Origin of the sequence: Thiocystis minor (genome assembly GCF_016653465.1) — a bacterium.
In the GTDB taxonomy this organism is placed as follows: domain Bacteria; phylum Pseudomonadota; class Gammaproteobacteria; order Chromatiales; family Chromatiaceae; genus Chromatium; species Chromatium minus.
On record NZ_NHSQ01000057.1, the window covers coordinates 1 to 84,543 of the forward strand.

Here is an 84,543-nt window from a genome sequence, read left to right on the forward strand (position 1 = left end):
GGCGATCACGCAGGTCGCCTCCAGCGTCCCGCGGCGTCCGTCCGGGAGGGTCACCCGTTGCGCGTAAAGCCGTTGATGGACCTCGCGCGCCGCCCGTCCGCGCCCCGCCGGCAGGACGAAGCGGATCTCGCCCAACGGTTCGCTCGCCAGCACCCGGTCCCACAAGCGATCGCCGTCGGGCAGGGCGCGGTTGTGCTTGGCACGCAGCAGCCAGTCGGCGGGGTTGCCCAAATCGCGCGCGCCTCGCATGAGGTCAAGCAGATCGGCTTCGCGATCGGCCAGGTCGACCAGCCGGGTCTGCGGCAGCTCGGCGGCCAGGTCCGCGACCCGCGCGTACCCTTCGCCCCAACGCACACTCTCCTTGATCCCCGGACGGGTGCCGTCGGGGTCTTTCGGCTCCCGCGCCCACATCCAGGCATCCACCACGCCCAGCGGTTCGCGCGCGGGGGTGATGGCGTACGTGGGGTGCAAGTACATCCCGCGCTGGGCTTCAAAGCTCAGTGGACCCAGGCCGTCAATCGCCTGTCCGTTGAAGTTCAACTCGGTGGTGTCCTGCACGCACAGCACCACCGGCTGGCTCGCCATGCGTTCGCGCGTGCATTGGCGATGCGGTTCCAGGATATCCATCCACTCGAACGTCTCCTGGGACAGAAAGCGAGACGCCGCCTGGGTCTCCGCCCAACCATGACACGCGCCCGGAATGCTCGCCGTGGGTCGCTCGGCCAGACGCTCCACCAATTGAACCACCCGCCGATCGCGGCGCGCGTCGCCCAGAGCGATCCCGCGAAATTCGTCTTCTGCCCAGCCCATGCAGACCCCATCGAACAACTGTGCCAAAACCGGATTTTACCCGCACACGGGGAGTTGTGTGTAATGGGATGCATTTAACTGCTTTTCTGGCGCTAAAGAGCTGGCTCTTTTTATTAATAGCTGAGAGGCGAAAGTCAAAACGGCCTTCATTGTATAGCGGCTTCGCAAATTTTTGAAATGGCCCATCAGACAGGCTCGTCTAGTAGAAGTTGCTCAATTTCTTTCATAACCTCCATCACCCGCCGCTCCTTCTCCAACATCTCCGCAATCAACGCCTCCGGCGACCGATGCTCCAACGCCTCCAGGCTATGCGGATTCTTGATGTCGAGATTGAACAGGGGCCAGTAGAGCCCGTCGCCGATGCCCTGCTCCTCTTTCTGCCGGGCGCGCAGAGCCGGGAGCCGATGCTTCAAGTCGCGGATCTCGCGCTCGGCCCGCTCCTGTTCCGCGCGCGAGTGCTCCGGCCGCTCGCGCCAGATGGCGAGCCGCTTCTCCAGATCCCGCAGTGTCCGCTCGGTCTCCAGCGCCTCCTGCCGCGCCCGCTCGGCGGCGTCCCAATGGGGCTGGGCCTGTTCGCGGGCGGCGGTCAGCCGCTCGGCGAACGGCAGTCTCCAGGCGCGCGCGTTCTCTTCGCGCTGGCCCCACCAGGCCAGACACGCCTCGAATTCGGCATAGTCCATGGGCTTGGTCTTGCTGTACTTCTTGCGTCCCTCCGGCGGGGGGATCTGGTAGAACCAGATGTCCTGGGTCGGTCCCGAGCGGTCGAAGAAGAGCAGATTGGCGGGGATGTCGGTATAGGGCGAGAAGACGCCCTCGGGCAGTCGCACGATGGTGTGCAGGTTGGAGCCCTTGACCAGCGCCTCCTTGATCCGCGCAGCGATGCCGTCAGCGAAGAGGGTGCCGTTGGGGACGACCACGGCGGCGCGTCCGCCGTTCTCAGCACCCTGTCCCGGCCGCCTCAGCTTGCGCATGATGAGTTGCAGGAAGAGCAGCGCGGTTTCGGCGGTGCGCATGTCCTCGGGGAAGCCGCCAAGGATGCCCTTCTCCTCCTCGCCGCCGAAGGGCGGATTGGTGAGGATGACATCCACCCGGTCGCGGTCGCCGATCTCGTTCAGTTTCACGTCCAGGCTGTTACGCGGGTCGATCCGGGGGTATTCGAGCCCGTGCAGCAGCAGGTTCATCTGGACCAGCAGATAGGGCAAGGGCTTGGCCTCGCCACCCTGGAGCGTACTGTTCTGTAGGGTGGCGCGGTCCTCGACGCTGTGGCATTGCGTCTCCAGGTGGCGCATGGCCTCGGCCAGAAAGCCGCCGGTGCCGCAGGCGGGGTCGAGGATGGTCTCGCCCAAGCGGGGATCGGTCACCTCCACCATGAAACGCACCACCGGACGCGGGGTGTAGAACTCGCCCGAGTCGCCCGCCGCGTCGCGCATCTCGCGCAGCATGGTCTCGTAGAGACGGCTCAGGGTGTGCATCTCGTCGGAGGCGTTGAAGTGGATGCCGTTGACCTTGTTGATGACATCGCGCAGCAGATAGCCGTTCTGCATGCGGTTCTGCAGGCCCTTGAAGACAGTGGCGATCACGTCGCGGCGGTCGCCGCCATTCGTTCCCTGAAGGTTGCGCAGATAGGTGAAGAGTCCGGGGCCTTCGCGACCGTTCGGCAGGACGGCGCGCTCCAGGTTGATGAAGGCGATCAATTCGTCGCCGGTGATGCCGCCTTCATCCGTCGCCCAGTCGCGCCAGCGGTAGGGCGGGACGATAGCCGGCTGAAATGGCTTGCCCCGCAGGATCGCTTCGGTCTCGCGCCGCTGCTCCAGGTCGTCGAGAAACTTGAGGAACATGATCCAGGTGAGGATGGGCAGGCGGTCCAGCTCCCCCGAGAGCCCCTTGTCCTTGCGCATGATCTGGCGGGCGGATTTGACGATACCGCCGAGTTGCGCGGCGGTGGTCATGGGTTGACTTTGACTGGCGGTCTTCTGTCTGGGCATGGGGGCTCGTCTGGGTCAGGCGCGGGTTGCAATGAGATCGGAGTGGCGGCTGTCGCGGTCGGTGGCGGCACGCGGTGCGGGTTCTCGAATGAGGACATCCGCCGAGATGCCGAGCCCTTCGCTCAGCCGGCGGATCATGTTGAGACTGAGGGGGCGTTTGTGGTTGAGGATTTCCGATACCTTGGACTTGGAGCCGATGTAGGGCACGAGATCCTGATTTTGGAACCCCATCTGATCCATGCGGAAGCGAATCGCCTCGATGGGGTCGGGTGGATCGATCGGGTAGCGCTCCTGTTCGTAGTGCTCGATGAGCAGGGCGAGCAGATCGATCTCTTCGGCTTCGGGAGTGTCGGGCGCTGGGTCCAGGTCCATGAGGTGGGTCAGACGCTCCAGCGCCTGGCGGTGCGCCTCGTCGGTCTTGATGATTCTTGGCTGGTTCATGGTCTGCACCCGCTCAGAAGCGTTGCTTGTTGTATTCGGCATGGGTTCCGACCCACTCGATCACCACCAAGCCCTGCTGGTAGCGCACCTTCACGACGAGGCGATAGTGGTTGCCCTTGATGTTGAAGATGACCCGTTTGTTGGCCAGAAAGTCCGCGCTGCGGTGCCGGTTCCTGATGTCCTGCGGAGTGGACCAGGTGCTGCGCGAGACCTCGTCGAACCATGCTTCCAGTGCCGCCTTGGCGTTGGTGCGCCGCTCCCAGAAGGAGACGAGCTTGTCTCGGCCGACGACCTTCATTGTAGGTTAACGGTTCCCAAATTGGGAATCAGAGATATTGATCCCATCTGGGCGTCGCGGGATCTTTGGCCAGTCGGCGGCATGCTCAATGCTGATACAGCAAGGCTTGCATTCGATCGACCGCCTGTTTCATCTGGAGAGCGCCGCCGAACAGGCCGGCGATCTCCATGGCGTTGCCGTGCTTAGAGATCGGCAGAACTCCCAGTGCGTCGGGGATGTTGAACTGGCTTGGGCCGAAATCACTGTACTTGTCGAGCAAGGCAGCGAGGATTTGACGCGCCTCGGGGCCGTACTGGTCGAAGAGGTCGGGATGCGCCTTGCGCAAATGCTGGGCGCGCTCCTTGCGGGTCCGCAAGGGCGACTCGAAGGCGAGATGACAGAGCAGGTCGAGCGGGTCGGCGTCGGATCGACCCGTGACGTCCGTCAACTCCGTGAAGGTGATCCCGCGCTCTTCCAGCGCCAGGATGATTTCCTCCCGCTGCACGGGGTCGGCCCAGCGGTCCTGTAACTCATCGGCCGAGGTGAAGAGGGTGCGGATCTTGTCGGCGGTGTAGTCGGTGAACTGCACCGCGCGCAGTTGGTTACCCTCGGCATCCAGTTCGTAGACGATGTGGGCGATGATCTCGATCTGGCCGCCATCCACGTAGAACTTCCGAGGCGGTGGCGGCGGGGGTGGCGGAGGCGGGGGTGGCGGAAGTTCCTCGGGCTCATCCGGGTCGATGTCGATCGTTTCTGGCTCTTCACCCTCCCGGTCATCGACATGCATGTCGTCGCCCGTCGTCGTGATGAGCGTCTCCTCCTTGATCTCGCATCCAATGCCATCGATGGTGATCTCCTCTTCGAGATCGGGAAAGCCGTCGAAGTCCGGATCGGCGAAGTTGCGGGTCGCCGAGCCAGTGTAGTCTAGGATGTTGAACCAGGTCTTGCCGTAGTCCTCGCGCATCCGGGTGCCGCGACCGATGATCTGTTTGAACTCGGTCATGGAGTTGACGACACGGGCCAGGACAACGTTCTTGCAGGTGGGCGCGTCCACGCCCGTCGTGAGTAGCTGGGAGGTGGTGAGGATGACCGGACTGGTGGTTTCAAGCTCCTGAAAGCGGCTCAGATGACCCTTGCCGAGCTTGCCTTCTTCCGAGGTGACGCGGGCGACGTAGTCCGGGTATTTCTGGACCAAATCGGTGTTGAGATTGTTCAGGGCGCGTCGCATCGCGTCGGCGTGCTCCTGATCGACACAGAAGACGATGGTCTTGGCGAAGCGGTCGGTGCGCCGCATGAAGTCGGTAAGATGGCGGGCGATGGCATCGGTGCGCGCGCGCAGGGCGATGATCCGCTCGAAGTCCTTGGTCTGATATTCCTCGTCCGGGATCGCGCGGCCGTAACGGTCGACCTCGCCCTTGCTCGGGCGCCAGCCCATGGCATCCGCCTGGGTCACGATCCGATGCACGCGATAAGGGGCCAGGAAACCGTCCTGGATGCCCTGACGCAGACTGTAGGTGTAGAGCGGATTGCCGAAGTAGTCGTAGGTATCGCGGTTGTCCTCGCGCAGCGGGGTGGCCGTCATGCCGAGCTGATAGGCTGGCGCGAAGTAGTCGAGGATCTCGCGCCAGTTGCTGTCAGCGCGGGCACTGCCGCGATGACACTCGTCGACGATGACCAGATCGAAGAAATCCCTTGGATAACCACGGTACAGACCGGGTCGGCGAGCATCCATCGCGATGGCCTGGTAGATGGCGAAATAGATCTCGCGGCTCTTGATGACCTCGCCCTCGATCTTGTGGCGGGCATCGCCGAAGGGGGCAAAGGTCTTGTCCTTGGGGTCGTCGATCAGGACGTTGCGGTCGGCGAGAAAGAGGATGCGGGGCTTGCGGTGCGCGCCCTCCCGATTCCAGCGGGCGTTCCAGAGCTTCCAGCAGATCTGGAAGGACACCACCGTTTTGCCGGTGCCCGTCGCCATGGTCAGCAGAATGCGCCGCTTGCCTTGCAGGATCGCCTGTACCGTTCGGTTGATGGCGATCTCTTGGTAATAGCGAGGGACGTAGCCGGCGACATGGTGATAGGGGGCCAAGAGCTTGTCCGCGAGACGCGGCTCGATCCCCAGTCCGGCCTGCAATCTGGCGAACAGTTCGGCGGGTGTCGGAAAAGCGGTCAGCTCAGTTTCCCGCCCGGTCAGATAATCGAACTCGATGATCCAGTGACCGTTGGTGGCATAGGCGAACTTGAGGCCGAGGATCTCGGCGTAATCCTTCGATTGCTGCAAGCCTGTGCCGGGCGGATCGGATTCCGGTTTGGCCTCGACCACCGCGATCAGGAAATCGCGGATAAAGCGAAGCAGGTAGTTCTACTTTGTTAACTTTGACTGTCGCATAAATTAATGAATTTTAAGTTATTTTTTATTAGGCGCAATAAATCTTCATTTACTATGCCCCTATTGAAGATAGATGTTGGCGGTTTATGGGTGATTATAGGCGCTCAACGCGCCACTAGAACCCTATTGTTTATGTGTATTTTTGTTTATTATCATAAAATTTAAACACTTAAAGATTTTTTGAAGGTAACAAAGTAGAAGTAGTCAGCCCGCTTTCGATCCAAACGACGGGCGATATTTCCCTGGATCTCGATCCGTCCGTCGGTGAAGGTCTGCTGCTCGGTCATGGAATGAGGATGCTGCTCCCATCCCGCCTCCCTGAGCCTGGGGGTCACATAGACCCGACAGGTATCCGCCTCGTTCAATGACATCCTCCGACATCCCCATGGCTTCATGCTTCGACGAGCGATCTTCGCCCATCAATGGTGACGTGTAAAGCAAGCGCGTGCAAAGCCGCCTCTTCGGGATTGGTGTCCTCGGTTCGGGATTATCCGCATTGGGATGCGCGATGGTTATAGGCGGACGCTCGTCCGCCAGTCGCCTGCAAGCGGGCTCCTACGGTAGGGGCACGCTTGCGGGCGACAGCCAGGCGATGGCCTCCGCGACCGTCGTCGCCGTCGGCAGCGCGGGCCGCGCCGGGCGCTCGCGAATGATGACCCGAATCCCCCGCTCGCGCGCGGCGGTCAGCTTGGCGGCGGTTGCCTCGCCGCCGCTGTTCTTGCAGACGATGGTGTCGATCGCCTGGTCGTCGAGGAGCGCCCGCTCGCCGCCCAGATCGAAGGGTCCGCGCGCGAGCAGCAGCTCGCCGGCGGGGAAGGGCGGTAGGGGATCGGGCGGCGTCACCGCGCGGATCAGGAACCAGATCGCGTCGAGTCCGGCGAAGGGCGCCAGTTCCTGACGCCCGACCGCCAGCAGCACCCGGCGCGACCCGCCCCCGATCAGGGTCGCCACCGCTCCCGCCCAATCCGCGACCGACTCCCAACGGTCGCCGGGCACGGCGCTCCAGGCGGGACGTTCCAGCCGCAGCAGCGGCACCGCCGCGACGCGGCAGCCCTCGGCGGCGTTCCAGCCCATGCCGGCGGCGAAAGGGTGGGTCGCGTCGATGACCGCGCGGATCCCCTGTTCGCGTAGATAGTCCGCGAGGCCCGCCGCGCCGCCGAAACCGCCGATGCGTGTCTCGCCCGCCGGCAGCCGGGGATGGTCGGTGCGTCCCGCGAGCGAATTGATCACCCGCAGATCCGCGCGCGTCGTGAGCGCGTCGGCGAGGGCGTAGCCTTCCGTGGTGCCGCCGAGAATGAGGATTTTAGTCTTCGTCTGGGTCTGCATTGGAACACCGAACCTGATCGTTTGCCGAAATAGAGCCGTTCAACCTCGCCAGTCGCCCGCAAGCGGGCTCCTACGGACCGCGAGCACGCGCATCGCCACGGCGGCGGTCCATCGCTTCGTTCACCAGGGCAAGGAAGCGGTAGCCGCCGTGGACGAATTTACCGTAAGGCAGCAGGAGAAAGAACGCCAGGACGCTGCCCAGGTGGAACGCGAGCAGGAGGCCCATGGCCGGCGTGGCGCGCCAGGCGAGCAGGGCCAGGCCGGTCGCCGCGACCAGGAACAACTGGGCCAGGAAGGCGCGATCCGCGGCGCGTGCCGCCGGGTCGGTCGGCGTGCGATCCTCCCGCCGCTGGAGCCAGGCCAGTCCCAGCGCGGCGATCGTCATGGCGATGCCGCCGAGCGTACCGAAGACAACCGGCAGGCTGAGCCAGGGGTAGGGCGCCTGCCAGCCCAGGAAATGGTGGTAGAGGCCGGCGGTCAAGGTGGCGACGAGACACAGCAGCAGACCGAGGAGCAGCGTCTGATGCAGCCAGCGGCGCCAGTGCGAGGGGCGGTCGTCGAGGTCGTTGCAGCCCGGTCCGCCACCGCGCTGGTTGCGCAGGGTCAGGACATCGCGCACGGCGGACCAGAGGACCGGCGCCGTGATCGGCTCCGGCGCCCCGGTGGCGCGCCAGTAGCGGCGCAGACCCGTCCCGATGGCCAGCAGCGACCAGCCGAGCGGGAGGACGCCGATCAGCACCATGACCCACCAGGGCAGGATGCGGTAGAAGGCCCCGGCGCCCGCGTGGGCGGCGAAGAGCGTTTCCGGGGGGACGCCGATCAGCACGATTCCGAGCAGCAGCCCAATGGCGCCGCCGGTGACGAGCAGGGCGATCCGCGGCTCCTGGGCGAGCAGACCGGACCAGGCTCGCGGCCAGGCGTACTCGGCATCATTGCGCTGGCGCGTCCGGGCCAGCGCGCGCGGGACATTGACGGCGAAGACATGCGGCGGGGCGTACTGGCAGGCATAGAGACAGTTGCGGCAGCCGTGACAGAGGTTCGCCAGGTGGGCGAGATCGGTGTCGGTCAGCGCGGGGCGGCGTTTCGCCGACTCGAAGAGATCGCAGAAGCCGTTGCAATAGCCGCAGACGTTGCAGATCCCGAGCACGCGGCGCGCCTCGGCGAGCGATTCATCCACGGGCATGACGCGCCGCCTCCGCGCCGGCGATGCGCCCGAAGACGCAGCCGATGGTCAGGGCCAGACCCGACACATAGCCGCGTCCGATGAGGTTGGGGGCCATGATCATGCCTGCGGCGAAGAGGTTCTCGACGGTCCCGCCGTCGCGCAGCCGCACGCGCGTGTCGGCGTCCACGGCGATGCCGAAATAGGTGAAGGTGATGCCCGGACGCATGGGCCAGGCGCCGAAGGGCGGCTCGATCAGCGGGCGCGCGTGGCGCGATTTTGGCGGTTCCAGCCCGTCCGTGCGCCAGTCGCTGTCGTCCGCGCCCGCCACCGGCGGTCGGACGGCGGCGTTGTAGCGGGCGACAGTCTCCGCGAGCGCCGCCGCCGGGATCTCCAGTCTGGTCGCGAGCCCGGCGATGTTCTCGGCCGCGAGCGGCGGATAGAGCGACGGCGGCGCCTCCCGCAGACCCCGCGCGTCGAGGATCAGATAGGCGATCTGTCCCGGACAGGCGGCCAGTCGCTGGCCCCAGAGCGCGTAGCGCGTGGAGGCGGTATCGCCGCCCTCGTCGTGGATGCGCCGCCCGCTGGCATCCACCACGATCCCGGCCGGCATGCAGCGCACCCGCGTGACGATCCCGCCGTCGTCGTTTGGCGAGCGCGCGTCCACGGCGACCAGATAGGCGCCGCGCGGATCGCCGACCGGCAGGGCGCCCTGACGCAGCAGGGCGTGCAAGACCTCCCCGGTCGCGAAGGGCGTGCCGCGATTGATGAAGCCGTCGGCGGCATCGCCCCACTGGTCGCGCAGCCAGTCCCGATTGGCCTGGGAGCCGCCGCAGCAGACGATCACGGTGCGCGGTTGGAGCGTCCTGGTGTCCGACCCCTGTTGGCAGTGGATCCGGTCCAGGTGTCCCTGGCCGATGCGCGGGTCGCGTACCGCGCCGCCGTAGCGGATCAGAACCCCGAGCCGCTCGGCCGTCGCGTAGAGCGCGTTGACCATGGCCGTGCCGCCGCCGAGCAGGAAGGCGGTTTTGCGCGAGGGCGGCAGCACCCCGCTCGCGGTCGGCTGAAACAGCACGCCGGCGCCGGCGAGCCAGTCCGCGATCTCCGCCGAGCCCTGGATCAAGCGCCGGGCCAGGGCGGGGTCGGTCGTGCCACCGGTCGCGCGCTGGAGATCGGACGCGAACTCCGCGTCTGGATAGACACCGACGGAGAGCGGCGAGGGCGATTCGTGCATGACCCGCAGGTTGCGCGAATGCCGGGTGTTGCCGCCGCGCAGCCAGCGGGGCGCCTCCTCCAGCAGCAGCACCGAGGCCCCGGCGCGCCGCGCGGCGATGGCCGCGCAGAGGGCCGCCGCGCCGCCGCCGATGACCAGCACGTCCGGTTGGGTCGGCAGAAGCCCGCTTGCAGGCGACAGACCGGGCAAGATCGCCCGCAAGCGGGCTCCTACGGTGGTGGATTGCGCCAAACCAGGAATCGCCGAGAGAGATTTGACAAGGGGCGAGGCTGACAAGAAGAATGCTCGATTGAATCCGCGAAACCTTAGATGAGGATGATCCGCCATGCAACCCTCCCGCTTCCCGAGCAGCAATTCTCAGTTTGAACGTCACTGTACGAGCAGTGGTGTCCCTGAAGTCGCTCGCGATGTCCCTGAAGCCGTTCGTGGTGAGGCCCTCGAACCATGAACGGCTTCACGCGCCGAGCCCCGGATTTCCCATTCGCCCTTCGAGAGCCTCAGGACGAACGGGAAATCCTTCACTGTTCACATGATTCGTCTGGGTTTTTCGCTTCATCAGGCCATACTGAGAATTGCTGCTTCCCGAACCTCGGCTGGCAGGCACCGGTACGGAACCTGCCTAATGGGTAAGGTCTGGTTCGTCGGCGCGGGGCCGGGTGCCCCGGATCTGATCACGGTGCGCGGCGCGCGGCTGCTGGCCGAGGCCGGGGCGATCCTCTATACCGGTTCGCTGGTGGCGGAGACCGTGCTGCAATGGGCGGGTAAGGACTGCGAGATCGCCGATTCCAAATCGATGGACCTGGAACAGGTCACGGCATGGCTGTTGGAGCGCGCCCAACGGCACGCGACGGTGGTACGGCTCCAGACCGGCGATCCGACCCTCTACGGCGTCCTCGCCGAGCTGGCGCGTCCGCTCGATGCCGCCGGCATCCCGGTCGGGATCGTCTCCGGGGTCTCCTCCGCCATGGCCTCCGCCGCCGCGGCGGGCGAGTGCCTGACCCTGCCCGAGATCACCCAAACCGTCATCTTCACCCGGCTATCCGAGCGCACCCGGATGCCGGAGGACGAGTCCCTGACCGCGCTGGCCGCGCATGGCTGCACCCTGTGCATCTTTCTCTCGATCGAGCGCATCGCGGCCGTGGTCGAGCATCTGATCGCGGCCGGCTGGGCGCGCACGGCCCCGGTCGTGGTCGTGCACAAGGCGACCTGGCCCGACGAGGAACTGGTTCTGCGCGGCACGCTGGAGGACATCGCCGGGCGCTGCCGCGACGCCGGGGTCGAGCGGCAGGCGCTGATCCTGGTCAGCCCGGCCCTGGGCGCCCGATCACGCGCCGCCGGCCAATCCTCGAAGCTCTACGACGCGGCCTTTCCGCGCCGTTTCCGTCCGGCGCGGGAGGCCGGTTCAGCCAGCGACGAGCGAGAGACCGATGCGACTTGAGGAGACCGACCGCTATCTCCTCAGTCGCCACGGGCGCTATCTGACCGCCGAGCTGAGGCGGCCGCATCGCGTGCTCAGTACCTGCCGGATCAACGGCGGGCTGCGCGAGGATCTCACCCACATCGCCAACCACCAGAGCGGCGAGGGCGTCGCCCATGTCGTGCGGAAAGGCCATGACCTGGGTTCCGGGCTCGATGCCTATCACCGGGCCGCCTGCGCGGCCGGCCAGCTCCCGCCCGCCTCGACCGCGCTCATGGCGACCGCGGCCAATATGCAGTGCGCGGTGCTGGCGCGCGCGGATCACGCGGATCTGTCGGTCTCGGTGGCGGCGACCGCCGGCGTGCTCGGCAACGCGACCCGCGCCGGCGATCCGGCGGGCTTGCACGAGCACCGGGATGGCAGTCGCCCGCTGGGAGGCGAGGACGGCCAGGATTGTCCGGTCCAGGCCGCCGCCGCGATCGCGCCCCCGGAGGCGGGCGCGGGGACCATCGTGACCCTGGTCTTCGTCAACCAGCCTTGCACCCCGGCCTGTCTGGTACGGGCCGCGACCCTGGTCACCGAGGGCAAGAGCGCCGCCGTGCTGGACCTGCGCATGCCGAGTCTGCAATCGGGGAGGCTGGCGACCGGTACCGGGACCGATCAACTCGCCATCGCCGCGCCGCTGGCGCGCGCGGACGACTGGGAGCGGCACTGGGCCGGGAGCCACAATACCCTGGGCGAACTCCTGGGACGGGCGACCCATGAGGCGGTGACTCGTTGTCTGCTGCTGCAAAACGGCGTCTGCGCCGAGCTGCGGCGCACGCTCTGCGGGGCACTGGGGCGCCATGGCTGCGACGAACCGACCCTGCTGGAGCTGGCGCATGGCGAGCTGGATGCCGCGGATGCCAACTGTTTCGAGCGCAACCTGCTCGCCCTTGTCCATGATCCCCTGAGCGCGGCGGCGGCCTATGGACTCGCCGAGATCCTGGACCTGACGCGCACGGGGGTGCTGCATGCCGAGGCCGCCCGCGAGGCGATCCTGAATCAGGCGGCCCTGCTCGCGGCGGCGGTGGCCGTGACGCCCGAGCATTTCGGTCATTTTCGTGCCCTGCTGCAAGCGCGTCAGGATCTGCCGCCCGGTCGACTGGCGGCGCTGGCGGTCGTGAAGGGGTTCGAGCGCAAATGGCTGTGAGCAAGTGGTCATGACCGAGCACCTGGCGCTCATCCTCGCCGCCTGCCTGCTCGACGTCGCCCTGGGCGATCCGGTCTATCGCTGGCACCCCATCCGCCTGGTCGGAGACCTGATCCTGGCCGGCGAGCGCCTGTTCTTCGCTGTTGGGCTCAACGGGCGGCTGGGCGGCGTGCTGCACTGGTTGCTGACGGTGGCGGGCGCGCTGGGCGTCTGGTTCGGGATCCGCGCCGGGCTTGGCCTCGTCCACCCCTGGCTGGCGTTCCTTTGGGATCTTTACATCGCCTATAGCCTGCTGTGCCTGCGTGGCTTGGTGGAGCAGGGCTGGCGTGTCCTGAGAGATCTTGAGGATCTTCCGGCCGCGCGCGAGCACATGAAGATGCTGGTCGGACGGGATACCGAGCCGCTAAAACGCGACGGGATCGTCCGCGCCACCATCGAAAGCCTGTCGGAGAATCTGACCGACGCGGTGCTGACGCCGCTCTGGGCGCTCTGTCTGTTCGGACTTCCGGGGCTGATTCTGGTCAAGGCGGTTTCGACGCTGGACTCCATGGTTGGCTACCGGAACGCGCGCTACGAGCGTTTCGGCTGGGCGGGCGCGCGCAGCGACGATCTGGTGCATTGGCTGCCGGCGCGGATCTCGGTCTTGCTGATCGCCGTCTCGGCCGCTCTCCTGCGTTTGCACCCCTGGCTCGCCCTCCGCTCGCCCTGGCGCTATCGCCGGTTGCTCCCGAGTCCCAATTCCGGCTGGAGCGAGGCCGCCTGTGCGGGCGCGCTGCGGGTCCGACTGCTGGGTCCGGTCTGGCGCGACGGCCAGTTGATCAATCGCGAGGTCTTCATGGGCGATCCGAACTGGCCAGCCGGTCTCGGGGCCGCGGATTTGCGTCGCGCGTTGACCTTGATTGCCCTCTGCTGTCTATTCGCGGTCGTTCTCGGATTGACGATGGCGTCCGATCGACTCCTGTTGCCATCATGATCATCGCTTGAGCAAGCTGCACAGTGACCGTTGTCGTTGTCGTTGTCGTTGTCGTTGTCGGATTGTCGATTACGACAACGACAACAACGACAACAACGACAACATTGACTCATCTGCAAGCATTTGGCGCCCTCAAGCACTCTAGCGGCCATCCACTCACGGGAATGTCACGATGAATAACAGTGTTGGCTGGATCCAGAATCCCTGCCCGCCGATCGATCTGGCCGCCGCCGAGGCGGCCCATTGCCGCCAGGATCAGCTCACCAAGCCCAGGGGGTCGCTCGGGCGTCTGGAGGAGATGGCCATCCGGCTCTGCGGGATGCAGGGCACGGCGACGCCCTCGCCCGACCCGGTCCAGATCCTCCAGTTCGTCTCGGATCATGGCGTAGCCGCGGAGGGCATCTCGCTTTTTCCGCAGGTGGTCAGCGTCCAGATGCTCCACAACATCGCTCGCGGCGGTGCGGCCGTTTCGGTCATGGCGGAGGCGGTCGGTGCCCGGATGGAGATCTTCGATCTGGGGGTCGTGACCGACCCCGGTCCGATCGAGGGGGTGCGGTCGGAGCGTCTCGGGGCGGGCAGCGGAAACATCGCGCGCGAACCGGCGATGACCGAGGAACAACTCGCGGCGGCGCTCGCTCTCGGGCGCGCCGCAGTCGAGCGCGCGCTCGCCAACGGGGCCAGACTTCTCGTCTGCGGCGAGATGGGCATCGGCAACACCACCCCGGCCACCGCGCTCGCCTGCGCACTGCTGGGTCTGGAGCCGGCCGCGCTCGCCGGCCCTGGGACCGGACTCGATGCCGGCGGCGTCTCGCGCAAGGCGGCCGTGGTCGCCAAGGCCCTGGCGCTGCATGCCGCACCCGGCCGCGCAACGCTCGAACTGCTGCGCCGGCTTGGCGGCTTCGACATCGCGGCCAGCGCCGGCGCCTATATCGCCGCCGCCCAGCGGGGGCTGCCGATCCTGGTGGACGGCTTCATCATGAGTTCGGCCGCGCTTGTCGCCGTGCGACTCAACCCTGGTGTACGCGACTGGATGCTTTTCGCGCACCGCTCGGCCGAGCCGGGTCACCGCCACATGATGGAAGCGCTGGGCGCCGATCCCTATCTCGACCTGGGGCTGCGGCTCGGCGAGGCGACCGGGGCGGAGACCATGGTTCCCCTGTTGCGGCTCGCCTGCGTCGTCCACCAGCGGATGGCCACCTTCGCGGAGGCTGGGGTGAGCGAGGTCTGAGATCGTGGCCGAGCGTTTCCTGGATCTATTGCGCCATGGCGAGGTCCAGGGCGGCACGCGTTTTCGCGGCGATCGGGACGATCCGCTGAGCCCGCTCGGCTGGGAGCAGATGCGGCTCGCCACGTCGGATCTCACCGGCTGGACGCGTATCCTCAGTTCGCCGTCGCGTCGCTGCGTCGAGTTCGCGCGCGAGCTGGCCGACGGTTTGGGGTTGCCGATCGAGGCGCGTTTGGCGTTCCGGGAGCGCGGATTCGGCGCCTGGGAAGGGCTCGCCGTGGACCAGATTCCCGCCGAGGCGCTCCATGACTTCTGGGCCGATCCGGTCGGCTACACGCCGCCGGACGCCGAGACCTTCACGGCGTTTCGAGCGCGCGTCCTGGACGGCTGGCGCGCCCTGCGGAGCGAGCCCGATCCGCACAGCCTGCTCGTCACCCATGGCGGAGTCATCCGGATCCTGGCGGCCGAGGTGCTGCGGATGTCCGAGGACGCCTTCTTTCTGTTCGAGGTTCCCCATGCCAGCCGCACCCGTCTGCGGATTCCCGACCCGCCTTGGCGGACGAGCCTCGTTTTTCATCGGTCGGTCCCGCCGCGCGTTTAACGGGCCGGTAGCCAGCGGTGCGCGCACTGCATTACCATCGAAACCCTCGACGACTGACGTCTCGCCCTTTGCTGGAGTCTTAATCCTTGAAGTTCACGGTCGACGAATTCCGCGCCTGGAAGCATAAATGCGTGACCCTGCTCGGCATGTCCGGGGTCGGCAAGACCTATCTCTCGGCGATGCTGCGCAACAGCGACTGGTTCCATTACTCGGGCGACTATCGCATCGGCACCCGCTATCTGGACGAACCGATCCTGGATCTGATCAAGGCGCGGGCGATGCGCGATCCCTTCCTGCGCGATCTGCTGCGCCGCGATTGGATCACCATCCGCAACATCATCAAGATTCACGATCTGGGGCCGGTCCTGAGCTTCATCGGCAAGCTCGGCAATCCCGAACTGGGCGGTTTGCCGCTGGCGGAATTCAGCCGGCGTCAGGCGCTCTATCGCGAGGCCGAGATCGCGGCCATGCTCGATGTGCCGGATTTCGTGCGCAAGGCGCGCGAGATTTACTGCTATCCGCATCTGGTCAACGATGTCGGCGGGAGTCTGTGCGAACTCGACGAACCGCGCGTCATCGATCTGCTCGCCCGACACAGCCTGATTTTCTATATCCGCGTGCCGGAGGCGGACGAAATCAAGCTGATTCAGCGTGCTCAGGCCGATCCCAAGCCGCTCTATTATCGACCCGATTTTTTGCGCGCCGCACTTAAGGATTATCTGGCCGAGCATGCGCTGGACTATGTCGCCGAAATCGAACCCGACGCCTTCACGCGCTGGGTCTTTCCGCGCCTGTTCCACTCGCGGGTACCCCGCTACGAGGCGATCGCCCGACCCCATGGCTACACGGTCTCCTCGGTGGATGTCGCGGGGGTGCGCGACGAGCAGGATTTTCTGCTGCTGATCGAGTCGGCGATCGCGCACTCCGAGACCCCTGCGACGCTTGCAACGCCCCGTGCAGAGATCTAGTGCTTCGCTGCTCAAGTTCCGAGACCGGGGCCTCCTCGTTGTCGTTGTCGTTGTCGTTGTCGTAATCGCGGTCTCGACATGGCGAATAATCGACAACGACAACGACAACGACCTGAGACGGTCTGGGGACTTTCGCTCAGTTGCACTAGGCGTATGTCTGATGCACAGATCCGCGTCCTTCGGATTTTCGACATGTTAGGATGCATTTTCGATTCGGCATGAATTCCCGTTCCGGCCTTGGTTTCAGCATTTCTGTAAGATAACTCATCAATGAGGACGCGGTGCCTCCCCCTCCTGAGCTGTGGGGGACGCCGCGCGAGTGTGATTTTTTATGAAAAACGACCGACGTCCGCCGCGGTATCCCTCCACCGAGGAGGCGGTGCGACTTCAAAAGTTGCTGGCCGAGGCCGGCTTGGGCTCGCGCCGCGAGATCGAGTGCTGGATCACGGAAGGTCGGGTCCGGGTGAACGGCACCCTGGCCAAGCTTGGCGATCGCGCGACCAGCGCGGACCGTATCCGCATCGATAGCCGGGAGGTGAAGCTCAAGCGCCAGCGCGAGACCATCCCTCAGATCATTGCCTATCACAAACCCGAGGGCGAACTGGTGACCCGGCGCGACCCGGAGGAGCGACCGACCGTCTTTCGGCGTCTGCCCAGACCGAAGGAGGGGCGCTGGATCGCCGTGGGCCGACTGGATATCAACACCTCCGGCCTGATTCTGTTCACCAACGACGGCGAACTTGCCAACCGTTTGATGCACCCGTCACGCGAGATCGAGCGCGAATACGCGGCGCGTATCCTCGGCGAGATACCTGACGGTACCCTGGAGCGTCTGACCACCGGCATCGAGTTGGAGGACGGTCCAGCCCGGTTCGACGCTGTCACCGATCAGGGCGGAACGGGCGCGAACCATTGGTTTAATGTGGTGCTGCGCGAGGGTCGCAACCGCGAGGTGCGCCGGTTGTGGGAAGCGGCTGGCTGTACCGTCAGCCGGCTGATCCGCATCCGTTACGGCAATATCGAACTGGGACGGCGTCTCTTTACCGGCAACTGGCGTCCTCTGACCGAGGAAGAGCAGACCGCCCTGATGGCGCTGGCCGGACTGAGCGTGCCGGAACGGCCGCGGCCGCGCAAGTTCGGACCAAAGATCGGGCACCCGACCTCTTCGGGAGGACCGACGCGTCACGGTGGTCCCAAATGGGGCCGCTGAGATCGGGCGATTTGTGAGTCAAAGCCGCCCATCCATCCGTCTCAGGCGTCAACGGGGTGAAGTTTCTCGGAAATCACCTTGAACCTCGCCCCGCCGCCTGATCGAGCGTCCGGAGTCGCTCCAGCTTCTCGCGAATGCGAATCTCCAGACCCCGATCCACCGGTTCATAGTAGCGGCGTTCGCCCAATTCCTCGGGGAAATAGACCTCGCCGGCGGCGTAAGCCTCTGGCTCGTCGTGGGCGTAGCGATAAGCGCGACCGTGACCGAGTTCCTTCAGCAGTTTAGTGGGCGCGTTGCGCAGATGGACCGGAACGTCAAGCGAACCGGAGGTGCGCGCATCCATTAGTGCCGCTTTCCATGCCGTATAGACCGCATTGCTCTTGGCGGCACAGGCCAGATAGATGACCGCCTGGGCCAGCGCCAATTCGCCCTCGGGGGAGCCGAGCCGTTCCAGTGCATCCCAGGCGTTCATGGCGAGATCGAGCGCGCGCGGATCGGCGTTTCCGATATCCTCGCTGGCCATGCGCGCGACACGGCGGGCGAGGTAGAGCGGATCGCAACCGCCATCGATCATCCGCGCCAGCCAGTAAAGCGCGGCGTCCGGGGCTGAACCGCGTACCGATTTATGCAGGGCCGAGATTTGATCGTAAAAGATATCTCCGCCCTTGTCGAAACGTCGCACCGGATCGGCGATGACCTCGGCGACGGTTGCGATCTCGATGGTTTTGCCGGTCGTCAACTGGACCGCCAGTTCCAGCAGATTCAAGGCGCGGCGGGCGTCGCCATCCGCGGTTTGGGCCAGGAGTCGAGCGGCCTCGTCCGGCAGAATCAGGTTTTGTTCGCCAAACCCGTGGGTCGGGTCGGCGAGCGCGCGCATCAACACCCGTCGGATGTCATCGACCGTCAGCGCCTTGAGGACATAGACCCGCGCCCGCGACAGCAGCGCGTTGTTGAGCGAGAAGGAAGGGTTTTCGGTGGTTGCGCCGATGAAGGTCAGGGTGCCGTTTTCGACATGAGGCAGAAAGGCGTCCTGCTGACCCTTGTTGAAGCGATGGACCTCGTCGATGAACAGCAGCGTGCCGCGCTGCTCCAGCCGACGCATGCGCTGTGCCTCGGCGACCGCCTCGCGGATTTCCTTGACGCCGGCCAGCACCGCCGACAGGTTCAGGAAATGGGCGCCCGATTGACGCGCGATCAGGCGCGCCAGCGTGGTTTTACCGGTACCCGGCGGTCCCCAGAGAACCATGGAATGCAGCCGGCTGGACTCGATGGAACGACGCAGGGGTTTGCCGGGGGCGAGAAGGTGCGCCTGTCCGACGAATTCCTCCAGGGTGACAGGACGCAGGCGATCCGCGAGCGGCGCGTCCTCGGATCCGGTCATCATGGGTGTCAATCAATCTGTAGGAAGTCGTCCACGTCACGCTGATCAATCTTGAAGAGATCGGCTTTGAGATTGGCATTCCGCTGCGCCCCGGTGAAATTGAGCCGAGTCTCCTGGCCGAAGCTGTCCTGCATGATGAGACTGTCGAGCGTGTCCTTGCCGAAGCCGATCTCGATCCGCACGACGTCGGTTTCCTGATCCTTTGGAATCAATTCCACCCAGTCGCGGCCATCCGTGCTCTCGATCGATCGCGCCTCGAAATGCTGCTCGATCGGCCCTGGATTGGCGAGCAGAAGCGCCGGTGTCCCGCGCAGCGCCTTGTCCTGACTCTGATGCGAGACCTGTTTCAAATCCAGGTCATGGAGATAGACGCGCTTGCCATCGGCGATGATGACCTGCTTCGTGGGGGTGGCGTACTCCCAGCGGAAACGGCCTGGGCGCTGGAGATAGAGCGTTCCGCGAGCCTCCATCATCTGGGTACGGTCGGCGTTGAAGGTGTATTGCTCGAAATCCGCCCGGAGACTGTTCAGGCTGGAGAGGTAGGCGTCGACCCGATTCGCTCCATCGGCGCTGGCCGCGCCGACAAGCCAGAACAGGATGAGGGCGGCGAGCCAGGGTTGCCAGTGCGGTTCGAGCGCGCGATGGGTGATTGAACCGGGCGTCGGAGGGTTGGCGGTGGGGAACATGGTCGGACTTCCTGGTGTTGCGTTCGTCGTCTTTAAAGGTGTGATTGGTTTCGGAGTGGGGGAGACCGCGAGACCGCCGACAACATGTCGGCGGTCTCAGGGCGGTTAATCCCCGACCGGAGGCGGGGCCAGAACCTCGCGGTTACCGTTGGTTTCGGCCGCGCCGACGATACCGATGCGCTCCATTTCCTCGATCATGCGGGCGGCGCGGTTATAACCAATCTTGAGCCGGCGCTGGACCCCCGAGATGGAGGCGCGGCGGCTCTCCACCACGATCTGGACCGCTTCGTCGAACAGCGGATCGGTATCCTCGGTCTCGCCGCGCGGTTCGGGGTCGATGCCCGGCAGCGATTCGGAGGGTTCTCGCAAGACATCGTCGATATAGCTCGGCGGGCCATATTGCTGCTTGAGAAAGTCCACGACGTGATGGACCTCGTGATCGTCGACGAAGGCGCCATGCACGCGCTGCGGGATATTGCCGCCTGGCGGCAGATAGAGCATGTCGCCATGGCCGAGCAATTGCTCCGCGCCCATCTGGTCAAGCACCGTGCGCGAGTCGATCCGCGAGGAGACCTGGAAAGCGATGCGGGTGGGGATGTTGGCCTTGATCAGGCCGGTCAGCACATCCACCGAGGGGCGCTGGGTGGCGAGCAGCAGATGGATGCCCGATGCGCGTGCCTTCTGCGCCAGACGCGCGATTAGCTCCTCGACCTTCTTGCCGACGACCATCATCATGTCGGCGAGTTCGTCGATGATGACCACGATATAGGGCAGATGGCCGAGCGTGGGCACCGCGACGCCGGACTCCAGGTCGAAATCGGCGCCGAGGATCGGATCCGGAATCGGTTCTCCGGCGGCCTCGGCGTCGGCGACCTGGCGATTATAGCCGCCGATGTTGCGCACCCCGAGCTTGGCCATCAGCCGGTAGCGGCGTTCCATCTCGCCGACACACCAGCGCAGCGCGTTGGCGGCCTCCTTCATGTCGGTGACGACGGGCGTCAGCAGATGCGGAATGCCCTCGTAGACCGAGAGTTCCAGCATTTTTGGGTCGACCATGATGAGTCGCACGTCCTCCGGCCCGGCCTTGTAGAGCAGGCTGAGGATCATGGCATTGATGGCAACCGACTTGCCGGAACCGGTGGTGCCCGCGATCAGCGCATGCGGCATGCGCGCCAGATCGACCACCACGGGCAGTCCGGAGATGTTGGTGCCCATGCCCAGGGTCAGTGGCGAGGCTGCCTCCTGGTAGATCGCGGAGGCGAAGATTTCGCGCAGGAAAACGGTTTCGCGCTCTTTGTTGGGGATTTCGATCCCGATCACCGATTTGCCCGGAATGATCTCGACCACGCGCACGCTGATGGTGGAGAGCGCGCGCGCCAGATCCCGCGCCAGTCCGGTGATCTTGCTGGCCTTGATACCGGGGGCCAGTTGCAGCTCGAAGAGTGTGACCACGGGGCCGGGATAGACGGCGACGACCCTGACCTCGACCCCGAAATCCGCCAGATTGGATTCCACCTGGCGCGAGAGATCCTCGATCTGTTCCTCGGAGTAGCCGCGTCCGGTCTTGCGCGGGGCATCCAGCAGATCCAGCGGCGGGCGGGCCTGCTCTCCTAAAGGCGCTTGATCGGATCGAAGGGCATTGAGCGCCGGCGCGATCCGCGGTTCTGACTTTGCAAGCATTTTTAGGATCTTTTTCACCGGCGGCGCATCTCGGAGCACGGGCTTTTGCATGCGGATCGGATCCGCGATGTCCCTCGTTTCATCCGTCTCGGTTGGCGAATCGGTCTCCATCTCCTCCGGCTCGACCATGGCATTTTGCACACTCCGCGGCAATCGCGCGGACGGTTGCCGAGCGCGGATGACGGGTTGCGCATGCGTCAACTCGTGCAACAGAGCTTTCGATGATGGAGGGTCGATCAGGTTCAATTCACTGGGCAAGCCGTGACCGGCGTCGTCCGTCTCGGCGGCGCCCGTTCGACGGGCGAAGGACAGGTGGGCGGTGGCACCTCCAAGCACCGTCCAAACCGAACGCGCGCCCTGGAGCACCACTGCCCCGATGTTGTCGAGCAGCCCCAGCCAGGAGATCCCGGAAAACAGGGTCGCGCTGACAAGCAAGGCGCCGACTAACAGCAGATCCGCGCCGGGAGCATTGAAGGCATCCAGCATCCAACTGCTGACCTGCCTGCCGAGCCATCCGCCCGCGGCGCCTTCGCCACTTTCGCCGCCCGCGCTCGTGGGGAGTTGGAGTCCGAAGGCTTGAACGTGCATCGAGGCAAGACCGCAACCCGCGGCGATGGTAAACAGGAAGCCGACCCAGCGCAGCGAGAGCAGCCAGGCGCGCAGGGTCGGTTCCTCGCCGCGTCCGCGGAACACCAGCCAAGCGCTCCATGCCACCATAAAGGGGAGCAGGTAGGCGAGAAAACCGAATAGAGTCAGTGCGGCATCCGCAAACCAGGCGCCGGCGCGGCCGCCGGCGTTGGTCGCCTGACTGGTCTCGCTCACGTAGGACCAGCCGGGATCCGCTGGCGAATAACTCATCAGCGAGATCGTCAGATAAATCGCCACGCACATCAGGGTCCACATGGCGCCCTCGCGCAGCGCGCGCTCAACGTAATCGCTGAACGTCAATTGACCGTAACGTGTTGCCTGTGCCATGCGAATCTCCAAATATTCCGGAGCATTATAATCTTATCGGCGTTTTCTCGCGCGAATTCCGCCCCGATGTCGACCGCTTGCAAGGGACGCGGGGCGAGCAGCATTGGACGGTGTATCGGCGCTTTGGCGCGAACGAATGGTATGATTAGTGATCGGTATGCGGGGTCAAAGTGCAAAAAACGAATCTTCCCGGCCTTGCTCCCCGTTGGACCGATGAGCGCCGAGCCTGCCGTTCAGGTTGTTTCCGAACCGTGATGATCGATCACTGCCGGTCGCCGTTCGGCTGAGATTGCTCGAAACCATGCACTTCACCGCAGGCGCAATTTGGCATGAAAGTTCGTATCACAAGCAAGCTACTGATCATCTTGATCCTAACCGCGCTCGTTCCGCTGTTGATCGTCGGCTGGGTCGGTTATCGCAGTACCCTCAGCATCAGCCAGATTGCCTCGGAGGCCAACCGCGAAGTCGCCGAGCTGGCGATGTCCGACAGCAGCGCGGCCCTGTCCGCCGAACTCAAAACCCGCTTGCTGGCCCTCACCGAACGCCATGCCGGCGATGTGAACGAAATTCTGAAGCAGGTGCAGGGCGATACGGTGAAGCTGGCCGATTTAGGAACCTATCTCTACAACCATGCCGAGACCCTGAAGCGCTACGCCTTGCCGAGTACCTACGAGCCCGCGCCGGAACACAAATCCTTCGGCAGCCGACAGGAAAACCGCAATTCCTGGCTTGCAGTCTTCGGCAACGAAGTCGATGAGAAGGGGCGGGTCAGCAAGGAGACGCTGAAAGAAATCCAACTGACCGAATATATGGATATCCTCTTTAACAGCATCGCCGCCACCAACCCCTACGCGGTCCAGATGTACATCAACACCGCCGGACAGTTGTCGCGCGGCATGCCGTTCGTCAACGGCGAATTCAAATGGGTCGACGGTCCCAAACAATTCAGTCAGGCCCCGGATGTCACCGCCTTCGATTTCTATTATCTGGCCGACGCCGAGCACAACCCGGATCGCGGCCCCGCGTGGACCGAACTCTACTGGGATCCGGCGGGTCTGGGCTGGATGGTCTCCAGCATCGCGCCGGTCTATCGCGGGGATCGAGTGGTCGCCGTCACCGGCATCGATATCACGCTCGATCAGATCGTCAAGGGCATCCTAAGCCTCCAGGTCGAGCAGAGCGGTTTCGCCTTTCTGATGTCGGGCACGGGTCAGGCCATCGCGTTCCCGGAACGGGCGTCCGAGTTCCTCGAATTCCAGGGGAGTTTCGAGGGCGAATTCAAGCGCAACGAGGCCTTTGCCCATCAGTTGAGCAAGGTGCGCGATCCGGCCTTTCAGCGGATTGTCGCGGCCATGGGGCAGGGCGCGCACGAACTGACCACCTATACCGATTCCAAGACCGGCGAGGAGTATTTTCTCGCCTATCACCCGATCCCGGTCACGGGCTGGAGCGTCGCCATCGCGGTGCCCGTGCGGGAGGTGATCGCGCCAGCGCTGCTCACCAATCAGAAGATCGAGCAGAGCCGCGAGCGCACCGCCGCCATGCTGAACGCGCGCGCGCAGTCGCTGGTCGAGACCTTTTTGTGGCTGCTCTTTGGGATCGTGCTGGCCTTGATCCCGGTCGCGCTGATTTTCGCGCGCAGTATTTCGCGACCGATCCATACGTTGGCCGAGGGTTCGCGGCGGGTCGGCGCGGGAGATCTCGGTCATCGGATCCAACTGCATTCCGGCGACGAGATCGAGGATCTGGCGGCGACCTTCAATCAGATGGCGAACGATTTGCAGACCAAGATCGACGAGATCGAGACCGCCAACCTGGAATTGCTGGAACTCGACCAGCTCAAGTCGAAATTCATCTCGATGGCCTCGCACGAGCTGCGCACCCCACTGATTGCGATCCAGGGTTATGTGGACCTGATTCGCGAGGGGAAAGGCGGTGAGATTTCGGCGGACCAGCGCAAGATGCTGGATACGGTCTCGCGCAACGCGACCCGGCTGGCCCGCATCGTCGCCGAACTGCTCGACATTTCGCGTATCGAGGAGAACAAACTGGTGCTGGAACGCATGCCGGTTTCGTTGAGCCGGATCGTCCGGGAGATTGCCGACGAACAGCAGCCCTATCTCGACAGTCGCGGCCACACGCTGACCCTGGAACTCGCTGAGGACCTGCCGCTGGTCAACGGCGATCTGGATCGTCTGTCCCAAGTGGTGATCAACCTGCTGGGGAATGCGGTGAAATACACCCCCGATGGGGGGCAAATCAAGATCGGTGTCCAGGCGCGGGACGGGCAGGTGCATCTGGAGGTGACCGATAACGGCATCGGGATTCGCCAAGAGGATCTCGGGAAACTCTTCAAGCGGTTCTCGACGCTCGGCGATATCACCAAGCACCGCACCGGCAAGAACGAGTTCATGGCGGGCGGCACCGGTCTTGGGCTCTCCATCGTCCAGGGCATCGTGCAGGCCCACGAGGGCGAGATCCGGGTGGAGAGCGAATACGGCCAGGGCAGCACCTTCCATGTGATCCTGCCGATCGCCGCGGATCAGACGCCGCTCAGCGACGACTCCGTCGTCAGGCCGCTGCGCGTGCGCACAGCGGACGAGAGTGCGCCCGCGTTCAAGGTCATTCATTTCGAGCAACCGGAGGAGCCCCAGATCGATCTGCCCGAGGACCAGCGTCTTTCCATCCTGGTGGTCGATGACGAGGCGGATGTGATCACGTTCACGCGCGATCTGCTCGAAGAGCGCTATACGATTCTCAGCGCCCTGACCAGCGCGACCGCCATCCGGGAGGCGATCAGCCGCAAGCCGGATTTGGTGCTGTTGGACGCCTGGATCCCCGGCATTTCAGGCTACGATATCTGTCGCACCCTCAAGCGCAACAGCAACACCAAGGATACGCCGATCATCATCTTTACCGCCGCCACTCAGCAGATCGACGAGCAGCGGGCGCGCGAGGCCGGCGCGGACGGCTTTGTCACCAAGCCCTTCCGCCGCGAGCAGATGATCGAACTGATCGAGAGCTTCCGGGGGCGCGGCTAATGGAGCCTCGCCCGAAGCTGCTGATCGTGGATGACGAACAGAGTATTCGCGAGTTTATCCGCGAACTGTTCAAAGACCAATACGACATCCTGCAGGCGGCCGATGGCACGGATGCCCTGGTGATGCTGGAATCGGAGGATGCGATCGACGTCGTCCTGCTGGACATCATGATGCCCGGCCTGGATGGTTTCGAGGTGTTGGAGATTCTCAAATCCAATCCGCACCTGGCGCATTTGCGCGTCATCATGCTCAGCGCCAAAAGCGATGTCGATAGCAAAGTCAAAGCCTTTGCGGCGGGTGCGGTGGATTTCGTCAACAAACCCTTCGAGGTAAGTGAGCTGGCGGCCCGTCTGAATACGCAAATCCGCTTGAGCCGCGTCGATGCCGAACTCAAACAGGCCAAATTGAACGCGGAATCGGCAAATCACGCGAAGAGCGAATTTCTAGCGAATATGAGCCATGAAATCCGCACCCCGCTGAATGCCATCATCGGCATGAGCGAACTGCTGACGGCGACGCAACTCGACTCGACCCAACGCGACTTTGTCAGCATTATCGAGACCAGCGGGAATGCGTTGCTTGATTTGATCAGCGATATTCTCGATTACTCGAAGATCGAGGCGGGGATGCTGGAGCTTCATCCCATCCGCTTCGACCTCAAGGAATGCGTTCAGGGCGCGCTAAGCATCGTCAGGAACCGAGCACGGGAGAAAGGCCTCGACCTGCATGTCGAGTTGGATCCGAACCTACCGCGCGAATTCATCGGGGACGACCGTCGCCTGAGACAGATCATCGTCAATCTGGTCAGCAACGCGGTGAAGTTCACTGAACGGGGGAGTATTGGCATCTCGCTGACCGGGCATCACGCGGCGTCTTGCTCGCCCGGCGTCGCGACGTCAGCAGGCAGCCTGGACATCGATGTCGTCTACCGGCTGATCTTGAAGGTACAGGATACCGGCGTCGGCATTCCCCGGGAGGCGCAGTCGCGGCTGTTCAAAAAATTCAGCCAGGTGGACGCGTCCACGACCCGGCGTTATGGCGGAACCGGTTTGGGGCTGGCGATCTGTCGGCGTTTGTCCGAACTGATGGGAGGTAGCATCGAGGTCGACAGCAGCGGCGTTCCAGGGCAGGGCAGCACCTTTTCCTGTTCTTTTTCGATGACGGCAGGCCGGCATCAGCAAGCGGCAGAGTCAGCTTTTGATAGCATGGATGAAGATCGCGAGCATCTCGATCACGTCAAGGGCGGCGAACCATCGATCCCATCGCAATACAGACCAGCCAAGCCACGAAAACAGGAGACTGATCTGCTGCCCGATTTACGGATTCTGCTCGCCGAGGACAATCCAATCAACCAATTGGTGGCGCTAAAGCTGCTTAAGTCGATCGGTCTTCGAGCTGAAGTAGTCAGCAATGGGCTAGAGGCGGTGGCGGCGGCCAGAGAGCGCCTCTACGACGTCATTCTGATGGATATCCAAATGCCAGAACTTGATGGCATCTGTGCCAGCCGCCAGATTCGGCAACTCCCAGGTCAGCATCGGACAAGGATTATCGCGCTGACGGCCAATGCAACGGAAGAAGATCGCCGAGCCTGCCTGGATGCTGGGATGAATGACTTTGCAACCAAGCCTATTCGAATAAACAAGCTTGTGGAAATACTGCGAAGTTGCTGTTAAAAAAGATTTTCCACAACGATCCAATCACGCAATATCTGAAAATAAACCAAGGCTTGCGGATTTTTTCGAACGATACCCGATAAAAACCGCAGGATCCGCTAACGGATCCTGCGGATGTCACTCATGGGACGATGTTACCGGTAACCGGTCAAACCGCCGATCAGTTCGGAGTGACATTCTCTGCTTGCGGCCCCTTTGGACCCTGGGTCACTTCCATTGTCACCCGCTGACCTTCCAGCAGAGTTTTCCGTCCTGCGCCATTGATGGCGCTGTGATGGACGAACACGTCCTTGCCACCCTCCCGCTCAATGAAACCATAACCCTTCTCGTCATTGAACCACTTGACCGTACCGGAAACCAATTCGCCTGCCATATCGACCTCATCACTTTAGACGTACCAACCTGAGTTGGCATTACTCAAACCCGGCCTCTTCGTGAGGCCAGTGTCACGCCCACTCGAAACCGAGTGGAATTCCATTCAACACCACAAACCCCAAGTTGAACCGCACCCATCTAAGGTATGCGTAGCTTCGGGGTTCCGACAAGCAGGTCTCAACCGACCGACTTAATCATTTTAAAAAATGAATTTCAAGAACTACCGAAAGCTCAAATTGAGCCGTTGTTAAGGAGCAACACATGGGCGGTTCATGCCAGATCAATAAAGGAAGGGAAGTCAGGCTGCAAAAGTAACATTAGTAAAATGATAGCACTCAGTGTTCATAAGGCAACTCCCTGCGATGATTTGACAGGGGCGAACGGGGCGGATCCACAGGTCTTGGTTTCGCTGGAATCCGTTGCTTTATAGAAGTCTAGTGTACATCGAAATTGCAAAAAGTCTCTCTAAATAAATGCAGATCACAGAAGCAAATCGATTGCTTTAAGGCAATCGATTTGTTTTAGCGATGAACGCCGGTCTCGCGGCGGTTCCAATTGTCGAACCCCGGATCGTTGTCGTCATCGCTTACTTACGTCCGTGTGACCTGATCCCTGAGATACACGGGTGCAGCCAACTCAGGAGGCATCTGCCGACCCATAAGCATTTTCGCGGCGGCCATGACGGCGATGTCACGAGCCTCGCAAAAGATATCCGGATTGGCGTCGAACAGGGCGTCCCCGACGCGCGTCCTCAAACGGGCTGCGTAGGCGGCCCATCCGGAACCAACGCCATACCAGTCGATCTCCGCAGGGAACTCGACCCGATCCGGAGAGTACACCCGTTCCTCGCACAGGGGCGCGGCAAGCCCGTCATCGCACACCTCAAAGCATCCCCAATAGACCTCGTCCATGCGGGCGTCGAGCGCAGCGAGCAGGCGACGTTGACCGCCGCGGCGGAACTGGCCCTGCGCCAGCGCACCCAGAGTCGAGATTGGGACGACGGGCAGATGGGCACCGAACGCGGCGCCCTGGATGACCGAGACCGCGATCCGCACTCCGGTAAATGAACCGGGGCCTCGTCCAAAGGCCAGTGCGTCGAGATCGGTCAGGCGAAGCCCGGCCCGATCCAACAGCGTCTGCATCATTGGCAGGATACGCTCGCCATGTCGGCGGGGTGCGATTTCGAACAATTGATCAATCGCTCCATCCATCAGAAGAGCGGCGGAGCAGGCATCGCCGGAGGTGTCGATCGCAAGCAATTTCATGGTCTGTAGCCAGGGCAGAGGAGGTTCGTCGGTTTTCAGGAAACCGGATCGCAGCCGACCGATGCGCAAAAGAAATGGGCGCGACAAACAGGCTTTTACAATACGTTGCTTGTGATCCGGCCAGTTCTTGCACTGGATAAGCGATCGCCCTGAGGGTGAAAAGTTCGGGATGATCTTACCCGGCAGTCGTTCGATCCGCACGAGTTCCGGGGAGACGCAATTGTATACTCGGAATTTTCTAGCCGATGAACAAAAGAGTAGGGCGCCTGCAAAACCCAACCACGGAAGGTGGAGTCGAGTGGGGCGGCTTGCTGGCGTGGCGGTTCGTCCTCGGAAATCGCCACGAGAAATAGTCGGATTCGACCCAGCATTCGCTGAGGATCTTCCAGCAATGCTTGCGTGGCCCAGCCTGCCAGTCCCTCCAGGAACGAGTCGGTATTGACGACGGACTCATTGAGTTGAGCCGCCAGTCCAAACAGCAGCAGTTGTTTGTACTCCAACTCAGGGTCGGTCCAACTGGCGCCTGTTGCCGATCGCCTGGTTGCTGCGGTGAAGCTTAAGCGTTGAGTCATCAAATCGATGTGGAGCGCGTGAAGATCGCGCCAGGTTTCGAGTGGCAGGCGGGTTTTCCAGCGTGCCGCGTAATGAAGCTGTCGGCTGGCGAATCGGAACAGGTTGCGAATCGCCCATTCGCGTTGGCGCTCATGTCGCTCAGATCCCGGGTTGCTCTGTCGATCGAGTTGGCGCAGGGTTTGGTTCAGGTTGATGAACATGAGCCGGTAGAGACGCTGTTCGAGGGTGACGCCGCCAGGTATCGGTAGGGGTTGCGCATCGGCAAAATCGGGTTTGGGGAGACCCGCGCAGGTCTTGAGCAGGGGGATCTTCAGCGCGGACAAGACGGACAGTCGTCGGTTGCTCGAAAGCTCCGCCCTGCGCAAGTGTTCCAGCGCCAGAATCAGCGCCGGTCCCGAATGGCGTATTCCGGCGGACCTGAGCGCCGTCAGCCAGTCGCTCAATTTATCCAGACTGCCATCGAAACGTGGGCGAGCGTATTCCCGAATCGTCAGCGGGGATGGTAATGAAGGGGCATCGAAGATCAGCATGGCGCATACTCCGATCACGAAACGAGGCAGAACCACAACCATCAGGAGTGTTGATCGCGGTCGCTCGGTTCTGTGGGGGCTCGGTGTCGTTCCTGAGATGCTAGCGCGAAGGGCGTGCTCGGATGTGCCAATGAATACGCAAGTTCAGCACATCCGTCGGGGCGAATTCACTGCTTTGAGACCGAAACCGCATTGCACCGAGCGCGTTGGTGACCGTGAGATCGGGTGCGGCCGTCTCCGCGCTGGCTTCTAGAGACAATTTAAAGAAAGGACTGCAGGATGGCCCGGGTTTCTGCGGTCGAGATCCGTGGCCCAAGATTCGTGACCAGCTTGGCCGAGGCGGCGGAGGCAAGATCGCCTGCGCGCTGGTGATCCCAGCCCTGGCTCAGGCCGAATAGGAAGGCCCCGGCGAACATGTCGCCAGCGCCAACCGTATCCACGGCATCCACCTTGACTGGAGCAATCTCGATCAGCGTTCTGCCGTCCCAGACCAGGGCTCCCTTGGAGCCGCGGGTGATGGCAAATTTCTTGCTGATGGTCTTGATATAGTCCAAGGCACGCGGCAAATCCCCAGTGTCAGCCATGCCCATGGCCTCGAATTCATTGGCAAACAGCAGCTCGACGCCAGAGCCGATCATCTCCAGCAGTCCCTGCTTAAAGAACTTGACCATGTTGGGATCGGACAACGAGAGGGCGGTCTTAACGCCAGCCGCGTCGGCGATCCGTTTTGCCTCGATGGAAGCGTGACGCGCGGCATCCGAGGTCGCCAGATAACCTTCCGTGTAGAACCATTCGGAGTCCCGCAGGGTCTCTTCGATCAGTTCCTGGGTAGAGAGGCTGCCACTGACGCCAAGAAAGGTACACATGGTTCGGTCACTGTCCGGGGTCACCAACACCACGCAGCGGCCGGTGTGGCCTTGGGCCTTCTCGGTATGATGGTTGGTATCGACGCCGCCATCGAGAAGATCCCGCATGTAGAAATGGCCCAGCTCATCGTCGGCGACCTTGCAGGAGTAAAAGCCTTTTCCGCCAAACTGGCTGAAGGCGATGATCGAATTGGCCGCCGATCCGCCGGATCCGCGCTGGTGATGGTGGTCTTTGAGATGGTTCATGATGCTCGTCTGCTGGGCCTCGTCGACCAGGGTCATAACCCCTTTGTCGATGCCCAGAATGTTTAGATCATGAAAATCCACTTCATACTCCATGTCGACCAGTGCGTTGCCGATTCCGTAGATATGATATTTCGACATGATTGCTCCGTGGTTGGGTCGCTAAAGGAGGCAATTGTACAGGGCGAAGGCGATCCGAACTTGTTGGAGCATATTTAGGATCGCACAGATGACAACGACTTAACATAATATACATTATGCGCAATCCAGGAGACGGCGCAGGCGGGCACCGAGCCAGCCTTGGCGCGGCCCCAACGGCGCACACGGCGAGCCAAGACCGATGACAACTTGTCCGCGTCGCCCGCGACCTTGGTCAAGTTGTCCACGTCCGCCGACTGGTCGGATGCCGAACTGCTGGCCGAAGGATTCGCGGTCAATCCCAAGACCTTGCGCGCGTTGCAGCGGGCCTGCCGGTTCTCCGACCAACAAGCGGCGTCCGCCTGTCTGGTGTCGCTGCGGACCTATCGCCGTTGGCTCGCCAGCGGCAACCCCGATCCGACGGCGCTGCGCTTGCTGTCCATCCTCGCGGGCTATGTCCCGTGGTCGGGCTGGGCTGGCTGGGAAGTTCACAACGGCTATCTGTTTCCGCCGGGCTACTCCCGTGGCGGGATCCCGCCGGCGGAATTCTTCGCCCTGGTCTTCTATCGCCAACAGGTCAGCGTCTACCAAGAAGTCAACGCGACGCTCAAGGCGCGCGTGGCGGCCTTGGAGTCCTCGGCGGATGCGGGCGCGCGTCAGGCGGCGGATCGGGCGCTCTCGATGCAGCTCCAGGCGCTTGCGGGTCAGGTCCAGGCGCTGGGGTCGGAACTCGCGGCGTTAGGTGCCCGTACCTGTAACACGGGCACTTTGTCTCATGGGTGAGACTCCGACACCGAAAACCGGGGTTCCGCGTGCTGATTGATTGGGTCACGGCACGGGCTCCCTTCGACGCTTTTTCCGCGGCGGATTGGGACAAGCTCCGCCTGCTGGGCGATCGGATTCAACGGCTCGATCCGCGCACCGGCGAGCTGCGTTGGGAAACCTCGGCCTGGGATTCGATCCGGTCGGATTCTCACGGGCTGTCGTATCGCTGCGGTTCCGATGCCTTTTGGTTCCAGGGTTCGCCCGCTCGGGTCATCGGCGATGGCGACAACACCTTCAGTTCGGGCGCGGCCGCGGCGCTGGATCTGGCCGGCTGCGTTCGGCGGATGCGTGATTTCGTCTTGCCGGTCCTGGGCGTGTCCGCTCCGCCGGTCGAGCGGTGCGTGGTCTCGCGGGTCGATGTGACGGCGAATCTGTTGCTCTCCGGTCCGACGGATGTGCGCGCGGCGCTGGCGGTGCTGCGCAATTGCGAAGGCGGGCGCTATCGCGTCTCCCAGCAGGCGGGCGATACGGTGTATTGGGGCGGGAAAAGCCGTCTCATGAAAGGCAAGGCGTATGCGAAAGGACCGCATTTGGAATACCAACTGCGCAACAAGAACTATCGTGGGCCGGAATACAGCCCCGAGCAATTGATGGGAGCGAATGCCTTATTGCGATTGGAATGTACGATTGGTGCGCAATGGTGGCGTGAACGCGCTGGCAAGCATTGGTTAGAGATCACGGCAGAAGACCTAAAGAATAAATGGGCGAACTATTTTCATCGCATGTTGGGTACTTCAGAGATTACCGAAATGAATGTAAGTACCTTATTACAATTGTTTGTAGGAGCAAATTCTTTGAATTTATAAAAATCTATAATATAAAATATTAATTTTAAAAGATATTTTAAAATACTGAACCGAAGTCGATATTTTCACTCGCCACTCTTGATTCTATTGAGGTACTTAGAGACACGAATCAATACAGCGGCGAAGACGTCAGGTCAGGCGAAGGCGGCCATCGGGTGTTGGGCCTTGATTAAGGCGTATGGCTGGGAAAAGGCGCGGGAAATGTCTTCCAAGCCGACTTGGTACCGCAATCTTGCGGTTCTGCGCGCGGCCGGGTTGTCGGATGCGGATCTGTCGGCGGGGACGGTGGTTCCCTTCCGGCGTTCGTTGATGGAGTTCCAGATGGTCGAGAGTTGGGACCATTTACAACAATTGCGGCGGCTGGCGGCGTAGGACCATGCCCAGTACGCCATTGAATGAGGTTGGACATGAAACCGGATGGCGTGTTGCTGGGCGTGGCCGTGGCCAACGGGCGCGACGAATTCTTGATGGACTATCAATGGCGGCCGCCTGGCGGCCTGATTACGGTTTGGTCATTGACGGCGGACTTGGCGCGTTTGTATGCCAGCCAGCGTCAAGCGATGCGCGCGGTTCGTCGTTTCTGGCGGGCGGATTATTGCTTGGTCGAAGTCTATGACCGTGGTCATCAATTGTGGGTGGGCTGGCTTCGTTAAGGAAAAATCGAAATGGCAATTCAAGTACAACTCAATTCGTTTGAATTTCAGGATTCTGATTTTCAGGTCAACCCGTCGCCCTTGTTCGCCTGGGCGTGGGGCGATGCCGTGGACCAATGGCGTCTTGGTCATCCGTGGCTATCTTGCTCAACGCTGCTTTGCTTGGCGGGCGATGTCCTCTCTGCGGTCTGCTTTGTGGCGCTGCGCTGGCCGTTTCAACGGTTGCTGTTGTGGGCTTGGGAAGGTCTGACCGATGACCAATTCAATTCCTTGATGGACTATCAGAATCAACAGCGGGCGTTGCGGACGGCCCCCCTCGCCTCCTCGCGTCCGTCTTCGCCAGCGATTCTTGATTTGCCGGAGCTGTCATGACCGCGAAATCACCGTATAGCGTTCGCGGTATTGCCGAACAGATGCAGAAGGAATACGGGACAACCAAGGGGCTCTCCAAATCGACCATTTACCGAAGAATCAATCACCAAGGGAAGAAACGTCAGCGGCGTTTGAACACTGTCCCAATTGCGCCAACGTCCGAAATGGGACAGTTAGAGATAGATCGTCGGCGCGAGGTACTTATGCAGTTCTTGGAAGGCTCGGCCGGTTCCGCTCTGTTGGCGCTGTTGGATTATCCCGGCGGCGTCGATCATTTTCGGGCTTGGCTCGATGCCAGGGTAGCGAAATAAGGTCTTTCGGCCTGATCGGTTCCGTTGACTGTCCCATTTCGGAAGTCTTCCGTTTTGGGACAGTCGACAGGGCGGTTCGGTCCGGATCTCTCGAAGATTAAGTTTCGCGTGGGGTGGCATGAAATGTCGGTCGATGTTCTTTACCGCTGGGCTCATGACCCGTCAAACGTGCTTGTGGATGTGTCCAAGCTGGACTCCGATTCCAGGGGCGGGCCTTATACCTGTATCGCCTGCGGGCGGGGCTTGATACCCAAGCTGGGAGCGGTCAAAACGCATCATTTCGCGCATGCGGTTTCGGTTGCGGCAACATGTTCGGGTGAGTCTTACCTCCACAAGCTGGGAAAGTTGATGTTTGTTCGCGGTTTCGAGTCGGCGCGTGAAGGCGGGCGAGCGGTCAAGCTGTGTTATGACCGTCCGCTTTTGTGTGGCATCGCCGATTGTGAATACCGTTCTGAACACGCTTTTCATGATTTGGCTCGGATATTCGATAGGGTCGAAATCGAAGCGCCTTATCGGGGCTGCGTGGTGGATGTGTTGTTGAGCGATTCCAGGTCGGATCGAGTCTTGGCTGTTGAAATGGCGGTGACTCATCAATGCGATGCGGAGAAAATAGCCCGTGGTTTCCCCATTGTTGAGTTGGTCATCCGATCAGAAGCGCAATGTAAGGCGCTGGCGGCGCATTACCCAAGGATAGATTCTTATCGTGCATTCAACTTCAAAACGATACCTCCTCGTCGCGTTCTGCCTTATAGCTGTCGCGACTGCCCAGGGGCCGATCTTTTCTTGGTCCATGCATCGGGCAAGCCCTTTATGAAATCGCCATACCTCGGGGAGTCATTGCCTAGCAATCGGCTCTTTACTCATGTGTTCGGGGTTTCGTCATCAATTTCTGACGTGGCGGGTATGCGATTCTTCGAGGGCGTTTTTCTGGCGTTAGAGGCCGGTCATCAGGTGGTATGGCGTCCGACTGAAAAACGTATTTGGGCGAATCTCTACGACTGGTTGCGCGCACAAGGCGAGCAAGGCCGGCGACGTGCAAAGTTGATGGGCCTGACGTTGGATCGACCAAAAATCGCGATTAATTCTTATCGTGATTGGTCGCGCGCTTATGGGTCGCGCGCTTATTGGTCTTGAGTCACAACGGGGCCAGAGTCACCAAGGGGTCGGTATCGGCGGGTTTTGAGGGGTTGGGCGTTGAATCTTGAGTACTTTTTCCAGACTGGATTTTGTTCTCAAGAATCTTGCCAACACCACGATGAGTCATGCCAAGCTCAGAAGCTATCTCCCGTTGAGTCTTGCCCTCGCCAGCTAAGCAACAAGATTGCCAAGTCTAGGGACGATTCAGATTCAACGTGTTACGTCATCCGATAACCTGTCACCATTGAACGCTATCAGACTTAGTCACCAAGGGGGCGTAGTCACCAAGGGGGCCGAGTCACCAAGGGGACAGGTACATCATGGGGCCGGAATCGGCGGGTTTTGAAGGGTTAGGCGTTGATTTTTGATTACGAACCTCAATCCGCATTTTTACGTTTTGTTTATCCAAATCGGACAAGGACCGTTTTGGATAAACACGTTGAATACGGCCTACAAACAGTCTGTTGAGAAATACCAAGTTCAGCCGCTATTTCACGCTGAGTCTTGCCCTCCCCTGATAAACGCTCAATCGTGGCATTACGTTCGGCAGTCGCCCAGTTCCTTGTTTGGCCAATTTGCGCACTCGTCGCTTTTTGGCCAATCGTCTTGGGTGGGCACCAAGGCGGCGGGGCGCTCCAGGGCGCTCCAAGTCCTTGGGGTCGGCCTTGTTCAGTTTTTGCAGACTGGAATTTCTGAACAGGCGCGGGGGCGTCCGCGTCCTTTGCGGCGAAGCCTGCGGAGCCGCAAGAAGGACGCGTGGCGCTCCAGGGCGCTCTCAGAACGCGCTATAGCCTCTCCAAAGCCATCCGGGCGTCTCTGGGTCACTCCGGACGCTCCAGGGCACTCCGGGCGCTCCAGGGCGCTCTCAGGCCGCGCGGTGTCATCAGGATGGGTGACACGCTTTCGCCCCCCCTCACCCTGGCCGAACCTCTTCACCTTTGCACCGGTAGAGGCCCCCTGCATCGGGATAAGGTGTCACGGGATCCGCTGCCCTGGGCATACCACTAAGGGCGTTGAGCGTCCCAACAGGCCGTCTCTCCGGGTCGGAGTGTCAATCGGCGCGGCTGTGGTCAGGTTCTACGCTGTGATGCCTCGCGCGATTGATGCGGAGACCCTGGATGGATCTCTCTGGCGGTAGTGATTGAGCCGCGCCCTACCCTTCTTTTTCCTTTGTGGCTGGTAGTGGAATTCTTTCAGGGGCGTTCGCGTAGATGGTCAGCCAGGTTTTGTTTCCAGGGGCGAAATTCTGTTCCAGTCCGCACGCACGGCAGTAGCCATCCACAACTTCGATGATGGCGGCCTTGTTCGCCTCGGGAAGATTCATTGCGCGTTCCAATGTCTGCTTCAGGATCGCGTCTTGGTTCATCTTGCTGATGTCTAGGAGCAAGGAATCCGGCGAGCAACTGAAGGCTTCCATCAGCTTGTAAAGCGTCGAGAGCTTCGGGTCTCCTTCGTCTTGCTCCAGTTTCGAAATATGGCCCACTCGGATTCCTGTCCGTTCGGATACCTGAAGCTGGTTCCAGCCTTTGTCTTGGCGCATGCGCCGCATATTTTTGCCGAGTGACATGCTGTGTCTCCGCTGATGATTCTATGGGCAACAATCATTCGCCTGTAGTAGCATCTTAAGCGGTCATTTTGTCACTGTAGGCTTGCATTCCTCTGTAGCGTTGGTTAAATTTCTCCTCTAGCGGTATTGACAGGCTCTGGAGGAGCAATGGGGCAACCAGCATATACATTATGCGCAATCCAGGAGGTTGACGCCATGCGCCATTGCTCGTTCAAACCGCGGAAGGCGTGACGGGTCTCGATACGCCAGTCTCCTAGCGGGTCAACTCGACTCTCGCCGATTCAGTAGCCGTGCGGATTTTTTGACTGCCAGCGCCAGGCGTCGGTCACCATGTCGTCAATCCCATGCTCGGCCTGCCATCCCAATTCAGTCCGCGCCAGGGTAGGATCGGCGTAACAGACGGCGATGTCGCCCGCGCGGCGCGCGACGATGTCATAGGGAACTGGCCGCCCGCTCACCCGCTCGAAGGCGGCGACCATCTCCAGCACGCTGTACCCCTGTCCGGTTCCCAGGTTATGCACCATCACCCCCGGTTGCGACGGGAGCTTGCGCAGGGCCGCGAGATGACCGCGCGCCAGGTCGACGACATGAATATAGTCGCGCACACCCGTGCCATCGGCCGTCGGATAATCGTTGCCGAACACCCGCAGCCGCGGCAGCTTGCCCACGGCGACTTGAGCGACATAGGGCATCAGATTGTTCGGAATTCCGTTGGGATCCTCGCCAATGCGCCCGCTCGGATGGGCGCCGACCGGATTGAAATAGCGCAGGAGCGAGATATTCCAGGCATGGTCCGAGATAGACAAATCGCGCAGGATCTCCTCGATGAAGAGTTTGGAGCGACCATAGGGATTGGTGGCCAAGAGCGGAAAATCTTCGCGGATCGGCACGCTGGCGGGATCGCCATAGACGGTCGCCGAGGAGCTGAAAACGAGATTTTTAACCCCGGCCGCCGCCATCGCCTGACAGAGCGAGAGGGTGCCACCAAGATTGTTGTCGTAGTAATGCAGCGGCATCTCGACCGACTCGCCAACGGCCTTGAGTCCAGCGAAGTGGATCACGGCATCGAAACGGTCTTCGCGCAGGATGGCGTCCAGGGCTGGACGATCCCGCAGATCGGCCTGCACGAATCCCAGATCCTTGCCGGCGATTCCGCGCACCCGATGCAGCGATTCCTCCTTGCTGTTGCTGAGGTTGTCGACAACGACGACCCGCATGCCCGCCGCCAGCAGTTCCACGCAGGTGTGGCTACCGATATACCCCGCCCCGCCCGTCACCAGAACCCGCATCGCACCTCTCCTTATTCTTTGGAATGGAGTTGCTAGTGTAGCCGAATCAGGCGTCCGTCAAGTCTGGCCCGTGAGTCCCTCCGTCGATTCGCAGACGCTGACGCAGACGTCTCAGTTGCTCGGGATCGAGCGCGTCGGCGAACAAGGGCAGCACATGGCGGCGCAGCCGCCCGGAGCGAAAATTGAGCACCACCAGGGGCAGGCTCACGAAGGTCGCCGGAGACAGGCTCGCCTCGATTTCGGCGCCAGAGTTCAGGGTGAGGAGCCAGTCCCCGTCGGATTGCCACAGCACCGTCCGAATCGACCAGGGCGCCCGTCTCAGCACATGAACCGCAAAGGCATGGAAGGCGCTAAGTCCCACCAGAATCCATAAAGGATCACGATAGGGATAGATCGGCAGCATGACGACGACCGCGCCGGCCAGTCCGTGAGTCAATCCAGTAAAGACGGCCAGTCGCCAGGATCGTCGGGGACGGATCAATAGTGGCGGACGTTCGCGGTGAAACGCCACGCCGGATTACCGTTCGGTCCGAGGCGGCGTCCGCTGGCCGTGCAGCATTGCGTCGGGCGAGGTCGGCCGCTCCCGCGTGACCTCGACGATCCGCCGGACCAGCTCGCGCAGATCCAGATCCGGGGGATCGGTGCGCGCCATGAACCAATCGCTCAGACAGGTATCCTGCTTGTCGAGCAATCGCCTGAAGGTCAGCCGCTCCGGCTCGGTCAGATCGCTGTAGCCAAGATCGAGAAAGCGATCCAGCAGATGATCGAGTTCCAGCATCCCGCGTCGACACTGCCAGCGCAGACGACGAATTTGCTGATCCGTGGACAGCGAGGAAAGATCCCGCATCTCAGACTCCATGCTGTTCGCCGATCTTCTGTTCCAGTCTGGCTAGATCATGCACCACCCCGCTGCCGAAACTCAAGCGAAGACCGGATACCGGGTCGAACTTAAGCAGGCTGGCCTCATCGCGTCGATGCCCCATCCGCGATTGGATCCGCGTGTCCAGCCTACCCTCCGCCACGGCTCCCAAGGCCCAGCGCAGGTTGCGAACCGGCTTGGCGAAGTACCAGGCAAGCAAGGCACTGGCCGACAGACAGCCGAGCAGGATGGCGAGCATCGGCAGATAGGGTGGTGGCGGTCCATGACCCGACGGTGGTGGACCAAAGCCCGGAACCCCAGGGGGCGGACCGGTTGGCGGGCCAAGCTCCCATCGGACACCGGACTCGGGATCGACCATCCGCCAGTCATCGGGCAGGAAGCGGGGAGGCGGCTCTGGCGGTCGCGGCGACCAGGAGCCATCGACGATGGCGATCGTCAGGAACAACGCAATCGCTGCGAGCCCCTGCGCCAGCAGAAAGGCGAGAAAAAACTTCCAGAACAGGCGTCCCATCGCGGGGGGTATTCCCGAATCAACTGATCGCCCTGGCCACGGACACTCTGGATCCAGGCGCGGCCATCCGTTTTGTGAATCGTTTTTTACAACGTATCTGGCATAGCATCTGGTGTTCGTGCAACGGTTCCATCTCACCGGAGCCATCAAGCGTCCGGATATTGACGCGATTTAAACGAACTCACGACTGATGCGGCGCAATCGGTCTAAGGAGTCCTGGAGAGGAATGATGACAGGCGCAAGCTTGCGGCGCATGAGACTGCCGAGCGTGGTGGAGTCAGGCAGGATCGGCCGAATCAGGCCATACCCCACACCAGAGAGGAACCGCATGGCCGCGATTTCGGAGGCGAGGAGTGGCTCCTGCAGCAGAATCTTGGCGACATCAAGGTAGGCTCTATCCGGGTTGGCGAACCGCGTGGCATCCGCCAGCAGATCGTCGATCGCGAGATCGGGGTCGCCAGCCGGCCGCAGCACGGCGAAATACTCGCGCAGACAGACGAAGGTCGCGAGCACGACATCCTGACTGGGCGGCTTGGCCAGCACGGCCGCAACCGTCTTAAGGAACGCCTGTCCGCGCTCCGAGTAGACCCGCTGGAGCAGCACCGCGACAGCATCGCCCTGCCCCGCCAGGTCATGGACGGCTCCGGCGAGCGCACGCGCGGGAGCTGGTTCCGGCAGATCGTCCGGCAATGCCTGGAGAAATCCAACCAGATAAGATGGCTTGCGCGCGGCTTTACGCCAGAGGTCGCCGCGCCCTTCGCGGTCGAGCAATCCCGGCTGCAACACCAGCCGAACCGATTCGACGATCGCCTCGCTCTCCGTCTCGAAGGGCAGATATTCGATCAGATACTCCGCGAGAACCTGGCCCATGGCGCTTCGGGCGACGGCGAGATTGGAGAGCATGCGCCGCGCATTGCCGGCGTCTTCCATGGCCCACCAGGCGCGCCGCGCCAGTTCGTCGGTTAGGCCCGGGGCGCAGACGGCGGCGACCACGGCCTCTGGCTCGCCGAGCAGCAACAGTTGCGCGAGGCTTTCGTCGCGCATCTGGCCCATCCGGGTCCAGCGTTGCAGATAGATAGGGTAACCGCCGGGGGAGCCCAGGACATGGCCGGAGAGCAGTTCCCTGACCCGGCGCAGATACTGATCCGCGCGAGTATTGGGATTCAGTCGGATGGTGACTTCGCCCTGAACACCAAGGCTCTGAACAATCATCCGGCTCTCGTCGATACGGATCGCCTGCGGTTGATTGGCAAGCAGGACGTTGAGCCTGAGAGTATCCTCGGGACTGAGATCCATCGAATCAAGACGCCCTTGCTGATGGGGAAGCGAGCATCGCTAATCCTCGATCGGCGGCTTATAGTTCGGGTCTTTCGGGTTGAGAAAGATGAAATGGAACTGGCCCGGTTCAATTTCGACAAAATCCATGGTCGCTTGATCCAGTAGCGGAACCTGCTCGGGCGTCATGACGATATCGATACCCTCACAGGTCATCCGAATGTCATCCTCGGTCAGTTCGTCGAACCCCATGCGATAGTCGATACTGCCATCCGGCTGCTGGGCAGCAGCCAAGCGCAACGACATACCCTCGGTGCCACCCTGATTCGCCGCCTTGATAACCTGTTCGGCGGCTGCTGCTGTGAGTTTGAACATCTCGGACCTTTACTTGTTGGCTATCCGCTTTGGAACTGTCACAAGTTTAAACCTTATGATGTCGGTTTTGGACAGCGTCGCTTACTCGGCATGTCCTCGGTCAACGATCCTGGTCATGTCGACTGTCCAGATTGACGCCAGGCAACAAGCTAGCGAACCGGCCGGTTAGGCATTGGCGAAAAAGCCTTCATGAAACGCAACCATGCTCTCGATGCGCTATACACCCAGTTCATTCCGGGCACCGTACCAGCGTTGATAGAGTTCGCGGCTTTTCAGCGGACGCTCGCCCAGATAGGGCGTCAGTATCCCGCGCAGCAGGATCCGCGCCTCCCGTCGCTGCGCGAGATCCAGATCCTCGCCCCGCGTTAGGGCCAGCAGCGTCGCGCCGGACAGCACCGGCCCCGTCTCGACCGCCGCCGCCCGGCGCAATCCCCGTTCCGCCTCGTAACGATAAGACCGCTCCGCCAGCACGGGTTCCCGCCCGCCCGCCTCCCGATCCAGCGTCGGACCATAGCCCAATTCGTCCAGCAGACGCAGCTCGAACCGACGCAGCAGCGTCTCAAGCTCGACTCCCTCGGCCAGACGCGCGAGCGCGTCCTGATAGAAGGCGAAAAGCGGGTCATGCGAATCGTGCCGGGCGAGCAGGCGAACCAGCAGTTCATTGAGATAAAAACCACCCAGCAGGGCACGCCCCTGAAGTGCCATCGGGCGACCCGCGCCCTCGCTGCGGGTCAGGGTACGGACCTCGCCGCGCCCGACCGCCCCAAGCCATAAGGGTTGAAAAGGTTGCAGCAGCGCACTCGCCGGATTGCGCGGCCGACGCGCACCCTTGGCGATCACGGCAAAGCGCCCTACCCCGATCCCGAAGACCTCCAGCAGCAGACTGGTATTGGTATAGTCGCGCCGGTGCAGCACAAACGCCTGGAACAGTCCATCCCGAGTACGCGCGGGTGCAAGTCCGGTCATGTCATTCGATCGCTGACAACTGAAAACCGACCACTGAAAACGTTATTGGTCTTCGCGATACCCAAGACTGGCGATGGCCGCCTCGTCGCTCGACCAGCTCTTCTTGATCTTGACCCAGACTTCCAGATGCACCGGGCAGTCGAACAGCTTCTGCATCTCCTGGCGGGCCTGGCTGGCCGCGGCCTTGAGCGCCTCGCCTTGCTTGCCGATGATGATCGCTTTTTGACTCGCGCGCTCCACCCAAATCAGCGCATGGATCTGATAGCGTCCGTCCACCTGCTCGAAGCGTTCGATCTCGACCGATGTCCGATACGGGAGTTCCTCCCCATAACGCTGCATCAACTGCTCGCGTACCAGTTCGGCGGCGAAAAAGCGTTCGGAACGGTCGGTGAGCTGATCTTCCGGAAACAGCGGTTCGCCCTTTGGCAGGGCCGCCAGCACCGCCTGCTCCAACGCCTCGACCTGATCCCCATGGGTCGCGGAAACTGGGATCAGGGCCACAAAATCATGACGCTTGGACAGGATTTGCAGATAGGGGAGCAACGCCTGCTTGTCAGCCACCCGATCGACCTTGTTGACCACCGCGATCACTGGCACGCCGGCCAGGGCGACCGCCTCCAGCGCCTTGGCGTCTTCCTCGGTCCAGCGCAGCGCCTCGACGACCAGCAGGGCCAGATTGGTGTCGCTGAGCGTCGTGCGCGCGGCGCGATTCAGATAGCGGTTGAGCGCGCTGCCGCCGCGCTGATGGATACCGGGCGTGTCGACGAACAGGATCTGACCCTCGGGACGGGTTTTGATGCCGAGGATGGAGTGGCGCGTGGTCTGGGCCTTGTGGGAGGTAATGGCCAGTTTCTGTCCAAGGATGCGATTGAGCAGCGTCGATTTACCCACATTGGGACGGCCGACGATGGCCACATAGCCGCAATGTCCGGGCGCGGCGTCGGCGACACTCTCGTCCGGCATCTTTTGGTCGGTCATTTTTCGATTTGCTCCAACATGGCCTGGGCGGCCGACTGTTCGGCGCGCCGACGGCTGCTGCCCGTGCCGAAAGCGCACAGATTCCTGTCGGTCAACAGACAACTGACGGTAAAGATCTGATCGTGCTGATCGCCGCCGATCTCGGTCACGACATAGTCAGGCAGGGGCCACTTGCGCGACTGCAACCACTCCTGGAGACGGGTTTTGGGATCCTTGCCCGACTGCGCCGCGCTGGTGTCGTCGAGCCGCTCGGCGAACAGTCTCATGACCACGGTTTGCGTGGCCGCGAAACCGGCATCCAGATAGACGGCGCCCAGCACGGCCTCCAGCGCATCCGCCAGAATGGAATCGCGCGCATGGCCGCCGGTGCGCAACTCGCCCGCACCCAGCCTCAAATAATCGCCAAGGCGCAGACCGCGCGCCAGCCCGGCCAACGATTCGCGTTTCACCAGCGAGGCCCGCATGCGACTCAGGGTGCCCTCGTCAGCCTCGGGAAAACGCTCCCAAAGCACCTCGGCGATCAGGAAACCGATCAGGGCATCGCCGAGAAATTCCAGTCTTTCGTTGTTGAACGCCCCCGCGCTACGGTGCGTCAGTCCCTGTTCAAGCAGGTCTTCGCGTTTGAACGAATGCCCCAGGGCAAGCGCCAGACGGCGCGGATCCGCATTCACTGGGTCTTCACATCCACCTGGTAAGTGAACATCGCGACAGCATCGACATTGAAAAAGAGATGCACGCGCTGTTCGTAGTTGACCGTCACCTGATAGGTATTCTGTTCCAGCTTTTTGATGTCGAAATCCTTGGTGGTGATATTGGCCACGCTGTTGACATCCATGCGCTTGCCGATCGTATCGGCGATCCCGCGCGCTCCGCCCTGAAGGGTCTCGGATTGCTCGGCCACGCCGGTCATGATAGAGCGGATGGTCCAGAAGTTGAGATAGAGCGGTCCGAGCTTCAACAGGAGCGTCATGAAAAAGGCGATCAGCCCTATGGTAAAGATGATGCCGAGCATCCCCATGCCGCGCTGGCGCGAACCGAACCCAGACATTTTGCGCATTACAGATCTCTCCTAAGGACGCGGTTTAGTGAATTCCATCGCCCAGACGCGACCAGGCGATCGGCAGGCCGTCGCGCGCCCCATCCCAATGCATCCAGATCGCGAAGGCTTTACCGACTAGATTCGCGTCCGGCACGAACCCCCAGCACCGGCTGTCGTTGCTGTTGTCGCGATTGTCGCCCATCACAAAATAGTGCCCCGGCGGAACCCGGATCGAACCGAGCGCCAGCTTCTGACAGCCAAAAGGCAGATTCGGTGCGTTGGAGCGGGTCAGGATCCGATGTTCGACCCCGTCCAGACTCTCCAGGGCCTCGCGCGCGCCGGTCATTTCGATCCCGGAACCCTCGCCCGAGAAAGCGCCGATCGGCAGTTGGCCCATGGGTTCGCCATTCACGAAGACGGTCTTGTTCCGATAATCGATCTCGTCGCCCGGCAGACCGATCACGCGCTTGATGTAGTCGGTCGTGGGATCCAGGGGAAATTTGAACACGAGCACATCGCCGCGCTGGGGCTCGCCGAGTTCGATGAATTTGCGATTCAGCACCGGCAGCCGCAGACCGTAGGCAAATTTGTTGACCAGGATGAAATCGCCAGTCAAAAGGGTCGGCATCATCGAATTGGACGGAATCCGGAATGGCTCCACCAGAAAGGAGCGCAGGATCAGAACCGCGAAAATGACCGGGAAAAATGAGCGCGCGTATTCGACCAGGATCGGCTCGCGATAGCCGAATTTGCCCTCCTCGACCTGTGCGCCGGCGGCATCGGCCAACCGACGCCGGCGCGGCGCGAACAGCAGCGCATCGATCAGCCAGATACCACCGGTCAGGACCGATGCCAGGACGAGAAAAGCGGGGAAATCAAACGTCATTAGGAATCCTTATGGTGTTTTCGGCCGTATCACTTGAAACCGCGCCCCGAACGAAATGCGTCATGTTCATTTTATGTCGGGTTCTAAGGGCTTTTTCGGCCTCCGTGGAGACGCGGTTTAATTATCCTTGCCGACTTGCAGCACGGCAAGAAAGGCTTCTTGCGGGATATCCACTTTGCCGACCTGCTTCATGCGCTTCTTGCCTGCCTTCTGCTTCTCCAGCAGCTTGCGCTTGCGGGTCGCGTCGCCGCCGTAACATTTCGCGGTCACGTTCTTGCGCAAAGGCTTGACCGTGGTGCGGGCGATGATCTTGGATCCGATGGCAGCCTGGATCGCGACCTCGAACATCTGGCGCGGGATGAGATCCTTCATGCGGACGGTCACGTCATGGCCGCGCGCCTGCGAAACGGCGCGGTGCACGATGGAGGACAGCGAGTCAACCTTGTCGCCATTGATGAGGATATCCAGCTTGACCAGATCGGACGTCTGGAAACGCTTGAATTCGTATTCAAAAGAGGCAAAGCCCCGGCTGCACGACTTGAGCCGGTCGAAAAAGTCGAGCACCACCTCGCTCAACGGCAGTTCATAGGTCGCCTGCACCTGACCGCCCAGATACTGAAGCTGCTTCTGAACGCCGCGCTTCTCGATACAGAGATTGATGACCGCGCCCAGATAGTCCTGCGGCACCAGGATATGGGCCTCGATGATCGGCTCGCGCACCTCGCTGAACTTGCCCGGCTCGGGCAGGTTGGCGGGATTGTCGATCTTGATCAGTTCGCCGTCGCTGCGCAGCACCTCGTAGACCACCGTCGGGGCGGTGGTGATGAGATCGAGATCGTATTCGCGTTCGAGACGTTCCTGGATGATTTCCATGTGCAGCATCCCAAGGAAGCCGCAGCGAAAACCGAACCCGAGCGCCTGCGACACCTCGGGCTCGTAATGCAGCGCGGCATCGTTGAGCCGCAGCTTGGCGAGCGCCTCGCGTAGATCCTCGTAGTCGTCCGAGATCACCGTGTAGAGCCCGGCGAACACCCGCGGACGCATCTCCTTGAAACCGGGGAGCTTGGGCGCCGGGTGGTCGGGGCGGGTGATGGTATCGCCCACCGGCGCGCCGTCGATCTCCTTGATGCCGGCGACCATGTAACCGACCTCGCCAGCGCTCAGGACGTCGCGCTCGGTCTTCTTGGGGGTGAAGACACCGACCCCGTCGACCTGCTGAGTACGACCGGTCGACATGATCAGGATCTTATCGCGCCGACGCATCTCGCCATTCATGACCCGCACCAGCGACACCACGCCCACATAGGGATCGAACCAGGAGTCGATGATCAGCGCCTGCAGCGGCGCCTTGGGGTCGCCGGTCGGCGCGGGAATGTGCTCGACCAGCGCCTCCAGCAGATCCGGGATACCCTCGCCGGTCTTGGCGCTGACACGCAGCGCATGCTCGGCATCCAGACCGATGATTTCCTCGATTTCCCGGATCACCCGTTCCGGCTCGGCGGACGGCAGGTCGATCTTGTTCAGGACCGGCAGCACCTCCAGCCCCTGTTCGATGGCGGTATAACAGTTGGCGACGCTCTGCGCCTCGACGCCCTGGGCGGCATCGACCACCAGCAGCGCGCCCTCGCAGGCGGCTAGCGAGCGCGAGACCTCATAGGAGAAATCCACATGCCCCGGCGTGTCGATGAAATTCAACTGATAGGTCTCGCCATTGCGGGCCAGATAGTCGAGCGTCACGCTCTGCGCCTTGATGGTGATCCCGCGCTCGCGCTCCAGATCCATGGAGTCCAGCACCTGGCTGGACATCTCGCGGTCGGTCAGCGCGCCGCTGAGCTGGATGAAACGGTCGGCAATGGTCGATTTTCCGTGATCGATATGGGCGATGATCGAAAAATTGCGGATATGGCTGATGTCGGTCATCGAGAATCTGGACGCCGGGGGCTAATAAATGCGATGGGGACAGGGGTCCATGACAGAGGGTCGGGACGACGCCAACCAGGGGCGCTGGCGGCGACCGAGGCCACCGGCCACCTCACGAACGAACCTGCACGGGAAACCGCGTCATAGTAACAGACCTGAGCGGATCGGCGCACCGATCCGTTTGGCTACTGGCTCTGGCTACTCAGCGACGGACGACGCACCGATCCCGCCAGGTCTCCGCTTCTGGCCGGCGTCAGAGCTTCGGCATCTGGATGACGTAAAACATGCGGCTGTCCGCGCGCTGGACCAGAACCGCCACCGGGCGCCCGGGCTGAATGGATTCGAGGATCCGGTTAAACTCATTCATATCGGCAACGGGCTGATGATCGAGCATGAGAATGAGATCGCCCGCACGCAGACCGGCTTGATGAGCGGGTCCGGCATCGACACTTTCCACCAACACGCCGCCCTTCTCGATCTCCAGCAACTGACGCTGCTCGGCGGTCAGGTCACGCACAATGAGACCGATTCGATTGGCCGGCATCTCCTTGCGGGGGGACTCTTCGCCCGCGAGCTGTTCGTCCTCGGGGAGTTCCTCGATCTTGACGCCGAGGTCGACCTTTTCGCCTCGCCGCAACACCTGAAGAGTCGCCGTCTCGCCGACCCCTGTTGCGCCGACCAATGGCGGCAAGTCGCTCGATGTCAGGACCTCGCGGCCATTGAAGCTCAAAATGATATCGCCCGGGCGCAGATCGGCCGCCGCCGCCGGGCTATTGGGCAAGACCTGCGCGACTAGCGCGCCGCGCGGCTGGGGCATGCCGAAAGTTTCGGCCAGCTCGCGGGTCACGTCCTGGATCAGCACGCCCAGCCAGCCGCGACTGACCTTACCCTTGGTCTTGAGCTGATTGACCACATCCATGGCGACATCGATCGGGATGGCGAACGATAGACCCATGAAGCCACCGGTGCGACTGTAGATCTGACTGTTGACGCCCACCACCTCGCCATTCAGGTTGAAGAGCGGTCCGCCGGAGTTGCCGGGATTGATGGCCACGTCCGTCTGAATGAAAGGCACGTAATTCTCGGTCGGCAGGCTGCGGCCCTTGGCGCTGACGATGCCGGCGGTGGCCGATGCCTCGAAACCAAAAGGCGAGCCGATCGCAAGCACCCATTCGCCCACCTGCAAATTCTTCGAGGAGCCGATTCTGGCAACCGGCAGCCCTTCGCCAGCCACTTTCAGAAGCGCCATGTCGCTGCGCTTGTCGGTCCCGACCAAGGTTGCGACGAACTCGCGGCGATCGCTGGTCCGTACCACAATCTCGTCGGCCCCATCGACAACGTGCGAATTCGTCAGGATATAACCGTCCGACGAGACGATGAAGCCCGAGCCTAGCGAACGCGATTGCAGGGCATCGTCTGGGGTCTCACCCTCTTCGCCAAAAAAATGGCGGAAAAAATCTTGCAGCGGGCTGTCTTCCGGCAGGTCCGGAACAGAAAATTCGCGAGGGGCCGTCAGTGATTGTGCCGACTGCTTGGTGCTGATATTGACCACGACAGGGCCATTATCGCTGACCAAGGACGTAAAGTCGGGCAGCTCTCGGCTTAAGGCACTTCCAGGGGTTAGCGTCACAATCAGTAACGCGGTCAGAGCGAGCGACAGGACGGGCATGGGTCGCATGGTGACTCCGGTCATAGAGAGGTTTGCGGATTGGAATATTTTCATTCTTGGAAATCTTCGCGAATCTCTGGCGGCGGAACCGCGCTCGCAGCGACTTCAAGCCGCCGCAGGATCAACGGATCCGGCGCGGAGGTGACACTGTAGCCGCGCTGCCAGATCATTGCCAGTGCAAGACCGAGGAGGGCGCCCAACAAGCTGGTCGCATCGGCATGGGTACCCCCCAGGGTTTCGCCCATCAGCGCGCCGGCAAGCAAGGCCAGAACCGGCGCTAGATAGGCCGCCGCGGCGGCCTTCAGTAGACTCTGTTCCGGGATCCCGATGACCACCTGATCGCCAACCGCGGCATTTGCCTGGTTCAGCGCGGACAGTTCGACGGCTCGCCGTCCGACATAACGTTCCAGGAACGATGTCCCGCAGGCGTTCTGGACGGCGCAGGTTCCGCATGCGGTTCGCCGCTGGGTCCGTACCCGAACCGAATCCCCGGAGCGCGCGACCACGGTCCCCTGTTCCTCGATCATGGCATCAACCGAGCGCCCGCGATCGCGGCCTCGACCGTTGCCGCCGGCACTTCGCCGATGACGGTCACCTGATGCCCGTCGATTTTCCTGCCGGTGGCATGCACGGCGCCAATATTGGTCAGACCGTCCAGACCCTCCTCGGCACCATCCTCGACATAGATCGAGTAGGCGGACAGTCGATCCGTAAACAGGAAATGTTCGGCCACGGAACCATCGGTCTGCTTGATTTTATTGTGCATCACGAGTTGAAAACCCTTGGGAGGATCACTAAAGCGCCAGCGGCTCATCGACTCGGTCACGGGAGCATTGCGAACGGGCTGCCCAACCAGGGCAGGCGCCACACCATCGGAGGCTTTAAAGACGATGGAGGTGAACATCAGTTGCTCAAGCGGCTCCTGATCCTGGTCGATCAGGTCGGACTTCAGCGGCAGCGCGGTCTCTCGGTCGATATGAAACCGATAGCCGTAACGGAGCCGGTCCCGCGGGATAATGCCGACCACATCGGTATCGCGGCCCGCGATACGAGCGGTCCCAAGAATTCCCGCGTGATAATGATTTTTCAGCAGGGCGGGATCGATTCCATCGGTTGCGAGGATATGACCGCCGCCATGACGCTCGACCGAGAGCGGATGTCCATCGGGGAGCGCGCACAGGACGCGATCGCGTTCCCTGGCCACCGCGCGCACTGGACCGCTTAATGAAATCAGCCGCTCCTGGACCCGTCCCTCTTCGACATGATGCAGAAGGCTGAGTGTCTCCAGACGATTCTCGTGCAGATAAACCAGGACTCCCTCGTAGTTTAACGATCGCAATGCCTCGGCCATGCGTTCGAGCAGAATCCCGACTTGCTGTGTCGTGTCCGCGGGCGGCATCTCCTCCGCGGTCGCTGCGCTCAGGGCCGGACCGGCCGCGCCGAGCCCGCACAAACAGAGGAATCCAAACAGCCGAAAGGACATCCGCGGGCTAGCGTGGAAGTTCATAACCGACGAATGTCGCATAGTGGAGCATACCTTTGGCCCCGGTCGCGGGTGCGGTCTCTTGGTGGGTCACCAGAAACAGATCGAGCTTACTGGCGAGATCGGGGCGATCCAACTGCCAACGCCCGCCCATCCGATCGGGGAGCGGTTCGCGACTGGCGAGTGGCGTCATCTTGATTGCGCCGTTGGAGAAAATGGCGGCATCCCGCAGCAGGGTTGGAGCCACGAAGATCGCCAGAAAGGCAACGCTGGCGGCGAGCGCCATGCCAACGAGCGACGAGTACTGCAGCCGTGTCCGGTGTGCGTGTCGACGCGGGAGGATTCGGGGCGGCTCCAAGGCAAGCGATTCGCGTACCCGGTCGGCGACCCCCCGGTGCTCGAAAGCGAAATGTTCGCCACGAATCGCGAGTCCAATCAGATGATTGCGCTCCCAGGTTTTGCGCAGGCTCGCATCCTCTGCCAGGGCATCGAGCAGGCGCGCGGCGCTCGCCGGGTCGAGTTCGCCATCCTGCAATTCGGAAAGCCGTTGTCGTTGCTCGTCAATCAGTCGATGCTCATCGGTCATTGGGTTCACGCCTGAGCTGGATATCGTCGGGTTTCAATTGGGTTCCAAGTGATCGACGTGGCGTCATACGCCCCATCGAAGGTCCGGACCGGCTTGCGCGCCACCTGACCGAGTCGGGTGCCAGCGCTTCATCGAATCAGTCCTCAAGCAAGGGCCGCAGCCGTTTGTCGATGACCTCCCGGGCGCGAAAGATCCGTGATCTGACGGTGCCGATCGGACAGTCCATGGCAGTGGCGATTTCTTCATAACTCATTCCTTCAAATTCCCGCAGCACGATGGCCGTGCGCAGATCGTCGGGTAACTCGTCAAGCGCGCGCTGGACCGTCATGGCAATCTCATCGGTCAGCAGGAGCCGCTCGGGGGTCGCCGACTCGCGCAGGCGGCGCCCCATGTCCATCTGTTCAGCCAGCTCGGCCTCGATATCGTCGCCGGGCGGCCGGCGCCCCTGGGCGACCAGGTGATTCTTGACGGTATTGACCGCGATCCGATAAAGCCAGGTATAAAAAGCGCTTTCGCCACGGAACCCCGGCAAGGCACGATACGCCTTGATAAAGGCGTCCTGGGTCACATCCATGACTTCGCTCGAATCCCGGATGTATCGGGAGATCAAGTTTGCTACCTTCTGCTGATATTTCAGAACCAGCAGGTCGAAGGCACGCGTGTCTCCCGCCTGAGCACGCCCAACCAGTTCGTGATCGGACTGGCGCTCAGACATGAATTCGTTCCGCCGGGCTTGCAACCATCGGTTCCGTTGGCATGGACAATTCACCGAAAAAGAAGTTCTTGAAAATGGATGAGATGCGGCCGCGGCAGGCCAAATCATCAACCAAATCTTGATCCAGGTCGACTTAAGGGTAGGTTCTGGATACCACCGGGTTTTATGAGCGCAGCAGCGCTGGCGCATCCGAGACCGTCGCGGACTGAATTTTTCCGCCTTCCAAGTGAGCACATTCCATGTCCGAACATTCTTTTCGTCATGACGTACTGATCCTCGGCAGCGGCGCCGCAGGCCTTAGCCTGGCGCTGCGTCTGCGCGAGGATCTCTCCGTGGCGGTCATCTCCAAGCGTGAACTCAGCGAGGGCAGCACGCTGTATGCCCAAGGCGGAATCTCCGCGGTTCTCGATGCCACGGACTCGATCGAATCGCACGTTCAGGACACCCTCAAGGCCGGCGCGGGGCTCTGCGATCGCAAGGCGGTGCGGCACGTCGTCGAGCGCGGCCCCGACAACATCCGCTGGCTGCTCGACCAGGGCGTCGAATTCACGCGCGACGCGGAATTCGCCTCCGCCGGCGGCTATCATCTTACCCGCGAGGGCGGCCACAGCCACCGACGCATCGTGCATGCCGCCGATGCCACGGGGCATGCCATCGAGACCACGCTGGAGGCCCAGGTCCGTGCCAGACCCAATGTCACAGTCTACGAACAGCATATCGCGGTCGACCTGATCACCTCCAGACATCTTCAAGATCACCGGGAGCACCGCTGTCTTGGTGCCTATATCTTCAACCGCGCAATCGACCGGGTCGAGACCTTTCTGGCTCGCTTCGTCGTGCTTGCGACCGGCGGTGCCAGCAAGGTCTATCTCTATACCAGCAATCCGGATGTCTCCACCGGCGACGGTATTGCCATGGCCTGGCGCGCGGGCTGCCGGGTCGCCAACATGGAGTTCATGCAGTTCCACCCCACCTGTCTCTATCATCCGGAGGCGCGCACCTTCCTGATCACCGAGGCATTGCGGGGCGAGGGTGCGCACCTGCTGCTGCCCGACGGCGAGCGCTTCATGCCGCGCTTCGACAGCCGTGCCGAACTCGCGCCCCGCGACATCGTCGCACGCGCCATCGACCACGAAATGAAGCGGCTCGGCACCGAATGCGTGTACCTGGACATTTCTCGCCGTCCGGCGAATTTTATCGTCGAGCACTTTCCGACCATCCATAAGCGCTGCCTTGAATTAGGGATCGACATCACCCGCGAACCGATTCCGGTTGTCCCCGCCGCGCACTATACCTGCGGTGGTGTGATGGTCGATCAACATGCCCGCACCGACCTGACCGGTCTCTATGCCAGCGGCGAAACCGCGTATACCGGGTTGCACGGCGCCAATCGCATGGCGAGTAATTCGCTGCTGGAATGTCTGGTCTATTCGGAGTCGGCGGCCCAGGACATCGAACGTCGGATCGGTGGGTATCCAGCGCCGCCGGACGTGCCCGACTGGGACGAGAGCCGGGTGACCGAACCCGACGAGGAGGTGGTGGTGACGCACAATTGGGACGAGTTGCGCCGATTCATGTGGGATTATGTCGGCATCGTGCGAACCAATAAACGACTGCGTCGCGCCAAGCGGCGGGCCGATCTACTTGCCCAAGAGGTGATCGAATACTACAGCCACTTCCGGGTCAGCAACGACTTGATCGAATTGCGTAATCTGCTCGAAGTCGCGGATCTCATCATTCAATCGGCGTTGCGCCGCCGCGAGAGCCGGGGATTGCATTACACGTTGGATTTTCCCAACAAGGATGCCAGCCAGCGCGTACCCACGATCCTGATCCCGGATTATTATCAACCACGCGTGGATTGTTGAGCCCGGGTCGTTCAGCTATCGTGTTGTCGAGTGACCGCTGGCAATCGCCCAGATAAAGGAATCGGATGACGGCAGGAACTTCCAGCGCTTGTGATGCGAGCGCTGGAGTCCAATCACAATGACTCTCATGACACAAATCGTGCCATCCAAGCGTTATTCCTTGTTTCTCCTTGATTCTTGAAGCATTTTAATATAGTCCAAGCGAACCTGACAACTTCTCCAGTCAAGTTGCGTGCAACCATCGGCTTCTTCGCAGTCAAACTGGCACCGTGCGAGATCATCGGGCACTTCAGTAATCCACCAGCTTACCCAACTCCTCCAAGCACTCTGAAGGAAACGAACAGGGGGGAGTAACGTGTTTTCCATCCGCCTCTCCTTGTACACGCAATCGCCTAAATCAAACTGCCTCCGCTTTTATACGGCTAGTGTGCTATTTCGAGTCATGAACCAAGGTTTCATGAGCACACAAATCAGCAGAGCAATCGCCGCAATCAAGTCGATCGAACAGATTCAAATGTCGACAGATTGTTAACGCAATAAATGCTTAGGTATTTAACCTTAACCGGCGAAAAAACACAATTTATCCTCAGGCGAAATCGTGCGCTGGATCACTCGTCGGAGAAAGAAGCCGCATCTGCCTAGCTAGAGAACCTTGCTTACCAGCTTGATCGCCAAATCCTGCGGATCGCTCTCGATGCGGAATCCGAGCGATTTGACCAATGCCAGCATCCGGTTGTTGGCGGTCAATACCTCGCCATCCATCACCCGGAACCCGCGCGAGCGGGCGTTCTGCATCAGCGAGCGCATCAGCCGGGCGCCGATCCCGAGATTGCGCCAGGTGTCCGAGACGACGATGGCGAACTCGCAGTCCTCGCCGCCCGGCCGGGACATATAGCGGGCCACGCCGACCTCGATCTCGACGCCGTCGTTCTCGACCACCCCGATCAGGGCCATCTCGCGGTCGTAGTCGATTTGGGTGAATCGCACCAGCATCTCCGGCGTCAGTTCCTTGATTGCCTGCATAAACCGGAAATATTTGGTCTGCTCCGACAGGCCGCGCACGAATTCCTGCTCCAGCTCGGCGTCCTCGGGGCGGATCGGACGGATCACCAGATCCCGACCGTCGGGCAGTTGCGCGCGTTCGATCAGATGGCTCGGGTAGGGATGGATGGCCATGTGGCCATAGGTCGGCTGCTGGGGCGGGCGATAGTCGACATGGATGCGGGCATCGACCGCGATCACTTCCTTGTCGTTGCCGATCAGCGGATTGATGTCCATGCGGATGATCTCGGGCAACTCGCAGACCATCTCCGAGACCCGTTGCAGGATCTTGGCCAGGGCGACGCGATTCATCGGCGGCATGTGCTGGAAGGCGCCCATCAAACGCACAATGCGGGTGTGATCGATCATGGTCTCGATGATGAAGGCATTGAGTGGCGGCAGACCCAGCGCCCGGTCTTCCAGCACCTCCTCCTGGGTGCCGCCGGCCCCGAAGCTGATCACCGGGCCGAAGATTTTGTCGCGGAACACGGTGACCATCAACTCGCGCGCGGCCCGCGTCGAGGCCATGTGCTCGACGGTAATGCCTTCGAGCCGCGCCTCGGGACGCAGCCGCTTGGCGCGGTCGACAATCTCGGTGAAGATCCGGCGCACCGACAGGGCGTCGTCGATGTTCAGCCGCACCCCATCGACATCCGATTTGTGCTCCAGATCCGGCGAGTTGATCTTCATCACCACCGGAAAGCCCAGCACTTCGGCGGCCATCAGCGCCTCGTTCGGCGTGCGCGTCAAGACCGCCTGCATGGTTGGAACGCGAAAGGCCGACAGGATCGCCTTAGCCTCCACCGTGCCGAGCGTCTTGCGGCCCTCGGCCATCACGCCCTCGATGATCAGACGCGCCCCCTCGACATCGGGCGGATCCTCGTGGGAGAGCGGCGCGGGCGACTGCATCAGCAGCTTCTGATTGCGGTGATGGGTAGCCAGGAAGGAAAAGGCTTCAGCCGCCGCCTCCGGGCTCTCGAACTGCGGAACGTCGTTCGCGGACAGCAGCGCCTGTGCCTCGACGACCCGCTTGCCGCCCATCCAGCAGGCCAGCACCGGCTTGCGGCTAGCCTTGGCCGCCTCGATGACCTGATTGGCGGTCGCGACCGGATCCCCAAAGACCAACGGAGACAGGATACAGAGCACCCCATCGACTTCATCGTCCGCGAGACAGGCATTGAGCGCCAACCGATAGCGCTCGGGCGGCGCGTCGCCGATGATATCCACCGGATTGCCGTGCGACCAGTACCCCGGCAGCCCCTGCTCCAGCGTCTGGCGCGTGGCATCGCTGAACTGCGCCAGCGTCAGCCCCAGTTCCACCATGCGATCGGCCGCCAGGACGCCTGGCCCGCCGCCGTTGGTGATGATGGCGATGCGGTCCCCGGCCAGCCGGCGACGGGTGCCGAAGACCTGGGCGGCGGCGAACAACTGATCCAGATCCGAGACCTGGACCACGCCCGCGCGCTCGGTCACGGCCCGAAACACGTCCGGGGAGCCGACAAAACCGCCGGTATGCGACTTGATCGCGCGCGTCCCGGCCGGATGCCGTCCGGCCTTGACCACGATCACCGGCTTGAGCCGCGCGGCGGCGCGCAATCCGCTCATGAAATGGCGGGCATGGCGGATGCCTTCCACATAGAGCAGGATGCACTGGGTCTGAGTGTCGAGCGCGAGATAATCCAGAATGTCGCCAAAGTCCACATCGGCTGCCGCGCCCAGGGACACTACGGCGGAAAAGCCCACCTTGCGCCGTTCGGACCAATCGATCATCGCGGTGCAGATGGCGCCGGATTGCGAGACCAGCGCGACGTTGCCGGGGTGCGGCAGATCCTGGCCCACGCTTGCGTTGAGTCCGTGCTGCGGACGCATCACCCCCAGACAATTCGGTCCGAGCACCCGGATGCGATGGCGCCGGGCCGCCTCGACCATCTTCTCCTGCAAGACCTTGCCGCGTTCGCCGTGCTCGCCGAAACCGGCGGAGTGGACTACCGCCACCTTGACGCCGTAGCCGCCGCACTGATCGAGAATCGCCGGAACCGCCTCGGCGGGCGCGGCGATCAGCGCCAGATCGACCTGCTTGTCGAGCGCCTTCAGATTCGGATAACAAGGTTCGTCGGCGACCTGATCGTATTTCGGATTGATGGCGTAACAGTGACCCTTGAACCCGCCCGCGAGCAGGTTGCGAAACACCATGCCGCCGATCGAGCCCTCACTGTCGCTCGCGCCAAAAACCGCCACGGCACTGGGTGTAAAGAGTTGATCGATATCTGATAAGCGCATGGGGTTTGCCCTCCGGGGCAAAAAAGCGGTTAATCTGCGGTACTGCCGCCGGAGTGCGGCAATGAAAAATCTGGACATCGCCTGAATCAAGAATCGCACGGGACCAGCCGCGTCACGCACAGCGATCAAGCCTTGAGGAGCTGACATGAACCTCGCCTTTATCTCTCACCCGTCCTGCCAGGAACACCGCATGGGCGCACATCATCCCGAATGTCCCGAGCGGCTCTACGCCATCCAGGATCGACTGATCGCCTCCGGCATGGAGATGCTGGTCAGTCATTATGACGCACCGGCGGCCAGCGTCGAGCAGCTCGCCCGCGTCCATGATCCCGACTATATCCAGCACATCCTCGACACCGCGCCGCGAGACGCCGACACGCTGACCTGGATCGACGGCGGCGACACGGCCATGAACCAGCATTCGCTGGAGGCGGCGCTGCATGCCGCCGGGGCCGCGATCCAGGCGGTGGACCTGGTCATGAGCGACAAGCACCACGCCGCCTTCTGCAGCGTGCGTCCGCCGGGCCACCATGCCGGACGGCGCAGCGGCAGCGGATTCTGCATCTTCAACAACCTCGCCGTCGGCGCCGCCCACGCACTCGAACAGCATGGACTGGAGCGCATCGCCATCGTCGATGTCGACGTGCATCATGGCGACGGCACCGAGGATATTTTCAGCGGCGACGAGCGCGTACTCTTCTGCTCCAGCTTCCAGCATCCCTTTTACCCCGGCACCGGCGCCGACAGCAAAGCGCCCAACGTCATCAACCTGCCGCTGCCAAGGCTCACCGACGGCGCCGCCTTCAAGGCCGCCGCCGAAGCCGCCTGGCTGCCACGCATCGACGCCTTCGCCCCGCAGTTGATCATGATCTCCGCCGGCTTCGACGGTCATATTGAAGACGACATGGCCCACTTCAATCTGCACACCTCGGACTATGGCTGGATCACGCGCGAGCTGCACAAGCTCGCGCTCAAGCATTGTCAGGAGCGGGTGGTGTCCTGTCTGGAAGGCGGCTACACGCTGTCGGCGCTCGGGCGTTGCGTGAGCGCCCATATCGACGAATTGATCGGACATGCCTGAACGGGGCTCGGCGCTCTTGCTGCAATGCAGCATCAGGATAGCCCGGCTACTTGAGGGTTGCAATTCCCCTGGCCCGGCGATCCCGGAAGAGGGGGTGCCGAGTTGCGCTCGGCGGCTTCGCTCCGGCCTAACGGCCGGAGCGCCGACTGCAAGTCGACGAGTTCGACGAACTCCTATTCGCTGCTTTCCAAATCGCTAATCAGAGATGCACGGACCGCTGGCGTGACATCGGTCCGATGAGAGTACTCGGGATGGTCGATGCCGATGGACAGCGCGGCGCCTTCCTGGAGCGCGGCGATCATGGGCGCCGAGAGCTCGAAGCGCAGAAAATGCACCGCCGAGGTTCTGGTCGCGCCCTCGCGCTCCAGATCTTCGTCGGCGATCGCATAGACCCTGTCGCATCCGGCGATCCGGACCCAGACGCGATCCTCGATCCCGCGCAGACGCGCCAGCGCCTCGCGGCGCTCCTCGGCATCCTCGTACTCGATCATGAAGGTTGCCTTCCAGTTGGCGCCGTCCGGGACCATGGGATTGTAGGCGTCCAGTTCGTCCTGAATCCCCTGGGACTCGAAGATGCGCTCGACCCGCAGCATCTCCTGGATCTGATACTGCATGGTCAGGCGGTCTTCGAAATAGAGCGCGGCGTAGGCGCCGATGGCGACTTGGCGGTGCTTCTTGTGCGCCATGACCCTGGCGCGAAAGTCGCCGCGAACCTGCGCGTACTGCTCCAGGCTGTACAAATCGTCTCGCGTCAGATGCATGTTCGTCTCCGCTTGATCTGGCAGCGCCCTGCAGCGGGTGCCCGAGTGTCAGAAAACCTGTTTCAGAGACCGTAGGCCAGGCGCAGCAGGCTCAGCGGATGACGTTGCTGGCCGTCGCGGCCCAGCGCATGGGCGATATGGGCGCCCGCCATCGGGCAATCGCTGCCGAAATGATCGGGCGCCGCCTTGTCGACGCGACCCGCCACCGGTCGCACGATCTTCATGGCGGCGTCGTAGGATTCTTTTTTCACGGCATAGGTCCCGTCGTGGCCCGAGCAGCGCTCGACGATCTCGACCGTCGTGCCCGGCACCAAGGCCAGGATCTCGCGGGTCTTCTGTCCGATATTCTGGACCCGTTGATGACAGGATGCCTGATAGACCACGCTACCTAGGGGCTGCTTGAAGTCCAGGTTCAGCTTGCCTTGCTTGTGGCGCAGCATCAGGTACTCGAAGGGATCGAAGATCCGCGACTTGACCAACTGGACATCGGGATCCTCGGGGAACATCAGCGGCAGTTCCTGCTTGAACATCAGCACGCAGGACGGGATCGGCGCGACGATGTCCCAGCCGTCCTCGATCAGCCGCTTGAGCACCGGGATATTGGCCTCCTTGGCGGCCTTCACCGCATCCAGATCGCCCAGTTCCAGCTTGGGCATGCCGCAGCAGTGTTCCTTTTCCGCCAGGGTCACCGGGATACCCGAATGCTCGAAGACGGCGATCAGATCCTGACCGACGTCGGGCTCGTTGAAATTGCCATAGCAGGTCGTGAACAAGGCCACCTTGCCGGTGGTGGTTCCGGCCGGCTCGCCCGTCGCGATCCGACCGATCCGCGCCTTCTCTTGCTTGCGGAGGGTCCGACTTCGGTATTCGGGGACGCGGGCATCCCGATGGACCTCAAGGATCGCCTCCAGCGCGCGGCGTCCGAGCGGGTTTGCGTTGACCGCGTTTACGAGACCATTGACGATTGGAAAGCCGACCAGCGCGCCGACCCGATCCGTGCTCGTCAGCACCCGATCACGGAATTTGACCTTGCCCTGTCGGTATTTGACCGCCTTGGCCCGCAGCATCAGATGCGGAAAGTCGAGATTCCATTCATGCGGTGGCACATAGGGACACTTGGTCATGTAGCAGAGGTCGCACAGATAGCAGTGATCGACCACCTTCCAATAGTCATCCTTGGCGACGCTGTCCACCTCCAGACTTTCGGACTCGTCGACCAGATCGAACAGGGTCGGAAAGGATTGGCAGAGACTCACGCAACGGCGGCAGCCGTGACAGACATCGAAGACGCGCTCCAATTCCTGGTAGAGCGCGTCTTCGTCGTAAAACGCAGGGCTTTGCCAATCGAGCGGATGGCGGGTGGGCGCTTCGAGGCTTCCCTCCCGAAGAGTGGGCGTCGCCATGGGTCTCGCTCCTTTTGGTCAGTGGTTTCATTCAAAGCAGCTTTTCGATCGCCTTTACCACCTTCGCGCTCTCCGGTCCGGTGGTGCTGATGAAATGATCGACGAGATTGCCGTTGCGGTCGATCAGATATTTATAAAAATTCCACTTCGGATAGGGCGCGCCAGCCGCGGCGAGGCGCTCGAACAGGGGAGCTGCCCTGCCCTTCTTCACACTGACCTTCTCGAACATGGGGAACTCCACCGAGTAGGTCAGTCGGCAGAATTTCTGGATCTCTTCCTCCGAACCCGGATCCTGATTGGCGAAATCGTTGGACGGGAAGCCGAGAACGACGAACCCCCGATCCTGATATTTGCGAAAGAGTGCTTCGAGCCCCTCGTATTGAGGCGTGAAACCGCACTTGCTGGCGGTGTTAACGATCAGGATCACCTTGCCCTGATACGCCTCGCAGAGATTCACGCTCTCCTCGCCGGCGAGTCGGCGCACATCGAGATCCAGCAGGGACGAACAGCTTTTCGGGTCGGCCGCCGCCGTAGCGCTGACAGCGGTCAGCCCAAGCGCAAACAGGGTATTTTTCATCGCAATCCTCCGGTTGAAACCTCCCCTTCAGGGGGATAATACCCAGGGGGTAACCCATTCAGTAGCCGTGTCGCCTGGCTTAGCCGGGCGCGGATTGAAACATGAACGATCTCTTTCGGGTGAGAGTGGACGGGTCAGGAAAAACAGGTCGGGCGGTTCGGGCGGGATTGCAATACCCGCACCCGCACCGATCATGTTTTGAACGCCACAGCAGCCTTTCGCGGGCGACGATCAACCACAGACAACGGAACGGATATGAACGATTGGGTTAAAGCAAAGGTTATCGGCAAGCACCAGTGGGCCGAGGGTCTCTACAGTCTGCAATTCGACGCGCCGATCGCCGATTTCAAGGCAGGTCAGTACATCAAGGTCGCGCTCGACATCGAGGGCGAGCGCATCGGCCGTCCTTATTCGCTGGTCAATGCCCCACAGGATCGCCCGCTGGAAGTCTATTTCAACGAGGTTCCGGAAGGTCCGCTGACACCGCCGCTCTCCGCCCTGAATCCCGGCGACGAGGTTTGGATGACGAACACGGCGGGCGGCATCTTCACCCTCGAAACGGTGGAGCCGGCCGAGACGCTCTGGTTGCTCGCGACCGGCACCGGACTTGGCGTCTATCTCTCGATCCTACGCACCGCCGAACCCTGGGAGCGTTTCCAGCGCGTGATCCTGGTCCATGGCGTGCGCCAAGCAGCGGACCTTGCCTATGGCGAAACACTGGCCGAGATCGCCGGCCGTTATGGGGATCGCTTCAGCTTCATCGCCGCGGTGAGCCGCGAGCAGACTCCGGGCGCCCTGCCCGGCCGCATCACGGATCTCCTGACCGGCGGCCAGTTGGAGGCCCAGGTCGGCGCGACCATCGATCCGGCGACCAGCCATGTGATGCTGTGCGGGAACTCGGCCATGATCAAGGACGCGAAGGCGATCCTGGAGGCACGCGGACTCGTCCGCCATCGTCGCCACGCGCCCGGCCAGTACACCACCGAGCAGTATCATTGATCCTAAAAAGAACAGTTGAACCGCAAAAAACACGAAGAACGCCAAGTCGTTCAATGTCTTGTCTGGATGACGAGAGTTACCCAAAGGGTGATCGTCATGCATATTGCAAGCCCTTGCTATTCTTTGTGTCCTTTGCGCCTTTGCGGTTCAAAATGCCGAATTTAGGTTGATGCGAACGCAACCAGCCAAAGGATACGAAGAAAACACGAGGTGATGTCATGCACGCGGACGTGATCGTCATCGGAGCCGGTTTGTCGGGATTAGCCTGCGCGCTCCGGCTGCGCGCCAGCGGTCTGGAGCCGCTGGTGCTGGAGGCCGCCGATGGAGTCGGCGGTCGCGTGCGCACCGACCATCGCCAGGGTTTTCTGCTGGACCGCGGATTCCAGGTCTTGCAGACCTGGTATCCCGAGGCCCGACAGTGGCTCGACTTCGCGCGCTTGGATCTGCGTCCCTTTTACCCCGGCGCGCTGGTCCACGCCGAGGGCCGGTTGCATCGGGTCAGCGCTGTCTGAAGGGCGACCTGGAAACCCTCTACAACCGTCCGGAATGCACCGCGCTGGAACGGCTGCGCGCGGCCGGATTCTCGGCGCGCATGATCGAGCGCTTTTTCAAACCTTTCTTCAGCGGCGTCTTTTTCGAGCCGGATTTGAGCGTTTCCTCGCGTGCCTTCGAGTTCGTTTTCCGTGCCTTCGCGCTGGGCGACACCGCGCTCCCGGCCCACGGCATGGGCGAGATTCCGGCCCAACTCGCGGCGCGACTCCCGGCGGACCGCATCCGGCTGGGTTGCCGGGTCGCGCGCATCGCGGACCGGCAGGCCATGCTGGACTCCGGCGAACGTCTAAGCGCCCGCGCCATCGTGATCGCCACCGACATGCGCGAAACCACCTGTCTGCTCGGCCAACCGCAACCCGCCGCGATGGCCACTCGCGGCACGACCTGCTGTTACTTTGGGGCCGATCAAGCGCCCTTCGACGGCCCCTATCTCGTGCTCAATGGCGAGGGACGGGGACGCATCAACAGTCTGCTCTGTCCGAGCAATCTCTCGGCACACTACGCCCCGCCCGGTCAAACCCTGATCGCCGTCAATACGCACGGCGCGGACCACAACCCAGACACGCTGGAAACCGACCTGCGCCATGAACTCGCGCACTGGTTCGGCACCGCGGTCGATGATTGGACGCGTCTTGCGGTCTACCGGATTCCTCATGCCCTGCCGGCGCAGACGTCGCCCGTGCGATACCCCGGCAAATCGCCTCTGCGTCAATCGGAGTGGCTATGGACCTGCGGGGAATACCAGTCCGCACCGTCGATCCAGTGGGCGCTGCACTCCGGCCGGCGCGCGGGCGAGGAGATCGTGGGCGAATTGCTTGGCAAGGGCGACGACCGCGATGCGGAGGAGCGTCGCGGCTCCCTTTCGGCAGGCAGGGAACGATCTAAACACCAATAGAAAAATCGATCATGGCGGCTCTCCGGGAGGTCAGGATGGTAACCTTAGCGGGTTTCGCCCCCAAGAGCCGCCGCCCTTATCCAGAACTCACGTTAATTAGATATGTACTGTACTGAGGCGATTGTTAATCGTAACTGCCGCGCTTGTTGGCCAACATCTCATTTTTAAATGCTACGATGCGAGACATGACCCCGATCCTTTCGATCCTTGCTTGTGTTTGTCAAGGGAATACACGATGATCACGAGAAATTGATGATGCTTGTGCGGGAACATGGATCCCTTTTTGGGGATTGGAGGCTCAAGGAAAAGCCGGAAGGGGTCTTGCCAGTCCCCGGCAGCAGGAGGGAAGCGGGTGAAGAATGATCAATTTCCTAAAAATTTTGAAAATTTTTAGGATTTTTAGGGGTAAGCAAGAAGGTGGTTATGAATGCTGGTACGCCAATAGGTCATTCTGTCTAAATCGCGTCCATAACGAGATGTGCCGTTTCGAGAGGTCGGCTAGGTTGGCAGCCCTGCGTGACACCGGAGTCAATGCAGTTTAAGCAATTCAAATTTATAGGGATAAGCAGATGAACAGACCGAAGTGGAAATGGAAATGGCTAAGTGTACTATTGCTTATGCCCGGTTTAGCCGCAGCGCAGGTGGACGACGGCAGCATTACATTTGGGCCAGTGGGGACAAGTATACCGACGCTGGGCGGTACTGCACTCCTATTAGTCGCATTGTTTCTCGGGTTCCTTGCCTATCAGGCCATACGCAAGAACCAGGGCCGTGGCAACGCTGTCTCGCTCCTTGCCGGTACCCTGGTCATCGGGTCTTTGGCCAGCGCCGCAGGTGGTTTCGCGCTGATGCGCGATGCTGATGCCGGGACCGGGTTCGGGTTTCCGATCAAAATTCCGTCGGGGCAAGTTATCTCGTTCGGCTGCGCCCCGGACATGTATTTTGAAAATCTTTCTGGTGTGACGATGCAAGTCAACGTGCTGACTCTTCCGTCGAAATGTACTCTAACGACCGTCCCCGACGACGACTACTCGTATCCACCCTGTACGCTTTACCGCCAACTTACAAATTCGGCCCGGTGCGTTATCGACTGTGATGCAATCTTATGTCGGGGGGAGATGAAGTAGATGAACAGACTTACGCTGATTTCGAAGTGGAGAGGGCTGAGTGTACTATTGCTTTTGCCAGGCTTAGCCGCAGCGCAGACGAACGGCAGCATTACATTTGGGCCAGTGGGGACCAGTATACCGACGCTGGGCGGTACCGCACTCCTGTTGGTCGCATTGTTTCTCGGGTTTCTTGCCTATCAGGCCATACGCAAGAACCAGGGCCGTGGCAACGCTATCTCGCTCCTTGCAGGTACCCTGGTCATCGGGTCTTTAGCCAGCGCCGCAGGTGGTTTCGCGCTGATGCGCGATGCTGATGCCGCCGTGATGGGGTTTACGATCGACATTCCGGCGGGGAAAGTTTTCTCGTTCGGCTGCGGCCCGTTAAATTATTTTGATAATAAATCTGGTGTGCCGATGCAAGTCAACGCGCTGACTCTTCCGCCGAACTGTACTCCACTGACCCACCCCTCGGTTCCAACCTGTACGCTTTACAGCCAACTTACAAATTCGGCCCGGTGCGTTATCGACTGTGATATGACCTTATGTCTGGCGCCTAGCGCCTGATATAAGGTTATTTCTGGGAATTGTGATATGACAGACCAAGTCAACATCCTCGGACCGTCCTCTGAGCATGTGGCGCTAACGTTGCTGCTCAACCACCAAGACCTGATAATGCTCGTCGCAACCTTCGGCGGCATGCTGGTCTTGTTGATGTGGGAGCGCGTCTGGCCACGCCGTCATTCACCTGATTTGCCGATCAGTCGTTGGTGGAATAATTGGCTGCTCGGTTACCTCAACTTTGCCATCATTCTGTGGCTGCTCCGTCTTGTGGAACAGTCCTCTTGGTTCGCCGCCCTGAGACCAGAGCAGAGCTTGTTGGAGCACATGCACCCTGCCTTGGCGTTGCTCCTCCTCCTTTTTATCGTGGAGGGCATCACCTATGCACTACACCGGTTGTTTCACGTCAGCCCGTTGCTGTGGCGCTTTCACGCGGTCCATCATCTCGATACGGAAGTCGACGTGACCACTTCGCACCGGCACCACATTGTCGAAGTGCTTGCCACCACCCTCATCGTCATGTCGATCATCTTCCTCCTCAATGTGCCTGCGGTAATCGTAATGTTCGTGGCTCTGCTGCGGTTAATGATTGCCCTGATGAGCCATAGCAACCTTGATCTCCCGGAATCGGTTGACCGGAGGTTGCGCTGGTTTATTGTGACACCCGATTTCCACCGCCTGCATCACAGCAGTGATCCACGTCACACGAACAGCAATTATGGTGCGGTGTTTCCCTGGTTTGACTATCTGTTTAACACCGTAAGCACTGTCCCTTACAAAGAACAGAGGCACATGCAACTGGGACTGGAGTATCTCAGGGGCAGACGAGACTCACGCCTGGATCAACTGCTGTTACTGCCATTCGTCTGGAAACGCCGCGCACTTCCCATCTGAACGGCGCTCAGTTCGCATTGTGAAGTTCTCGACCGGCATCAATCCTCTCGGCTCACATGGATCCAACAGAATTGGTTTTACGGCGCATAAGACACGGGCAAGGTTTGCGAGAATCAGCGGCATGCAACGACCATACGAGCAAGCAGACCGGCGGTGCAAGCCCGCTGTCCACACCGATCCTGGACAAGCTGGGCTTGCCCTTGGAGGGGTGGGTGCGCCGTAGCGCCCGTCAGCTCGTCCAAGGCGCCATTGAGGTGGAGGTCGATGCGCCGTTGGTCGTCCGATCCTCAGTCAACAACCCGGATTGGGTCACGGCGAGTTTGGACGACGATGAAGCGATCGACTGTCATCACTGACTTGGAGGCGAGCCTCGACCAAGGCCCGCAGAGCGGATGAGTTCAACGGTGAATTAGAAAGAATCCGTACTTATGGCACCACATAGATTCCATGTTTACGGTATTAGACCGAATCCGTTTAACCTCCAAGGTGAACTGACCAGGAAATGGTTGGACTAGGAAGATGAGTCAGCGTCGGCGCACGCCTTGAAGCGAAAGACGCGTTTTAAACACGGATCTCCATCTGCGGCACTTTCATCACTCCCCCAAGCACCGTCTCACATGCGCGAGAAACCGACCGGTCCAGCCGTTTCCGCCGACATCGCGTAGATGACTGTAGCAGGCGAGCAGATTGCCTTGCACGATTCCGTCATGCGCTCCGTCCACCCCGGCGCCACGCAGGATGTCGTAACCATAGATCCAGGACGGATCGGGCCGCACCACGGCTGAGTGGTGGAACTCATGGGCGGCGATGTCAGCGGGTCGAGGCGTGAGTCGCGGCCAGGGAAAATCCGCCGTCTCGCGCAATCTGACATAGCCCCTGCCCTGCGGTCGCGGGCGCATCTCGACCTCGGCCTTGAGCGCGCCGACCATCGCGCGGCGCTCGCCGTTCCAGCTCATGCCTTCGCAGAGATACATGAGGCCGCCGCACTCGGCGTAGACCGGCCCGCCGTCGGCGATGAACTCGGCGATTCCCTGACGCATCGAGCGATTGGCTTCCAGTTCGGCCATGCGGCATTCGGGGAAACCGCCGCCGAGAAAGAGCGCGTCCACGTCTGGAGGTTCGGCGTCGGCGACTGGGCTGAAGGACACCAGTTCCGCGCCGCCGGCGGCGAGTGCACGTAGATCGTCCGGATAGTAGAAACCGAATGCCGCGTCTCGGGCGATGCCGATTCGTAGGGGCGCACCGTCAAACGCGACCCTCGATGCGGGCGGCGCGACTGGATCGGGGCGCGGCACCTGCTCGGCAATCGCGATCAGTCGATCCAGATCGACCTGTTCGGCGATCCGGCGACGAATCCCCTCGATCCAGGCTTCGGCGCCATCGGCTTCATTGCTGGGCATCAACCCCAGATGACGTTCTTCGATCGCGATCGCGTCATCCCGATGCAGCACGCCAAGCACCGGCAGATCCGTATAGTGCTCGACGACACGGACAAGATTGACGGCATGACGGGTACCGCCGACCCGATTGAGCACGACACCAGCAAGATTGAGATCAGGATCGAAGGCCCGATAGCCGAGCAGGAGGGGCGCGATCCCGCGCGCCATGCCATGACAGTTGACGACTAGAATGACCGGGGCTTGCAGATGTTTGGCGAGTTCGGCGTTGCTGTTGGCGCCGGCCAGGTCGGTGCTGTCGAACAGGCCGACATTGCCCTCGATCAGCCCGAGATCGGCGGTGCCGAGTTCGTGACCGAAGGCGGCGGCGATCTCGGCCCGGTCCATGGTGTGGAAATCCAGGTTGAAACAGGCGCGTCCTGCGGCCTGCGTCAACCAGAGCGGGTCGATGAAGTCAGGGCCTTTCTTGAAAGGCTGTACGACCAGACCGCGATTGCGCCATTCGCGACAGAGTCCGATCGTCAGCGTGGTCTTGCCGGAGGATTTCTGCGGCGCGGCGAGATAGAGATGGGCCATCGGTCTCAGGCCGGCTTGGCGAATGCCTCCTCGCTCAGGGTTTCCTCGTCGACCGGCACCACGTCGTCCGCCAGCGATTCGGGCAGGAATTGCAGCACCCGCACACCCACCACCGTGATGATCAGTGCTATCGCGACTCCGCCGAGCCCTAGCAGAACCTCGGGGATGGTGGGACTGTAGGGTCCAGGCTGACCGTTGACGCCATCGAAAAAGCCGGACTCCAGGATGGTTTGACCGGGGAACATCTGGATGGGATAGGCTTGGCTACCGATGATGATCACGTAGAGGGTCGCTAGTCCGCCCAGGATGACCAGGGAACAGGCGGCCACGATCCAGTTGCGCTCCTTACTCAACTCCGGGTGATAGAGAATCCCGAGCGGCAGCAGACCGCCGATCAGCACCCAGCCAACCCAGAACAGGAAGGTATAGATTCCGCCGCTCAGCATCAGCCAGTGCTCCAAGCCATCGTTCTTGGCGCCGTAGAGATTGGTCAGGTGATACACCAGGGTGAAATAGAGTACACCGGCGACGAAGACGCCCAGAAGATTCTTCAAACGTCTCAAGACTTTGGGTCCGATCGGACGGCCTTCGTCGTTGAAGGCGAACAGCAGCACCAGCATGAAGATTGCCAGTCCGTAGGCGAAGGACATGATGACGAACATGGGCGCCAGAATCGCCGCGTCATAGGCCTGGCGGGCGACCAGAAAGCCGAAGATGGCGCCGGTGCCGGTCGTCAGCGCGAGGCGCCACAGAAAGGCCAGGATGCCGACCGGCCGATTGAACGGCCCGCCCTGACGATCCGCCATGGTCCAGAGATAGGCGATGACGATCACCATGAAACCGGTGTAGAGGAAGATGTTCCAGGCAAAGATGGAGCTGAAATTGTAGTTCGTCATCGCGACGATGAGTCGCTCGGGACGCCCCAGATCCATGACCAGCACCAGCAAACCGCCCATCAGGAGCGCCACGGCCAGCAAGCCGGAGAGACGTCCGAGCGGCTTGTAGATCGGTTTGTGGAAGACGGTGCCGATGGAGGCGATATTGAGCGCGCCGGACGCGGCGATGATGAGGAACACGGCGAAGACGTGCGGGGTACCCCACACCACCGAGTTATTCATGCCGGTGACCCAGTGGCCGGTGTGCTCCATGTAGCCGAAGGCGAGAACGGCCGTCCCCGCGACCGCGGCCAGAATGCCGAGGATGCTCCAATAACGAGCGGGTGGAATACGCCACTCGCGATAGACGATTCGTTTCATGATCGGTTTCACTCGCCTGATTGAGACGCCGGAATGGATTTAGACGCCGGAATAGCGCACGCCCGTGTTCAGGGACAGATCCTCGCGGATCTGCCGGCTCGGCATGTCCTTGAGCAATTGGCTGATCGGGCTCGCGGGATCCTTAAGATCGCCAAACACGATCGCATGGTGGCCCTCGGCGGCACAGGCATCGACGCAGGCCGTAGACTCCTCGCCGAAATCGCGGCGGTGGACACAGAGGTTGCAACTCTCGACGCAACCCTTGCCGCGCGGGACGGCCGTGAGTTGACCGTGCACGGCCTCGTGGATAAAGTTTCTGGCCTTATAGGGACAGGCCATCATGCAATAGCGGCAGCCGATGCAGAGGTGGCGGTCCACCATGACGATGCCATCCGCGCGCTTGAACGAGGCGCCCGTGGGACAGACATCGACGCAGGGCGGATGCTCGCAGTGCTGGCACATCATGGGCAGCGTGGTGACCCGCCCGGTCTGGTTGTCCTGGAGCTTGACCTTGCGGATCCAGACCGCCTTCTGACTGTCCCACTTGAGCGGCGACTGGCTCTCCGGCTTCGACTGCATATCGAGCCCGTTCTCCCGATCGCAGGCCGCAACGCAGGCCGAGCAGCCGTCGACACATTTAGCGGTATCGATCAGCAGACCCCAGCGAACATCGGCGGTGACCGGCTCCGAGCGCGGCGCAGCGGCGACCGCATGCAGCAGCACGCCGGGGGCGACTACCGCGGCCGTGACGCCGGCGGCCACGCCCATGAAGGCGCGGCGGCTGGGATCGACCGCTTCATCGATGGCTTCGTTTTCGTCTTTCATCTCAGTGGTCCTCTCCATCGCGACGAGACTGGACCAACGGCCCGACACCCGCCGCCCGATGCGCGGCAATGGCCGTGGCATCGAGTCGCGCCCCATTGGGCACGGCGGCGTGACAGTCGAAGCAATTCAGGTCGATGGCGGCGAACGCATGGCAGGCGCCACAGAACTGATCCGGATCGTTGATTGGCCTGGGAACCCGTTCCTGGTCGTAGCTGATATGGCAGTCGACACAACCGGACAGGCTGTATTTCTCGGTTCGGATGCCTTCATGAACCGTGGCGATGCGTTGATGCTTGATGAACTCCATGTGCTGACGGCGTATCCGTTCGGTTGGCTCGACACAGGATTCAAGCCCCGCGGCCCGCGAGCCTTCGACCACGTAACGCTTCACGTCCTCCGCCTGAACGGTCTGGACGGCAAGCGTCCAGACCAATCCGACGGCGACGAGGCTCGCTCTGAGTACGGCTGTAGCCATCGACGCCTCCAAGGGCCTTACTCGCCCAGTCCCATCTTGATGTAACCGGTCGGACAAACGTCGGCGCAGATGTGACAACCGATGCACTTGGCATAGTCGGTATCCACGTAACGGCCGGTTGTCCGACTGTTCTTGTCGACCCGGAAGACAGCGTCCTGCGGGCAGAAGATCACGCAGTTGTCGCACTCGAAGCACATGCCGCAACTCATGCAGCGCTTGGCTTCGTCGATCGCTTCGGCCTCGGTCAGCCCGATGACGCGCTCGTGGAAATGACCCAGCACGTCCTCGGAACTCGGCACCTCTTCCTTGCGCAGATTGCGCGCCACGTAGTTGAAGTGTCCCAGGAAGAGTTCGTCGTGCGGGATGACCTCGGCGCCCGAGCGATCCTCGTAGTTGTGGATGGCGTAGTTGGCGGAAGACGTCCCGCGCATGTCGCCGCGCTCGGCTGGCTTGAAGGCTTCCGGGGCCAGATGCGCCTCGGTCATCTTGTCCAGCAGATTGAAGTGATGCACGTCGACCTTGGGGCGGCGCTTGTGCTCGGCCTGATTGACATAGGCGTCGATGGACTCGACCGCGATCCAGGCCTGACCGATGGCGGTGGTCAGCAGATGCGGGCGGATAATGTCGCCGGCGACGAAATGCCCCGCCTTCCCCGGCACCTGATAGAACTTGTCGGAGTCCATCAAACCGCGGCCATTGTCGAACTTTTCCAGACCGGAGAGATCCCCGCCCTGCCCGATGGCGGAGACGATCAGGTCGGCGGCCAGCACGCGCTCGGTGCCCTCGACAGGTGTCGGACGGCCATCGGTCATGGCGCAGTCGGCGACCTTCAGACCGGTCGCGCGACCGTTGGCGTCCTTGATGACTTCGAGCGGCATGACGCCGTCGAGGATGGTCACGCCCTCGCGGGTGGCGTCATGTACCTCGTGTTCGGAGGCGGTCATCTTGTCGCGGGTGAACAACGAGGTCAAGGTGACCTCGGCGCCCTCGGCGGCGGCGGCATTCGCGGCATCGTGCGCCACGTAGCCATCGCGGATGACGGTTTCGGGCAGATCGCTGTTGCCGGTCTTGGTGATGTGACCGAGCCGGCGCGCGACCGAGACCACGTCGATGGAGGTGTCGCCGCCGCCGACGCAGACCACCTTGTCGGCGGTGAACTTCATCCGGCCTTCGTTATACGCCTTGAGGAAGGCGACGCCCGAGACGCAGTTCGGGGTGCCCTGCCAGCCCGGCACCGGCAGACCGCGCCCGGATTGACAGCCGATCGCCCAGAGGATGGCGTCATAGTCCTTCTCAAGCTGTTCCACACTGACATCGGTGCCGACGCGGGTCTTGAGTTTGACCTCGACCTGGCCCAGATCGAGGATGCGCTGAATCTCGGCGTCGAGCTTGTCGCGCGGCACGCGATAGCCGGGGATGCCGAAACGGAACATGCCGCCCAGACCCTCGTTCGACTCGAAAATCGTGCAGGCGTGCCCCTTGCGACGCAGGTTATAGGCCGCCGCCAGACCGGCTGGGCCACCGCCGATGATGGCGACGCGCTTGCCGGTGTCGGCCGGCGCGGCGTCGAACTTGTAACCGTTGGCGATGGCGGTATCGCCGATGAATTGCTCGACCGCGTTGATGCCGACGAAATCTTCAAGCTCATTGCGGTTACAGCCGTCCTGACAGGGCGCGGGACAGACCCGACCCATCATGGACGGAAAGGGATTGGCGTCGGTGGAGCGGCGGAAGGCGTATTCATGCCGATCCATGCCCGCCGGCGGCTGCTCCATGCCACGCACGATCTGCAGCCAGCCGCGAATATCCTCGCCCGAGGGACAGCTTCCCTGACAGGGAGGCGTCTTGTGGACATAGGTCGGACACTTGTGTGAGGTGTCCTGATTGAAAATCTTGTCGGTCAGTTTGTCCCAAACATGATTGCCGTCTTCAAAACGGCGCCATGAGGGCTTGGTCTTCATCTCGTCGCTGGAAGTCGCCATCGTGTTCAGTCTCCTCTACCAAATGATGCCCTGACGCGGGATCAGGGGGGTTCGTATCAGGTCGCGAGGCCGGGTCGCGCAGCGGGCAACGCCCTGCCCTTGCGGATGGCCCCGGTCAGGCCGCCTCGTCTGTCTCGTTATTCTTCGTTCGGATCGGCGTCGTTCAGATCGTCTTCGTCGTCGAGGTCATCATCCTCGGCGTCGTCATCGGGTCCTGGAGTCAGCACGATGGCATCTCCCACCAGTTGATGCAGACTGATGATCTGATCCATCTCCATGCCGTAATAGGGCAACACCTTGCTGAACTGCGTCTTGCAGATGGCGCAGATGGCGGCCATGTGGGTGACGCCCTTTTCCTGAATGACATTGTTCAGCGCATCGAGACGGGGCTTGGCGCCCTTGACCCGAAGTTCCATCAGATCGTCGGTCAGCAGACCGCCGCCGCCGCCGCAACAGAAGGTCCGGTCGCGGATGGTGTCCTCGTCCATATCGTAAAAATGGTTGCAGACCGCTCGAATAATGTCGCGCGGGATATCGAACTGACCGCCGGGCACGTCGCCCATCCGCGAGGCGCGGGCCACGTTGCAACTGTCGTGATAGGTCAGAACCTTGTCGTCGTTCTCGCTCTTGTCGAAGGTCAGCTTGCCGCGCTGGATCAGGTCGTGGGTGAACTCGCAGATATGCTGCGGCACCGGATAGCGCGGATCCAGGAAATCCCAGGGGCCAGCCAAGGTGTTCAGAAAACTGTAGGCGACGCGCCAGGCATGACCGCACTCGCCGAAGATAATGCGCTTGACCTTGAGCTTGATGGCAGCTTCGCGGATGCGTTGGGACACGCGGCGCATGTTCTCGTAGGAACCGATGAACATGCCGAAGTTGGCCGCTTCCGAGGCATGCGAACTCAGGGTCCAGGAAATCCCCGCCTCATGGAAGACCTTGCCGTAGCCGATCAGACCGTCGACATGCGGCTCGGCGAAAAAGTCCGCCGAGGGGGTGACCAGCAGGATCTCGGCCCCCTCCTGGTCGATCGGAAAGCGGACCTTGACGCCGGTGTCGTCGAAAACGTCTTCTTCCAACCCTTCCAGGGTATCCGCCAGCGCCGGGCCGGGCAGCCCGAGATTGTTGCCAATCTTGTAAACCTTGGCGATGATTTCGTTACAGTATTTCTGCCCGACGCCAATGCTGTCCATGATCTCGCGCGCGGCCATCGAGATTTCGGCCGTGTCGATCCCATAGGGACAGAAGACCGAGCAACGGCGGCACTGCGAACACTGGTGGAAATAGCTGTACCAGTCGTCCAGCACCTCCTTGGTGAAATCCTCGGCACCGACCAGTTTCGGGAAAAACCGCCCCGCCAGGGTGAAATAGCGCCGATAGACCTTGCGCATCAGATCCTGACGACCGACCGGCATGTTCTTCGGATCGCTGGTGCCCAGGAAATAATGGCACTTATCGGTACAGGCGCCGCACTTGACGCAGGAGTCCATGTAGACCCGTAGCGAGCGGTATTTGCCCAGCAGGTCGCCCATCTTGTCGATGGCCTTCGCCTGCCAGTCATCGACCAGTTCGCCCGGAAAACCAAGCGCGTCCTGGAACTCGGGCTTCGCCACAAACGGCAGGCTATGCGCCATCGCACCGGAAGTGACCGCCGGAACTTCGGTGTACTGGGTCAGTTCCGGAACTACAAATGTTGCCTTGGCCATGGATCAACCTCGTATGCAAGCGACGCCTTGGGCGCGCTGGGGGTCTCGCGTTGGACTCATTTCTGTTCGAGTTGTTTTGCCCAGGGCGCGATATGACGAACCTCGCGCGGGTTGTCGGCCTGATTGCGGGTCGGGCTGAAAAAGAGTCCGGGGGCATGCAGCAGCTTGCTGTACGGGAACACGATCATCAGCAGCGCGACCAGGAAAAGATGCAACAACAGCAACGGATCGGCCGGGAGCGGCTGGATCTCGTAGGTATAAAGCCCCAGGAAGAAGGCTTTGATTTCCACCACGTCCGTATGGAACACGAATTTCATCAGCAGGCCCGTGCAACCGATCAGAACCAGCAGCGCCAGGATCAGGTGATCCGAGGGCGATGAAATGTACCGCACGCGGTCGACCAGAAAACGGCGCGCCCAGAGACCGCCGAGGCCCACGATCATGGCCATGCCTCCGTAAATGCCGAAGGGCTGCACCAGTTGAATCGGGAACCAGACCGGCTCCATGAAATAGCGCAGATGCCGCAGCGTGACCAGCAGCAGTCCGAAATGGAACATCCAACCGAAGATCCAGGTCCATTTGTTGCCCCGAAACAGGCTCTCGAACAGGACAACTTCGCGCGTCATCCGCAAGACCACGCCGCGGGTCGTGGTCGGCGCCGGCGTCGTCGGGATCTTCAAGGGCGCGGGGGTCATCGTGTACTGCGCGATCTTGAAGACCAGGCCAGTGACGAGAACCAGAGCGGCAAAATAGAACAGGAAGACGTAGAAATTCGTCAGAAACGCCATGTCTCCGCTACCTCGGTGGATCGATAATAAGGTCCGGGGAGCCCGAGGGCTCCCCGGAGAACCGCTGCCTTAGACGCAGCCGGTCGGCTTGGGAAGACCGGCGAAACGGCACGCCTGCTTAGCGGGTCCGTAAGGGAACAGGCTGTAGAGATATTTGCTGTTGCCCTTTTCCTTGCCCAGCTTCTTGCCGACGGCCTTGGTCAGGACGCGCACGGCGGGGGCGATCTGATATTCCTCGTAGTACTCACGCAGGAATCTGATGATGTCCCAATGCTCCTCGGTGAGCTCCAGGTTGTCCTGCTTGGCCATCACGCCGGCAATCCCTTCAACCCACTCGTTCAGGTTGGCCAGATAGCCTTCTTCGTCCACGGCATACTGCTTGCCGTCAACCTCGATCGTGTCTGACATTGCGCTATTCCTCTCTTGATTTCGGTAAAAACGAAAACTACAACCAGGCTTGAACCGTGTCGTGTTCCGCGGTGAGATCCACGAAGCCCGCATAGTCCACGACACTGATCCCAGCGATCACGCGCTCATCGGAAAAACCCCGCGCTTTCAGATCGGGGCCGAGCACATGGATTTTAAGCTTGTCGAGCGCGCCGGCCACCTGGGCCTCCACGCTGGTACCCGACAGCGCCGCGTAGATACCATCCTCGAACAGCAGGACGGCCGCGCCATCGGTGGCAAACTTCAAACAGGATTCTAGCGAATTCCGCTCGAAGGGTGATTTATTAACGGTATGCAGAATGGCCATGCGAGTCACTCCCCGGAGACTTTAGGATCGCGAGACAGAGGATCAGAAGCTGAAGATCGCATCGGAGTCGTTCATCAGTTCGCTGACGCGCGCCGAATCGATCACCTCGACGATGTTGTCGATCTCTTCCTCGGTCTCGAAATCCTCCCAGGCGATCTCGACCAGATCCTCCTGAGTGATCCCGCGCGCTTCCATGGAGGCGCGATCCACATAGATTTTCTTGACCTCATAGTCGCCCAGGGTGCGATAGGTCGGGGAGAAGTTTTTCATCCCGATGCCCTTGGTATCCTGACCCTTGGTGAGCTGATAGACCCCGTCATCGAGAAACACGACGCTCACGTCCTGATCGAAGGCGGCGCCGATCAGCACGACTTCCAGGGCCTCCCAGGCGTAAATCGTCCCGTAGGGGGCCTTGCGGTTGAGGTACATGAATTTCTTCACGACTTCCGACATGTCTGGATCCCCTTAATCGCCGAAGACGACGAGACGGTCGGCCTGGATCGCCGCCTCGACCAATTGCCCGAGTCCCGAGATGCGGAACTTGGGATGGATGTTGGTGGCGTCCTTACCGTTGCGGCTTGCTTCTCCCTCGTCCACGATCCCGCGACGTTGGGCGGCGGCGACGCAGACGACCATGTCGAGATCGTACTGTTCGGCCAGCTCGGCCCAGCGGTTGACGATATGACGGTCGTCCTGGGGCGGCGTCGTCAGACGCGTCGAGTTATTGACCCCATCATGGTAAAAAAAGACCCGAAAGATCTCGTGCCCTTTTTCCAGCGCGGCCTTGGCGAACTGATAGGCCGAGTCCGACGCCTGATGCTGGTAGGGTCCCTCGTTGATCTGAAGTGCGAACTTCATGTCGACCTCATAAAGAGTTGTCAGTTGTCAGTTGTCAGTTGAAGAACCCTGGAACCTCTCCCGCCTAGAGGCCGAGGCGATGGACACCCCGACATCCCAGGCGATTCCATTAAAACAGGTAAATCAAAAATCATACTTTTAAACCGCGTCTCGCCAACGTCACCAGATGGCTCCTGGATCCATGTCGGCTGACACAGCGCCTGTCACACTGGACGCGGTTTAAAAGCGGATATAGGTGGAGCTGTTGAAGCTCGCCCGCGCGCCGCGCCAGGTATCGATGTGATACTTGGTGAACGGCAGCTCGACTTCCTCGAAGAAGCGCGGCCAGCCGATGCGCTCGATCCACTCGTTGACCCGCTCCCAATCGCGCGCGCCTTCCTTGTACGCCTTGAGGATGCGCTTGACGATGGCGGTGGCTTCCGGCCAGCGCGGCGGGTTGTTCGGAATGCCGGCGGCGACCAGCTTCTGGAAGGTCGGCTTGCCGCGCGCGTTGGAGTGATTGCCACCGACCCAGATCGCCAGCTTGGAGTGCTCGGCGTCATTGATCTGCATGGGCGGACAGGGCGGATAGCAGGCGCCGCAGCAGATGCACTTGCGCTCGTCGACTTCCAGCGAGGGCTTGCCGTTGACCATGGCCGGACGGATGGCCGCGACCGGGCAGCGCGCCACGACCGAGGGACGCTCGCAGACGTTGGCGACCAGATCATGGTTGATCTTCGGCGGTTTGGTGTGCTGGATGTTGATCGCGATATCGCCCTGCCCGCCGCAATTGATCTGGCAGCAGGAGGTGGTGATATGCACGCGGTTGGGCATATTGGCGTTGCGGAACTCGTCGATGAGTTCATCCATCATCGACTTCACGACGCCCGAGGCGTCGGTGCCGGGGATGTCGCAGTGCAGCCAGCCCTGGGTGTGGGAGATCATGGCCACCGAGTTCTGGGTGCCGCCGACGACGAAACCGGCGCCTTCGAGCGCATCGATCAGCGGCTGCACCTTGGTCTCGTCATTGACCATGTACTCGATGTTCGAGCGCAGGGTGAAATGAACATACCCATCGGCGAACTGATCGCCGATATCGCACAGCTTGCGCAGGGTGAAGACATCCAGGATGCGCTGGGTGCCGGCCTTGACCGTCCAGATTTTGTCGCCGCTGTAGGCGACATGCAACAACACGCCGGGGCGCGGATGTTCGTGATATTTCCATTGCCCGAAGTTCTTGCGCATCGTGGGATGCAGATACTGCCAGGGATCGGGGCAGCCAGATTCGATCGGCTCGCGCATGTCCGCCATTGCCTGTCCTCCAGTTTTCTGTCGAAATTTGAGTATGGTCGTCAGGATCGGGTCGCTCGGCCCGAGGCGGACTGATCAGCGTCAGCCGCCAACGGACTAGACCGAATTACTTGCCAGCCTCGGCTTGACGGTCGAACCAGGCCTCCGCCGCCTCGTCCCAACCGTCCATGCGGATATAGGAACTCTGGCGCGGGTGACTGAGCATGTTCGGATCCGGGTCGACCTCGATCCCTTCCAGGAAGTTCGCCAGCCCGATGCGCTCGATCATCTCGCCGCAGCGCTCATGCTCCAGGCCATTCTCGGCCCAGAAGTCGATGATGGTCCCGGCCAGCTCGACCATGGACTCGTAGTCTTCCTCGGTTTCGAGCTTCTTGAAGGGAACCAGCACGGTGCCCATCAAATCGCCGATCTTCAGGGTACGCTTGCCGCCGATCAGAATCGTCACGCCCTTGTCGTCGCCCGGATGCAGCGCCTTCGGCATGACATTGAGACAGTGCATGCAGCGCACGCAGTCGCGGTTATTGACGGCGAGCGTATTGTCATCATTGAGCGACAACGCCTGGGTCGGGCAGCGCGTAATCACATTGTCGATGTAATACTGACGGCCCTTGTCGGCAATATAGTTCTTGACCTCGGCTTGGTCGACTTTCATATCGTCGCGCCAGGTGCCGATCACCGCGAAGTCCGAACGCTCGATCGCATTCTGACAGTCGTTGGCGCAGCCGGAGACCTTAAACTTGAACTTATAGGGAAGCGCCGGGCGATGCACGTCGTCGACAAAGTTGTTGACGAGCATGCGATGGGCTTTCAATTCATTGGTGCAGGACATCTCGCAGCGCGCCGCGCCCACGCAGGACATCGCGGTGCGCACGCAGGGACCGGCACCGCCGAGATCCCAACCGTATTCGTTGATTTCGTCGAAAAAATGCTGGGTGTTCTGGGAATCCGTCCCGATGAACATGATATTGCCGGTCTGACCGTGGAAGGTCACCAGACCGGAACCGTATTTCTCCCAGCTATCGGCCAATTGGCGCAGCATGCCGGTGGAATAGTGATTGCCCGCCGGGGGCTGCACGCGCAGGGTATGGAATTCCTTGGATTTCGGGAAGGCCTTGCCGACCTCGGAAAAGCGCGGAATGATGCCACCGCCATAGCCGAAGACCGAGACCGTGCCGCCTTTCCAATAGCCCTTGCGGGTCTCGTAGGAGTGCTCTAGCTGACCCAGCAGGTCATTGGTCATCTCGTTGATCCGCGCGTCCGGATGCTGGTCGCGCAGACGTTTGATGCCCGAAATGAAACTCGGCCAGGGGCCGGTTTCAAGCTGGTCGAGCATCGGGGTAATGTGCTTATCGATAGCCATTGCGCATTCTCTCCTATCAATTAACCAGGAAAGGGAGGATTGAGTTCGCATGCACATTCGCGCCGCGGCGGGCGAACCGGGGCAACACGTCGATGCATCACGTCACGTTATTCTTTCGGATGGAAAGCGATCGCCATTTCAAGCAGCGATTCTTTCCTGCCGATCATTTCATCGTCGAATGCTAATGTACCGATGAATCCGGCAGCCGCCTATTCCACGATTGGGAGGGCCGCCGACCGATCGTCTATCTCTTTCGGGATATAGCCCTTTCGATGGCTCGCGATTCGGGCGAATGAAACGTCAGACGCCGACGTAGGTGTCCCCCCACTTGGTCGTCACGTCTTGCATTTGGAATGCGCGGATGCTACAGCCCGATGACGGGTAAGTCAACGTTCACTAATATAATCGTTTTCTTATATTCCTGGGCGCCTCTCCCGATGCGGAACCCATTCGACCTCGCCGACGAAGCCGGCTATCGGGAGTGGAGAGCCCGCAAACTCTCCTGCCATCCGGCCAGCCTTCGTGACCTGCACGTCCCCATTGAACCTCTGGAGCGACCGAGCGCGGCGGAATGCGTCGCGCCCGTCACCTCCGGCCAATCTCCAGGACGGACGATTCGACCCGACAGCATCGGCCCCGTCTTCTCGGTTCAAGTTGGCTGCCTGCATCTACGGTATTCGTCTCGCGGGCGCAACGTGCGCTGGCGCGAGTCACCCGCGACCGATGCCGCGAGACGAGCGTTCGAGCAGTTGTTTTCACAAGCAAAGGACTTCACATTCAATTTAAGGATGCAATCTGGCGACGGCGTGATCGCACACAACGTATTACATAATCGCTCAGGATTCACCGAAGACAGACATGCAACCGAACGACGCCTGCTCTATCGAGTGCGCTATCTCGACCGGATCGCCTATGCGCCAGACACGCAACCGGCTCGCATGTCGCCGAACCATGAACCCGCCCCAGCAACCTCGATCCGACCGACTGGTGACGGCGTTTATTTTGAATCATTAACACCACGAGTAGGAGCGGTGACGGTAAACCATGCTAAAGCTCAGCGAAATCCTGGTCGCCAATCAAGGCATCGAATCCTTTGATGAACTCATCCCACTCGTGCAGGCCATTGCCCGCGGCGGCGAGCGCTTTTTCCGAATGGACGTAAAGCCTCCCTATCCCGACACGCCCGAGAACTGGGAAGATCGACTTGAGGCCGCATTCAGTGGACTTATCCGTTAACCCCGGCCTTGGGCATGCCGTCATGAAGCAATTCGAACTCCTCGCCACCCGACTCTCCGATCAAGCCGCCGACTCGATTGTCAACCAGGGTCTCGAAGCGGCCACGCTAGAATCCCATTTTCAGATCCTGACCGAGCAGATGATGCATCTTGAGCGGACCGGGGCGACCCTGGATCGCGTGGCCGACTTGCATCTGCAGATGGCCCGAACCCTGGTCAATCTGGATCGCGGCGAGGACGCCTGGCCGCTCGGGCGCGCGGCGCTGGATCATTTCATCGCAGGGGACCAGTTCGAACTTGCGGCGGACGCCTGCGATGTCCTCTTTCAGGCCAATCAACCCGACTCGATCGCCGCGCTCGGGCAAGGGATCTGGCTCGCGGTCACCTGCCCGATCGACCCTGAGTTGACCATCGAACTCCTCAGCCATGTCATCGACGAGACCCCCGACGACGCCGATGGTGCCGCCGTCGCGGCGACCACTGCGCTGTTTCTCGCCGATGTCCGAGCACATGGCCGACAGCGCGAAGATCTGATGTTCTTCGCCACCCAATTGCTCGGCAACGTCGCCCGCCGCCACAGCGGCGTAGACTCCCGCGAGCAGTTGGACCATTGGATGGAGAAACTGGAACTCAAGGAACCGGAGAAATTTCTGGTGCGCCTGCGCAATGTGGTCGATGTACTGGTCCAGGATGTCTGGTGGTTCGACCGCGAAGCGTTGCAGGAGCGTTTGCCGTTTGGTTAAACCGCGTCCGGCGTGGCATTGCCCGGACTCGGTTTAGCGCCAATCGCTTTCACCACCTGCTTTTCCATGAGACGAATCATGTTCTGGAACGAAGAAGAAAACCCCGACGAAATCCAGGTACCTGACGACATCGTCGACCTCCTCTTTGCGATCGACTGCAAGCGTATTCCGGTGGACCACGCGCACCTGCTCTCCTCGGCGCTCCAGGCGGCGTTGCCCTGGATCGCGGATGAACCGGGCATGGCGTTGCACACCATTCATGTTGCGGGATCCCAGAACGGTTGGGAACGCCCCACGCACGGCACCGATTCTGAGCTGATTCTCTCGCGCCGCACCAAACTGACCATTCGCGCGCCCCGCACGCGGATCGACGACATCCTGGCTCAACTGCCCGGCATCCGCCTCGAACTCGACGGTCATCCGCTGACCGTGGGCGTCGGCAAGATCAAGCCGTTGTGCAAGGACGCCACCCTCTTCTCCCGTTATGTGGTAACCGGCAACGACGCTCGGGACGAACAGGAGTTTCTTGAGATCGCCGTCCGCGCCCTCTCCGGGATGGGGGTCCAGGTGCGCAAGGCGCTCTGCGGCAAAACCACGGCGCTCGCCACCCCGGACGGCCCACTCCAGACCCGCAGCCTGATGCTGGCGAGCCTGACAGCGGAGGAATCGATCCAGCTCCAGCAGACCGGGCTTGGCAGCCATCGCCTGATGGGATGCGGGATCTTCATCCCGCATAAGGGGATCGATTCGGTCAAGCACGGGTAGCGATAAAAATCGTTTTGATGACGGCTCCATCATAAAATCATAGAATTCGCGGGCTTTGATCAAGCCTTGAAACATTCGCTCCGGTCATGCAGACCATGGCGCACTGACAATAATGACGAAGAGGAGAAGCTCATCATGGCCATCGAGGTCAATGGCAAAACCATCGCGACGACCGATAACGGACATCTGGAAAACTATGCCGACTGGAATGAGGATGTCGCGCGCAAGCTGGCGGAAATCGAAGGGATCGAACTGACCGACAAACACTGGGACGTGATCAAGTATCTCCGCGAGGAATATATCGATAACGCCCAGAACCAGCCGATGGAACGTGTCGTGCTCAAGGACATGGGGAAACTCTGGGGCTCCAAGCCGACCAGCAAGGATCTGTACACCCTCTTTCCGCTCGCGCCGACCAAGCAGGGCACCAAGATCGCGGGACTGCCGGCGGTGATGCGCAAGGGCGGCTACTGAAGCCGACTCATCGCTTCGACCGAACTGTTCGACCGCGTCAAAAGGCCGGCGGATCGCCGGCCTTTTTTATTGCCCGTTTACGCCGTTCAAATGCCGCACCAGCGTCTCTGAGGAGCTTGACGGCATCCTGTCAAGATCATCCGCCAGACATCGACGAGTCCAGGCTTAGAGCAGATTGACGAGAGAGGTTGCGAAGACGCTGTACCATCGCGGCCAAACCATTGCGACGGGACATGCTCAGATGTTGATCGAGCCCAAGCCGGGCGAAGAAGGCGTCCGTGTCGAACGCTAAAATCGCGGACGCGCGCTGCCCCGAATAAAGCTGTTGCAACAGTGCGATCAGGCCGCGCACAAGATTGGCATCGCTATCGGCCAGAAATTCGATGATGTCGCCCGAGCCCGGCCTGACCCGGGCGGCAATATGCACCGTGCTCTGACAACCCTGAACGGAATTGGCCGCGGTCTTGAGCGTGTCAGGCATGAGCGGCAGCCGATCGCCCAAATCGATGATGTACTGGTGGCGCATCGGCCAATCGGGCAGGAAAGCAAAGACCTCCGCGATGTCATCGGCGGCGGCCTGAGGCGACTCAGCCACGGCGACCGGGTAGATCCCTTCCGCCTCGACATCGGCTGATGCGACGACGGCGGTCAGTGGCTCCTGTGCCATGCCCGAGCCAGAACCAACCCCGATATTGGCAACGGTCGCACGGGTTGTATGCCTGGCACGATCAACGATGTCGGCCACCGCACCGGCAAGCCGGTCGACGTCTTCCAACGTATTGTAGACGCCCAGAGAGGCGCGCGCGGTCGAGGCAATCCCGAGCCGATCCATCAACGGCTGGCAGCAATGATGCCCGGTGCGGATGCAGATACCCCGCAGATCAAGCTGCGCGCCGATATCGAGCGTGGCGATCGGCGGATCGGTCAACACCCAGGACAACACCCCGCTTTTGCGCTGCGCCGTCCCCTTGATCTCCAGCCCCGGAATAACGGACAGACGCTCGGTAGCGTGACGCAGCAGGGTCTGTTCGTGAACGCCAATGCGCGCAAGCCCGATCGACTCGACCCAGGCGATGGCCGCCGCCAGACCAACCGCGCCGGCAATGTTCGGGGTACCTGCCTCGTATTTGCTCGGGAGCGGCGCATACGTGGTCTCGGCAAAGGTCACCCGTTCGATCATGTCGCCGCCGCCCTGATAAGGCGGCATGGCGTCGAGCAGATGGCGCTTGCCGTAGAGCACGCCGATCCCGGTCGGTCCGTAGATTTTGTGCCCGGAGAAGGCGTAAAAATCGGCATCGAGCGCGCGCACATCGGTGATGCCATGCGCGACCCACTGTGCCCCATCGATCAGTGCCAGGGCGCCCGCGGCATGCGCCTCGGCGATGATTTCGCGCACCGGATTGATGGTTCCGAGTGCATTGGAAACCTGATTGACCGCGACCAGCCGGGTCCGCGGCGAGAGCAGACGGCGATACTCGTCGAGCAGGATCTCGCCCGCGTCATTGATGGGGATAACCTTGATCCGGGCGCCGGTAGCCCGCGCCACGATCTGCCAGGGTACGATGTTGGAGTGATGCTCCAGGGTCGAGAGGAGAATCTCGTCGCCGGGCTTGAGATTGGCCGAACCCCAGGCGGAAGCCACCAGATTGATGGACGCGGTCGCGCCACCGGTGAAAAGACACTCGGCTGGCTCGGCGGCAGTCAGAAAGCGTGCCACGGTCAGACGCGCGTTTTCGTACATCCGCGTCGCGGTCTGCGAAAGTTGATAGACACCACGGTGGATATTGGCATGATGATGGCGATGATAGTCGCTGACCGCCGTAATCACCGTCTCTGGCTGCTGCGTACTGGCCGCGCTATCCAGGTACACCAGCGGTCGGCCATTGACCTTGGTGCCGAGGATTGGAAACTGGGCACGCACCGCATAGGCATCGAGAACTGCGGAGGTCGCTCCGGCAGGGAGGAGCGTCGACTCATCGGGAGAGATAGGCAAAGGTTTCATGGTCAACTAATTCTTTCGAATAAGCAAAAATTCAAGCCCTCTTGCGCCATGCAGGCAACTCCTGTCGCTTGCGAACGACGGCTCGGGCGGAGAGAGAAGGTCGGTAGGCTCCTGAGGGCGAAGCCAGGCCGGCGACAGAACCTGAAATGGCTGCGGCATGGAACCCAGTATGACAGTTGGTTATCATGAAAGGAAGAATCTCAAGCGCATGTCGAACCGTCATTCCAGGCGATGAATGTGCCGGCTCGCCCATATCACGGTCAACCATTGGAGGCTGGCGGCTGGCCGCCCTGTCTAGCATGAACGACACCCCTGCTCCACTCACCGATCTACGTCGACGTGTCTCCAGCGCGCGCACGCTCATTCTGGACGTTCTGACCGAACTGATTGGTCCAGTCGAACTACGCTACGACTTTTATCGCGAATGGAACGGCTGCTGGAAGGTTCGGGTCGACCTGAGTCAGCCAATTCGTGGCCAGATCGAGTTCACCCTGCTGGACACTCCCGGCGGCGGCATGCTGGCCCTGCCGCGGCCTTTGCCGGAACGCTGGCGGATCGAGACCGGTATCATTGCGAGTGACGGCACTCGCTGGAGCCTGGACCAGGCTGGAGCCCTTGTGACATTTCCACCGGCTATCTAGTTCTACTTTGTTAACTTTGACTGTCGCATAAATTAATGAATTTTAAGTTATTTTTTATTAGGCGCAATAAATCTTCATTTACTATGCCCCTATTGAAGATAGATGTTGGCGGTTTATGGGTGATTATAGGCGCTCAACGCGCCACTAGAACCCTATTGTTTATGTGTATTTTTGTTTATTATCATAAAATTTAAACACTTAAAGATTTTTTGAAGGTAACAAAGTAGAACTAGCTGTAGGGCTGTAGAGGCGAGTGAATTCGCCCCTAGTGTGCCCGGCATGGGCCAAGACTTGCGACCTGCAAAGAGGTCGCCGGAGAGAGTGACGACAACCGTAGTGAAGCGCAAGGCGGACGCCGCGAGGCCAAGCTGAAAGAAGCGTGGATCAAAGGCACGACCGTAGTTCTACTTTGTTAACTTTGACTGTCGCATAAATTAATGAATTTTAAGTTATTTTTTATTAGGCGCAATAAATCTTCATTTACTATGCCCCTATTGAAGATAGATGTTGGCGGTTTATGGGTGA

82 protein-coding genes are annotated in these 84,543 nt (G+C 61.3%); 30 read left to right on the forward strand and 52 right to left on the reverse strand.

Features of this window, described 5'->3' with window-relative positions:
- The 9 genes from CCR95_RS06150 to tcuA form a co-directional block, all read right to left on the reverse strand.
- A partial coding sequence (locus CCR95_RS06150; RefSeq protein WP_201092794.1) for an IS4/Tn5 family transposase DNA-binding protein occupies window positions 1–810 on the reverse strand: 810 nt, incomplete at its 3' end.
- A gap of 185 nt (window positions 811–995) precedes the next feature.
- Window positions 996–2,795 carry an HsdM family class I SAM-dependent methyltransferase gene (locus CCR95_RS06155; protein ID WP_242523090.1) on the reverse strand — a complete coding sequence of 600 codons (1,800 nt, stop codon included), beginning with the start codon at window positions 2,793–2,795 and terminating at the stop codon, window positions 996–998.
- Window positions 2,796–2,810: 15 nt separating this feature from the next.
- Complete coding sequence (locus CCR95_RS06160; protein ID WP_201092795.1) at window positions 2,811–3,236, reverse strand: helix-turn-helix domain-containing protein; 426 nt, start codon at window positions 3,234–3,236, stop codon at window positions 2,811–2,813.
- Window positions 3,237–3,249: 13 nt separating this feature from the next.
- A complete protein-coding gene (locus CCR95_RS06165; RefSeq protein WP_201092797.1) occupies window positions 3,250–3,534 on the reverse strand; it encodes a type II toxin-antitoxin system HigB family toxin in 285 nt (94 codons plus the stop codon).
- An 85-nt stretch (window positions 3,535–3,619) separates the two neighbouring features.
- Window positions 3,620–5,833, reverse strand: coding sequence for an EcoAI/FtnUII family type I restriction enzme subunit R (gene hsdR, locus CCR95_RS06170; protein ID WP_338115355.1), 2,214 nt, complete (start codon window positions 5,831–5,833; stop codon window positions 3,620–3,622).
- A 227-nt stretch (window positions 5,834–6,060) separates the two neighbouring features.
- A complete protein-coding gene (locus CCR95_RS06175; protein WP_207188533.1) occupies window positions 6,061–6,270 on the reverse strand; it encodes a hypothetical protein in 210 nt (69 codons plus the stop codon).
- Between the two features lie 184 nt (window positions 6,271–6,454).
- Window positions 6,455–7,225, reverse strand: coding sequence for a cobalt-precorrin-6A reductase (locus CCR95_RS06180; protein ID WP_201092799.1), 771 nt, complete (start codon window positions 7,223–7,225; stop codon window positions 6,455–6,457).
- Window positions 7,226–7,295: 70 nt separating this feature from the next.
- Window positions 7,296–8,408, reverse strand: a complete 1,113-nt coding sequence (gene tcuB / locus CCR95_RS06185; protein ID WP_201092800.1) for a tricarballylate utilization 4Fe-4S protein TcuB — start codon at window positions 8,406–8,408, stop codon at window positions 7,296–7,298.
- Window positions 8,395–9,822, reverse strand: a complete 1,428-nt coding sequence (gene tcuA / locus CCR95_RS06190; RefSeq protein WP_201092801.1) for an FAD-dependent tricarballylate dehydrogenase TcuA — start codon at window positions 9,820–9,822, stop codon at window positions 8,395–8,397. The genes tcuB and tcuA overlap by 14 nt, the downstream gene beginning before the upstream one ends.
- Window positions 9,823–10,243: 421 nt before the next feature.
- Here tcuA and cobM point away from each other — a divergent pair, with 421 nt between their 5' ends.
- The 7 genes from cobM to rluB all read left to right on the forward strand — a co-directional run bounded on the left by cobM (window position 10,244) and on the right by rluB (window position 17,207).
- Entirely contained in the window at window positions 10,244–11,059 is an 816-nt protein-coding gene (cobM, locus tag CCR95_RS06195; protein ID WP_201092802.1) for a precorrin-4 C(11)-methyltransferase, read from the forward strand.
- The gene (locus CCR95_RS06200) at window positions 11,049–12,230 is read left to right on the forward strand and encodes an adenosylcobinamide amidohydrolase (protein WP_201092803.1); all 1,182 of its coding nucleotides are present in this window, start codon (window positions 11,049–11,051) and stop codon (window positions 12,228–12,230) included. Before cobM ends, CCR95_RS06200 begins: the two co-directional genes overlap by 11 nt.
- A gap of 10 nt (window positions 12,231–12,240) precedes the next feature.
- Window positions 12,241–13,203 (forward strand): adenosylcobinamide-phosphate synthase CbiB, encoded by a 963-nt coding sequence (gene cbiB / locus CCR95_RS06205; RefSeq protein WP_201092804.1) that lies wholly within the window; start codon window positions 12,241–12,243, stop codon window positions 13,201–13,203.
- Window positions 13,204–13,375: 172 nt separating this feature from the next.
- Entirely contained in the window at window positions 13,376–14,431 is a 1,056-nt protein-coding gene (cobT, locus tag CCR95_RS06210; RefSeq protein ID WP_201092805.1) for a nicotinate-nucleotide--dimethylbenzimidazole phosphoribosyltransferase, read from the forward strand.
- A 4-nt stretch (window positions 14,432–14,435) separates the two neighbouring features.
- Complete coding sequence (locus tag CCR95_RS06215) at window positions 14,436–15,029, forward strand: histidine phosphatase family protein (protein ID WP_201092807.1); 594 nt, start codon at window positions 14,436–14,438, stop codon at window positions 15,027–15,029.
- A gap of 86 nt (window positions 15,030–15,115) precedes the next feature.
- Complete coding sequence (locus CCR95_RS06220) at window positions 15,116–15,997, forward strand: ATPase (protein ID WP_201092809.1); 882 nt, start codon at window positions 15,116–15,118, stop codon at window positions 15,995–15,997.
- A 331-nt stretch (window positions 15,998–16,328) separates the two neighbouring features.
- Window positions 16,329–17,207 (forward strand): 23S rRNA pseudouridine(2605) synthase RluB, encoded by an 879-nt coding sequence (rluB, locus tag CCR95_RS06225; protein ID WP_201092810.1) that lies wholly within the window; start codon window positions 16,329–16,331, stop codon window positions 17,205–17,207.
- A 73-nt stretch (window positions 17,208–17,280) separates the two neighbouring features.
- On the opposite strand, the gene CCR95_RS06230 is transcribed toward rluB, so the two are convergent.
- From CCR95_RS06230 to CCR95_RS06240, 3 genes are all read right to left on the reverse strand, one after another.
- Complete coding sequence (locus tag CCR95_RS06230; RefSeq protein WP_201092812.1) at window positions 17,281–18,591, reverse strand: replication-associated recombination protein A; 1,311 nt, start codon at window positions 18,589–18,591, stop codon at window positions 17,281–17,283.
- A gap of 5 nt (window positions 18,592–18,596) precedes the next feature.
- Window positions 18,597–19,274 carry an outer membrane lipoprotein periplasmic chaperone LolA gene (gene lolA, locus CCR95_RS06235; protein ID WP_201092814.1) on the reverse strand — a complete coding sequence of 226 codons (678 nt, stop codon included), beginning with the start codon at window positions 19,272–19,274 and terminating at the stop codon, window positions 18,597–18,599.
- Window positions 19,275–19,379: 105 nt separating this feature from the next.
- Window positions 19,380–21,929, reverse strand: a complete 2,550-nt coding sequence (locus tag CCR95_RS06240; RefSeq protein WP_201092816.1) for a DNA translocase FtsK — start codon at window positions 21,927–21,929, stop codon at window positions 19,380–19,382.
- 329 nt (window positions 21,930–22,258) lie between these two features.
- On the opposite strand from CCR95_RS06240, the gene CCR95_RS06245 reads away from it, so the two are divergent.
- Together CCR95_RS06245 and CCR95_RS06250 are read left to right on the forward strand one after the other, a co-directional pair.
- A complete protein-coding gene (locus tag CCR95_RS06245; RefSeq protein WP_201092818.1) occupies window positions 22,259–24,970 on the forward strand; it encodes an ATP-binding protein in 2,712 nt (903 codons plus the stop codon).
- 26 nt (window positions 24,971–24,996) lie between these two features.
- Window positions 24,997–26,643, forward strand: a complete 1,647-nt coding sequence (locus tag CCR95_RS06250; RefSeq protein WP_338115356.1) for a response regulator — start codon at window positions 24,997–24,999, stop codon at window positions 26,641–26,643.
- A 160-nt stretch (window positions 26,644–26,803) separates the two neighbouring features.
- Here the strand turns inward: CCR95_RS06250 and CCR95_RS06255 are convergent, their stop codons facing one another.
- From CCR95_RS06255 to CCR95_RS06270, 4 genes are all read right to left on the reverse strand, one after another.
- Window positions 26,804–27,016 (reverse strand): cold-shock protein, encoded by a 213-nt coding sequence (locus CCR95_RS06255; RefSeq protein ID WP_014780496.1) that lies wholly within the window; start codon window positions 27,014–27,016, stop codon window positions 26,804–26,806.
- Between the two features lie 592 nt (window positions 27,017–27,608).
- Window positions 27,609–28,484 carry a tRNA (adenosine(37)-N6)-threonylcarbamoyltransferase complex dimerization subunit type 1 TsaB gene (gene tsaB, locus CCR95_RS06260; RefSeq protein ID WP_338115357.1) on the reverse strand — a complete coding sequence of 292 codons (876 nt, stop codon included), beginning with the start codon at window positions 28,482–28,484 and terminating at the stop codon, window positions 27,609–27,611.
- A complete protein-coding gene (locus CCR95_RS06265) occupies window positions 28,379–29,386 on the reverse strand; it encodes a hypothetical protein (protein ID WP_201092822.1) in 1,008 nt (335 codons plus the stop codon). The genes tsaB and CCR95_RS06265 overlap by 106 nt, the downstream gene beginning before the upstream one ends.
- Before the next feature lie 260 nt (window positions 29,387–29,646).
- Window positions 29,647–30,636, reverse strand: a complete 990-nt coding sequence (locus tag CCR95_RS06270; protein ID WP_201092824.1) for an adenosine kinase — start codon at window positions 30,634–30,636, stop codon at window positions 29,647–29,649.
- Window positions 30,637–30,843: 207 nt separating this feature from the next.
- Between CCR95_RS06270 and CCR95_RS06275 the strand changes: the two genes are divergently transcribed.
- From CCR95_RS06275 to CCR95_RS06305, 7 genes are all read left to right on the forward strand, one after another.
- Window positions 30,844–31,416 carry a hypothetical protein gene (locus CCR95_RS06275; RefSeq protein WP_201092826.1) on the forward strand — a complete coding sequence of 191 codons (573 nt, stop codon included), beginning with the start codon at window positions 30,844–30,846 and terminating at the stop codon, window positions 31,414–31,416.
- A 29-nt stretch (window positions 31,417–31,445) separates the two neighbouring features.
- On the forward strand, window positions 31,446–32,264 hold the full coding sequence (locus tag CCR95_RS06280) for a phage/plasmid replication domain-containing protein (RefSeq protein ID WP_201092828.1): 819 nt from the start codon (window positions 31,446–31,448) through the stop codon (window positions 32,262–32,264).
- A gap of 201 nt (window positions 32,265–32,465) precedes the next feature.
- Window positions 32,466–32,636 carry a hypothetical protein gene (locus CCR95_RS06285; RefSeq protein WP_201092830.1) on the forward strand — a complete coding sequence of 57 codons (171 nt, stop codon included), beginning with the start codon at window positions 32,466–32,468 and terminating at the stop codon, window positions 32,634–32,636.
- Window positions 32,637–32,671: 35 nt separating this feature from the next.
- Complete coding sequence (locus CCR95_RS06290; RefSeq protein ID WP_201092832.1) at window positions 32,672–32,917, forward strand: hypothetical protein; 246 nt, start codon at window positions 32,672–32,674, stop codon at window positions 32,915–32,917.
- 12 nt (window positions 32,918–32,929) lie between these two features.
- A complete protein-coding gene (locus tag CCR95_RS06295; RefSeq protein ID WP_201092833.1) occupies window positions 32,930–33,289 on the forward strand; it encodes a hypothetical protein in 360 nt (119 codons plus the stop codon).
- Window positions 33,286–33,600, forward strand: coding sequence for a hypothetical protein (locus CCR95_RS06300; RefSeq protein ID WP_201092834.1), 315 nt, complete (start codon window positions 33,286–33,288; stop codon window positions 33,598–33,600). Before CCR95_RS06295 ends, CCR95_RS06300 begins: the two co-directional genes overlap by 4 nt.
- Window positions 33,601–33,723: 123 nt before the next feature.
- Window positions 33,724–34,734: a competence protein CoiA family protein gene (locus tag CCR95_RS06305; RefSeq protein WP_201092835.1), complete on the forward strand. Its 1,011-nt coding sequence runs from the start codon at window positions 33,724–33,726 to the stop codon at window positions 34,732–34,734.
- Window positions 34,735–35,890: 1,156 nt separating this feature from the next.
- On the opposite strand, the gene CCR95_RS06315 is transcribed toward CCR95_RS06305, so the two are convergent.
- The 18 genes from CCR95_RS06315 to rpoE form a co-directional block, all read right to left on the reverse strand.
- Window positions 35,891–36,304: a helix-turn-helix domain-containing protein gene (locus CCR95_RS06315; protein WP_201092836.1), complete on the reverse strand. Its 414-nt coding sequence runs from the start codon at window positions 36,302–36,304 to the stop codon at window positions 35,891–35,893.
- 281 nt (window positions 36,305–36,585) lie between these two features.
- A complete protein-coding gene (gene galE, locus CCR95_RS06320; RefSeq protein ID WP_201092837.1) occupies window positions 36,586–37,593 on the reverse strand; it encodes a UDP-glucose 4-epimerase GalE in 1,008 nt (335 codons plus the stop codon).
- A 46-nt stretch (window positions 37,594–37,639) separates the two neighbouring features.
- Window positions 37,640–38,104, reverse strand: a complete 465-nt coding sequence (locus tag CCR95_RS06325; RefSeq protein ID WP_338115358.1) for a protein YgfX — start codon at window positions 38,102–38,104, stop codon at window positions 37,640–37,642.
- Window positions 38,105–38,110: 6 nt separating this feature from the next.
- Window positions 38,111–38,440: a succinate dehydrogenase assembly factor 2 gene (locus CCR95_RS06330; RefSeq protein ID WP_201092838.1), complete on the reverse strand. Its 330-nt coding sequence runs from the start codon at window positions 38,438–38,440 to the stop codon at window positions 38,111–38,113.
- A 1-nt stretch (window position 38,441) separates the two neighbouring features.
- Window positions 38,442–38,984: a HAMP domain-containing protein gene (locus CCR95_RS06335; RefSeq protein ID WP_201092839.1), complete on the reverse strand. Its 543-nt coding sequence runs from the start codon at window positions 38,982–38,984 to the stop codon at window positions 38,442–38,444.
- A 171-nt stretch (window positions 38,985–39,155) separates the two neighbouring features.
- Window positions 39,156–40,280 (reverse strand): sulfur reduction protein DsrS, encoded by a 1,125-nt coding sequence (locus CCR95_RS06340; RefSeq protein ID WP_201092841.1) that lies wholly within the window; start codon window positions 40,278–40,280, stop codon window positions 39,156–39,158.
- Window positions 40,281–40,319: 39 nt separating this feature from the next.
- Window positions 40,320–40,634, reverse strand: a complete 315-nt coding sequence (locus CCR95_RS06345; RefSeq protein ID WP_201092843.1) for a HesB/IscA family protein — start codon at window positions 40,632–40,634, stop codon at window positions 40,320–40,322.
- Between the two features lie 216 nt (window positions 40,635–40,850).
- Complete coding sequence (gene recO, locus CCR95_RS06350) at window positions 40,851–41,600, reverse strand: DNA repair protein RecO (RefSeq protein WP_201092845.1); 750 nt, start codon at window positions 41,598–41,600, stop codon at window positions 40,851–40,853.
- Between the two features lie 42 nt (window positions 41,601–41,642).
- Complete coding sequence (gene era / locus CCR95_RS06355) at window positions 41,643–42,578, reverse strand: GTPase Era (protein ID WP_201092847.1); 936 nt, start codon at window positions 42,576–42,578, stop codon at window positions 41,643–41,645.
- Window positions 42,575–43,249, reverse strand: coding sequence for a ribonuclease III (rnc, locus tag CCR95_RS06360; RefSeq protein ID WP_201092849.1), 675 nt, complete (start codon window positions 43,247–43,249; stop codon window positions 42,575–42,577). The genes era and rnc overlap by 4 nt, the downstream gene beginning before the upstream one ends.
- Window positions 43,246–43,635 (reverse strand): DUF4845 domain-containing protein, encoded by a 390-nt coding sequence (locus tag CCR95_RS06365; RefSeq protein WP_201092850.1) that lies wholly within the window; start codon window positions 43,633–43,635, stop codon window positions 43,246–43,248. Before CCR95_RS06365 ends, rnc begins: the two co-directional genes overlap by 4 nt.
- A gap of 25 nt (window positions 43,636–43,660) precedes the next feature.
- Window positions 43,661–44,503 (reverse strand): signal peptidase I, encoded by an 843-nt coding sequence (gene lepB, locus CCR95_RS06370; RefSeq protein WP_201092851.1) that lies wholly within the window; start codon window positions 44,501–44,503, stop codon window positions 43,661–43,663.
- Between the two features lie 117 nt (window positions 44,504–44,620).
- Window positions 44,621–46,423 (reverse strand): translation elongation factor 4, encoded by a 1,803-nt coding sequence (gene lepA / locus CCR95_RS06375; RefSeq protein WP_201092852.1) that lies wholly within the window; start codon window positions 46,421–46,423, stop codon window positions 44,621–44,623.
- Window positions 46,424–46,676: 253 nt separating this feature from the next.
- Entirely contained in the window at window positions 46,677–48,101 is a 1,425-nt protein-coding gene (locus CCR95_RS06380) for a DegQ family serine endoprotease (RefSeq protein WP_201092853.1), read from the reverse strand.
- A 41-nt stretch (window positions 48,102–48,142) separates the two neighbouring features.
- Complete coding sequence (locus CCR95_RS06385) at window positions 48,143–48,619, reverse strand: SoxR reducing system RseC family protein (RefSeq protein ID WP_201092854.1); 477 nt, start codon at window positions 48,617–48,619, stop codon at window positions 48,143–48,145.
- Window positions 48,616–49,599, reverse strand: a complete 984-nt coding sequence (locus tag CCR95_RS06390; protein ID WP_201092856.1) for a MucB/RseB C-terminal domain-containing protein — start codon at window positions 49,597–49,599, stop codon at window positions 48,616–48,618. The genes CCR95_RS06385 and CCR95_RS06390 overlap by 4 nt, the downstream gene beginning before the upstream one ends.
- Entirely contained in the window at window positions 49,583–50,161 is a 579-nt protein-coding gene (locus CCR95_RS06395; protein ID WP_201092858.1) for a sigma-E factor negative regulatory protein, read from the reverse strand. Before CCR95_RS06395 ends, CCR95_RS06390 begins: the two co-directional genes overlap by 17 nt.
- A gap of 136 nt (window positions 50,162–50,297) precedes the next feature.
- Window positions 50,298–50,876, reverse strand: coding sequence for an RNA polymerase sigma factor RpoE (gene rpoE / locus CCR95_RS06400; RefSeq protein ID WP_201092860.1), 579 nt, complete (start codon window positions 50,874–50,876; stop codon window positions 50,298–50,300).
- A 239-nt stretch (window positions 50,877–51,115) separates the two neighbouring features.
- On the opposite strand from rpoE, the gene nadB reads away from it, so the two are divergent.
- Window positions 51,116–52,744 carry an L-aspartate oxidase gene (gene nadB / locus CCR95_RS06405; protein WP_201092862.1) on the forward strand — a complete coding sequence of 543 codons (1,629 nt, stop codon included), beginning with the start codon at window positions 51,116–51,118 and terminating at the stop codon, window positions 52,742–52,744.
- A 642-nt stretch (window positions 52,745–53,386) separates the two neighbouring features.
- Here nadB and CCR95_RS06410 read toward each other — a convergent pair.
- Window positions 53,387–56,065 (reverse strand): bifunctional acetate--CoA ligase family protein/GNAT family N-acetyltransferase, encoded by a 2,679-nt coding sequence (locus CCR95_RS06410; RefSeq protein WP_201092864.1) that lies wholly within the window; start codon window positions 56,063–56,065, stop codon window positions 53,387–53,389.
- A gap of 145 nt (window positions 56,066–56,210) precedes the next feature.
- On the opposite strand from CCR95_RS06410, the gene CCR95_RS06415 reads away from it, so the two are divergent.
- Window positions 56,211–57,146: a histone deacetylase family protein gene (locus tag CCR95_RS06415; protein WP_201092866.1), complete on the forward strand. Its 936-nt coding sequence runs from the start codon at window positions 56,211–56,213 to the stop codon at window positions 57,144–57,146.
- Between the two features lie 173 nt (window positions 57,147–57,319).
- Here CCR95_RS06415 and CCR95_RS06420 read toward each other — a convergent pair whose 3' ends face one another.
- From CCR95_RS06420 to CCR95_RS06430, 3 genes are all read right to left on the reverse strand, one after another.
- Window positions 57,320–57,907, reverse strand: a complete 588-nt coding sequence (locus tag CCR95_RS06420) for a DUF3501 family protein (RefSeq protein ID WP_201092867.1) — start codon at window positions 57,905–57,907, stop codon at window positions 57,320–57,322.
- Between the two features lie 62 nt (window positions 57,908–57,969).
- Complete coding sequence (locus tag CCR95_RS06425) at window positions 57,970–59,310, reverse strand: heterodisulfide reductase-related iron-sulfur binding cluster (RefSeq protein ID WP_201092868.1); 1,341 nt, start codon at window positions 59,308–59,310, stop codon at window positions 57,970–57,972.
- Between the two features lie 31 nt (window positions 59,311–59,341).
- Window positions 59,342–59,887, reverse strand: coding sequence for a glutathione peroxidase (locus CCR95_RS06430; RefSeq protein WP_201092869.1), 546 nt, complete (start codon window positions 59,885–59,887; stop codon window positions 59,342–59,344).
- Window positions 59,888–60,142: 255 nt separating this feature from the next.
- Here CCR95_RS06430 and CCR95_RS06435 point away from each other — a divergent pair, with 255 nt between their 5' ends.
- From CCR95_RS06435 to CCR95_RS06455, 6 genes are all read left to right on the forward strand, one after another.
- Complete coding sequence (locus CCR95_RS06435; RefSeq protein WP_201092870.1) at window positions 60,143–60,886, forward strand: ferredoxin--NADP reductase; 744 nt, start codon at window positions 60,143–60,145, stop codon at window positions 60,884–60,886.
- A 218-nt stretch (window positions 60,887–61,104) separates the two neighbouring features.
- Complete coding sequence (locus CCR95_RS25195; RefSeq protein WP_242523092.1) at window positions 61,105–61,398, forward strand: FAD-dependent oxidoreductase; 294 nt, start codon at window positions 61,105–61,107, stop codon at window positions 61,396–61,398.
- A gap of 80 nt (window positions 61,399–61,478) precedes the next feature.
- The gene (locus CCR95_RS06440; RefSeq protein WP_242523093.1) at window positions 61,479–62,333 is read left to right on the forward strand and encodes an FAD-dependent oxidoreductase; all 855 of its coding nucleotides are present in this window, start codon (window positions 61,479–61,481) and stop codon (window positions 62,331–62,333) included.
- A gap of 569 nt (window positions 62,334–62,902) precedes the next feature.
- Window positions 62,903–63,460, forward strand: coding sequence for a midcut-by-XrtH protein (locus CCR95_RS06445; RefSeq protein ID WP_201092871.1), 558 nt, complete (start codon window positions 62,903–62,905; stop codon window positions 63,458–63,460).
- A complete protein-coding gene (locus CCR95_RS06450) occupies window positions 63,461–64,006 on the forward strand; it encodes a midcut-by-XrtH protein (RefSeq protein WP_201092872.1) in 546 nt (181 codons plus the stop codon).
- A gap of 27 nt (window positions 64,007–64,033) precedes the next feature.
- Complete coding sequence (locus tag CCR95_RS06455) at window positions 64,034–64,894, forward strand: sterol desaturase family protein (RefSeq protein WP_201092874.1); 861 nt, start codon at window positions 64,034–64,036, stop codon at window positions 64,892–64,894.
- Window positions 64,895–65,487: 593 nt separating this feature from the next.
- Here the strand turns inward: CCR95_RS06455 and CCR95_RS06460 are convergent.
- From CCR95_RS06460 to dsrA, 13 genes are all read right to left on the reverse strand, one after another.
- Entirely contained in the window at window positions 65,488–66,867 is a 1,380-nt protein-coding gene (locus tag CCR95_RS06460; RefSeq protein ID WP_201092876.1) for a cobyrinic acid a,c-diamide synthase CobB, read from the reverse strand.
- 5 nt (window positions 66,868–66,872) lie between these two features.
- Window positions 66,873–68,123: an NrfD/PsrC family molybdoenzyme membrane anchor subunit gene (nrfD, locus tag CCR95_RS06465; RefSeq protein ID WP_201092878.1), complete on the reverse strand. Its 1,251-nt coding sequence runs from the start codon at window positions 68,121–68,123 to the stop codon at window positions 66,873–66,875.
- Between the two features lie 39 nt (window positions 68,124–68,162).
- A complete protein-coding gene (gene dsrO, locus CCR95_RS06470; RefSeq protein ID WP_201092880.1) occupies window positions 68,163–68,948 on the reverse strand; it encodes a sulfate reduction electron transfer complex DsrMKJOP subunit DsrO in 786 nt (261 codons plus the stop codon).
- A gap of 1 nt (window position 68,949) precedes the next feature.
- Window positions 68,950–69,423 carry a sulfur reduction protein DsrJ gene (locus CCR95_RS06475; RefSeq protein WP_201092882.1) on the reverse strand — a complete coding sequence of 158 codons (474 nt, stop codon included), beginning with the start codon at window positions 69,421–69,423 and terminating at the stop codon, window positions 68,950–68,952.
- Between the two features lie 17 nt (window positions 69,424–69,440).
- On the reverse strand, window positions 69,441–71,405 hold the full coding sequence (locus tag CCR95_RS06480) for an NAD(P)-binding protein (RefSeq protein ID WP_201092884.1): 1,965 nt from the start codon (window positions 71,403–71,405) through the stop codon (window positions 69,441–69,443).
- A gap of 137 nt (window positions 71,406–71,542) precedes the next feature.
- Window positions 71,543–73,108: a sulfate reduction electron transfer complex DsrMKJOP subunit DsrK gene (gene dsrK / locus CCR95_RS06485; protein WP_201092887.1), complete on the reverse strand. Its 1,566-nt coding sequence runs from the start codon at window positions 73,106–73,108 to the stop codon at window positions 71,543–71,545.
- 56 nt (window positions 73,109–73,164) lie between these two features.
- Complete coding sequence (locus CCR95_RS06490; RefSeq protein ID WP_201092889.1) at window positions 73,165–73,896, reverse strand: respiratory nitrate reductase subunit gamma; 732 nt, start codon at window positions 73,894–73,896, stop codon at window positions 73,165–73,167.
- Between the two features lie 69 nt (window positions 73,897–73,965).
- Window positions 73,966–74,304, reverse strand: coding sequence for a TusE/DsrC/DsvC family sulfur relay protein (locus CCR95_RS06495; protein ID WP_201092891.1), 339 nt, complete (start codon window positions 74,302–74,304; stop codon window positions 73,966–73,968).
- Window positions 74,305–74,341: 37 nt separating this feature from the next.
- Complete coding sequence (gene tusB / locus CCR95_RS06500; RefSeq protein ID WP_201092893.1) at window positions 74,342–74,650, reverse strand: sulfurtransferase complex subunit TusB; 309 nt, start codon at window positions 74,648–74,650, stop codon at window positions 74,342–74,344.
- A 42-nt stretch (window positions 74,651–74,692) separates the two neighbouring features.
- Window positions 74,693–75,103 (reverse strand): sulfurtransferase complex subunit TusC, encoded by a 411-nt coding sequence (tusC, locus tag CCR95_RS06505; protein WP_201092895.1) that lies wholly within the window; start codon window positions 75,101–75,103, stop codon window positions 74,693–74,695.
- Window positions 75,104–75,115: 12 nt separating this feature from the next.
- A complete protein-coding gene (gene tusD / locus CCR95_RS06510; RefSeq protein WP_014777103.1) occupies window positions 75,116–75,508 on the reverse strand; it encodes a sulfurtransferase complex subunit TusD in 393 nt (130 codons plus the stop codon).
- Between the two features lie 219 nt (window positions 75,509–75,727).
- Complete coding sequence (gene dsrB, locus CCR95_RS06515) at window positions 75,728–76,798, reverse strand: dissimilatory-type sulfite reductase subunit beta (RefSeq protein WP_014777102.1); 1,071 nt, start codon at window positions 76,796–76,798, stop codon at window positions 75,728–75,730.
- Window positions 76,799–76,904: 106 nt separating this feature from the next.
- Window positions 76,905–78,158 carry a dissimilatory-type sulfite reductase subunit alpha gene (dsrA, locus tag CCR95_RS06520; RefSeq protein ID WP_201092898.1) on the reverse strand — a complete coding sequence of 418 codons (1,254 nt, stop codon included), beginning with the start codon at window positions 78,156–78,158 and terminating at the stop codon, window positions 76,905–76,907.
- A 437-nt stretch (window positions 78,159–78,595) separates the two neighbouring features.
- On the opposite strand from dsrA, the gene CCR95_RS26295 reads away from it, so the two are divergent.
- From CCR95_RS26295 to CCR95_RS06545, 5 genes are all read left to right on the forward strand, one after another.
- Window positions 78,596–79,255 (forward strand): TauD/TfdA family dioxygenase, encoded by a 660-nt coding sequence (locus CCR95_RS26295; RefSeq protein WP_201092900.1) that lies wholly within the window; start codon window positions 78,596–78,598, stop codon window positions 79,253–79,255.
- A complete protein-coding gene (locus tag CCR95_RS06530; protein ID WP_201092902.1) occupies window positions 79,203–79,394 on the forward strand; it encodes a sulfur relay protein DsrC in 192 nt (63 codons plus the stop codon). The genes CCR95_RS26295 and CCR95_RS06530 overlap by 53 nt, the downstream gene beginning before the upstream one ends.
- A gap of 22 nt (window positions 79,395–79,416) precedes the next feature.
- Window positions 79,417–80,136 (forward strand): hypothetical protein, encoded by a 720-nt coding sequence (locus CCR95_RS06535; protein ID WP_201092905.1) that lies wholly within the window; start codon window positions 79,417–79,419, stop codon window positions 80,134–80,136.
- Between the two features lie 78 nt (window positions 80,137–80,214).
- Complete coding sequence (cas6, locus tag CCR95_RS06540; RefSeq protein WP_201092907.1) at window positions 80,215–80,901, forward strand: type I-MYXAN CRISPR-associated protein Cas6/Cmx6; 687 nt, start codon at window positions 80,215–80,217, stop codon at window positions 80,899–80,901.
- 135 nt (window positions 80,902–81,036) lie between these two features.
- Window positions 81,037–81,375 (forward strand): TusE/DsrC/DsvC family sulfur relay protein, encoded by a 339-nt coding sequence (locus CCR95_RS06545; protein WP_201092909.1) that lies wholly within the window; start codon window positions 81,037–81,039, stop codon window positions 81,373–81,375.
- A 136-nt stretch (window positions 81,376–81,511) separates the two neighbouring features.
- On the opposite strand, the gene CCR95_RS06550 is transcribed toward CCR95_RS06545, so the two are convergent.
- Window positions 81,512–83,377 carry a SufS family cysteine desulfurase gene (locus CCR95_RS06550; protein WP_201092911.1) on the reverse strand — a complete coding sequence of 622 codons (1,866 nt, stop codon included), beginning with the start codon at window positions 83,375–83,377 and terminating at the stop codon, window positions 81,512–81,514.
- A 299-nt stretch (window positions 83,378–83,676) separates the two neighbouring features.
- Here CCR95_RS06550 and CCR95_RS06555 point away from each other — a divergent pair, with 299 nt between their 5' ends.
- Window positions 83,677–84,018 (forward strand): hypothetical protein, encoded by a 342-nt coding sequence (locus CCR95_RS06555; RefSeq protein ID WP_201092913.1) that lies wholly within the window; start codon window positions 83,677–83,679, stop codon window positions 84,016–84,018.
- The last annotated feature ends 525 nt before the right edge of the window (window positions 84,019–84,543 follow it).

What these genes read in the sequence shown, in the direction of transcription:
- cobT (WP_201092805.1), top strand. Translation starts at nt 13,376, where the DNA reads ATGAATAACAGTGTTGGCTGGATCCAGAATCCCTGCCCGCCGATCGAT.
- CCR95_RS06345 (WP_201092843.1), bottom strand. Translation starts at nt 40,634, where the DNA reads ATGTTCAAACTCACAGCAGCAGCCGCCGAACAGGTTATCAAGGCGGCG.
- CCR95_RS06315 (WP_201092836.1), bottom strand. Translation starts at nt 36,304, where the DNA reads ATGTCACTCGGCAAAAATATGCGGCGCATGCGCCAAGACAAAGGCTGG.
- CCR95_RS06385 (WP_201092854.1), bottom strand. Translation starts at nt 48,619, where the DNA reads ATGATCGAGGAACAGGGGACCGTGGTCGCGCGCTCCGGGGATTCGGTT.
- CCR95_RS06165 (WP_201092797.1), bottom strand. Translation starts at nt 3,534, where the DNA reads ATGAAGGTCGTCGGCCGAGACAAGCTCGTCTCCTTCTGGGAGCGGCGC.
- CCR95_RS06265 (WP_201092822.1), bottom strand. Translation starts at nt 29,386, where the DNA reads ATGCTGATCTTCGATGCCCCTTCATTACCATCCCCGCTGACGATTCGG.
- CCR95_RS06270 (WP_201092824.1), bottom strand. Translation starts at nt 30,636, where the DNA reads ATGTCGAAATATCATATCTACGGAATCGGCAACGCACTGGTCGACATG.
- CCR95_RS06390 (WP_201092856.1), bottom strand. Translation starts at nt 49,599, where the DNA reads ATGAACTTCCACGCTAGCCCGCGGATGTCCTTTCGGCTGTTTGGATTC.
- CCR95_RS06545 (WP_201092909.1), top strand. Translation starts at nt 81,037, where the DNA reads ATGGCCATCGAGGTCAATGGCAAAACCATCGCGACGACCGATAACGGA.
- dsrA (WP_201092898.1), bottom strand. Translation starts at nt 78,158, where the DNA reads ATGGCTATCGATAAGCACATTACCCCGATGCTCGACCAGCTTGAAACC.
- rluB (WP_201092810.1), top strand. Translation starts at nt 16,329, where the DNA reads ATGAAAAACGACCGACGTCCGCCGCGGTATCCCTCCACCGAGGAGGCG.
- CCR95_RS06550 (WP_201092911.1), bottom strand. Translation starts at nt 83,377, where the DNA reads ATGAAACCTTTGCCTATCTCTCCCGATGAGTCGACGCTCCTCCCTGCC.
- lepA (WP_201092852.1), bottom strand. Translation starts at nt 46,423, where the DNA reads ATGACCGACATCAGCCATATCCGCAATTTTTCGATCATCGCCCATATC.
- CCR95_RS06300 (WP_201092834.1), top strand. Translation starts at nt 33,286, where the DNA reads ATGACCGCGAAATCACCGTATAGCGTTCGCGGTATTGCCGAACAGATG.
- CCR95_RS26295 (WP_201092900.1), top strand. Translation starts at nt 78,596, where the DNA reads ATGCGGAACCCATTCGACCTCGCCGACGAAGCCGGCTATCGGGAGTGG.
- CCR95_RS06330 (WP_201092838.1), bottom strand. Translation starts at nt 38,440, where the DNA reads ATGCGGGATCTTTCCTCGCTGTCCACGGATCAGCAAATTCGTCGTCTG.
- CCR95_RS06530 (WP_201092902.1), top strand. Translation starts at nt 79,203, where the DNA reads ATGCTAAAGCTCAGCGAAATCCTGGTCGCCAATCAAGGCATCGAATCC.
- CCR95_RS06160 (WP_201092795.1), bottom strand. Translation starts at nt 3,236, where the DNA reads ATGAACCAGCCAAGAATCATCAAGACCGACGAGGCGCACCGCCAGGCG.
- CCR95_RS06495 (WP_201092891.1), bottom strand. Translation starts at nt 74,304, where the DNA reads ATGTCAGACACGATCGAGGTTGACGGCAAGCAGTATGCCGTGGACGAA.
- dsrO (WP_201092880.1), bottom strand. Translation starts at nt 68,948, where the DNA reads ATGAAAGACGAAAACGAAGCCATCGATGAAGCGGTCGATCCCAGCCGC.
- nadB (WP_201092862.1), top strand. Translation starts at nt 51,116, where the DNA reads ATGTCCGAACATTCTTTTCGTCATGACGTACTGATCCTCGGCAGCGGC.
- recO (WP_201092845.1), bottom strand. Translation starts at nt 41,600, where the DNA reads ATGACCGGACTTGCACCCGCGCGTACTCGGGATGGACTGTTCCAGGCG.
- tusB (WP_201092893.1), bottom strand. Translation starts at nt 74,650, where the DNA reads ATGGCCATTCTGCATACCGTTAATAAATCACCCTTCGAGCGGAATTCG.
- CCR95_RS06155 (WP_242523090.1), bottom strand. Translation starts at nt 2,795, where the DNA reads ATGCCCAGACAGAAGACCGCCAGTCAAAGTCAACCCATGACCACCGCC.
- CCR95_RS06480 (WP_201092884.1), bottom strand. Translation starts at nt 71,405, where the DNA reads ATGGCGACTTCCAGCGACGAGATGAAGACCAAGCCCTCATGGCGCCGT.
- CCR95_RS06290 (WP_201092832.1), top strand. Translation starts at nt 32,672, where the DNA reads ATGAAACCGGATGGCGTGTTGCTGGGCGTGGCCGTGGCCAACGGGCGC.
- cbiB (WP_201092804.1), top strand. Translation starts at nt 12,241, where the DNA reads ATGACCGAGCACCTGGCGCTCATCCTCGCCGCCTGCCTGCTCGACGTC.
- lepB (WP_201092851.1), bottom strand. Translation starts at nt 44,503, where the DNA reads ATGACGTTTGATTTCCCCGCTTTTCTCGTCCTGGCATCGGTCCTGACC.
- CCR95_RS06295 (WP_201092833.1), top strand. Translation starts at nt 32,930, where the DNA reads ATGGCAATTCAAGTACAACTCAATTCGTTTGAATTTCAGGATTCTGAT.
- CCR95_RS06335 (WP_201092839.1), bottom strand. Translation starts at nt 38,984, where the DNA reads ATGGGACGCCTGTTCTGGAAGTTTTTTCTCGCCTTTCTGCTGGCGCAG.
- tcuB (WP_201092800.1), bottom strand. Translation starts at nt 8,408, where the DNA reads ATGCCCGTGGATGAATCGCTCGCCGAGGCGCGCCGCGTGCTCGGGATC.
- CCR95_RS06380 (WP_201092853.1), bottom strand. Translation starts at nt 48,101, where the DNA reads ATGCGACCCATGCCCGTCCTGTCGCTCGCTCTGACCGCGTTACTGATT.
- CCR95_RS06425 (WP_201092868.1), bottom strand. Translation starts at nt 59,310, where the DNA reads ATGGCGACGCCCACTCTTCGGGAGGGAAGCCTCGAAGCGCCCACCCGC.
- CCR95_RS06230 (WP_201092812.1), bottom strand. Translation starts at nt 18,591, where the DNA reads ATGATGACCGGATCCGAGGACGCGCCGCTCGCGGATCGCCTGCGTCCT.
- CCR95_RS06200 (WP_201092803.1), top strand. Translation starts at nt 11,049, where the DNA reads ATGCGACTTGAGGAGACCGACCGCTATCTCCTCAGTCGCCACGGGCGC.
- CCR95_RS06180 (WP_201092799.1), bottom strand. Translation starts at nt 7,225, where the DNA reads ATGCAGACCCAGACGAAGACTAAAATCCTCATTCTCGGCGGCACCACG.
- CCR95_RS06285 (WP_201092830.1), top strand. Translation starts at nt 32,466, where the DNA reads ATGTCTTCCAAGCCGACTTGGTACCGCAATCTTGCGGTTCTGCGCGCG.
- CCR95_RS06340 (WP_201092841.1), bottom strand. Translation starts at nt 40,280, where the DNA reads ATGGATCTCAGTCCCGAGGATACTCTCAGGCTCAACGTCCTGCTTGCC.
- CCR95_RS06440 (WP_242523093.1), top strand. Translation starts at nt 61,479, where the DNA reads ATGATCGAGCGCTTTTTCAAACCTTTCTTCAGCGGCGTCTTTTTCGAG.
- CCR95_RS06395 (WP_201092858.1), bottom strand. Translation starts at nt 50,161, where the DNA reads ATGACCGATGAGCATCGACTGATTGACGAGCAACGACAACGGCTTTCC.
- CCR95_RS06460 (WP_201092876.1), bottom strand. Translation starts at nt 66,867, where the DNA reads ATGGCCCATCTCTATCTCGCCGCGCCGCAGAAATCCTCCGGCAAGACC.
- CCR95_RS06555 (WP_201092913.1), top strand. Translation starts at nt 83,677, where the DNA reads ATGAACGACACCCCTGCTCCACTCACCGATCTACGTCGACGTGTCTCC.
- CCR95_RS06475 (WP_201092882.1), bottom strand. Translation starts at nt 69,423, where the DNA reads ATGGCTACAGCCGTACTCAGAGCGAGCCTCGTCGCCGTCGGATTGGTC.
- CCR95_RS06410 (WP_201092864.1), bottom strand. Translation starts at nt 56,065, where the DNA reads ATGCGCTTATCAGATATCGATCAACTCTTTACACCCAGTGCCGTGGCG.
- dsrK (WP_201092887.1), bottom strand. Translation starts at nt 73,108, where the DNA reads ATGGCCAAGGCAACATTTGTAGTTCCGGAACTGACCCAGTACACCGAA.
- CCR95_RS06535 (WP_201092905.1), top strand. Translation starts at nt 79,417, where the DNA reads ATGAAGCAATTCGAACTCCTCGCCACCCGACTCTCCGATCAAGCCGCC.
- CCR95_RS06450 (WP_201092872.1), top strand. Translation starts at nt 63,461, where the DNA reads ATGAACAGACTTACGCTGATTTCGAAGTGGAGAGGGCTGAGTGTACTA.
- CCR95_RS06240 (WP_201092816.1), bottom strand. Translation starts at nt 21,929, where the DNA reads ATGGCACAGGCAACACGTTACGGTCAATTGACGTTCAGCGATTACGTT.
- cas6 (WP_201092907.1), top strand. Translation starts at nt 80,215, where the DNA reads ATGTTCTGGAACGAAGAAGAAAACCCCGACGAAATCCAGGTACCTGAC.
- CCR95_RS06255 (WP_014780496.1), bottom strand. Translation starts at nt 27,016, where the DNA reads ATGGCAGGCGAATTGGTTTCCGGTACGGTCAAGTGGTTCAATGACGAG.
- galE (WP_201092837.1), bottom strand. Translation starts at nt 37,593, where the DNA reads ATGCGGGTTCTGGTGACGGGCGGGGCGGGGTATATCGGTAGCCACACC.
- CCR95_RS06415 (WP_201092866.1), top strand. Translation starts at nt 56,211, where the DNA reads ATGAACCTCGCCTTTATCTCTCACCCGTCCTGCCAGGAACACCGCATG.
- CCR95_RS06245 (WP_201092818.1), top strand. Translation starts at nt 22,259, where the DNA reads ATGAAAGTTCGTATCACAAGCAAGCTACTGATCATCTTGATCCTAACC.
- CCR95_RS06420 (WP_201092867.1), bottom strand. Translation starts at nt 57,907, where the DNA reads ATGCATCTGACGCGAGACGATTTGTACAGCCTGGAGCAGTACGCGCAG.
- cobM (WP_201092802.1), top strand. Translation starts at nt 10,244, where the DNA reads ATGGGTAAGGTCTGGTTCGTCGGCGCGGGGCCGGGTGCCCCGGATCTG.
- CCR95_RS06445 (WP_201092871.1), top strand. Translation starts at nt 62,903, where the DNA reads ATGAACAGACCGAAGTGGAAATGGAAATGGCTAAGTGTACTATTGCTT.
- CCR95_RS06435 (WP_201092870.1), top strand. Translation starts at nt 60,143, where the DNA reads ATGAACGATTGGGTTAAAGCAAAGGTTATCGGCAAGCACCAGTGGGCC.
- nrfD (WP_201092878.1), bottom strand. Translation starts at nt 68,123, where the DNA reads ATGAAACGAATCGTCTATCGCGAGTGGCGTATTCCACCCGCTCGTTAT.
- CCR95_RS06455 (WP_201092874.1), top strand. Translation starts at nt 64,034, where the DNA reads ATGACAGACCAAGTCAACATCCTCGGACCGTCCTCTGAGCATGTGGCG.
- tusC (WP_201092895.1), bottom strand. Translation starts at nt 75,103, where the DNA reads ATGTCGGAAGTCGTGAAGAAATTCATGTACCTCAACCGCAAGGCCCCC.
- lolA (WP_201092814.1), bottom strand. Translation starts at nt 19,274, where the DNA reads ATGTTCCCCACCGCCAACCCTCCGACGCCCGGTTCAATCACCCATCGC.
- tusD (WP_014777103.1), bottom strand. Translation starts at nt 75,508, where the DNA reads ATGAAGTTCGCACTTCAGATCAACGAGGGACCCTACCAGCATCAGGCG.
- rpoE (WP_201092860.1), bottom strand. Translation starts at nt 50,876, where the DNA reads ATGTCTGAGCGCCAGTCCGATCACGAACTGGTTGGGCGTGCTCAGGCG.
- dsrB (WP_014777102.1), bottom strand. Translation starts at nt 76,798, where the DNA reads ATGGCGGACATGCGCGAGCCGATCGAATCTGGCTGCCCCGATCCCTGG.
- CCR95_RS06490 (WP_201092889.1), bottom strand. Translation starts at nt 73,896, where the DNA reads ATGGCGTTTCTGACGAATTTCTACGTCTTCCTGTTCTATTTTGCCGCT.
- CCR95_RS06175 (WP_207188533.1), bottom strand. Translation starts at nt 6,270, where the DNA reads ATGTCATTGAACGAGGCGGATACCTGTCGGGTCTATGTGACCCCCAGG.
- CCR95_RS06365 (WP_201092850.1), bottom strand. Translation starts at nt 43,635, where the DNA reads ATGCGCAAAATGTCTGGGTTCGGTTCGCGCCAGCGCGGCATGGGGATG.
- CCR95_RS25195 (WP_242523092.1), top strand. Translation starts at nt 61,105, where the DNA reads ATGCACGCGGACGTGATCGTCATCGGAGCCGGTTTGTCGGGATTAGCC.
- CCR95_RS06430 (WP_201092869.1), bottom strand. Translation starts at nt 59,887, where the DNA reads ATGAAAAATACCCTGTTTGCGCTTGGGCTGACCGCTGTCAGCGCTACG.
- era (WP_201092847.1), bottom strand. Translation starts at nt 42,578, where the DNA reads ATGACCGACCAAAAGATGCCGGACGAGAGTGTCGCCGACGCCGCGCCC.
- CCR95_RS06305 (WP_201092835.1), top strand. Translation starts at nt 33,724, where the DNA reads ATGTCGGTCGATGTTCTTTACCGCTGGGCTCATGACCCGTCAAACGTG.